At 41.8% G+C, this 114656-nt stretch carries 114 protein-coding genes, 5 tRNA genes, 1 other RNA gene and 1 riboswitch (1 of these 121 only partly in view); of the genes, 77 read left to right on the top strand and 43 right to left on the bottom strand.

What is annotated here, in order from left to right; all coding sequences use genetic code 11:
- The first annotated feature begins 443 nt into the window (after window positions 1-443).
- Together yihI and NFU46_RS09065 are read left to right on the top strand one after the other, a co-directional pair.
- Window positions 444-1043: a Der GTPase-activating protein YihI gene (gene yihI, locus NFU46_RS09070; protein WP_175083379.1), complete on the top strand. Its 600-nt coding sequence runs from the start codon at window positions 444-446 to the stop codon at window positions 1041-1043.
- Entirely contained in the window at window positions 1040-1555 is a 516-nt protein-coding gene (locus NFU46_RS09065) for a DUF2489 domain-containing protein (protein ID WP_054561152.1), read from the top strand. Before yihI ends, NFU46_RS09065 begins: the two co-directional genes overlap by 4 nt.
- A gap of 60 nt (window positions 1556-1615) precedes the next feature.
- Here the strand turns inward: NFU46_RS09065 and hemN are convergent, their stop codons facing one another.
- A complete protein-coding gene (gene hemN, locus NFU46_RS09060) occupies window positions 1616-2989 on the bottom strand; it encodes an oxygen-independent coproporphyrinogen III oxidase (protein ID WP_251601258.1) in 1374 nt (457 codons plus the stop codon).
- A gap of 274 nt (window positions 2990-3263) precedes the next feature.
- On the opposite strand from hemN, the gene NFU46_RS09055 reads away from it, so the two are divergent.
- The 4 genes from NFU46_RS09055 to NFU46_RS09040 all read left to right on the top strand — a co-directional run bounded on the left by NFU46_RS09055 (window position 3264) and on the right by NFU46_RS09040 (window position 5383).
- Window positions 3264-3340, top strand: a tRNA-Ile gene (locus tag NFU46_RS09055).
- A 235-nt stretch (window positions 3341-3575) separates the two neighbouring features.
- On the top strand, window positions 3576-4283 hold the full coding sequence (locus NFU46_RS09050; protein WP_251601256.1) for a hypothetical protein: 708 nt from the start codon (window positions 3576-3578) through the stop codon (window positions 4281-4283).
- 21 nt (window positions 4284-4304) lie between these two features.
- Window positions 4305-4808, top strand: coding sequence for an RNA polymerase sigma factor (locus NFU46_RS09045; RefSeq protein ID WP_058585954.1), 504 nt, complete (start codon window positions 4305-4307; stop codon window positions 4806-4808).
- A 5-nt stretch (window positions 4809-4813) separates the two neighbouring features.
- On the top strand, window positions 4814-5383 hold the full coding sequence (locus NFU46_RS09040; RefSeq protein ID WP_251601254.1) for a hypothetical protein: 570 nt from the start codon (window positions 4814-4816) through the stop codon (window positions 5381-5383).
- A gap of 241 nt (window positions 5384-5624) precedes the next feature.
- Here NFU46_RS09040 and galE read toward each other — a convergent pair whose 3' ends face one another.
- Window positions 5625-6638 carry a UDP-glucose 4-epimerase GalE gene (galE, locus tag NFU46_RS09035; RefSeq protein ID WP_251601252.1) on the bottom strand — a complete coding sequence of 338 codons (1014 nt, stop codon included), beginning with the start codon at window positions 6636-6638 and terminating at the stop codon, window positions 5625-5627.
- 229 nt (window positions 6639-6867) lie between these two features.
- Between galE and NFU46_RS09030 the strand changes: the two genes are divergently transcribed.
- On the top strand, window positions 6868-7371 hold the full coding sequence (locus NFU46_RS09030; RefSeq protein ID WP_251601250.1) for a DUF3016 domain-containing protein: 504 nt from the start codon (window positions 6868-6870) through the stop codon (window positions 7369-7371).
- A 291-nt stretch (window positions 7372-7662) separates the two neighbouring features.
- The gene (locus NFU46_RS09025) at window positions 7663-8178 is read left to right on the top strand and encodes a DUF3016 domain-containing protein (RefSeq protein WP_251601248.1); all 516 of its coding nucleotides are present in this window, start codon (window positions 7663-7665) and stop codon (window positions 8176-8178) included.
- Window positions 8179-8340: 162 nt separating this feature from the next.
- Here the strand turns inward: NFU46_RS09025 and NFU46_RS09020 are convergent, their stop codons facing one another.
- Window positions 8341-8631 carry a hypothetical protein gene (locus NFU46_RS09020; RefSeq protein ID WP_054554123.1) on the bottom strand — a complete coding sequence of 97 codons (291 nt, stop codon included), beginning with the start codon at window positions 8629-8631 and terminating at the stop codon, window positions 8341-8343.
- 72 nt (window positions 8632-8703) lie between these two features.
- Between NFU46_RS09020 and NFU46_RS09015 the strand changes: the two genes are divergently transcribed.
- On the top strand, window positions 8704-8916 hold the full coding sequence (locus NFU46_RS09015) for a hypothetical protein (RefSeq protein ID WP_054554124.1): 213 nt from the start codon (window positions 8704-8706) through the stop codon (window positions 8914-8916).
- Here NFU46_RS09015 and epmB read toward each other — a convergent pair.
- Window positions 8913-9926 (bottom strand): EF-P beta-lysylation protein EpmB, encoded by a 1014-nt coding sequence (gene epmB / locus NFU46_RS09010; RefSeq protein WP_251601246.1) that lies wholly within the window; start codon window positions 9924-9926, stop codon window positions 8913-8915. The genes NFU46_RS09015 and epmB overlap by 4 nt on opposite strands.
- A 41-nt stretch (window positions 9927-9967) precedes the next feature.
- Here epmB and efp point away from each other — a divergent pair, with 41 nt between their 5' ends.
- Together efp and epmA are read left to right on the top strand one after the other, a co-directional pair.
- Window positions 9968-10534 carry an elongation factor P gene (gene efp, locus NFU46_RS09005; RefSeq protein ID WP_054554126.1) on the top strand — a complete coding sequence of 189 codons (567 nt, stop codon included), beginning with the start codon at window positions 9968-9970 and terminating at the stop codon, window positions 10532-10534.
- Between the two features lie 67 nt (window positions 10535-10601).
- The gene (epmA, locus tag NFU46_RS09000) at window positions 10602-11576 is read left to right on the top strand and encodes an elongation factor P--(R)-beta-lysine ligase (RefSeq protein WP_251601244.1); all 975 of its coding nucleotides are present in this window, start codon (window positions 10602-10604) and stop codon (window positions 11574-11576) included.
- Between the two features lie 53 nt (window positions 11577-11629).
- Here the strand turns inward: epmA and NFU46_RS08995 are convergent, their stop codons facing one another.
- Entirely contained in the window at window positions 11630-13729 is a 2100-nt protein-coding gene (locus tag NFU46_RS08995) for a TonB-dependent receptor (RefSeq protein WP_251601242.1), read from the bottom strand.
- A gap of 123 nt (window positions 13730-13852) precedes the next feature.
- Between NFU46_RS08995 and NFU46_RS08990 the strand changes: the two genes are divergently transcribed.
- The 8 genes from NFU46_RS08990 to NFU46_RS08955 all read left to right on the top strand — a co-directional run bounded on the left by NFU46_RS08990 (window position 13853) and on the right by NFU46_RS08955 (window position 21397).
- Entirely contained in the window at window positions 13853-14242 is a 390-nt protein-coding gene (locus NFU46_RS08990) for a thioesterase family protein (protein ID WP_054561129.1), read from the top strand.
- 123 nt (window positions 14243-14365) lie between these two features.
- A complete protein-coding gene (locus tag NFU46_RS08985; RefSeq protein ID WP_251601239.1) occupies window positions 14366-14767 on the top strand; it encodes an META domain-containing protein in 402 nt (133 codons plus the stop codon).
- Between the two features lie 64 nt (window positions 14768-14831).
- A riboswitch (TPP riboswitch) is annotated at window positions 14832-14933 on the top strand.
- 145 nt (window positions 14934-15078) lie between these two features.
- The gene (gene thiC, locus NFU46_RS08980) at window positions 15079-17031 is read left to right on the top strand and encodes a phosphomethylpyrimidine synthase ThiC (RefSeq protein ID WP_054561127.1); all 1953 of its coding nucleotides are present in this window, start codon (window positions 15079-15081) and stop codon (window positions 17029-17031) included.
- A 72-nt stretch (window positions 17032-17103) separates the two neighbouring features.
- Window positions 17104-18108 (top strand): FAD-dependent oxidoreductase, encoded by a 1005-nt coding sequence (locus NFU46_RS08975; protein WP_251601237.1) that lies wholly within the window; start codon window positions 17104-17106, stop codon window positions 18106-18108.
- 8 nt (window positions 18109-18116) lie between these two features.
- Window positions 18117-18314, top strand: a complete 198-nt coding sequence (gene thiS / locus NFU46_RS08970; RefSeq protein ID WP_171041525.1) for a sulfur carrier protein ThiS — start codon at window positions 18117-18119, stop codon at window positions 18312-18314.
- A 1-nt stretch (window position 18315) separates the two neighbouring features.
- Window positions 18316-19101, top strand: coding sequence for a thiazole synthase (locus tag NFU46_RS08965; RefSeq protein WP_251601235.1), 786 nt, complete (start codon window positions 18316-18318; stop codon window positions 19099-19101).
- A gap of 15 nt (window positions 19102-19116) precedes the next feature.
- Window positions 19117-20640, top strand: coding sequence for a thiamine phosphate synthase (gene thiE, locus NFU46_RS08960; RefSeq protein ID WP_251601233.1), 1524 nt, complete (start codon window positions 19117-19119; stop codon window positions 20638-20640).
- A 1-nt stretch (window position 20641) separates the two neighbouring features.
- Complete coding sequence (locus tag NFU46_RS08955; protein WP_251601231.1) at window positions 20642-21397, top strand: HesA/MoeB/ThiF family protein; 756 nt, start codon at window positions 20642-20644, stop codon at window positions 21395-21397.
- Window positions 21398-21461: 64 nt separating this feature from the next.
- Here the strand turns inward: NFU46_RS08955 and asd are convergent, their stop codons facing one another.
- Both asd and rsgA read right to left on the bottom strand, forming a co-directional pair.
- Window positions 21462-22328 carry an archaetidylserine decarboxylase gene (gene asd / locus NFU46_RS08950; RefSeq protein WP_175083551.1) on the bottom strand — a complete coding sequence of 289 codons (867 nt, stop codon included), beginning with the start codon at window positions 22326-22328 and terminating at the stop codon, window positions 21462-21464.
- 18 nt (window positions 22329-22346) lie between these two features.
- The gene (gene rsgA / locus NFU46_RS08945) at window positions 22347-23405 is read right to left on the bottom strand and encodes a small ribosomal subunit biogenesis GTPase RsgA (RefSeq protein WP_251601229.1); all 1059 of its coding nucleotides are present in this window, start codon (window positions 23403-23405) and stop codon (window positions 22347-22349) included.
- A 122-nt stretch (window positions 23406-23527) separates the two neighbouring features.
- On the opposite strand from rsgA, the gene orn reads away from it, so the two are divergent.
- From orn to NFU46_RS08920, 5 genes are all read left to right on the top strand, one after another.
- Entirely contained in the window at window positions 23528-24073 is a 546-nt protein-coding gene (gene orn / locus NFU46_RS08940) for an oligoribonuclease (RefSeq protein ID WP_054554138.1), read from the top strand.
- Between the two features lie 340 nt (window positions 24074-24413).
- Window positions 24414-24489, top strand: a tRNA-Gly gene (locus NFU46_RS08935).
- Window positions 24490-24575: 86 nt separating this feature from the next.
- A tRNA-Gly gene (locus NFU46_RS08930) sits at window positions 24576-24651 on the top strand.
- Between the two features lie 101 nt (window positions 24652-24752).
- Window positions 24753-24828: transfer RNA gene (locus tag NFU46_RS08925), tRNA-Gly, on the top strand.
- 166 nt (window positions 24829-24994) lie between these two features.
- Window positions 24995-25070: transfer RNA gene (locus NFU46_RS08920), tRNA-Gly, on the top strand.
- An 83-nt stretch (window positions 25071-25153) separates the two neighbouring features.
- Here NFU46_RS08920 and NFU46_RS08915 read toward each other — a convergent pair.
- The 3 genes from NFU46_RS08915 to NFU46_RS08905 all read right to left on the bottom strand — a co-directional run bounded on the left by NFU46_RS08915 (window position 25154) and on the right by NFU46_RS08905 (window position 26551).
- Window positions 25154-25579 carry a secondary thiamine-phosphate synthase enzyme YjbQ gene (locus tag NFU46_RS08915; RefSeq protein ID WP_054561120.1) on the bottom strand — a complete coding sequence of 142 codons (426 nt, stop codon included), beginning with the start codon at window positions 25577-25579 and terminating at the stop codon, window positions 25154-25156.
- Window positions 25576-26043 carry a chemotaxis protein CheX gene (locus NFU46_RS08910; RefSeq protein ID WP_251601227.1) on the bottom strand — a complete coding sequence of 156 codons (468 nt, stop codon included), beginning with the start codon at window positions 26041-26043 and terminating at the stop codon, window positions 25576-25578. Before NFU46_RS08910 ends, NFU46_RS08915 begins: the two co-directional genes overlap by 4 nt.
- Window positions 26044-26116: 73 nt before the next feature.
- On the bottom strand, window positions 26117-26551 hold the full coding sequence (locus NFU46_RS08905) for a transcriptional repressor (protein WP_054554141.1): 435 nt from the start codon (window positions 26549-26551) through the stop codon (window positions 26117-26119).
- 94 nt (window positions 26552-26645) lie between these two features.
- Between NFU46_RS08905 and NFU46_RS08900 the strand changes: the two genes are divergently transcribed.
- The 9 genes from NFU46_RS08900 (at window position 26646) to NFU46_RS08860 (ending at window position 32876) form a co-directional block, all read left to right on the top strand.
- Window positions 26646-27266 (top strand): MarC family protein, encoded by a 621-nt coding sequence (locus tag NFU46_RS08900; RefSeq protein ID WP_062566539.1) that lies wholly within the window; start codon window positions 26646-26648, stop codon window positions 27264-27266.
- Between the two features lie 155 nt (window positions 27267-27421).
- A complete protein-coding gene (locus NFU46_RS08895; RefSeq protein ID WP_130166181.1) occupies window positions 27422-27844 on the top strand; it encodes a hypothetical protein in 423 nt (140 codons plus the stop codon).
- A 236-nt stretch (window positions 27845-28080) separates the two neighbouring features.
- Window positions 28081-29058 carry a tRNA dihydrouridine(20/20a) synthase DusA gene (gene dusA / locus NFU46_RS08890; protein WP_082422939.1) on the top strand — a complete coding sequence of 326 codons (978 nt, stop codon included), beginning with the start codon at window positions 28081-28083 and terminating at the stop codon, window positions 29056-29058.
- Window positions 29059-29294: 236 nt separating this feature from the next.
- Window positions 29295-29969: a PspA/IM30 family protein gene (locus tag NFU46_RS08885; RefSeq protein WP_251601225.1), complete on the top strand. Its 675-nt coding sequence runs from the start codon at window positions 29295-29297 to the stop codon at window positions 29967-29969.
- Window positions 29970-29979: 10 nt separating this feature from the next.
- Window positions 29980-30186 (top strand): PspC domain-containing protein, encoded by a 207-nt coding sequence (locus NFU46_RS08880; RefSeq protein WP_054554145.1) that lies wholly within the window; start codon window positions 29980-29982, stop codon window positions 30184-30186.
- 9 nt (window positions 30187-30195) lie between these two features.
- Complete coding sequence (locus NFU46_RS08875) at window positions 30196-30522, top strand: hypothetical protein (RefSeq protein ID WP_054554146.1); 327 nt, start codon at window positions 30196-30198, stop codon at window positions 30520-30522.
- A gap of 80 nt (window positions 30523-30602) precedes the next feature.
- Complete coding sequence (locus tag NFU46_RS08870; protein WP_130166184.1) at window positions 30603-31109, top strand: copper chaperone PCu(A)C; 507 nt, start codon at window positions 30603-30605, stop codon at window positions 31107-31109.
- An 8-nt stretch (window positions 31110-31117) separates the two neighbouring features.
- Window positions 31118-32104 (top strand): DUF2333 family protein, encoded by a 987-nt coding sequence (locus NFU46_RS08865; RefSeq protein WP_251601223.1) that lies wholly within the window; start codon window positions 31118-31120, stop codon window positions 32102-32104.
- Between the two features lie 4 nt (window positions 32105-32108).
- A complete protein-coding gene (locus tag NFU46_RS08860) occupies window positions 32109-32876 on the top strand; it encodes a TIGR04219 family outer membrane beta-barrel protein (protein WP_062566535.1) in 768 nt (255 codons plus the stop codon).
- Between the two features lie 33 nt (window positions 32877-32909).
- Here NFU46_RS08860 and NFU46_RS08855 read toward each other — a convergent pair whose 3' ends face one another.
- The gene (locus tag NFU46_RS08855; protein ID WP_058585939.1) at window positions 32910-33797 is read right to left on the bottom strand and encodes a TIGR03899 family protein; all 888 of its coding nucleotides are present in this window, start codon (window positions 33795-33797) and stop codon (window positions 32910-32912) included.
- Window positions 33766-34272, bottom strand: coding sequence for an SRPBCC family protein (locus NFU46_RS08850; protein WP_251601221.1), 507 nt, complete (start codon window positions 34270-34272; stop codon window positions 33766-33768). The genes NFU46_RS08855 and NFU46_RS08850 overlap by 32 nt, the downstream gene beginning before the upstream one ends.
- 259 nt (window positions 34273-34531) lie before the next feature.
- On the opposite strand from NFU46_RS08850, the gene NFU46_RS08845 reads away from it, so the two are divergent.
- Entirely contained in the window at window positions 34532-36727 is a 2196-nt protein-coding gene (locus NFU46_RS08845) for an EAL domain-containing protein (RefSeq protein WP_251601219.1), read from the top strand.
- A 121-nt stretch (window positions 36728-36848) separates the two neighbouring features.
- Complete coding sequence (locus tag NFU46_RS08840; protein WP_251601217.1) at window positions 36849-39026, top strand: YgiQ family radical SAM protein; 2178 nt, start codon at window positions 36849-36851, stop codon at window positions 39024-39026.
- 37 nt (window positions 39027-39063) lie between these two features.
- On the opposite strand, the gene mgtE is transcribed toward NFU46_RS08840, so the two are convergent.
- The 12 genes from mgtE to NFU46_RS08780 form a co-directional block, all read right to left on the bottom strand.
- On the bottom strand, window positions 39064-40422 hold the full coding sequence (gene mgtE / locus NFU46_RS08835) for a magnesium transporter (RefSeq protein WP_054561109.1): 1359 nt from the start codon (window positions 40420-40422) through the stop codon (window positions 39064-39066).
- A gap of 211 nt (window positions 40423-40633) precedes the next feature.
- Window positions 40634-40906 (bottom strand): HPr family phosphocarrier protein, encoded by a 273-nt coding sequence (locus tag NFU46_RS08830; protein WP_054561108.1) that lies wholly within the window; start codon window positions 40904-40906, stop codon window positions 40634-40636.
- 13 nt (window positions 40907-40919) lie between these two features.
- Window positions 40920-41765, bottom strand: coding sequence for an RNase adapter RapZ (gene rapZ / locus NFU46_RS08825; RefSeq protein WP_054561107.1), 846 nt, complete (start codon window positions 41763-41765; stop codon window positions 40920-40922).
- Entirely contained in the window at window positions 41766-42218 is a 453-nt protein-coding gene (gene ptsN, locus NFU46_RS08820) for a PTS IIA-like nitrogen regulatory protein PtsN (RefSeq protein ID WP_054561106.1), read from the bottom strand.
- A gap of 3 nt (window positions 42219-42221) precedes the next feature.
- Window positions 42222-42509 carry a ribosome hibernation promoting factor gene (gene hpf / locus NFU46_RS08815; RefSeq protein ID WP_036971325.1) on the bottom strand — a complete coding sequence of 96 codons (288 nt, stop codon included), beginning with the start codon at window positions 42507-42509 and terminating at the stop codon, window positions 42222-42224.
- A 27-nt stretch (window positions 42510-42536) separates the two neighbouring features.
- Complete coding sequence (locus NFU46_RS08810) at window positions 42537-44033, bottom strand: RNA polymerase factor sigma-54 (RefSeq protein ID WP_175080034.1); 1497 nt, start codon at window positions 44031-44033, stop codon at window positions 42537-42539.
- Between the two features lie 107 nt (window positions 44034-44140).
- Window positions 44141-44866: an LPS export ABC transporter ATP-binding protein gene (gene lptB, locus NFU46_RS08805; protein ID WP_062566533.1), complete on the bottom strand. Its 726-nt coding sequence runs from the start codon at window positions 44864-44866 to the stop codon at window positions 44141-44143.
- Window positions 44863-45384, bottom strand: coding sequence for a lipopolysaccharide transport periplasmic protein LptA (gene lptA / locus NFU46_RS08800; RefSeq protein ID WP_062566532.1), 522 nt, complete (start codon window positions 45382-45384; stop codon window positions 44863-44865). Before lptA ends, lptB begins: the two co-directional genes overlap by 4 nt.
- Window positions 45374-45928: an LPS export ABC transporter periplasmic protein LptC gene (gene lptC, locus NFU46_RS08795; RefSeq protein ID WP_062566531.1), complete on the bottom strand. Its 555-nt coding sequence runs from the start codon at window positions 45926-45928 to the stop codon at window positions 45374-45376. The genes lptA and lptC overlap by 11 nt, the downstream gene beginning before the upstream one ends.
- Complete coding sequence (gene kdsC, locus NFU46_RS08790; RefSeq protein WP_175083486.1) at window positions 45925-46476, bottom strand: 3-deoxy-manno-octulosonate-8-phosphatase KdsC; 552 nt, start codon at window positions 46474-46476, stop codon at window positions 45925-45927. The genes lptC and kdsC overlap by 4 nt, the downstream gene beginning before the upstream one ends.
- Window positions 46477-46479: 3 nt before the next feature.
- A complete protein-coding gene (locus tag NFU46_RS08785) occupies window positions 46480-47451 on the bottom strand; it encodes a KpsF/GutQ family sugar-phosphate isomerase (protein WP_062566529.1) in 972 nt (323 codons plus the stop codon).
- 3 nt (window positions 47452-47454) lie between these two features.
- Window positions 47455-48423, bottom strand: a complete 969-nt coding sequence (locus NFU46_RS08780) for a calcium/sodium antiporter (protein ID WP_251601215.1) — start codon at window positions 48421-48423, stop codon at window positions 47455-47457.
- 247 nt (window positions 48424-48670) lie between these two features.
- On the opposite strand from NFU46_RS08780, the gene NFU46_RS08775 reads away from it, so the two are divergent.
- Genes NFU46_RS08775 through murA form a run of 7 tightly spaced genes read left to right on the top strand, consistent with a single transcriptional unit; the run spans window position 48671 to window position 53327 of the window.
- Complete coding sequence (locus tag NFU46_RS08775) at window positions 48671-49489, top strand: ATP-binding cassette domain-containing protein (protein ID WP_251601307.1); 819 nt, start codon at window positions 48671-48673, stop codon at window positions 49487-49489.
- The gene (gene mlaE / locus NFU46_RS08770) at window positions 49482-50261 is read left to right on the top strand and encodes a lipid asymmetry maintenance ABC transporter permease subunit MlaE (protein ID WP_054554167.1); all 780 of its coding nucleotides are present in this window, start codon (window positions 49482-49484) and stop codon (window positions 50259-50261) included. The genes NFU46_RS08775 and mlaE overlap by 8 nt, the downstream gene beginning before the upstream one ends.
- A 13-nt stretch (window positions 50262-50274) precedes the next feature.
- Window positions 50275-50823: an outer membrane lipid asymmetry maintenance protein MlaD gene (gene mlaD, locus NFU46_RS08765; RefSeq protein ID WP_054561096.1), complete on the top strand. Its 549-nt coding sequence runs from the start codon at window positions 50275-50277 to the stop codon at window positions 50821-50823.
- A gap of 2 nt (window positions 50824-50825) precedes the next feature.
- The gene (locus NFU46_RS08760; protein ID WP_251601213.1) at window positions 50826-51503 is read left to right on the top strand and encodes a phospholipid-binding protein MlaC; all 678 of its coding nucleotides are present in this window, start codon (window positions 50826-50828) and stop codon (window positions 51501-51503) included.
- The gene (locus NFU46_RS08755; RefSeq protein WP_054561094.1) at window positions 51496-51789 is read left to right on the top strand and encodes a lipid asymmetry maintenance protein MlaB; all 294 of its coding nucleotides are present in this window, start codon (window positions 51496-51498) and stop codon (window positions 51787-51789) included. The genes NFU46_RS08760 and NFU46_RS08755 overlap by 8 nt, the downstream gene beginning before the upstream one ends.
- Before the next feature lie 5 nt (window positions 51790-51794).
- A complete protein-coding gene (locus NFU46_RS08750) occupies window positions 51795-52052 on the top strand; it encodes a BolA family protein (RefSeq protein WP_054554171.1) in 258 nt (85 codons plus the stop codon).
- Window positions 52053-52067: 15 nt separating this feature from the next.
- Complete coding sequence (gene murA / locus NFU46_RS08745; protein WP_055199193.1) at window positions 52068-53327, top strand: UDP-N-acetylglucosamine 1-carboxyvinyltransferase; 1260 nt, start codon at window positions 52068-52070, stop codon at window positions 53325-53327.
- Between the two features lie 68 nt (window positions 53328-53395).
- Here murA and NFU46_RS08740 read toward each other — a convergent pair whose 3' ends face one another.
- The 3 genes from NFU46_RS08740 to NFU46_RS08730 form a co-directional block, all read right to left on the bottom strand.
- Entirely contained in the window at window positions 53396-54478 is a 1083-nt protein-coding gene (locus NFU46_RS08740; RefSeq protein WP_058585926.1) for a trypsin-like peptidase domain-containing protein, read from the bottom strand.
- Between the two features lie 98 nt (window positions 54479-54576).
- Window positions 54577-55929: a Do family serine endopeptidase gene (locus tag NFU46_RS08735; RefSeq protein ID WP_054561091.1), complete on the bottom strand. Its 1353-nt coding sequence runs from the start codon at window positions 55927-55929 to the stop codon at window positions 54577-54579.
- A 123-nt stretch (window positions 55930-56052) separates the two neighbouring features.
- Window positions 56053-56496 (bottom strand): YhcB family protein, encoded by a 444-nt coding sequence (locus NFU46_RS08730; RefSeq protein WP_055020791.1) that lies wholly within the window; start codon window positions 56494-56496, stop codon window positions 56053-56055.
- Window positions 56497-56674: 178 nt separating this feature from the next.
- On the opposite strand from NFU46_RS08730, the gene zapE reads away from it, so the two are divergent.
- The 8 genes from zapE (at window position 56675) to NFU46_RS08690 (ending at window position 63332) form a co-directional block, all read left to right on the top strand.
- Entirely contained in the window at window positions 56675-57763 is a 1089-nt protein-coding gene (zapE, locus tag NFU46_RS08725) for a cell division protein ZapE (protein WP_251601211.1), read from the top strand.
- A gap of 345 nt (window positions 57764-58108) precedes the next feature.
- Window positions 58109-58537: a 50S ribosomal protein L13 gene (gene rplM / locus NFU46_RS08720; RefSeq protein ID WP_217875682.1), complete on the top strand. Its 429-nt coding sequence runs from the start codon at window positions 58109-58111 to the stop codon at window positions 58535-58537.
- Between the two features lie 8 nt (window positions 58538-58545).
- Window positions 58546-58938 carry a 30S ribosomal protein S9 gene (gene rpsI, locus NFU46_RS08715; RefSeq protein WP_095209788.1) on the top strand — a complete coding sequence of 131 codons (393 nt, stop codon included), beginning with the start codon at window positions 58546-58548 and terminating at the stop codon, window positions 58936-58938.
- A 658-nt stretch (window positions 58939-59596) separates the two neighbouring features.
- Window positions 59597-60187 carry a ubiquinol-cytochrome c reductase iron-sulfur subunit gene (gene petA, locus NFU46_RS08710; RefSeq protein WP_054554178.1) on the top strand — a complete coding sequence of 197 codons (591 nt, stop codon included), beginning with the start codon at window positions 59597-59599 and terminating at the stop codon, window positions 60185-60187.
- Entirely contained in the window at window positions 60187-61452 is a 1266-nt protein-coding gene (locus NFU46_RS08705) for a cytochrome b N-terminal domain-containing protein (protein WP_054554179.1), read from the top strand. The genes petA and NFU46_RS08705 overlap by 1 nt, the downstream gene beginning before the upstream one ends.
- Window positions 61449-62186, top strand: coding sequence for a cytochrome c1 (locus tag NFU46_RS08700; RefSeq protein ID WP_054554180.1), 738 nt, complete (start codon window positions 61449-61451; stop codon window positions 62184-62186). The genes NFU46_RS08705 and NFU46_RS08700 overlap by 4 nt, the downstream gene beginning before the upstream one ends.
- A 79-nt stretch (window positions 62187-62265) precedes the next feature.
- Complete coding sequence (gene sspA, locus NFU46_RS08695; protein WP_054554181.1) at window positions 62266-62892, top strand: stringent starvation protein SspA; 627 nt, start codon at window positions 62266-62268, stop codon at window positions 62890-62892.
- Window positions 62892-63332 (top strand): ClpXP protease specificity-enhancing factor, encoded by a 441-nt coding sequence (locus NFU46_RS08690; protein ID WP_054554182.1) that lies wholly within the window; start codon window positions 62892-62894, stop codon window positions 63330-63332. The genes sspA and NFU46_RS08690 overlap by 1 nt, the downstream gene beginning before the upstream one ends.
- Before the next feature lie 65 nt (window positions 63333-63397).
- Here NFU46_RS08690 and dolP read toward each other — a convergent pair whose 3' ends face one another.
- The 4 genes from dolP to NFU46_RS08670 are packed head-to-tail and all read right to left on the bottom strand — an operon-like array spanning window position 63398 to window position 66870.
- Entirely contained in the window at window positions 63398-63964 is a 567-nt protein-coding gene (dolP, locus tag NFU46_RS08685; RefSeq protein WP_175078727.1) for a division/outer membrane stress-associated lipid-binding lipoprotein, read from the bottom strand.
- Complete coding sequence (locus NFU46_RS08680; RefSeq protein ID WP_054561085.1) at window positions 63964-64551, bottom strand: SIS domain-containing protein; 588 nt, start codon at window positions 64549-64551, stop codon at window positions 63964-63966. The genes dolP and NFU46_RS08680 overlap by 1 nt, the downstream gene beginning before the upstream one ends.
- Window positions 64552-64583: 32 nt before the next feature.
- Entirely contained in the window at window positions 64584-64955 is a 372-nt protein-coding gene (locus NFU46_RS08675; RefSeq protein WP_251601209.1) for a YraN family protein, read from the bottom strand.
- A gap of 37 nt (window positions 64956-64992) precedes the next feature.
- Window positions 64993-66870, bottom strand: coding sequence for a penicillin-binding protein activator (locus NFU46_RS08670; protein ID WP_251601207.1), 1878 nt, complete (start codon window positions 66868-66870; stop codon window positions 64993-64995).
- Window positions 66871-66931: 61 nt separating this feature from the next.
- Here NFU46_RS08670 and rsmI point away from each other — a divergent pair, with 61 nt between their 5' ends.
- Together rsmI and rnpB are read left to right on the top strand one after the other, a co-directional pair.
- Complete coding sequence (gene rsmI / locus NFU46_RS08665; RefSeq protein WP_251601205.1) at window positions 66932-67789, top strand: 16S rRNA (cytidine(1402)-2'-O)-methyltransferase; 858 nt, start codon at window positions 66932-66934, stop codon at window positions 67787-67789.
- A gap of 42 nt (window positions 67790-67831) precedes the next feature.
- An RNA gene (gene rnpB, locus NFU46_RS08660) (RNase P RNA component class A) lies at window positions 67832-68183 on the top strand.
- Between the two features lie 448 nt (window positions 68184-68631).
- On the opposite strand, the gene NFU46_RS08655 is transcribed toward rnpB, so the two are convergent.
- A complete protein-coding gene (locus tag NFU46_RS08655; protein WP_251601203.1) occupies window positions 68632-69771 on the bottom strand; it encodes an AraC family transcriptional regulator in 1140 nt (379 codons plus the stop codon).
- A 267-nt stretch (window positions 69772-70038) separates the two neighbouring features.
- Here NFU46_RS08655 and NFU46_RS08650 point away from each other — a divergent pair, with 267 nt between their 5' ends.
- The gene (locus NFU46_RS08650; protein ID WP_251601201.1) at window positions 70039-72363 is read left to right on the top strand and encodes a M20/M25/M40 family metallo-hydrolase; all 2325 of its coding nucleotides are present in this window, start codon (window positions 70039-70041) and stop codon (window positions 72361-72363) included.
- 249 nt (window positions 72364-72612) lie between these two features.
- Here the strand turns inward: NFU46_RS08650 and NFU46_RS08645 are convergent, their stop codons facing one another.
- On the bottom strand, window positions 72613-74259 hold the full coding sequence (locus NFU46_RS08645; protein ID WP_251601199.1) for an MASE1 domain-containing protein: 1647 nt from the start codon (window positions 74257-74259) through the stop codon (window positions 72613-72615).
- Between the two features lie 17 nt (window positions 74260-74276).
- Window positions 74277-74822, bottom strand: coding sequence for a hypothetical protein (locus tag NFU46_RS08640; RefSeq protein WP_235378295.1), 546 nt, complete (start codon window positions 74820-74822; stop codon window positions 74277-74279).
- Window positions 74823-74966: 144 nt separating this feature from the next.
- Between NFU46_RS08640 and NFU46_RS08635 the strand changes: the two genes are divergently transcribed.
- From NFU46_RS08635 to NFU46_RS08620, 4 genes are all read left to right on the top strand, one after another.
- Window positions 74967-75605, top strand: coding sequence for a response regulator transcription factor (locus tag NFU46_RS08635; protein ID WP_251601197.1), 639 nt, complete (start codon window positions 74967-74969; stop codon window positions 75603-75605).
- Between the two features lie 184 nt (window positions 75606-75789).
- The gene (locus NFU46_RS08630; protein ID WP_054561078.1) at window positions 75790-76032 is read left to right on the top strand and encodes a YdcH family protein; all 243 of its coding nucleotides are present in this window, start codon (window positions 75790-75792) and stop codon (window positions 76030-76032) included.
- Between the two features lie 172 nt (window positions 76033-76204).
- Window positions 76205-78451 carry a S46 family peptidase gene (locus NFU46_RS08625; protein ID WP_251601195.1) on the top strand — a complete coding sequence of 749 codons (2247 nt, stop codon included), beginning with the start codon at window positions 76205-76207 and terminating at the stop codon, window positions 78449-78451.
- Between the two features lie 139 nt (window positions 78452-78590).
- Entirely contained in the window at window positions 78591-81269 is a 2679-nt protein-coding gene (locus NFU46_RS08620; protein ID WP_251601193.1) for a M14 family metallopeptidase, read from the top strand.
- A 45-nt stretch (window positions 81270-81314) separates the two neighbouring features.
- Here the strand turns inward: NFU46_RS08620 and NFU46_RS08615 are convergent, their stop codons facing one another.
- Complete coding sequence (locus tag NFU46_RS08615) at window positions 81315-83141, bottom strand: metallophosphoesterase (RefSeq protein ID WP_251601191.1); 1827 nt, start codon at window positions 83139-83141, stop codon at window positions 81315-81317.
- A gap of 50 nt (window positions 83142-83191) precedes the next feature.
- Window positions 83192-85948: a TonB-dependent receptor gene (locus NFU46_RS08610; protein WP_251601189.1), complete on the bottom strand. Its 2757-nt coding sequence runs from the start codon at window positions 85946-85948 to the stop codon at window positions 83192-83194.
- Window positions 85949-86164: 216 nt separating this feature from the next.
- On the opposite strand from NFU46_RS08610, the gene NFU46_RS08605 reads away from it, so the two are divergent.
- The 3 genes from NFU46_RS08605 (at window position 86165) to NFU46_RS08595 (ending at window position 90582) form a co-directional block, all read left to right on the top strand.
- The gene (locus tag NFU46_RS08605) at window positions 86165-86728 is read left to right on the top strand and encodes an RNA polymerase sigma factor (protein ID WP_251601188.1); all 564 of its coding nucleotides are present in this window, start codon (window positions 86165-86167) and stop codon (window positions 86726-86728) included.
- Window positions 86729-86764: 36 nt separating this feature from the next.
- Window positions 86765-87646, top strand: a complete 882-nt coding sequence (locus tag NFU46_RS08600) for a FecR family protein (protein WP_251601186.1) — start codon at window positions 86765-86767, stop codon at window positions 87644-87646.
- Between the two features lie 71 nt (window positions 87647-87717).
- Complete coding sequence (locus NFU46_RS08595) at window positions 87718-90582, top strand: TonB-dependent receptor (RefSeq protein WP_251601184.1); 2865 nt, start codon at window positions 87718-87720, stop codon at window positions 90580-90582.
- Between the two features lie 100 nt (window positions 90583-90682).
- Here the strand turns inward: NFU46_RS08595 and NFU46_RS08590 are convergent, their stop codons facing one another.
- Window positions 90683-92143 (bottom strand): Gfo/Idh/MocA family protein, encoded by a 1461-nt coding sequence (locus NFU46_RS08590; protein WP_251601182.1) that lies wholly within the window; start codon window positions 92141-92143, stop codon window positions 90683-90685.
- 274 nt (window positions 92144-92417) lie between these two features.
- Here NFU46_RS08590 and NFU46_RS08585 point away from each other — a divergent pair, with 274 nt between their 5' ends.
- The 6 genes from NFU46_RS08585 to NFU46_RS08560 are packed head-to-tail and all read left to right on the top strand — an operon-like array spanning window position 92418 to window position 99120.
- Window positions 92418-93683 carry a D-tagatose-bisphosphate aldolase, class II, non-catalytic subunit gene (locus NFU46_RS08585; RefSeq protein ID WP_251601180.1) on the top strand — a complete coding sequence of 422 codons (1266 nt, stop codon included), beginning with the start codon at window positions 92418-92420 and terminating at the stop codon, window positions 93681-93683.
- 23 nt (window positions 93684-93706) lie between these two features.
- Window positions 93707-94825 (top strand): SIS domain-containing protein, encoded by a 1119-nt coding sequence (locus NFU46_RS08580; RefSeq protein ID WP_251601178.1) that lies wholly within the window; start codon window positions 93707-93709, stop codon window positions 94823-94825.
- A 17-nt stretch (window positions 94826-94842) separates the two neighbouring features.
- Entirely contained in the window at window positions 94843-95766 is a 924-nt protein-coding gene (locus NFU46_RS08575; protein WP_251601176.1) for an ROK family protein, read from the top strand.
- Window positions 95744-96907: an N-acetylglucosamine-6-phosphate deacetylase gene (gene nagA, locus NFU46_RS08570; RefSeq protein ID WP_251601174.1), complete on the top strand. Its 1164-nt coding sequence runs from the start codon at window positions 95744-95746 to the stop codon at window positions 96905-96907. Before NFU46_RS08575 ends, nagA begins: the two co-directional genes overlap by 23 nt.
- Before the next feature lie 13 nt (window positions 96908-96920).
- On the top strand, window positions 96921-98615 hold the full coding sequence (locus NFU46_RS08565; RefSeq protein ID WP_251601172.1) for a GMC oxidoreductase: 1695 nt from the start codon (window positions 96921-96923) through the stop codon (window positions 98613-98615).
- On the top strand, window positions 98608-99120 hold the full coding sequence (locus NFU46_RS08560) for a hypothetical protein (protein ID WP_175082509.1): 513 nt from the start codon (window positions 98608-98610) through the stop codon (window positions 99118-99120). The genes NFU46_RS08565 and NFU46_RS08560 overlap by 8 nt, the downstream gene beginning before the upstream one ends.
- A gap of 30 nt (window positions 99121-99150) precedes the next feature.
- Here NFU46_RS08560 and NFU46_RS08555 read toward each other — a convergent pair whose 3' ends face one another.
- A complete protein-coding gene (locus tag NFU46_RS08555) occupies window positions 99151-100482 on the bottom strand; it encodes a sugar MFS transporter (RefSeq protein ID WP_251601170.1) in 1332 nt (443 codons plus the stop codon).
- Window positions 100483-100642: 160 nt separating this feature from the next.
- Between NFU46_RS08555 and agaR the strand changes: the two genes are divergently transcribed.
- The 3 genes from agaR (at window position 100643) to tatA (ending at window position 104750) form a co-directional block, all read left to right on the top strand.
- A complete protein-coding gene (gene agaR / locus NFU46_RS08550) occupies window positions 100643-101407 on the top strand; it encodes a transcriptional repressor AgaR (RefSeq protein WP_054561067.1) in 765 nt (254 codons plus the stop codon).
- A gap of 315 nt (window positions 101408-101722) precedes the next feature.
- Entirely contained in the window at window positions 101723-104539 is a 2817-nt protein-coding gene (locus NFU46_RS08545; protein ID WP_251601168.1) for a TonB-dependent receptor, read from the top strand.
- 55 nt (window positions 104540-104594) lie between these two features.
- Complete coding sequence (tatA, locus tag NFU46_RS08540; RefSeq protein ID WP_251601166.1) at window positions 104595-104750, top strand: twin-arginine translocase TatA/TatE family subunit; 156 nt, start codon at window positions 104595-104597, stop codon at window positions 104748-104750.
- Between the two features lie 12 nt (window positions 104751-104762).
- On the opposite strand, the gene NFU46_RS08535 is transcribed toward tatA, so the two are convergent.
- Window positions 104763-105842, bottom strand: coding sequence for a mechanosensitive ion channel family protein (locus NFU46_RS08535; protein WP_251601164.1), 1080 nt, complete (start codon window positions 105840-105842; stop codon window positions 104763-104765).
- Window positions 105843-105964: 122 nt separating this feature from the next.
- Between NFU46_RS08535 and NFU46_RS08530 the strand changes: the two genes are divergently transcribed.
- From NFU46_RS08530 to NFU46_RS08520, 3 genes are all read left to right on the top strand, one after another.
- The gene (locus tag NFU46_RS08530; RefSeq protein ID WP_251601162.1) at window positions 105965-106927 is read left to right on the top strand and encodes a YihY/virulence factor BrkB family protein; all 963 of its coding nucleotides are present in this window, start codon (window positions 105965-105967) and stop codon (window positions 106925-106927) included.
- Between the two features lie 88 nt (window positions 106928-107015).
- Window positions 107016-107858 (top strand): pirin family protein, encoded by an 843-nt coding sequence (locus NFU46_RS08525; RefSeq protein ID WP_251601160.1) that lies wholly within the window; start codon window positions 107016-107018, stop codon window positions 107856-107858.
- A gap of 9 nt (window positions 107859-107867) precedes the next feature.
- On the top strand, window positions 107868-108839 hold the full coding sequence (locus tag NFU46_RS08520) for a glutathione S-transferase family protein (protein ID WP_251601158.1): 972 nt from the start codon (window positions 107868-107870) through the stop codon (window positions 108837-108839).
- 40 nt (window positions 108840-108879) lie between these two features.
- On the opposite strand, the gene NFU46_RS08515 is transcribed toward NFU46_RS08520, so the two are convergent.
- From NFU46_RS08515 to NFU46_RS08500, 4 genes are all read right to left on the bottom strand, one after another.
- Complete coding sequence (locus NFU46_RS08515; RefSeq protein ID WP_251601156.1) at window positions 108880-109455, bottom strand: AAA family ATPase; 576 nt, start codon at window positions 109453-109455, stop codon at window positions 108880-108882.
- Between the two features lie 89 nt (window positions 109456-109544).
- Complete coding sequence (locus NFU46_RS08510) at window positions 109545-109802, bottom strand: hypothetical protein (protein ID WP_251601154.1); 258 nt, start codon at window positions 109800-109802, stop codon at window positions 109545-109547.
- Entirely contained in the window at window positions 109802-110248 is a 447-nt protein-coding gene (locus NFU46_RS08505; RefSeq protein WP_175082502.1) for a hypothetical protein, read from the bottom strand. Before NFU46_RS08505 ends, NFU46_RS08510 begins: the two co-directional genes overlap by 1 nt.
- Before the next feature lie 5 nt (window positions 110249-110253).
- The gene (locus NFU46_RS08500) at window positions 110254-110595 is read right to left on the bottom strand and encodes a DUF883 domain-containing protein (RefSeq protein WP_251601152.1); all 342 of its coding nucleotides are present in this window, start codon (window positions 110593-110595) and stop codon (window positions 110254-110256) included.
- Between the two features lie 471 nt (window positions 110596-111066).
- On the opposite strand from NFU46_RS08500, the gene mraZ reads away from it, so the two are divergent.
- The 5 genes in view from mraZ to murE are tightly spaced (at most 30 nt apart) and all read left to right on the top strand, a layout consistent with a single transcriptional unit that may run on beyond the window.
- Window positions 111067-111525 carry a division/cell wall cluster transcriptional repressor MraZ gene (gene mraZ / locus NFU46_RS08495; protein WP_054552739.1) on the top strand — a complete coding sequence of 153 codons (459 nt, stop codon included), beginning with the start codon at window positions 111067-111069 and terminating at the stop codon, window positions 111523-111525.
- Window positions 111526-111555: 30 nt separating this feature from the next.
- Window positions 111556-112491: a 16S rRNA (cytosine(1402)-N(4))-methyltransferase RsmH gene (rsmH, locus tag NFU46_RS08490; RefSeq protein WP_251601150.1), complete on the top strand. Its 936-nt coding sequence runs from the start codon at window positions 111556-111558 to the stop codon at window positions 112489-112491.
- Entirely contained in the window at window positions 112491-112817 is a 327-nt protein-coding gene (gene ftsL, locus NFU46_RS08485; RefSeq protein WP_251601148.1) for a cell division protein FtsL, read from the top strand. Before rsmH ends, ftsL begins: the two co-directional genes overlap by 1 nt.
- Window positions 112814-114631 carry a penicillin-binding transpeptidase domain-containing protein gene (locus tag NFU46_RS08480; RefSeq protein ID WP_251601146.1) on the top strand — a complete coding sequence of 606 codons (1818 nt, stop codon included), beginning with the start codon at window positions 112814-112816 and terminating at the stop codon, window positions 114629-114631. Before ftsL ends, NFU46_RS08480 begins: the two co-directional genes overlap by 4 nt.
- A protein-coding gene (murE, locus tag NFU46_RS08475; protein WP_251601144.1) for a UDP-N-acetylmuramoyl-L-alanyl-D-glutamate--2,6-diaminopimelate ligase crosses the window boundary here: on the top strand, window positions 114624-114656 show its start. Its footprint extends 1446 nt past the window's final position; only the first 33 of its 1479 coding nucleotides appear in the window; it begins with the start codon at window positions 114624-114626; its stop codon lies beyond the right edge, outside the window. The genes NFU46_RS08480 and murE overlap by 8 nt, the downstream gene beginning before the upstream one ends.

The following is a 114656-nucleotide window of genomic DNA, read 5'->3' as shown; positions in this document are numbered from 1 at the left end:
AATAAGGAAAGTGACTGCGGCAAGTCTTTAGGGGTTGACACTGGTTAGGTGTCCTAAAGGAAATAACAAAAAAGCGTCAGGATTGACCGAGAATAATAAAAGCTCATGGAAGTTTAATAATAAAAACAAAATGGAATGCTACACGGAAGGTTAAAACAATAACAAAATGGATAAACAATAATAATAAAAATAATAAAGACTAAAAAGTCGAAGGGAGAAGTGTCCAGATAATTGGCGCTCAGATTAGTAGGCGGTAGAGATGTTTTCTCTACCGCCTTTTTATTTGTCCTGTTACAATAGCCACCGTTTGTACTAAAAGTATGAAAAGTGCGCAGTTCGTCAAGTTGACCAACCACATCCGCACATCGAATTCTTCTGGTTATGCCAGCATTACAATGCCACAAAGGCGTTGTGCACAACCTCTTAAGTGAGATGATCAAGATATGAGTAGAAAGAAAAAGTCGCGTAAAATTCCATCGAATGGTCCTGTACGTCTAAGCAAAGAAAAGCTTAGAGAGATGCGCGCGTTAAAAGAGCAGCGAGTTAAAAAGACCAAAGGTGCTAAACCTGGGTCTCGAAATGCACCTGATGCACAAAATGCAAAAAACACTGCTGCAAACAATCAACCGAAAGATAAGCGTGTTGGTAGTAAAAAGCCGGTTTCTTTAGTTGCGCCTAAGGCTGAGCCGAAAGTTGAAATGAAACGCAACTTAAAACCTATGGTTGAGCTTAAGAAAGTGGCTGAGCCTGAACTAACACCAGAGCAAGAGTTAGAAGCGCTAGAGAATGACGAGCGTCTACTTAAGCTGGTTGAGCGTCATGAGCGCGGTGAGTTATTAACAGGTAAAGATGCTAAGTACTTCAATAGCCGTATTGCTCGCCACCAAGCACTGTGTGAGTTATTAGGCATTGAAGATGAAGACGAGTACGAAGATGACTTTGAAGATGATTCATTTGATGAAGGTGAATCTGACTTCGATAAGTACTTATCTGATGACTTAGCCAATGAATGGTTTGATGACGAAGATGAGGATGAGCGATGAGCACAACCTTGATTATTGCCATCGTAATTGGTGCGGCAATTATCGCAGGGCTTGCGTTTTATGCAGGGCAACTTCTGTATAAACTAAAAGAGCAAAATAAGCTTATCGCCAAGAAGCAAGCTGAGCATGAGCAAAAGCTTGCGGCATCAAAAGCAAAGCGTAATGCAAAGTTAGCCGATAGCATTCATTTAATTGCCCGTGCAATGAATGAAGAGCAATGTGAGTTCTCAGAAGGCTGCTTACGTATTTGGGTGCTGATCTCTCAATACAGCTTTGCAGAAGAGTTTGAGCTAAGTGAGCGCTACCCAGGCATATTTAAAATGTACGAAGTCGTAAAAGATATGCCAACGCACGATGCCCGTAAGAAATACTCTAAAAAAGAGATTTTTAAAATGGACACCGCTCGCTGGCGTGCTGAAGAACAGCATAGCGATGAAATTAAAGCAGATTGCGCACGTATAATTGAAGAGTTTAAAGCCGCTCCAGGCAGCGAAAACGTAGTATTCAATTAAACAAACATGCTGCGATTTAAGCAAAATAAAAGCAGAGCCTAGGCTCTGCTTTTTGTTGGGCTAGATAACTCGTGAGAAACGAGTTTGCTTGATTTGTTGTTGTAGGTGCGCATCAAAGCACATACAAATAATACGAATAAATAAATTACCGCGAGCTGTTACCGTGATCTTATCTTGGCTAACAGACACCAAGCCATCAGCTAGTAATGGGTCGAGTGCCTGTAGTGCCTCGCAGAAGTAGCTGGCAAAGTTAATATTAAACTGTTTTTCGATTGCTGGAATATCCAGCTCAAACTGGCAGATCAATTGTTTGATCACTGCGGCACGTAACGTATCGTCATCAGTTAAAGTAACACCTTTACAGATTGCACTGCCATAGCCTTCTTGCACAGCTTTGTAATAGTGCTTCAACTCTTTTTCGTTTTGTAAAATGGCATTGCCTATTTGCGAAATAGATGACACACCCAAACCTAATAAGTCACATTGGCCATGCGTTGTGTAACCTTGGAAATTACGGTGTAACTGACCTGCGTTTTGTGCAATTGCTAGTTCATTGTCTTTGCGGGCAAAGTGGTCCATACCAATAAACTGATAACCCGCCGCTAACATCTGCTCAAGGGTATTTTTGAACATAGTGAGCTTATCGCCCGCAGACGGTAAGTCAGCGTCTTTAATTTTACGCTGTGCAGCGAATCTATCTGGTAAGTGAGCATAGTTAAATACCGACACGCGATCAGGGTTTAACTCAATCAGCTGTGCAATTGTCTCTTTAAAGCTCTCTGGTGTTTGCAGTGGCAAACCGTAAATCATATCGGCATTAATAGATTTAAAGCCAAGTTCACGAGCCTCACTAATTAAACCTTTTACAGATTGCACGCTTTGCGGACGATTAACTGCCAGTTGCACATCATCATTGAAATCTTGAATACCAAACGAAACACGATTGAAGCCAAGCTGACGTAGGTGTACTAGCATGCCATCAGCTAAAGAACGAGGGTCAATCTCAATACCGCGCTCGGCATCATCAGCAAAATTAAAATGTTGCTCAACCAACGCCATTAAGCGGCTCATTTGCTCTGCCGATAAGAAAGTTGGCGTACCACCCCCTAAATGCAGTTGCTCAACGTTATAATCGGCAAAAAGCGTTGCTTGTTCAGCAATCTCAAGCGCTAAATTATCTAGGTATAAATCGGCTTTAGATTGATGACGAGTGATCACCTTATTACAACCACAGTAATAACAAAGCTGACTGCAAAAAGGGATATGGATATACAAAGATAAAGAACGGCTTTTCGATGCCGCAATCGCGTTAATCATATCTTGTTGGTTATAACCATCAGCTAAAGACAATGCTGTTGGGTAAGAGGTATATCGAGGCCCAGAAATATTGTACTTGTTGATCAGAGATTGATCCCAGCTAGGTAAATTTATCACAGTCAGCACTCCGCAATTGATTGAGCGGCTATTTTAACGAGTTTAGTAATTTAGCTATTTGATCTAGAACAATGTCGGAGGCTAGAAACTAATCGGCATGCTTTAAGGTCGTTGTAAAAACAAAGAGTTTACTATTTGAGCAGTTGATTTAGTGATTGTTAAAATAAAGGGTTTTGCTAGTGACAAGGTTACAAAAACTTTTTATACTGCATCCCGCTTTAGTCAGTTAAACCTGCTAAACGCATCAAAAAAATTTAGCTTTCGCTAATACAATGGCCCCTTAGCTCAGTTGGTTAGAGCACACGACTCATAATCGTTAGGTCCCCAGTTCAAGTCTGGGAGGGGCCACCATTTTCTTACTGCAAAAATCCAAAATTAAAGCTTACAGCTGTTTTTATAGCTGCGTTCCACCTCTTTTTAATCTTTAAAATTCAACGAAATAAAATTATTTTTAATTTTTTAAAAATATTTTGTCAGGTTTTCTGTGTTTGTCTCGTCTATAGCTGCAAATGACACGAAGTTGTTCTATTTGGTGGTAGCAATAGGCAGTGTCTTATGTATCTATTTTTACGAAAAGGACAAACTCATGACGACTACAACATCAACTGTGAATACGCTAAAACTTGATTCAACGAACGCACCATTTAGTGATGCTGCTCTTTGGTTAAAAGAAGGATGGGGGCTATTTAAAAAAGCACCGTTTAAACTTTTTTTACTTATGACGCTGTTCGCTATTGTGCCTGGTTTAGTGCAGCTATTACCTGCACCCACAGGTTTAACAGTATCAAAATGGTTAGCGCCTATGTTAATGGCAACGGTGTGGCCATTGTTGTTTAACCTGAATAATCAGCAAGGTTTTTCATTTAAGCATAATGCAACATGGGCGAAGTGGGGGCGAGTTGCTGTGTGGTCAGTTGTTGGTATTTTACTGGCGCTGGTGCAATTTGCAGTAGGGAGTGCTTTGATTGGTAGTGAGCAGTTATCGGCATTATTGTCAGGTCAGTTTGTTGATGTTGAACGCTGGCGCGTTGGGGTCATGTTTGTATCAATTGTTCCTGTAAATATGTTGCTTATGTTTGTGGTACCTCTGTTACTCTTAAACAATGCTTCGCTTAGTGCAGCTGTTAAAGAAGGCATTACAACGGCACTAAAGGTGATTAAACCATTAAGCATGCTTTGTTTGATTAATATGCTCGTTACCTTTGCTGCCCCTTATAGTCTTTTACCTATGTTGTTGGTAGGGCCGGTATTAGCATGTACCTACTTTTGTGCCTATAATCGTTTGTTCAAATAATAATAAAAACATGGAAGTACAGTGAAAGCTGATGTTCAAATAAACACATTGCTGAATGAATACGCGCCGCTGTTGGCGCGTGTTGCTGCAACCTATGAGATCAATCAAGCGCTACAAGATGAGCTAATTCAAGAGATGTCGTTGGCTGTTTGGCGCGCTTTTGAAAGTAATGACTCATCACCCGATGTTGCCTTTCGTGGCGATGCCAGCATAAAAACCTATATTGCCCGAATAGCTCACAATAAAGCGGTTGATCATGTGATAAAAGAGCAAAACCGCAAAGAGGTGGCAAGCTCTGAGAGTATTGACTACACCCAAGCCTTAAGTGCGCATAAATCACCAGACGACAGTTTAGATTTAATGGCTGCCCTTCGTAAATTAACGCTGAAATATCGGCAGGTGCTTGCTTTACAGCTTGAAGGGTTTAATCAAAGTGAGATAGCTCAAACACTGGGGCTGTCTGAAGATGCCGTGGCTAAACGTGTAAGTAGGGCAAGACAACAACTTGCGAGCCTAATGGAGTAAATAAAGTGGATAAATTCGAAGCAGATGATCAATTAGCTAAATGGCAGCAGGCATTCTTGCAGGCAACGCCGAAAGTGGATAGTGCAGCGTTAATTGCACAAACGCAAAAGTCGCGAACTAAGTTAAAGCTAAAAGGGTTAATCGACTCATTTTTAGGTGTTGTGGTAACCGTATTTTGTATTTACGCCATGTTGTTTGAGGCAAAAAATACCTATGAAACCATTCTGTTTGCGCTATTAGTACCTATTCCTTTAGGTTTTGGAATTTGGTCATACCGTTTAAGACGAAAGCTTTGGCGAGCAGAAACGTTAGACGTTAATGCAATGCTTAATTTTAAAGAAAGCCAGCTGAAGCATCAAATTCATTACTGGCATGTGAGTTTTATTGGCTGCGTTGTGCTTTGGTGCGCTTTGTTAATCGTTGCCTTGTTTAATATGGTTATGTTCAAAACATACAGCCTATGGCTTATCCAGCTTGGTATTAATGGCATTATCGTGCTGGCTGTTTATATACGCTATAAAAAATTAAAAACACAGCTAGCTGTAGCGCTTGAGAGCATTCAAGCGATGCGCTGATGTGCGACTTGACGAGCTGTTCCTAAAACTTATATAACTTACTATTCAAATAATAATAAAGGATATAGAGATGGAAGTTTTATACAGTATTTTGTTTTGGGGATCGCCTGTCGGCTTAGGGTTATTCTTTTTCTTATCGTGCACGGGGGCAGGAATACTTTTCTGGGGTATTGCGCAGCTTAAGAAAGCCTCATCAAATTAAAAAGCCGATGTGTGAACATCGGCCTTATAATGACTTTGACTATTTGTAACCGTTCGGGTTATTGCTTTGCCAGCGCCATGTATCCTGCATCATCTCATCGATACCACGCTCTGCTTGCCAGCCAAGCTCTTTTAACGCTTTTTCTGGAGCTGCGTAGCAAGCTGCAATATCGCCAGCTCGACGCGGCGAAATTTGGTAAGGTACGGCTTGACCGCTGGCTTTCTCAAAAGCGGTAACCATTTGCAGTACTGAATAACCATTACCTGTGCCTAGGTTAAATACGTGCGCACCTGTATCACTTGCAATTCGGTTCAGTGCTTTTAAGTGACCTAATGCTAAATCGACAACGTGGATATAGTCACGAACACCTGTACCATCTACAGTATCGTAATCATCCCCAAATACACCTAGCTTTTCTAGCTTACCCACAGCGACTTGCGAGATATAAGGTAATAAGTTGTTAGGAATACCATTTGGGTCTTCACCAATAAGGCCAGATTCATGTGCGCCGACAGGGTTAAAGTAACGTAAGATAACAAAGGCAAAACGTTCATCTGATTTCGCGATATCTTGCAGCATCATTTCAACCATAAGCTTTGATGTGCCATACGGGTTAGTTGTACCGCCAACTGGGAAGTCTTCGCGAATTGGCAGGCTTGCTGGGTCACCGTATACCGTTGCTGATGAGCTAAATACTAATTTAAACACGCCAGCATCACGCATTGCATCAACCAGCGTTAACGTGCCTTGTACGTTGTTTTGGTAATACTCAATAGGTTTAATAACCGATTCGCCCACGGCTTTTAAACCTGCAAAGTGGATAACGCTGTCGATTGAGTGCTCACTAAAGATTTTATCTAAACAGGCTCTATCTAAAATGTCACCTTGGTAAAACGTGACATCTTTACCCGTGATTTTTTTAACACGAGCCAATGACTCATTTGATGAATTGCTTAAATTATCAAGTACAACAACATCATTACCCTGTTGTAATAATTCTAAAACGGTATGTGAACCGATATATCCGGCTCCGCCGGTAACTAAAATGGTCATAAGATTTCCATAAACTATACCTGATTAAATTAGGCTTATTTCATCATATTTCGCGTTAAATTACATGAATAAAATGTGATTATTATTCTGTATGGCAAGGTGAGGTAGTTGTTTTTGATTACACTTTATACCATATTGGTTACACCTAGCTGATTACATATTAAGCTATAGTTAATCGTCAGCTGCTAAATTTTTAAGCACTAGCTAAACCTGTTAACTGGAGAATATAATGAATATAGTAAAAAAAGTTGCGTTAGCGCTTATGGTTACGCTCCCGGCTTTTGCTCATGCAGGCGAAGCAAAAGTTAAATGGCATGACTTTAATGATTATCGTGATGTACGCCCAGGGAATAACTCACCAAAAGGCGCATTTCATAAAAATGTGGCAAATAATTTTGAAAAACACTTTAATAAGCTTGCTGAAAAGTTACCTGAAGGCTACACCTTCAATGTTGAAGTGACTGAGCTCGACCTAGCGGGTGATGTGCGTTTTGGTACCATGAATGAACTACGTATCGTTAAGCCAATTTATTTTCCGCGTATCGACCTAAATTATTCGATTACCGACAAAGACGGTAAAGTGATAAGTGAAGCAAACGATGTAAAGCTTAAAGACATGGGCTTCATGGATCGCATGAAAATGGGGCGCGATGAAGCCTATTATTACGACAAGCGCTTAATCACTGATTGGTTTGAAGATGAGTTATTGCCGTCGTTAAATCTTGATGAATAAACTTAGTAACTATGTGGCTGTAGCAGTAAGTAAATAGTACAACTAAATACATATTTAACTGCTGCTACAACTTATAAATTTCATTTTATTGAGAATACCCGTATATAAGTTTTTCTTTTAGCTTATTCGTTTAACGTTCAATACCTAAAGTACTAAAAGTATTCATAGTCTTGATCTTGGTTACATTTTGAACCATATTATTATTCTATTACATGATTTTTACTTGGTGTTCACACTACACATTTTATAAATGTTGATTATGTAATAGTTTGAAGCCTATGGAGAAATGGAATGATTAAGATAAAAAAAGCTTTACTTGTAACTAGTTTACTTTTACCTGCTTTTGCCTACTCTGGTGAAGCCGAAGTAAAATGGCAAAATTTTGATGACTACAGTGATGTGCGCCCAGGGAGTAACTGGAAAAAAGAAAATTACTATAACAGCGTTAAGCGTAACCACGAAAAAACGTTTAGAAAATTAGCAAGTAAATTACCTGATGGTTATGTTTTTTCTGTTGAGGTAACAGATTTAGATCTTGCTGGTGAAGTACTGTTAGGTAATGGCAATGGCAATAGTACCGAACCTCGCGTAATGTCATCTACATACTCACCTAAAATTACCTTAAATTATACAGTTAAGAGTAATGATGGAAAAGTTGTTAGCCAAGATAGCAACTTGAAACTTAAAGATATGAGCTATCTAGATGGTATCGTAATGCGTTACAAAGATTCATACTATTACGATAATAAACTGATAGCCGAGTGGTTTGAGGATAAACTGCTTCCGTCAATTGACTCAGCTGAATAAATACGCTTTTATGGCAGCAACTTTATATCGAGTGTTTTTGCTTTTGTTTGCATAATTAACAAGATATAAAAGCGCTGCCAAAATTAACTATATGAGTTTTAACGATGAATATACTCATTGTTAAACTTATGGCTAAAGAGCCACTTTCACTTTTCCGTTAGTTTACTTAAACGTCGCTAACAGTTGTAGTAACTGCTGCAGTTTAATAACGGTTTTTTTCAGTTTTTCTTCGTCCATACCGTCGTTGCTTAAGCTTTCTACATCAGCAGCAACATCGAGAACGTAAGGTTTAAAGCGTTTTGCTTCAAAATCAAAGCCAGCATCTTTTGCAAATAAGGCTTTGAATTTGCCATGGCCTTGCTGCTGTAAATCATCTAATTTTTTATCAGCATCAAGTGCCTGACGATAAACGATTTTTAGGTTAGCATTGAGTTGTTCAATAATTGAATCCATTTTTTTCCTAAAGCTTTAGACTGCAATGCCGATATAGTACGTGGATTGTCATAAAAAGTCAGGTAATGAACTATGAATATATCAGGATCAAGCTTACCAGCGATGAGTGGCGGTGGTGAAAGCGCAGAAGTTTACAGCGCATCGCTTGCTAAAAAACAGCAAAAGGCTGATGGTGCTGCGGCACTTGCACTTATCGAAGGCGCAGCAATGAACACCAGTGCTGCACAAACACCTGCTAAGTCGGTAACTGCGACACTAGGTAACAACGTAAACGTATACGTTTAACTTAGATTGAGATCGATAGGCGTTTTACTTTTTTCGCCGCCGATCTCGCGCACCAACTTTGGAACCAAGAACCCCGGCAATGCTGCTAGCATAGCCGTCACTATTTCCCGTGCCTGACTCTCAGCTATATCAAAGTGGCTGGCACCTTCAACTTTATCAAGTAGATGTAAGTAGTAAGGTAAAATGTCTGCTTCGAATAGCGCTTCACTAAGTGCAACTTGTGACTCGACAGAATCGTTCACATCTTTTAGTAACACCGCTTGATTTAATAACGTCACTCCCGCAGCCTTTAATTTTTGCATAGCGGCTTTAAAGTCATCATCAATTTCGTTAGCGTGATTGATATGATTTATAAACACCACCTTTAAGGGCGATGCAGCAAAGCGTGCACATAGCTCATCGGTAATTCTTGCTGGGATCACAACAGGTAAGCGGCTGTGAATACGCATGCGTTTAATTTGCGGAAGCTGCTCTAACTCATCTATAAACCAACTAACAGCATCGTCTTTGGCCATCAATGGATCGCCACCACTTAAAATGACTTCGTTGATGTTGCTGTCTGCTTTTATGTAAGCCAGTGCATCAATCAAGCTGCGTTTGTTTAATTGGTTTTCTTGATAAGGAAAATGGCGTCTAAAACAATAACGGCAATTTACAGCACAGCCGGTTTTAAACATCACTAAAACCCGAGAGCGATACTTGTGTAACAAACCAGGTTGGTTGTTATCTTGCTCTTTTAGAGGATCTTTGTCGTAACCTGTTTTTGCTAAAAACTCTTGGTGTCTTGGCATCACTTGCAGCAAAAGAGGGTCGTTTATGTCGCCATAACGCATTTTTTTGATAAAAGGCAGTGGCACGCGGACAGGAAAAAGACTGCGTGCTTTAAGGTCTTTTTCGTCTACTTTGCTTGATAATCCTAGCATTTCTAGCAAGCGTTCAGGACAAGTGACAACATTTGCCAATTCTTTTTGCCAGTTTTTATGCAAATTTACTTCATTTCTTTGTATCATTGACACGTAGATTACTCGAAATTATTTAGACAGAGGAAACGATGGCGAATTATAGCACCAATGAGTTCAAGGGCGGCCTAAAAATTATGTTAGATGGCGAACCTTGCAGCATCTTAGAAAATGAAATGGTAAAACCAGGTAAAGGCCAGGCGTTTAACCGTGTTCGTATTCGTAAACTTATCACAGGTAAAGTACTAGAAAAAACATTCAAGTCAGGTGAATCAGTTGAAGGTGCAGACGTAATGGATACAGATTTAGCGTATCTATACACTGACGGTGAGTTTTGGCACTTCATGAACAACGAAACATTTGAGCAAATCGCTGCTGACGAAAAAGCGCTTGGCGACAATGCAAAATGGTTAGTTGAAAATGACGTTTGTACAATCACGCTTTGGAACGGTAGCCCAATCGCTGTGACTCCACCAAACTTCGTTGAATTAGAAATCACTGAAACAGATCCAGGTCTAAAAGGTGATACAGCGGGTACTGGCGGTAAACCAGCAACATTAAGCACAGGTGCTGTTGTTCGCGTTCCTCTATTCGTACAAATCGGCGAAGTGATCAAAGTTGATACACGTAGCGGTGAATACGTGAGCCGTGTTAAGTAACAGGCTTTGTTAAGCAATTTATTATAAAATCCCAGCTTCTGCTGGGATTTTTTTTGGGAAACACTTTATGTCTAATGTCCTTTGGCAACCAAGCGCCGATATTGAAACTTTACGCCACCGTGCCGCTATCATCCGCCGTATTCGCGAGTTCTTTTATGCACGTGATATTATGGAGGTTGAAACGCCAAGCTTAAGTGCGGCCAGTATAACTGATGTGCATTTAGCGACATTTAGTACCGAGTTTGTTGGTCCTGGTCATGCTGGTGGCTTACCACTTTATTTGCAAACGTCACCTGAGTTTGCCATGAAGCGTTTACTTGCTGCAGGCTCTGGGGCTATTTTCCAGCTATGCAAAGCCTTTCGTAATGAAGAGGCGGGTAGTCATCATAATCCTGAATTTACAATGCTTGAATGGTATCGTCCGGGTTTTGATGAATTTGCGCTTATGGATGAAATGGATGAGCTTATGCAATTGGTGCTTGGCGTAGAAAGCGCAGAGCGACTCACTTATCAGCAAGCCTTTATGAACGCCTTAGGTGTTGATCCTTTAACTGCTGATATCAGCACATTGCAGCAACTAGCAACAGAGCAGGGCTTTGCCGATATTGCTGCGAATGAAACGCACCGCGATACCTTGTTACAGCTATTATTTTGTATGAAGGTAGAGCCAACGATTGGCCAAGAAAAGCCTTGTTTTGTTTATCATTTTCCAGCATCGCAAGCAGCTCTTGCGCAAATTTGTCAGCACGATGAGCGAGTAGCAGGGCGCTTTGAGCTATATTTTAAAAATATGGAACTGGCAAACGGCTTTAATGAGCTGACCAATGGCAAAGAGCAAGCAGCTCGTTTTAGTGAAGATAATCAGTACCGAGAAGCAAATGGATTAAAGCAAGTGCCAATGGATGAACGCTTAATAGCTGCACTAGAACATGGCTTACCACAATGTGCGGGTGTCGCACTGGGTATAGATCGACTCATTATGCTGGCAACGAATAAACAAAAGATTAAAGACGTACTCGCCTTTGATGTTGAAAGGGCTTAACTGATTTGGCTCTAGGCTCTAGGTGCTAGGTAAAAAACCTAGCACCTAATTACTTATAGCTCGTAAATAAATGTCACACCGGCAATCATAGGTTCGCCAAGCTGTGTGTATGTATGAGTGGTGTAACCGTCTAATGGATCGTTACCAAACTCAAAACCACGAGTTGGTACGTCTTCGTCAAATAAGTTACGTGCCCATGCATTAATGCTCCAATTATCACTTTCATAACCAAATGAAGCATTCACTAAATTAGTGCTTGGTGCTTGTGAGTTATGGCTATCAGAGAAGTAGTAATCGTCTTTGCCTTCTACACCAATTGATGCATAAAGTGCTGGCGTAAAGTTATAACGCGCAGTGAATGCGTATTGGTATTTAGGTGCTTGTGCTTGATCTCGACCATCTTGATCTAGGCCTGATTGCGCAACAAAGTCGTTGATTTCTGTATGTAGATAACCTGCACTACCTGTTAGTAGCAAATTGTCAGTAGCTTGGAAGCTGCCTTCAATTTCTAAACCGTAGTTTTCTCCAGAGCTGGCATTATCGATATAGCCTGTGAATTTTTGACCTTCAACCTGCCACGATTTTAGCTGCATATCTTCACGGTACATGTAGAAAGCAGCAAGACGTAACACAAACTTATCGTCTAGAGAGCTGCCTTTCACACCAAACTCACCGCTCCATAGATATTCAGGGGCAAATGATGTGTGATTAGCAAAGAAATCAGCATCTAGGTTTAAGCCTTCGTCTTTTGCTTTTGCTAAAGCTTCAGAGTTAATACCGCCAGCTTTATAGCCACGAGTAATGCTGGTGTAGATCATGGTGCGATCAATAACTTGGTATTCAAGTGCAAGCTTACCGCCCACCATGACATCATCGGTTTCTTCAATAAAACCGTTGTTGTCGGTGTAGTCGCCTTGATACTGCTCAACACGTAAACCTGTGATTAAGGTTGTTTTTGGGCCGATAGGTGTTGCTAATTGACCGTATGCAGCAATATTGCTGGTTTCATAATTTGATGCAAATGGTTGCGCAAGCCAAGTGTATTGACGTTCTAAGTCGACTTCGCGGCCTTGATAATAAATGCCTGCGACCCACTCACCAGACTTACCACTAAATTGCAGCTCTGCCGCTTGATCTTGGCGATCGCGAAAGTAAGCATCTGTTGAGCTATAACCCCACTCATGCAAGCCAGCAGCACATAACTCAGGTTGGGCTTCATCATTACACACCCAGTCTTCGTCATAGCTGTATAACAGCTCGCTGTCGATACCAGATAGGTTTAAGCTAACATCAAAAAAGTCAAAACCGGTATAAATATTTGCTAGGCCAACCGCAATGCTTTCTTGGTTGTCTTGGCCAGGTTCATCAGCAACACTGTAACGGCTGTTATCTAGTGTGAAGGCGTCATAGCCGTTATTTATATCGATGTAATGTACATTCAGTTCAGTACGCAAATGCTCGGTCAATTGGCTGTGTAACTTAAAGCGAGAAACAAGCTCGTCTTGTTGCTGGGTATCTTTGCCTAAATAACGGTTTTCTACATACCCATCAGATTCACGTTGATAAATACTAGCGCGTACCGCAGTGTCGTCAGTAATACCGGTACCTGCGGCAACACCAGCTTCGTAGCTGTTGTAGTTGCCCGCACCTAATTGTATTTTCACACTTGGGTCAAGAGTGGGTGTTGCAGATTCCATTTGAATCATACCAGCTAAGGCATCAGCACCAAAGCGAGTCCCTTGTGGGCCGCGATAAATTTCAACTTGGTCGATATCAAATAACAGTGAACTGCCGCCTAAACCAGAGTAGTTAATACCGTCGATCACTAAGCCAACCGAAGGATTAATAGGGTCAACAAACTGTGAGCGTAAACCAACACCACGAATTTGCACGAAACGACCACGAGATGCACCAGAGGTAAAGTTTACATTCGCTGCACTAGCAAGCATCTCATCTAAAAACTTTGCACCGCGTTGATTGATTTCATGGTCTGAAAACAAGCTTGCGCTGGCACTAAGGGTTTGAATGCTTTCTCTTTTGAAATCACCGGTAACTTCAATCGTTTCTAGAACACCGTCTTCAGCGTAAGCAATTGAAGATGCTGCGAATAAAGGCAGGATGGCAGCAGATAATAATGATAAACGTCGTTTCATGCGGATTCTTAACTCCATTTTCGGGACTGCTATTCTAGCAACCTAGCTAGCCAAATGGCTATAAAATCAATTTTTATGGTATAAACGCAGGCAATTATACGTAAATTGATTAGGAATACGACTATGACCTTTAAAGTAGACTTTAAAGTGCGTGATTATGAGTGTGATTTACAAGGCATTGTTAATAACAGTGTTTATTTTAATTACTTAGAGCATGCTCGCCATGAGTTTTTACATGCTCAAGGTATCGACTTTGCAAAGCTAGCAAGAGAAAAAGTAAACCTTGTCGTGCTGCGTAGCGAAATGGATTACAAGGCATCACTAGTGCCGGGCGATGAGTTTTACGTTGCCGTTGAGCCTGAGCGTATCAGCCGTTTAAAGTTTGCTTTTAGGCAAACGGTGTATCGTAAACATGACGATAAAGTGATGCTGCAAGCTTTGGTGATTGGCACGTCGGTAAATGAAAAAGGTCGTCCTTTTTTACCAGAAGAAGTCGATAACTTATTCAAATAGTCTGCGTTGTTATTTAAAAAGCTAACTTAGAACAATTTTTTACAGATAAAACATGTTTTTTTAACGATCAAACGCGTTAAATATTGTTATGATGACAATATTGAAACTTGAGCCTTAAATAATATGAAGTTAGTAGCCATATCTTTTCTTTTAGTTCTTTTGTGTGTGGGTTGTTCATCGACAAGAACTGTCACTAGTGAGCAATTAAAATATACACAGTGGCAATTATCAAAAGTAAATGGCTTAGCCATTCCAGTATCCCAAACAGCCTCGCTGCGTTTTATCGAAGCGATGCAGGTTAACGGTTTTGCTGGCTGTAATAAGTTTTTTGGCGAAGGCGCGCTAAGCGAAGATACGCTTACAGTAAATAAATTAGGTATGACACGTAAATCATGTGGTGAGCAAGTTGATGCGCTTGAGCAGCAATTACTTTCAACTTTGAAAGAAGGCGCGGTAATTGACTTAGAAGGTGAACAGTTAACCTTGCAAGGTGAACACCATTTTACTTTCATAGCAAAAAACTAAAGTGGCTGAGCTTGCAGCAATTTTTTAACTGGCGTACACTCAGGGCGTTTTAAAAGAAACGAATTTATACTTGTCGGAGTGCCTTTAATAAGGCTGAGATCGCGAAAGCGGGATCCGTGAACCTGATCAGGCTAACACCTGCGTAGGGAACAAGCTGCCTCACTGGGCGCTTGTGCGCCAAATTTTTGGGGCATAAGCGGCACAGGCTGCACTAGTAAGCACTTAGCTTATTAACGATCCAATGGCGTTTGCCACTCTCTATTGCACTTGCAATATCTGACAAGACAACCCTTAAAGCAATGAGGTAAGTCATGTCAAACACAACAACTAAGCCATCTCGCCGCGAAGTCCGCGCGGCTGCATCAGATTATATTTATAACTTAACGGGGCAACCGTTTCCTAATTCTCATAAAGTTTATGTAGAAGGTACACAAGACAATGTACGAGTAGGGATGCGTGAAATCACTCTCAGCGATACCTTTATCGGTGGCACTGAAGAGAACCCAGTATTTGAGCCTAACGCGCCAATTCGTGTTTACGATACATCAGGTCCATATACAGACCCAGATTTTCAACTTGATGTGCGCAAGGGCCTTGAGAAATACCGTGAAAAGTGGATTGAAAGCCGTGGCGACACTGAAATTTTAGACTCAGTGACTTCGCAGTTTTCTCAACAGCGAATGGCAGATGAAGGGTTAGATCATATCCGCTTTGAACACCTACCAAAGATCCGCCGTGCAAAAGCCGGTAAAAACGTGACCCAAATGCATTATGCGCGACAAGGCATTGTGACGCCTGAAATGGAATATGTCGCAATTCGTGAAAACATGGGACGCGCTAAAATTCGAGAAGAGTTACTAGCAGCCCAGCACAAAGGCGAATCGTTTGGCGCTAGTATTCCTGATTTTATTACCCCTGAATTTGTGCGTGATGAAATTGCCCGTGGCCGCGCTGTGCTTCCTAACAACATCAACCATCCTGAAACTGAGCCGATGATCATTGGCCGAAACTTCTTAGTTAAGGTGAACGCGAATATTGGTAATTCGTCGGTCACATCATCAATCGAAGAAGAAGTAGAAAAAATGGTGTGGTCGACTCGTTGGGGCGCCGACACGGTGATGGACTTATCAACGGGTCGCTATATTCACGAAACCCGTGAATGGGTGGTACGTAATTCGCCAGTGCCAATTGGTACCGTACCAATTTACCAAGCGCTTGAAAAAGTAAATGGTGTGGCTGAAGACCTAACGTGGGAGATTTTCCGCGATACCTTGATTGAACAAGCAGAACAGGGTGTTGATTACTTTACCATTCACGCTGGAGTATTGTTGCGTTACGTGCCGATGACAGCAAAGCGTGTTACCGGTATTGTTTCCCGTGGTGGCTCAATCATGGCGAAATGGTGTTTAGCGCACCATAAAGAAAACTTCTTATATACGCACTTTGAAGAAATCTGTGAAATTTTAAAACAGTACGATGTGTGTTTTTCATTAGGTGATGGTCTGCGTCCGGGCTCTATCGCCGACGCTAATGACGAAGCCCAATTCAGCGAATTACGTACTTTAGGTGAGCTGACAAAACTTGCTTGGAAACACGATGTGCAAGTATTCATTGAAGGCCCAGGCCATGTGCCAATGCATATGATCAAAGAGAACATGGAAGAGCAGCTAAAACACTGTGAAGAAGCACCGTTTTATACTCTTGGTCCATTAACCACGGATATTGCACCGGGGTACGATCATTTCACATCAGGTATTGGTGCTGCGCAAATTGCTTGGTACGGCTGCGCTATGCTTTGTTATGTAACTCCTAAAGAGCATTTAGGCTTACCAAACAAAGAAGACGTTAAAGAAGGTTTAATCACCTACAAGATTGCTGCTCATGCAGCCGATTTGGCAAAAGGCCACCCGGGTGCGCAAGAGCGCGATAACGCATTATCAAAAGCACGCTTTGAGTTCCGTTGGCACGACCAATTTAATCTAGGTTTAGACCCAGAACGCGCCCGCGAATATCACGACGAAACACTGCCACAAGAATCAGGCAAAATTGCACACTTTTGCTCTATGTGTGGCCCTAAATTCTGCTCGATGAAGATCACTCAAGAAGTACGTGATTACGCCAAAGATCTTGAAGCAAGAGGGATTGATCCAAATAACGTAGGTGATGCTATCGAAATCAAAATGGTCGATGTTGAAGCCGAAATGAAAGCGAAATCAGACGAGTTCAAAAAAACAGGCTCTGAGATTTACCACAAAGCAGTTTAATTGATGGAGCTAGGCGTCAGCGATAGGCTCTGGGTATTTACCTAGGGCCTGAGCCTAGGGCCTAGAAAGTTTATGTCATTAAAGATAGCGATACTGGGCTTTGGTTTAACTGGCCGTTTAACTGCATTAGCACTTGCTAAAGAGCATCAGCTAAGTGTGTTTGAGCAAGATAATGAACATGCTAGCAACAGTGCCGGCAGCGTTGCTGCAGCGATGTTAGCCCCCCTTGCTGAATCGGTCTTGTGTGAACAGGATCTAGCCCTAGAAGGGCTTAATAGCATCACTCGTTGGCAGCAAATTTTAAGTGAGCTCGATGACGCTGTGTATTTTCAACAAACAGGCAGCTTAGTGGTTGCTCATCAGCAAGATAAGGGCGATTTACAAAGTTTTGTGAGCCGCTTAAAACCACTTGGAAGCTATCAGGCACAGGCATTGGTTGGCACTCAAATCGCTGATCTTGAGCCAGAGCTAGCTGGGCGTTTCCACCAAGGTGTGTATTTACCTTGTGAAGGGCAGCTCGATAATCAAGCATTTTATAGTGCTAGTTTTAAAAAGCTAACCTCGCAAGGAGTGCAATTTAACTTTGGCTGTAAAGTTGAATTGAACGCTCATCAGGTGAATGGCCAAAGCTTTGATTATGTATTTGATTGTCGCGGCTTAGGTGCTAAAAAGGCTGAACCCTTACTGCGTGGAGTAAGAGGTGAGGTGGCGCGTTTATATGCACCAGAGGTGAACCTGACCAGGCCGGTACGACTGATGCATCCGCGTTACCCAATTTATATTGCTCCTAAGCCAAACCATCAATTTGTGATTGGTGCGACCGAAATCGAATCGCAAGACCGCGGTAAAGTCACCGTGCGCTCGGCGCTGGAGTTATTGTCTGCTGCTTATACCGTGCATAGCGGCTTTGCTGAAGGGCGTATCGAGAGCTTGCAATCAGGGCTTCGTCCTGCGTTTGCAGACAACCGCCCGAAAGTCACAAAACAAGGTCGAGTGATCAGTATTAATGGCTTATACCGTCATGGCTATCTACTCGCGCCTAAAGTGGTTGATGATGCAGTGAGCTTAATTGCTTAAGGATAAAAATGAATATTTTAATTAATGGTCAGTCAGTTACAGTGAACGACAATACATCGCTCACTCAGGCGTTGAGCCAGTTTGGCGCAAGACCTCCATTTGCCGTTGCCGTTAATGGTGACTTTGTACCGCGCAGCCAATGCGATGCTAAAACCCTCAACGAAGGCGACAGCATTGAGTTATTGTCGCCAATTCAAGGAGGCTAAGATGATGGATTGTTTTTCGGTTTATGGTGAGCAATTTACGAGTCGGTTACTGATTGGTTCAGCGCTGTACCCTTCACCTAGTGTTATGCAGGATTCGATAGTGGCCTCACAGGCTGAAATTGTCACTGTTTCATTAAGACGCCAGCAAAGCGCTGCTGCGGGTGATGATTTTTGGCAATTGATAAAAAATACCGGGTTAAAGGTGCTGCCAAATACGGCGGGTTGCCATAGTGTAAAAGAAGCAGTGACCTTGGCACAAATGTGCCGCGAAGTGTTTGCCACTGATTGGATCAAGTTAGAGTTGATTGGTGATGAATATAATTTACAGCCCGATCCAATCGCATTGCTCGAAGCCACTAAAATTTTATTGGCCGATGGCTTTAAAGTTTTGCCTTATTGCACAGATGATTTAGTGCTGTGTCAGCGCCTCGCTGATTTAGGCTGCGAAGTATTAATGCCTTGGGGCGCACCGATTGGCACGGGTAAAGGCTTGCTGAATCCTTATAACTTAAAAATGATCCGTGAGCGTCTTCCAAACCATACTTTAATTGTTGATGCGGGCTTAGGTTTACCATCTCATGCCTGTCAAGCGCTTGAATTAGGGTATGATGCCGTATTATTAAACTCGGCAATTGCAGGGGCAGGTTGCCCAGTGACGATGAGTAAAGCGTTTAAAAGTGCTGTTGAGGCGGGGCGATATAGCTATTTGGCTAAAGCGATGCCAGAAAAAGACGTCGCAAGCCCATCAACGCCGACGCTCGGGATGCCATTTTGGCATCAAGAATAAAATGTGAGGAATAACATGAATCAGGTTGTATGGACCATAGCTGGCTCAGATTCGGGCGGCGGTGCAGGAATTCAAGCCGATATCAAGGCAATGCAAAGTTTTAATGTACATGGCTGTACGGTTATTACTGCTTTAACGGCACAAAATAGTTTAGGTGTAGAAGCACTTAACCCGATTTCAACAGAGGTGATTGAGTCGCAACTATTAGCCTTAGCCAGTGATATGCCTGCCAGTGTGATTAAAATTGGCATGCTTGCCAATGTGCAGCAAATACAGCTTATTAGTGAGCATTTAAAACATTACAAAGCAACTTGGGCAGAGCCGCCTTTGGTTGTTTATGATCCTGTTGCCATTGCCTCAAGTGGTGATTTATTAACAGAAGAAGATACTGTTAGTGCCATTAAAGAGTGTTTATTGCCATTAGTCGATGTTGTAACACCGAACACCCACGAAACACAGCTATTAACAGGTGTTTATTTGATTGGCCCAAGTGCAGTGAAAGAAGCCGCCGAGAAGTTGACAGGCTATGGTGCAAAAGCGGTGATCATCAAAGGAGGTCATTGGGATTACCCAAGTGGCTACTGCATTGATTACTGCGTGCAAGGTGAGCATGCATATTGGCTTGGTAACGAAAAAATTCAAACACCGCATAGTCATGGTACTGGATGCAGTATGGCTTCTGTGATTGCCGCGTGTTTAGCCAAACAGTATCCACTCAAAGATGCCTTTATTTTAGCAAAAGCCTATATAAACCAAGGATTAAAAGCAGCCGTTCGTTATGGTGAAGGGATTGGCCCCGTTGCGCACACTTGCTTTCCAACAAATCTAGCAGATTACCCACAAGTCATCGAGGCGGGAAGTTGGCTGGGTGATGAGCTCGACTTTGATTGCCCGGTTGATTTTACCATGGCAGCAGGTTTTGCCGAGTGCGACTCTAAACAGCTTGGTCTATATGCCGTTGTAGATACGGTTGATTGGTTAGAGAAGTGTTTAGCCGAAGGGGTTAAAACAGTTCAATTAAGAATGAAAAATGCAGACGATGCAACACTCGAAGATGCCATTGCAAGTGCGGTTTTGCTGGGGCAGAAGTACGATGCGCAGGTATATATCAATGATTATTGGCAGTTGGCGATTAAGCACGGTGCTTATGGTGTGCATTTAGGGCAAGAAGACTTACAAACCGCTAATTTAATTGCCATAAAAGAGGCAGGGTTACGCTTAGGTGTATCGACTCATGGCTTTTATGAGATGCTGCGTGCACATAATTACAGACCAAGTTATATGGCGTTTGGTGCTATTTATCCAACCACCACTAAAGACATGACTGGGCAAATTCAGGGCTTAGAAAAGCTAGAAAAATTTGTGCCGTTGATGGCCGATTATCCAACGGTCGCGATTGGTGGAATTGACTTATCTCGTGCTGAGCAAGTTGCGAACACGGGTGTTGGCAGTGTTGCCGTAGTACGTGCGATTACTGAAGCCGAAGACTACCAAGCAGCCATTGCCAAGTTAAAACAGCTGGTCGAAGGTCAGTCATAATATGAGCGCGTTAAGCGACAAAGAGCAAATTCGTTATAGCCGCCACTTGCTACTCAAAGAGGTGGGGCATGCGGGGCAGCAAAAGTTAAAGACTGCACATATTGTGGTTGTCGGAGCTGGTGGGCTTGGCTCACCAGCACTGTTTTATTTAGCGGCAGCAGGAATAGGAACGCTCACTTTGATTGACGACGATAAAGTTGAGCTTTCAAATCTACAGCGACAAATACTCTATAAAGTAAACCACATGGGGCAGGCAAAAACACAGGCGGCTGCCAAGGTGTTAAGCAGTTTAAATAATCAAATTACTGTTAAGCCTCTATGCCAAAAGCTTGATGAAAGTAACTGTGCTGAGCTACTTGAAGGTGCTGATATCATCCTCGATTGCAGTGATAACTTTGCTACCCGCTATTTGGTTAATCGCTATTGTTTAGCTAAGTCTATTCCGCTTGTATCAGCTGCGGCTATTGCAACGCAAGGGCAGGTGATGAGTTTTGATTTTCGTCATGAACAGAGCCCTTGCTATGGTTGTGTATTCCCGCAAACGGAGGAGCAAACAGCGCTTAATTGTGACAATGCAGGGGTATTGAGCCCGTTACTGGGTGTTATGGGAAGCATGCAAAGTTTATTGGCTATCAATATATTGCTTGGCCATAAAACGGGTAGCGAGTTTATTCAATTTGATGGGCTAACACTAATGCAGCAGCGCTTTAATATTCAAAAAGATAGTGAGTGCTCAGAGTGTAATCGTGGGGTGTAGGCGCGATTTATAGTGAATTTTAAGCAAACCACTTTTGCTCAAGTGGTTTGCTTAATTGAACATATTAGTCGTTAATTTTCGCAAATGGTGTGCCCATGCGCGTCACTGTTTCTGGGTGTTGATCTGATAAGAACTCAGCTTGATTTGCGCCCCAGGCTAAAATAACGGTCGAGCCTAATTTAAAGCGACCCATTTCTTCACCTTTCTTCAGAGTAATCGCGTTGTCACCTGTGGTTGGGTAATTCCAACTAAATACATCTTTACCTGCTGGTGGCGTTACTGTGCCTGCCCAAATAGTCTCGATGCTAGCAACAATTGTCGCACCTACAAGTACCATGGCTAGCGGGCCAATTTCAGTTTCAAAGATAGCCACAACACGCTCGTTACGAGCAAATAGGTTAGGTACATTTTGTGCTGTTAACGGGTTTACCGAAAATAAATCACCCGGTACGTAGATCATTTTGCTCAGCGTACCATCAACAGGCATATGGATACGGTGGTAATCTTTTGGTGCTAAATAAATAGTCGCAAATTTACCACCTAAAAACGGCGCTGTGTCTTCTTCTTTGCCACCAAGGAGTGCTTGTAAGCTGTAGTCATGGCCTTTTGCTTGGATGATTTGACCGTCTACTACATCGCCTAATTGGCTAATTGCACCATCAACTGGGTGAGCAATAATGTCGCTTTCTTCAGCAAGTGGACGAATACCTTCTTTTAATGGGCGAGTGAAAAACTCATTAAAAGTTTTGTAATGAGCTGGATCTGGGTATTTAGCCTCACTCATATCAATTTTGTATTGTTTGATAAACAATTTAATTAAGGCCGTTGTTAAGCCACCCGCTTTTGCTGCTGCTAACTTGCCAACCATGCGCGAAATGAAATGTTTTGGCATGGCATATTGCATAGCAATTTTGAATTTATCTAAACTCACTTGTTATTTCCTAAATAGTTATACGCGAGGAGCGCGTGCACCAGCACGGCCGTCGGCCATAGTTTCTAAAATTCGGTGGTAACTGTCAAAACGAAGTTCTGAAATTTCACCATCATCAACAGCTTGGCGAATTATACAGCCAGGATCGTTTAAATGTTTACAATCGCGAAAACGACAGCCACCAATAAAATCACGGAACTCTTTAAAGCACCACGTAACGCGCTCAACATCTAAATGCCATAAGCCAAACTCACGAATTCCCGGTGAGTCGATTAGGTTACCACCACTTGGTAAATGGTGTAATCGCGATACGGTTGTTGTGTGTTGACCAAGGCCGCTGTTCTCAGATACTTCTTGGGTTAAGATGTCAGCATCTGGCAGTACAGTGTTTACTAAGGTTGATTTACCTACACCACTTTGACCAACAAAAATGCTGTTTTTACCAACCAGTTTTTGTTTAAGCTCATCAATGCCTTCACCGGTTTTATTACTGACTAACAGTACTTGATAACCTAGCTCACGATAGATATCGAGAATTTCATCAATAAAAGCAAGGCCTTCATCGTCGATTAAATCTATTTTGTTAAGCACTAAAATAGGCTCAATCCCCATGTCTTCACAGGCAACTAAATAGCGGTCGATAATGTTTGGCGTAAACTCAGGCAGTACTGCAGAGACCATTAAAATTTGGTCGATATTGGCAGCGACGACTTTCACCCCGTCATAAAAATCAGGGCGCGTTAGTTGTGAGCGACGCTCATGGGTTGCTTCAATAACGCCTGCTAAGTCGCCTTCGCTAACTTTTGCACGGCGAAAAATAACTTCATCACCACATACAAGGTTCGATACTGTTCTGCGTATATTACAGCGCAATACTTCGCCTGATTCGGTTTCGATATCGGCATGTTGACCAAATCGACTGATCACAACCGCATTTTCGGCAGGACCTAAATTGTCACTTTGCCATTGCACAGTTGCCCCTTTCTGTTGCTTTTTGTCTGCATTAGAGAGGCGTTTTTGATGATTGGCCTTAATTCGACGCGATTGGCCTTTACTTAATTTCTTTTGTTTTGCCACTTTTGGCCTATAACTTGAGTAAATGTCGGGCTTTTTGAAAAAAAAGCTTTAGGTCGACTGATGATACTAATATGATATATCTAAATGCGTTGGATCTAAAGGAAAGCACCGCTAAGGTAACTATGTCTTTTCATAAATCAAATCTTATCTGGCTCGACCTGGAAATGACAGGCCTCGAACCAGCAACAGATAAAATACTCGAAATTGCCACTGTTGTCACCGACAGTGATTTAAACATCTTGGCTGAAGGCCCTGTTATTGCTATTCATCAAAGCGATGAACTGCTTGATGGCATGGACGAGTGGTGCACGACTCAGCACGGTCAATCTGGTTTAACAGCTCGTTGTAAAGCAAGCACATTCACTGAACAAGATGCTATTGATCAAACATTGGCATTTCTAAAGCAATGGGTACCTGCGGGTGCTTCACCTATGTGTGGTAATTCTATCGGCCAAGACCGCCGCTTTATGAATAAGTACATGCCTGAATTGGAAGATTACTTTCACTACCGTAACCTTGATGTGAGTACAGTTAAAGAACTTGCACGTCGTTGGAAACCTGACGTATTAGCGCAAGTGAACAAAAAAGGTTCACATCTAGCCCTCGACGATATCAAAGATTCGATCATGGAATTAAAGGTTTACCAAGAAAAATTCTTTAATTTGTAAAAAACATTTGCAAACACATCGGATTATTGTAGAATCCTGCCCCGCTTAAGACGTTAACCCCCGCGGGGTTGGTATGTCTCTAAGTAATTGAATGCGGCACTAGCTCAGTTGCCAGAACGTTTTACCGCAACCTTCAAGGTTGTGCACCAACGGACAAATTACTGACTACTTTTGAATGCGGCACTAGCTCAGTTGCCAGAACGTTTTACCGCAACCTTCAGGTTGTGCGACAACGGACAAATTACTGACTACTTTAAAGCGGCACTAGCTCAGTTGCCAGAACGTTTTACCGCAACCTTCAAGGTTGTGCACCAACGGACAAATTACTGACTACTTAAAAGCGGCACTAGCTCAGTTGGTAGAGCGCAACCTTGCCAAGGTTGAGGTCACGAGTTCGAGCCTCGTGTGCCGCTCCAATTTCTTCACCAAAAGAAATTGGCTTAAGTTTCAAGGAAAAAGTAACTAACTTGAAGCTTGTAACTTAAAACTAGTAACTTATTGTGCGGCACTAGCTCAGTTGGTAGAGCGCAACCTTGCCAAGGTTGAGGTCACGAGTTCGAGCCTCGTGTGCCGCTCCAATTTCTCACCAAAAGAAATTGGCTTAAGTTTCAAGGAAAAGTTGAAAGCTCCAAGCTATTCAAACTTGTAACTTGAATCTTGTAACTAGAAAATATTTGAAGCGGCACTAGCTCAGTTGGTAGAGCGCAACCTTGCCAAGGTTGAGGTCACGAGTTCGAGCCTCGTGTGCCGCTCCAATTTCTCACCAAAAGAAATTGGCTTAAGTTTCAAGTGGAAAGTAACTAACTTGAAGCTTGTAACTTAAAACTAGTAACTTATTGTGCGGCACTAGCTCAGTTGCCAGAACGTTTTACCGCAACCTTCAGGTTGTGCGCCAACGGACAAATTACTGACTACTTTAAAGCGGCACTAGCTCAGTTGGTAGAGCGCAACCTTGCCAAGGTTGAGGTCACGAGTTCGAGCCTCGTGTGCCGCTCCAATCTCTAAAAAATTCCAAAAACACTTTCTTAAATAATTTAGTTAATACCAAGATTTGCTTACAGCTTAAGCTTACAGCTAGTTTTAGATCTGGCCTTGAACGGTCGCGATAATACGTCTAGCGCCACCATGATCTCGGTGTTCACCTAAATAGATACCTTGCCAAGTACCTAGCATTAAACGGCCTTGGTTAATTGGAATAGTGAGCTCAGCACCTAATGTACTGCTTTTTATGTGGGCTGGCATGTCGTCATCACCTTCATAATCATGGCGGTAATAACTTTGTCGTTCTGGCACAAAATGATTGAAGTGACTTTCCATATCCATTCTTACTGTAGGATCTGCATTTTCGTTAATAGTTAAGCTTGCAGAAGTGTGTTGAATGAATAGGTGTAATAAGCCGACTTTGTATTGTGCTATCTCTGGAAGTTGACGAAGTAGCTCGTCATCAATGATGTGAAAGCCTCGTGAGCGAGGCTTCAATTGAATGGTTTTTTGCTGCCAGCTCATAGTTTATCAAAGCTAACTTCAATATTGGCGTTACCATCAGCAGACGTGAATGGAATTAACACCTTGGCGCCTTCACATTTATGTGCAATTGTATGTCCCTTACCAGACACTACAACTGGCGTTGCCATATCAAACTCATAGCCTTTTTCGCCAAGTAGGTTTTTAGCGCCACCTGTTACCATGTTAGTAATTTCACCTACCATGTCGGTTACTTCTTCGTTCACCGTATCAGGGCGTTCACCTAGCATTCTTTCCATAATCGTCAGAGCTAGATTTTCATCAAAGGAGATTGAAAGTGAACCTTTAGTTTGTGGGCCAACCATACCAATCAAACCTGATACATCGCCACGGGCTAGTTCATCTTTCTTTAAACTAGGTTTACCCGGCTTTAATTCTGTTTGAGCCATAGTGCTCAATACATTTAATAATGATGATAAAAAAGGGTTGATGAACTCCACATTCATTATTTATTTTCCCTTAGGTTTCGAAATGCCGTTAATCATACTTTAAGTGTAGTGGTTGTTTCAAACACCGCACTTATTCTTTGCATTTTTCGCATTTACCGTGCGCTTCAATTGTTTGTCCTGAGACAATAAATCCACTTTCTGCCGCTAAGTTATTAAGTTCATGAGAAATTACTGTTGAATGCAATTCTTTTACATAACCACAGCTGTCACAAATTAATAACTGTACAGGGTGAATGTGATCAAAATGATGGCACAGCATAAATGAGTTGGTGCTTTCAATTTTATGAATAAAGCCAAGTTCCGATAAGAAATCGAGCGCTCGATAAATAGTGGCAGGTTTTGCGCCTGACTCAGTTAATTTGAGTTGTTCTAATAGGTCATAAGCACCCACACCACCTTGCGCACTAGCTAACAGGCGGAATACTTTTTCACGGATAGGTGTGAAACGTGCACCACGATTATCGCATACTTGTTTTGCTTTACTGACGAGTGATTCTATATTCATCTTCTCTTATCCTTACGCTACCGTGATATACTAACATACTGTATTGTAGTTGCAGTGTTTTTATTCGCTAACACGTTTTCAGGGAGTTTTCTTAATGAGTGAATTGCTAGCTGCATTCATTTTCTTTTTTGCCGTCATTGATCCTATCGGGACCGTGCCTGTTTTTATTGCTGTTACACGCTGGGATGACGCCAAATTTAAGCGCAAAGTTGCATTAAAAGCGGTTGGTGTTTCGGCATTAGTGCTATTATTTTTTGTTGTTGCGGGCGAGTTACTTTTAAACGCGATCAATATTCCACTTTCGGCATTTCAGATTGCCGGAGGTATCGTATTATTACTGTTTGCTCTGTCGATGATCTTCGGTGAAAGTAAACCAGAAACAGAAATTAAAAGTGTTCGAGATAGCACCGAAACCGCTATTTTCCCTTTGGCGATTCCTTCTATTGCCAGCCCCGGTGCCATGCTTGGTGCAGTACTAATGACTCGAAATACCGAATACACTTGGTATGAGCAGCTAATTACCTCATCGATTATGCTTTCTGTGTTAATAATCGTACTGGTTTTATTACTACTTGCCACGCATGTTCATAAGTTAATTGGTGATAGTGGCGCGAGCATTATCAGCCGGGTGATGGGCTTAATTTTATCGTCAGTGGCGGTGACTAATATCTTAGGCGGTATCGCTCACTACTTCGGTTTGAGTGTTGTCGGCTAGTTTTAATTTAAAGTGCATTTTCAGTGATTTAAACTTTGAATAATTGCCTTCTTTTATCTAACTTTAAAGAAGGCAATATAAAATTTAAGGAACAAAGAATGCTAATCAAAAATGTCGTCTTATCTGTTTTTCTGATTTTTAGTTTAGGTGCTTGCATGGAGCCGACCTATGATAGTGGTAAGCTAAAAGTCATTGAAGTAACAGATCATGATTTTAAAATTAATGGTGAAAGCGCAGTAACCGTAATTGTTGGTCATGCCAATGTGGCGGAATACAGCTTTTCACTTCGTAAAAGTGATTTAAAGAAAGGCACGCTCCTGCAGTCTGTGTCTGACAGTAATCCAAATGTACGTGCAGATGGTACCTTCTTTAGTGAATATTATGTGCAATCAAAAGATCATGATACGCGTGCATCAATTGAAATTGTCGAAATGGACCCCGTTGAGAAAGTAGCGCGAATTGCAGTGGGTGCTAAGTTAGTTAACCTGAAAAACGAGGACTACAAAGAGCTTGAAATTACGATTTTGGAGCTTACGGGCCAAAACCTTGAACATCTCCTAAGTAAAGTAAAAATGTAGACTTAGCATTTTACCTTATTCATCAAAGAAGTGAGATTGCAGTACACTTCTTCGCCTCTTTTCATCATCTGATCTTTGATTAAGCCATGCCGCGAGCCAGCTTCGGTGGTATAATGGTCGCAATTTTTCATTTCGGTGCATACCTAAAGGGTATGTGTCATCGCTATATTAAGCGTTAATCGTATTAGGTAATTTAAGTTGCAAGTAAATGCATTGATCTTTAAAGGGGCCATGTTATGAGCACAACGACATTAAACCGCCGTTTTTCCGTGGCACCCATGTTAGATTGGACTGATCGTCACTGTCGAACCTTTCACCGCAAAATGACTAAGCATGCTGTGCTTTACACTGAGATGGTGACAACCGGCGCTATTTTATTTGGTAAAGGCGATTACTTACACTTTAATGAGCATGAAGGGCCAGTGGCATTGCAACTTGGTGGCTCAGATCCTGAAGCGTTGGCTAAGTGTGCAAAGTTAGCGGCGGAGCGCGGCTATCATGAAGTAAATTTAAATGTCGGCTGTCCGTCTGATCGTGTACAAAATGGTCGTTTTGGTGCTTGTTTAATGGCTGAGCCTAAACTGGTTGCTGACTGCGTTGCTGCAATGAAGGCCGAGGTGACTATTCCTGTTACTGTTAAAACTCGCATTGGTATTGATGAGCAAGACTCGTATGAGTTTTTATGTGCTTTAATTGAAGCAAGTCATGATGTTGGCTGTGATGACTTTATTATTCATGCGCGTAAAGCGTGGTTAAATGGCTTAAGCCCAAAAGAGAATCGTGAGATCCCACCTCTTGATTACCCGCGGGTTTACCAGTTGAAAAAAGATTATCCGCAACTTCACTTAAGCTTAAATGGTGGCGTGAAAACAATTGCTGATAGCGTAGCTCACCTTGAGTATGTTGATGGCATTATGATTGGTCGTGAGGCGTATAGTAATCCGTTTATTTTGTCTGAGGTTGACGAAAATATTTATGGTGATGAAGCCTTTACGCTAAGTCGTCATCAGGTTGTACGCTCGATGTACGACTATATTGAAGACGAAATGAGTAAAGGCGCTAACTTTTGGCATATAGCTCGCCATATGTTGGGAATTTTTCAAGGCCAACCTGGTGCGCGTGGTTTTAGACGCCACCTTTCAGAAAAAGGCCATGGTAAAGCGGCCGATTTATCTGTTATGGATAAAGCCTTAAGTTTTGTCCCAGAAGCCTAATCATTTACCCTATTAAAAAAGCCACATTTTGTGGCTTTTTTTGATCCTAAAATTTAGTGAAAAAGTTAATTTTTTAGTCAAATTAGTTATTTTTCATTCAGTCACTAGTCAGCCTAAATCTAAATTTAATTGACTCAACTTATTGTATATAAATAACAAATTTTATTTATTCGTTAGTTGGCACAAGAATTGGAATCTCCTAGCTGTATTAACCCAATAATCAACAGGAGAGTAACATGGGTGTATTAAATCGCGTAAATGACATTATTCAGGCAAACCTTTCTGCAGCATTAGACAAAGCTGAAGATCCTGAAAAGTTACTTAATCTACTCGTGCAAGAAATGCAGGATGCACTGACTGAATGCCGTGCAACTGCTGCGACATTCTTAACGCAAGAAAAGCAAATGAAGCGTGAAATTGCAGCGAAACAAGCAAAAGTAGCTGATTGGCAAGCGAAAGCAGAAAAAGCGTTGAGTAAAGATCGTGATGATCTTGCCAAAGCAGCATTAGTTGAAAAGCAGCGTTTAACGACAGAAATCGAAGCGCAACAAGCTGAAATGGATAAAGTGGCAGAGTCACTCGCTAAATTGACAGAAGATTGTCAGCGTTTACAAAACAAGCTTGCAGATGCAAAAGCCAAACAGCTGACTTACATGCAAAAAGAACGCGTTGTTACAGCACGCTTAAAAGTAAAAGAGCAGCTGCATAGCAGTAAAGTTGAAGATGCATTAGCGCGTTTTGACTACTTAGAGCAGCGCGTTGAAAACATTGAGTCGCAAGTTGAAGCGTATGAGCTGACACAAAGTGATGCTGCAAATTCAACAGCAGCACAATTCGCTGCCCTTGAGAAAGATGAAGCAATCGATAAAGAGCTTGCTAACTTGAAAGCAACGATGAAGCAGTCGGCTTAGGAGGTTAATGATGAATACTTATCACACATCGACACGTTGGTACCGTGATCTGAGTAATAAAAAGATCTCGGGTGTGTGTAGCGGACTCGCTGCGCGCTTGGGCTTTCCTGTATGGTCAACACGTTTGGTCATGATCATATTACTTATTCAAATGCCGCTGTTAATAGGCGTGGGTTATTTAGTGGCTCATTGCACTTTACCAGTGAAAGGTTACTAGGAGTAGGACATGAAAACGTTAGCTATCATCATTTTGGCAATGTTATTACTATGCACTGATGCGGTTTCATTTGTATCGTTTGACTCATGGCAATTACCTTTATCAATTGCTGATATGAGTTGGGCTGGGCTTGAGGTCATCGGTGCAATAGTGGCAGTCATTGCCGTCGTTGCAGGTGTGGCGTTATTTACTATTGGCCTACTTGGCGCAGGTGTTGTTGCTTTGATTGGTGTTGTGCTTGCGTTTTTATTTGGCTCAGTAATGATTGCATGGCCACTTTTACTAATCGCAGCATTATGCTGGTTGATTGCCGATAACAAAAAATCGCCAGCTTAAGGTACTAATAAACTGCCTTAATACATAAAATATGCTAAATTTAGCGGGTAAGTTAATGTCTTAACAAGGATTAAAACATAATGAAACTGTGGCCCGCACTCTCTTTTCTTACCGCAAGTTTATTCTTTAGTACTTTTTTATCTGCCCATAGTGGCCATGATCATAGCGATGTTGCCGAAGTAACCGTAAGCAACGCGCAGGTACGTGAATTTTTACCAGCCAGTAAAGCCAGCGTGGCTTATTTAACTATTACTAACCCAAGTGAGCATGCAACGGTATTAACTAAAGCTGAGCTTGATGGTTTAGGACGTGTTGAAATTCATCAGCATACTCATGTTGATGGCATGATGAAAATGGAACAGGTTTTATCATTAAAGATTGATGGTCACAGCAGTGTTGAGTTTAAACCGGGTGGTTATCACTTAATGGTGTTTGAACCTGAAGATCAACTAAAAGCAGGGCAAGAACGAAAACTCACGCTATATTTTAATGATGGCAATCGAGTTTTTACTCAAGCCAAGGTTGTGTCTTTACAAGAAATGTCTGAGCAGGCATCAAAAAAAAGTAAAGAGCACTCACATCACTAGGAGGTATTATGTCTGAGCATAAAGGAAAAATAGCCAGTGCATTACTTATTATACTAATTATTTTTTACGCGATTGCTGTTTACTGGAGTAGTGAACCAGCTCGTATGGATGTTGTTAGCAAGGCAAAACAGGAAGCGCAAATGCGCGGTGAAAAGTTTGTCACCGGCTACACAACAACAACTACGTTGATCAATGTGGCAAGTACATTATTAAATAAGCCTGGCGGCTACTTATCTAACGATATGATGCCACCAAGTGTAATGATGGATAACATGCCGGCGTGGGAATACGGCGCGCTTGAGATGACCCGAGATTTAGTGTTGTCGATGCGTAAAGACTTCAGTCGTTCACAGTCTCAATCAACTGAGCACGAAGCTCTTAAAAAAGCACAGCCGCAATTTAATATAAGCTCGGTAGCATGGGCATGGCCTAGCGCAGAAACTGAATATCAAAAGGGTATTGATTTACTTATTGAATACCGTACCCAAATTGCGGATCAGAACGATCGAGATAGCCAGTTTTATGCCCGTGCCGATAACTTACGTGGTTGGCTAAAAGAAGCTGAAAAGCGTTTAGGTAGTTTAAGCCAGCGTTTAAGTGCAAGTGTTGGTCAAGATCGTTTGAATACTGATTTAGCTGGCGATACTGCGGCTCATCAAGCAACATACACCCCTTTGCAAAGCCAAGTAAAAACATCTTGGTGGCAAATTGATGATGTATTTTATGAATCGCGTGGTGCAACGTGGGCATTACTGCACTTTTTACAAGCGGTTGAATATGATTTTGCTGATGTCTTAGAAAAGAAAAATGCTCGTGTTAGTCTGCAACAAATTATTCGTGAATTAGAGGCCACGCAAGAAACTGTGTGGAGCCCAATGATCTTAAATGGCAGTGGTTTTGGTTTTGTTGCTAACCACTCACTGGTCATGGCGAATTATATTTCTCGAGCCAATGCGGCTCTAATTGAACTTAGCGAACTTTTAGCGCAAGGATAAAATGATGAAAAAGTACTGTTTAGCAGCTGCCCTTTCAATGGCCTGTTTAGCTCCAACAGCGCAAGCTGATACATTATTAGGTTTATACCTAGGTGTTGATGGCTGGCAATCAGATAACAGCGGTAGTTTTGCTCAAGACGGAAATCTACAAAGCTTTAAATTTGATGATGAAACGTTTACGAGCTACTACGCAGCACTTGAGCACCCAGTGCCGTTGGTACCAAACATTAAACTAAAATACACTGAACTTGAGTTAAATGGTGATACTACACTCGATGAAACATTTAGTTTCGGTGGTTCTGATTACGTTGTAGGCACACAAGTAGGCACAGTGAGTGATTTATCACATGTTGACTACATTCTATATTACGAAATCTTTGATAATGATTTGGTTTCAATTGATTTAGGTGTAAACGCTAAACAATTTGACGGTGAAATTACGGTAACGGGTACTTCGCAAGAAGGCGGTCCAAGTACAACTGAGCGCGTTGATTTTTCTGGTTTTGTACCGTTAGTGTATGGTCGTGCTGAAGTTGGCTTGCCGTTAACAGGTTTAAGCGTATTCTTTGAAGGTAGCTTACTGGCTATTGACGATAGCAAAATTCAAGACTACCAAGCGGGTGTTGCATACGCTTTACTTGATAACTTAGCAATTGATATGGACATTAAAGCGGGTTACCGCTCAATGACTTTAGAGCTTGATGATATTGATGATATCTACACAGATTTAGATGCTTCAGGCCCGTTTGCGGGTATTCAAATCCACTTCTAATCGAGTTTTTCGGTTTATATTTAGCTGGCAGCTTTATTTTAAAGCTTGCCAGCTAACTTCAAATTCATCTTCTAATGATGTTGAAAGTATCTGCTTATAAGCCTTATTTATTGGCGATGCGATTAGCTTTCTTAACTCGTCGCCCGTTTGTGTAAATTTATAATAACTGAGTACTAAGTCATTACTTTTTGCTTTTAAAACCAAGCGTTGATTCATAAAGCTCAGCACCAGTTCTTGGCCAGCTTTTAAAACAGCTGATTCGATTTCTTTTCGATACAGCAAGTTAATATCCATCAGGGTAAGAATGTCAGGAAAGCTAACAGGGGTTTTCCCTAAATTAAATGACACCTTGTTACCTTTTCTAAGTAAATCAAACAGCGAAGGCTTCTTGTAAAAGCCAAGTAAAATTAAGTGGCTGTTATCTTTTTCATTGAAGCCACACAGTGATGTACAGCGCTGAAGGGCATCTGCTTCGCGCTGTGTCATGTGTTTAAGTGTTTGTAAGCTTTTAATCGAAAAGGTGCCCGGTGACACGGTCTCACCTGCGAGTATTTTTGCCCATAGCTTTTGCATTGAAGAATTAGCTGTGTCTTCACATAAACTAATAAAGCGCTCTATCCAATCAAAATCTGGTTGTTGTTGGCCAGTGACATCGGGGCAAAACGCCATAGCCATCGCCATAATGGTTTCGATATTTTCTTGGCGCTTAATGAATTGAATTTCTTGGCGAGTTTGGGCGCGCTCTAAAAGGCTTGCTTGCGCTTTAATTTGATAAGCTAACTGCTGTTGACCTTGTGCTGAGTAGCTGTCATCACCAGCATGGTTGATCCTAGCCGATGATGCCTTATGAATAGGGTAGCCAAGCTGGTTTTCTATGATATTAGCAAGATTAACTCTCGCCTGAGCTGCTTTCACTGTCATCGGTCACACTGTCCTTGCCTGTTGTTGCTAACTGCGCATGAGTTTTGATGTTATTGAGCGCCAGTTTTACTGTGTTTTTGAGAATATACTGGCTTAGTAAAGCAAGGTAGCCACCAATAATAGGGGTGTTGACCTCACCTTTTAATGAACACTCAATGTTAACGTTATCACCCTCAGGTAAATAGCGGATTGTGCCTTGGGCAATGTGTTCTTTATTAAATAAGATATTAAATGAAAGCTGGCTGTTGTCGAGTTGGGTGATGGTCATTTCACCTTCGCCAAAGCGACTCTGCCAAAATTGATGTGCACCTACACCTTGGCTAGGTTCTGCAATGGTAAATTTAATACTCGGGTCGACAGCCTGCCATGGTTGCCATTTGGGCCATTGATTAAAGTCGCCAACAAGGCTCGCAACCTCAGCACTGCTCGCATTCACTTTAATTGATTTGTGAACGGTATATTGCGGTGAAAGCATGAGCCCAATCACAAGTGAGATCAGAATGCTGATAAAAATCGCTTTTAGGGTAAAAATGAGTATTTTAATAATCTCACCTCAGGCAATTGTTTTATAACTTTCATAACATTATACGTAACATAGACTATAATCTGTTTGATACTATATAAGCTATCACTAATGTATCATAGTTAAATAAGTGATAGAATTTTGAGCATCGCTGTAAAATGGAGTGGCGCCATAGTTACAGTATTACGGGGATCACTCTAAGGAATTATTAATGGCATCAGAGAGTAACGACTTTTTGTTTAGTGACCAAGATGACGAACAGTTAGTGGATGAAACTGTCTCTGATTTTTGGGACGTATTAATTGTCGATGATGATCCAGAAATACATTCAGTTACTAAGCTTGCCCTCTCAGGCGTTGAGTTTTGGGATAAAGGGCTGCGATTCCACCATGCCTACTCAGGTGCAGAAGCGCTCGAATTACTTAAAAATGACCATTCGATTTCGGTAATACTCCTTGATGTGGTTATGGAGTCAGATGATGCTGGCTTGCAAGTTGTAAAGCAGGTTAGAGAGTGCCTCAATAATCACAATGTGCGCATTATTTTACGTACCGGACAACCAGGCTATGCACCTGAAGAAAAAGTGATCCGCGAATACGATATCAACGACTACAAAACAAAAACAGAACTAACACGTAGTAAGCTTATCACCGCTCTTGTAACGGCTATTCGCTCTTATGAGCAAGTATGTCAGCTCGAATTTCAAAGCCGCGCGTTAAATAATATTTTGTATGCATCTAAGGCTATTCTTGGTTTTACGGATATCAAAGCTTTTTCAATGGCAGTGATTAAGCAGCTCTCAATTATTTTAGATTGCGAACCGCAAGGTTTACTGTGTGGTTCTATCGAAGATGATAACCAGGTTTATGTTTTAGGTGGTTGTGCTGAATATAATGAGTTTATTGGCCAGGGTATTGAGCAGCTTGATGATGGCCGTATTATCATGCAAGTTAACAACTGCCTAGCCCAAGGTGAGCATCAGCACACCGATGTAGACAGTACGTATTTATTAAAAAGCAAAAACCGCCAAGCAGCTATTTACTTAGAAACCGAGCACACTCCAAGTCCTTCACAACTACAATTTGCAGAGATATTTTTAACCAATGTCAGTGTTGGTCTTGATAATGTTAGATTGTTTAACCGTTTACGTGATGCAGCTTATAAAGATGTTTTAACTGGCTTATCGAATCGTAATGATTTCATGAATAAAGTGGAGCGTTACTACCAGCCGGGTAAAAGTGACTATGTCTTTTTATTAATTGATGTTGCGCAATTCTCAGATATTAATAATGGCTTAGGCCAAGAGATTGGTAACTTATTACTAAATGCCATTGTTGATAGACTACATCAAGAATACCCAAATGCAAAGCTGCTCTCGCGTATTGGTGCAGATGTGTTTGGCTTACTGTTACCCGTTGGTGAATGTGATGTTGAGCTACTACGCGAGCATTTAAGTTTGCCGTTTAATGCCGGTGAACACATTTTACCAATCAACTTTAATATTGGCCTTTGTTATCAAGGTGACTTCCTGCAAGCAGGGATCGAGACCTTAAAGCTGGGCTACATTGCGCTTAATCAGGCTAAAAAACAATCTTCTGAAATGGTGGTGACGTATACCCCAGACATGGAAGAGAAAATGGCTTGGCGTTTAGGGATCATCAGACAGCTTCGTCAAGATTTTGAGCAGCGTAAATTAGAGGTTTGGTTTCAGCCACAACTTGACTTAAACACCCTTGAAATCATTGGCTGTGAAGCGCTACTGCGTTGGCCGTCAGGTAATGGTCAGTATATTTCGCCAGCGATTTTCGTTCCAATGGCCGAAGATGCTGGTTTAATTGTCGATATAGGGCAGTGGGTGCTAGAGCAAGCATGTATGCAGCAAAAGCGCCTCGAAGCAATGGGCTTTGCAATTAGCATTGCTGTGAATGTTTCAGTGCCGCAGTTTAAAGTTAAAGGCTATGCTCAGCAAGTAAAAGACACGCTTATTAAATACGATGTAGAACCGCAGTTTATTGAACTCGAAGTGACCGAAAGCGTGGTTATGGATGAGCTAGCTAATGTGATCACCACACTAAAAGAACTTAAAGAGTTTGGTATCGAGATTGCGATTGACGACTTTGGTACAGGGTTCTCATCGTTAAGTTACTTGCAAAAACTGCCACTAGACAGACTCAAAATTGATCGCGATTTTATTAAAGACTTACCAGGTCAAGATTGTCAGGCGATTGCTGCGTTAATTATTTCTCTTGGTGCAAGGTTAGGCTTAAAAACCATAGCAGAAGGGGTCGAGACACAAGCGCAAGCAGATTATTTAGCCCAGCTTGGCTGTGATGAAGTGCAAGGCTTCATGTATGCTAAGCCTATGCCAGAAAAAGAGTTAATTACCTACCTGCAAGCTAAACAATAGAAAGTTTCAACAAAAGCATATTAATTAAACAGCGCCCTCCCATGTGAAGGGCGTTTTGTTTTCTATAATAATCTATAAGACTGAGGTATAATTCGCCCCTTTTGTTAGCAGAGTACACTTTATGAGCGCATTAAAAGCCGAGCGAGGCCTGTTTTCTTACCCTAAGTATTGGGCTGAATGCTATGGCACGGCGCCATTTTTACCAACCACTCGTGCAGAAATGGACGCGTTAGGCTGGGATAGCTGTGACGTGATCATTGTCAGTGGTGATGCGTATGTAGATCACCCAAGTTTCGGTATGGCTGTGATAGGGCGTATGCTTGAGTCACAGGGTTTTCGTGTGGGTATAATTGCACAACCTGATTGGAACTCAAAAGATGCCTTTATGGCGTTAGGTAAGCCTAATTTATTCTTTGGTGTTACAGCGGGTAATATGGACTCGATGATCAACCGTTATACTGCTGAAAAGCGTATGCGTCATGATGATGCTTATACGCCGGGTAACATTGGCGGTAAACGTCCTGACCGTGCGGTAGTTGTTTACAGCCAACGCTGTCGCGAAGCTTATAAAGATGTGCCGCTGATTATTGGTGGTATTGAGGCGAGTTTACGCCGTATTGCTCATTATGATTATTGGCAAGAAAAAGTACGCCGTAGCGTATTGTTTGATGCCAAAGCTGACATTCTAATTTACGGTAATGCTGAGCGCCCACTTGTTGAAGTTGCCCACCGTATTGCTGCGGGTGAGTCGGTTGAGACAATTCAAGATATTCGTGGTACTGCGGTTATTCGTAAAGAACCATTACCGGGTTGGCGTGGTAGTGACTCAACTGCAATTGATAAAATCGGTAAGATTGATCCAATTCCAAACCCGTATGGCGCAGATGATGTGGGTTGTAGTAAATCTGAATTTAAAAAAGCAGGTATTGATTTAAGTGCCGAGGCGGCTAAGCCAATCACTATCCAGCCAGCTCGTCCTAAGCCTTGGGAAAAGACCTATGTTAAGCTACCAGCGTATGAGCAAGTAAGTGTAAATAAACCGCTTTATGCCCATGCCTCGCGTATTTTGCACCAAGAAACCAACCCAGGTTGTGCACGTGCGTTATTTCAACGCCATGGCGACCGTTCTATTTGGGTTAACCCGCCAGCATTTCCACTTGAAACCGAAGAAATGGATGGCGTATTTGGTTTGCCATATCAGCGTATTCCGCACCCAAGCTACGGCGATGAAAAAATCCCAGCTTATGAAATGATTAAAACCTCGGTGAACATCATGCGTGGTTGCTTTGGTGGCTGTTCTTTCTGTTCGATTACAGAGCACGAAGGGCGTATTATTCAAAGCCGTTCTGAGCAATCAATTATTGATGAAATTGAGCAAATTCGTGACAGAGTGCCAGGATTTACAGGTGTTATCTCTGACTTAGGCGGACCGACAGCGAATATGTATAAGTTACGCTGTAAGAGCAAAAAGGCAGAGAGCACGTGTCGTCGTTTATCATGTGTTTATCCTGATATCTGTAAGCATATGGACACGGATCACACCCCAACCATTGAGCTTTATAAAAAAGCCCGTGATGTAAAAGGTGTGAAGAAAATTTTGATCGCGTCTGGCGTACGTTATGACTTAGCCGTTGAAGATCCGCGCTACGTAAAAGAGTTAGTTACCCATCACGTAGGCGGGTACTTAAAAATTGCCCCTGAGCATACTGAAGATGGTCCATTGTCTAAGATGATGAAGCCGGGCATGGGTGCTTACGATAAGTTTAAAGAGTTATTTGATAAATACTCAAAAGAAGCGGGTAAAAAGCAGTATTTGATCCCGTATTTTATTTCTGCTCACCCAGGAACGAAAGACGAAGACATGGTGAACATGGCGTTGTGGTTAAAGTCTCATGACTTTAAGCTTGATCAAGTGCAAAACTTTTATCCATCGCCTATGGCCAATGCAACCACGATTTATCACACAGAGATGAACTCGCTGCGCAATATTAAGAACAATACTGAGCAAGTGCCTGTTCCAAAAGGCGCACGCCAGCGTCGCTTACACAAAGCAATTTTACGTTACCACGATCCGGCTGGTTGGCCGATGATCCGTGAAGCTCTAAGAAAAATGGGGAAAGCGAATCTAATCGGTAAAGGACCGAACTGTTTGGTACCTGAAGAAGGTCGCAACGAGAAAGCAGCTAGAGGAAAGGGAGGTAAAGGCCGTGCGGCACTGACTCGTCACACCGGTTTTAGCCAGTTTAAAAAGGCCAATACCAAACCTAGAGTAGGTAAAAATAAGCAGCGCGCAAAGTAAAAGGTATAAATACGGCCCTTTAAGGGCCGTTTTTATATTAGATCAATAACCAAGTCGCGGTGCCTAAAAAGGCAAAGATACCAACAATATCAGTGACGGTTGTCAGCACTACGCTCCCTGCAAGGGCTGGGTCAATTTTCATTTTCTTAAGAATTAATGGAATGCTCGCACCCGCAATACCAGCGGCAACAAGATTCATAAACATTGCAAAGGCCAGCACTGCGCCGAGTTTAAAGTCCCACTGCCATAGGGCAACCACACCAGCAATTAATATCGACCAAATAATGCCATTCAGTGCGCCAATCGCTAACTCCTTAAGTAATAAGAAGCGTTGGTTGGTTTGGTTGATATGACCAACCGCTATACCACGAATAACCAGAGTTAGGGTTTGGCTACCCGCAACACCCCCCATTGAAGGGACGATACCATTGAGTACCGCTAAAATAGGCAAGATTGCTAAGGTGTTTTCGAAAAAGCTTGCCACAATTGCTGCTAACAATGCGGTTAATAAGTTAACCCCAAGCCAAATAGAGCGACGCTGCGAACTTTTTAGCACTGGCGCAAAGGTATCTTCTTCGTCGTCAAGACCAGCGAGGCTTAGCATGCTGTGCTCTGCATCTTCACGGATTACGTCAACGATATCATCGATGGTAATACGACCAAGCAAGTGAGCGTTATCATCCACGACAGGGGCTGAAATCCAGTTGTGACGCTCGAACAGTTGCGCCACATCACTTTCATCCATAGAGATTAGGATTGACTCACAGTCTTCATCCATTAAATCACGAACAATTTTATCTGAAGGACTGGTCAGCAATGTAGTTAATGAAAGCGCGCCTAAAAAGCAGTTATGCTTATCAACTACATATAAGTCATCGGTACCCTCTGGTAGCTCACCTCGTAAGCGTAAATAGCGCAGTACAACATCTAGAGTAACGTCAGGACGAATGGTGACCGTATCGCTGTTCATCAAGGCACCGGCTGAGCGCTCTTGATAAGAAAGTGCTTGAGTTGCTCTTTCTCTATCTTGCGAATCCATGGCACTGACAACGTCTTGATATACGGTATCAGGAAGACTACGTAAAACCTCACCTAAGTCATCGTCGTCCATATCTTCAGTGGCAGCAGCAATGTGCTCAGGCTCCATCTGGGCAATAATGCCAAGACGTACATCTTCAGAGAGTTCTTCTAGAACATCACCACGGACATCTGGATCAACCAGCTGCCAAAGCATACGACGAATTTTATGGGGAGAAGATTCAAGTAAAAGGGCTGTATCACAAGGTGCCGTTTTGGCTAACATACCGCGCACTTGAACAAATTGACCACTATTGAGTGACTTGGTCACTTGTTTGAGTTGTTGTAGTGGGTAATCTTGTTCAAAGGCTTCTGGCATTGGCGTCCTTACAACTGAAAAAAGTTTAAATAGGCTAAGCAAATACAGCATAGTTGCTTTGTAGTGTATTTGCAGAGATATCGTCGCACTGCGATAAATTTATTAAGAGTTTTGTAATTTAGAAAAGCGAGCGATATAAAAGTAGGATATTTAAAGGGAATTTTAAATATCCGAATTAAGTTTACCGTAAACCCTGAAGTCTTAGCAAATGCTATTCTTGCTCGTGGAAGCGTTGTGCAATTAATTCGCCGATTGCCGTTAATGCAGCATCGGCGTCAGGGCCTTCGCACACAACGCGAACTTCTTTACCCTGACTACTTTCAAGTAGCATTAATGCTAACACGCTGTCGCCTTCAGCTTCTTTATCATCTTGATAAAGCGTAATTTTGGCATCAAATTGCAGCGCTAATTGCGCTAAAACAGTAGCAGCACGAGCATGTAAGCCAAGTTTGTTTTGAATTAAAAAGGTATCTTCAGCGTGCATTGTTGGTGCCTAATTAAATGTCTTGTTCGCGGTGGCGAATTTTTACATTAGCATGGCTTTTGGCAAAGCTCTCACCAATTGTTTGCGCTAAGTAAACAGAGCGATGCTGGCCGCCGGTACAACCAATAGCAATGGTCAGGTAACTGCGGTTATTACGCTCTAAATGTGGCAACCAAGTTTGCACAAAGGTTTGTATTTGCCACGTGAACTTTTGCACTATGCTGTGGCTAGCTAGGTAATCTTTTACTGGTTGATCAAGGCCTGTTAGTGGCTTTAAATCAGGTTCCCAGTGTGGGTTAGGTAAAAAGCGTGCATCAAAAACGTAGTCAGCTTCTTTTGGAATACCATGCTTAAAGCCAAACGACATAAAAGTAATAATCAGCTTTTTATCTTTTTTACCTAAAATCTTTTCGCGAATTGATTCTGCTAACTGATGAACACTCAGATCAGTGGTATCAATCATAAAGTCAGCGCGAGTGATCAACACATCAAGCAGGATTTTTTCTTGTTTAATGGCCAGATCAAGCGGCAAAGAATCAATAGATAGTGGATGCAAGCGGCGTGTTTCTGAAAAGCGCTTGATCAGAGTTTGGTCATCACTGTCTAAATAGAATAGTGTTGGGTTTGCGAAACCTGGCAGGTACTCAAGAATATCATTAAATTCTTGCTGCTCTTTCGGTAAGTTACGCACGTCGATGCTGACCGCTATTTTATCGTAGTTATCAGACACACTACGTACGAGCGAAGGCAGTAAATTAACCGGAATATTATCAACGCAATAATAGCCCAAGTCTTCAAGTACTCGTAAAGCGACCGATTTACCTGAGCCTGAGCGACCGCTGATAATTATTAATTCCATTTATGCCTCTGCTGATATGACCTGAAACAGTTGCTGATCGGTAGTAGCACTACGCAGCTGTTTACAAAATTCTTTATCTTTAAGTCTATCAGCAATTGTTGATAAGGTCTTTAGGTGAAGCTGACAGTCACCATCTGGTACGATGAGTGCCACAAAAATATCAACTGGACGATTATCAATTGCATCAAAATTAATAGGGGATTCACTCACTATCACAAATGCATGAGGCTCATCTGCGCCGCTCATTCGGCCATGTGGAATAGCAATACCTCGGCCAATGCCGGTGCTACCTAGTTTTTCTCGGTTGAGTAAAGCATCTAGGATATCTTGTTGCGATAAATGAGGAAGCTGCTGGTGGGCCAGTTCGCTGATATATTCAAGAATTCTTTTTTTGCTATTAAAAAGGACCGCAGCTTTGCTGCAGTCCTGGTTAGTAAGTGAACTTAGTTTCATAATTTAATGTCGAGCTAATTTCTCTTTGTGTTTAATGACTTGGCGATCAAGTTTATCGATCAGTGAGTCAATGGCTGCGTACATATCTTGATGTTCTGTAGAAGCGAACAATTCGCCTCCGTTTACATGTAAAGTTGCTTCTGCTTTTTGGCTTAATTTTTCTACATCTAGAATGACATGAACATTATTAATATGGTCAAAATGCCTTTCTAGTTTTGCAAACTTGGTGTTTACATAGTCTCTTAATGAATCTGTGATTTCTACATGACGACCAGTTAAATTTAGTTGCATAAGCATTTTTCCTTCTATGTAAAACGTCTAAATCAGACTCTTACGCTGATTAGACGGAGGTATTGCTAGAGACTCACGATATTTTGCAATTGTACGTCTAGCTACTTTAATTCCTTGCTCAGCCAATATATCTGCAATTTTGCTATCACTCAATGGTTTAGCTGAGTTTTCTGCAGCGACTAACTTCTTGATTAAAGCGCGTATTGCTGTAGAAGAACACTCACCACCATTTTCGGTGCTGACATGGCTTGAGAAGAAATATTTCAACTCAAAAATACCCCGTGGGGTATGCATATATTTTTGCGTTGTTACCCGTGAAATCGTCGATTCATGCATTTCGACCATTTCAGCAACATCATTTAGCACCATCGGCTTCATTGCTTCAGGGCCATGCTCAAAGAAAGCTTGTTGTTGTTGAACGATACAGTTGGTCACTTTTAATAGCGTATCGTTACGGCTTTCTAAGCTTTTAATAAACCACTTAGCTTCTTGTAAGTGAGAGCGAATAAATTGGCTGTCGCTACTTGATTTTACAGAGCGAGACATCGCCGCATATTGGCTGTTCACTCTAATCTTTGGCATACAGTCTGGGTTTAACTCGACTACCCAGCGACCTTTTACTTTTTTTACTGATACATCAGGTATGACGTACTCAGACTCTTCGCGCACTATGCTATCCGCAGGCTTAGGATTTAAGCTGTGGATGAGCGTCATCACTTCTTTAAGCTCGTTTTCTTTAAGCTTAGTCTTTTTCATCAAAGTTCGATAGTCGCGACTCGCTAATAATTCGATATGCTCAGATAAAACCATTTTAGTTTCAGCTAAATATGGCGTATTAGCATCGAATTGGCGTAACTGAATGCACAGACATTCTTGTAAACTGCGTGCGCCAATACCCACAGGATCAAATAACTGAATTCTTTTTAAGACCGCTTCGACTTCATCAAGTTCGATTTCTTCTTCATCGTTATTTTGATTAAAGCTTTCGACTATATCTTCACAGCTTACCGTTAAAATACCTGAGTCATCGATAGCTTCTACAATTGCCACAGCAATCGCTTCATCAGTAGGGCTAAATGGCGTGAGCTGTAATTGCCACATTAGGTATTCATGAAGGGTTTCGGTTGATGCTCCCTGATAGATAGATTCATCTTCAGGCATTGGCCCTGACGATGTTGAAGGGGCGGCACTCATGTACTCATCCCACGTGACGTCCATTGCTAAGTCATCGCTTACGGTGTCTTTATTGAGAGCATCACTACTTTCTTGCTCGTACTCGCTAGGTGCTTCTTCGGCAGACGCGCTGACTTGCACATCGTCAGGCTCCGCTTTTTGCTCATTCTTGCCGGTGCTTTCTTCATTGTAATCCGCTTCTTCCACTTCAAGCAGGGGATTACTATCAAGCGCTTCTTGAATTTCTTGCTGGAGATCCAATGTACTGAGCTGCAACAAACGAATCGCTTGTTGCAGTTGTGGAGTCATTGTAAGTTGCTGGCCCATGCGCAGCTGTAATGATTGCCTCATGTATCCCTAACAATCCTTTTTAAGTTATCGATAACTGTATAAACACAGTTATCGATTTATTGTCATTGTTATAAGTCTAGCAGATGCTCTAGTCGCTGGCGTAATGGTTACAGCCTGAATTGCTCGCCTAGATATACATCGCGTACAGTTTGGTCTGCTAATACGTGCTCAGGTGTGCCTGATGCAATTAGCTCCCCATGAGAAACAATGTAGGCTTTTTCACAAACATCAAGGGTTTCTCGAACATTATGGTCAGTAATTAGTACACCGATACCACGATTTTTTAGGTGCTCAATAATTTTCTTTATATCTAACACTGAAATTGGATCAACACCAGCAAAAGGCTCATCTAAAAGGATAAATTTAGGATTAGCGGCTAATGCGCGAGCAATTTCTACACGGCGTCGCTCACCACCTGACAGCGCCATACCTTGGCTGTCACGAATGTGTTGAATACTAAACTCATCGAGTAAGCTATTGAGTGTTTCTTCGCGGGTGGTTTTATTTAGATCTTTACGAGTTTCTAAAATGGCCATCAAGTTTTGGTAAACCGTCAACTTTCGAAAAATTGACGATTCTTGTGGCAGATAGCCAATACCTAAACGCGCACGGCTATGCATTGGTAAAAGGGTGATATCGTTATCATCAATACTGATTTTACCTTTGTCGCTAGGTACTAGGCCTACAATCATATAGAAGGTCGTTGTTTTACCTGCGCCATTTGGACCAAGCAAGCCAACAATACTGCCAGCTTCAACTTCAAGACCGACATTTTTAACCACTTGGCGGCCTTTGTAGCTTTTAGCTAAAAGCTCTGCTTTTAATGTGCTCATGGTTGGCCTTTATTATCTTTTTTATTTTCAACAGGCACTAAAATAGTGTGTACACGATCTGTTGAGTTTTCGTCTTTTTCAGCACTGATCAGCTGCTGTGCCATATCATAGGTAATGCTTTTTGCTGTTACTTTTTGACCTGCTTGAGTAACTTCAGCTTCACCATTTAAGGTTAAGAAGCGTTTTGCAACATCATAACGAACTTCTTCTGCGCTAGCGCTCATTACGGTGCCATCAGCTTGCTTTTCTTCGAAGTAAGCAGGCTTACCTGTGGCAATAATCAACTCTACTGTACCTTCGGTATCACCGCCGTGTGCTTCAAGGCGCTCTGCGGTAATACGACGATTACCATGCACGATCTCTACGTTACCTTCAAATATGCCAACGCCATCTTTTAGTTTACCTACTTGGCGATCTGAGCTAATGCTAATTTGAGCGCCAGTTTGCTCGGCAGCTGCGCCCGAAAAGGCAATCAATAAGCTTGGGATCAGGAGTAATTTCTTCAGTTTATTGGTCATAGTATATGGTTCGTGTATGGTTAGTTAACTCAACAATTTCGGTTTTTAAATCGGCTTTTAAGCCTTTCCCGGTAATCTTTAAATTCGGTCCTGTTAGTGTCACAGGTTGCTTAGAAAACATGGTCATTTTATCAATGTCGACATTAATGTTTTCTGCTTTTATATCTTCAATCATGCCGTTGTGGGTTAAGTTTTTAGCAACTACATCCCCTTCAAAAATCAGCTGATCGTTTTCGTACAATGTGGCTTCTTTGGCTTTTACTTGCCAAACCTGCTGGTCGCCATAAATAGTAAAAATAGGTTGCTCAAAAAAGGTAAACCCTAATTGTTGATACAACTCCATTTTAGCAGCAGCCACTTTATGACTAATTTTGCCTTGCTCGTCATACGCTGTTTGCTTTAACGCCACTGCGGTGTAATCAGGTGTTGCGATGATCTCGTCTTCACTAGTTATTGTGTCTGTTGATTGGTTAAAGTACGGGTACCATAACCACACCATGCAACAAACAAAAACAATACTCAGTAAAATACGGGCTATATTCATGCGCTGGTTCCATCGCTAGTTAACGGCTTACCGTTTTCTAACATCAGTAAATCAGTTAATTCACGCACAGCTCCAAAGCCACCTGGTAATAATGTGGTGTAATGAGCCAGCTTTTTAATCAGTGGGTGTGCGTCGTTTACAGCAATGGCAAACCCTACTTTTTCCATTACTGGTAAGTCTGGACCATCATCACCAATATAGGCAATTTGTTCATCAGTCAGCCCCAGTTTATCTTTTAACTCTTGATAAGCAATCAGCTTATCTTCTTGTCCCTGATAAATGTGCTGAACTGTTAGGCTAGTCATTCGCTGCTGAACTATTTGTGAATGGCGGCCAGTAATCACTGCCACTTCAAAGCCACTATTAATGAGCGCTTTAATACCAAAGCCATCTTTAGTATTAAATGCTTTAAGCTCTTCGCCATCATTACCTAAATAAATTCGGCCATCAGAAAAAACGCCATCTATATCACAGATTAGCAATTTTACTTTTTGTGCGCGCTGACTCACATCAGGGCTAAGAGGCTGGTATAGCTCGGCGAATGTCATTGCTTAAAGAACTCCTGCTTTTAATAGGTCTTGCATATTAAGGGCACCAATTGGCGTATTACTTTGATCTACCACAATTAAACCATTGATACGTTTACGTTCCATAATATTTAAAGCTTCAGCTGCAAGCATATCAGGGCGAGCAGTTGTACATGAACGGGTCATTACTTGGCTAATTGCCGTATTATGGATATCGATGCGCTGTTCTAAAATACGGCGTAAGTCACCATCAGTGAATAATCCGGCTAACTTTTCATCTGCACCAATCACCGCGGTCATACCAAGGCCCTTGGCTGACATTTCGATTAGTGCGTCTTTAATGCTTTGGGTTTCGCTAACGATTGGCGTGGCGTCGCCTGCGTGCATCACATCATCTAATGTAAGTAATAAACGTTTACCTAAGCTGCCACCCGGGTGCGAAAGCGCAAAATCATCGGCTGTGAAACCACGGGTTTCAAGTAACGCAACCGCCATTGCATCACCCATAACCAAGGTCGCTGTGGTACTTGCAGTTGGCGCAAGGCCTAATGGACATGCCTCTTGGCTTACTTTAATGCACACATGTACATCAGACAGTTTGGCCATGGTTGAGTCTGGGTTGCCTGTTAGTGAAATCATTTTTGCGCCAATGCGCTTGATAACAGGGATAATGCTAAGTACTTCGCTGGTTTCGCCTGAGTTCGAAATACACATCACCACATCATCACGGGTGATCATGCCTAAATCACCGTGGCTTGCTTCGCCAGGATGAACAAAAAATGCCGGTGTGCCAGTACTTGCAAGGGTCGCCGCAATTTTATTACCAACGTGGCCAGACTTGCCCATACCAATCACAATAATACGACCTGTACATTGGAACATTAATTGGCAAGCGTTATCGAAATCTTGATTTATATATTGCTCAATTTCTTGTAAAGCTTGTGCTTCAATTTCGAGTACGCGCTTACCCTGCGCGATAAAGCTAGGTTGTGTCATTAATTATCCTACTTGGCTGAAAATATAGCCCTGATATGCAATAAATGCGACTAACAAGAAGCCACCTTCTACTCTATTGATACGACGAGCACCTTTAAAGTTCAATGACATGGCAATCAATACAATCGTTGCTGCAATCATGATAAGTGCATCGCGGTTTGCCGCAGAAGGATCAATAATTGATGGGTTGATAATGCCCGCAAGTGGTAATACGGCGAGTAAATTGAAAATGTTTGAGCCAACGATATTACCAAGCGCTAAATCGTCTTCGTTTTTTAATACCCCTGCAATACAGGCTGCCAGCTCTGGTAAGCTGGTACCAATAGCAATAATGGTTAAGCCTATTACAAGGTCTGATAGACCAAAATATTTTGCGATATCAACGGCTGATTCAACTAAAAAGTGTGAACTGACTGGTAATAAAATCATGCCGATTATTAACCAAAACACGGCTGATTTGGTACTGACATCGTTCGGAACATCTTCACATGCTTCGCTGACGAATGGGTCATCTTGGTTTTTAGCGCGCAGAGAAACAATAACTAAACCACCAATAAACACAGCAAAAGCAATCATCAAGGCAATGCCTTCAGCGAACGAAAAATAGTTATCTGAGAACACATACCAAGCGGCTACTGAGATTAACAATACCAGCGGCATTTCGCGTTTAAGTGTCATTGAAGATACTGAAAGAGGGCGTAGTAAAGCTGTGACACCAAGTACAAGTAAGATATTAGTAATGTTAGAGCCGACCGCATTACCTACCGCAGTATCTGTTTTATCAGCAAGTGCTGCCGATGCTGATACCATCATTTCAGGGGCTGAAGAGCCCATAGCAACAACGGTTAAACCAATGATTAGGGTGGGGATCCCCATATTTTTCGCGAGTGCAGCCGCCCCATAAACAAACCGATCGGCACTCCAAACGAGTGCAGCAAAACCAATAATTAAAATGACAAAAGAAGTCACCATTGTGATACGCCAACATTACTTATACAGATGACTGCAAATAGTAACAAAAGCGAACCTGAAAGTATAAGTAAAAGAATGGGCTGGCGAGCATAAAGCGTCTTAGCAAGGAAACTAAATTTCAGGTGTCGTTAAGCTCTTTGCAGCTAGCTTTAGAATTTATTGATAGAAAATATTACAAAATTTTACGATTTGTTTTTTCCATCTTGACTAAAAAACCCTTAAAATGGCAAAACTAGTGAAAAACGTTATGGAGAGCGACTTGTCGCAATCAATAGTAGAAATCAAGGATGTAACCTTTTCACGGGGCGATAGAATCATATATAAAAATATGAGTTTTAAAATTCCGAAAGGCAAGATTACCGCTATCATGGGACCAAGCGGCATTGGTAAAACCACCATGTTGCGCTTAATTGGCGGTCAGCTTAAACCTGATTCTGGTGACATTTTATTTGAAGGCAACAGCATTCCTGGCATGACTCGCAAGGAACTTTATGCTGCCCGCACCAAAATGAGTATGCTGTTTCAAAGTGGCGCTTTATTTACCGATATGTCAGTGTTTGACAATATCGCCTTTCCTTTGCGTGAGCATACTCAACTCAGCGAAGATTTAATTCGTCTTGTCGTTTTAATGAAATTACAAGCTGTCGGCTTACGTGGCGCACAAGACTTAATGCCGTCTGAGCTTTCTGGTGGTATGGCTCGCCGTGCTGCTTTAGCGCGTTCAATTGCTCTTGATCCAGAGCTTATCATGTACGATGAGCCATTTGCTGGCCAAGATCCTATCTCTATGGGTGTGTTAGTTAAGCTAATAAAGTCACTGAATGAGGTGCTAGGTTTATCATCACTGATTGTGACCCATGATGTAACAGAGGTTATGAGCATTGCTGATCACGTGATCATTATTGCTGATCAAGGGGTGATAGGCGAAGGTTCACCAGAGCAAATGCAAAACCATGAATCTGAACTTGTACAACAGTTCTTAAATGGTTTATCGGATGGCCCAGTACCATTCCATTTCCCAGCTCCTGCGTATGATGATGAATTACTAGGAGTGCATAATGCTTGATCTATTCCAGAAGTTAGGTCACAAAACATTAGGGCGCTTTGCAGCGCTTGGCCGTTCTACTCAGATGTTGTTTGGTGCACTCGTTAATGTGCCGAACTTCAAAAAAGGCACGCCTTTACTTGTTCGCCAATTATATATGGTGGGCTCGCAATCTCTTTTAATCATTATGGTGTCAGGCTTATTCATCGGTATGGTGCTCGCCCTGCAGGGTTACACCGTATTAGTAGGCTATGGTGCTGAAGATAGCTTAGGGCCTTTAGTAGCATTGAGCTTATTACGTGAGTTAGGTCCTGTAGTTACAGCGTTACTGTTTGCAGGCCGCGCGGGCAGTGCACTTACTGCTGAAATTGGTTTAATGAAAGCAACTGAGCAATTATCAAGTTTAGAAATGATGGCGATTGATCCACTTAAACGCATTATTGCACCGCGTTTTTGGGCTGGTTTTATCAGTATGCCGTTACTTGCATTAATATTTTCTGCGGTTGCTATTATTGGCGCTCATTTAGTGGGTGTTGATTGGCTTGGTGTTGACTCAGGAAGCTTCTGGTCAATCATGCAAGCACAAGTGTCGTTCCAACAAGATATTGTGAACGGCATGATTAAGAGTTTTGTATTCGCCATGATTGTGACTTGGATTGCACTTTACAAAGGCTATGACTGTGTTCCTACTTCAGAGGGGATCAGTAAAGCGACAACAGAAACCGTTGTGCACTCGTCATTGGCAGTATTAGGTTTTGACTTTATTTTAACAGCGGTAATGTTTACCAGCTAATTAGGGTATAAAGATGAATTCACGGAAATTAGAAATATTAGTTGGCTTTTTTGTAGCCCTTGGTATCGCTGCATTTGCATTATTAGCATTTAAAGTTGCGAATGCCGGCATTAGTGGTAGTGGTGAGACTTACCAACTGAACGCAAAGTTTGAAAACATTGGTTCTTTAAAAGCACGTGCGCCGATTAAAGTAGGTGGTGTAGTTGTTGGCCGAGTTGAATCAATCTTTATTCACCCAAAAGAGTTTGTGCCTGTGGTAAATATGGCGATTGATGCAAATTACTTATGTAAGTTTTCAGACACAACATCAATCTCTATTTTGACATCAGGTATTTTAGGTGAACAGTACTTAGGCATTAACCCTGTTATTGCCCCTGAATCTGCTGAGCAACGCTGTATGGGTGAAGATGTAACAGCAAGTGAGCATGATACAGATCTAGATGATCTATTTGGTGTTGAAAGCAAAGCGCTTGCAGATGGTGACTACATTACTGATACAAAATCAGCGCTTGTTTTAGAAGAGTTAATCGGTCAGTTCTTATTCAACCAGGGTGGTGAATAATTATGTTTAAGAAGTTTTTATTTTGTATTGCTGTGCTGTTTAGCCTAAACGCACAAGCCGCTGAACCTAGGGTTGATTTAAAAGACCCGTACAAAATGGTTCGTACAGTGTCAGATAATACTTTTGCACGTATTACCAAAGACCAACCTCTTATTGCGAAAGACAAAGAGCATCTTCGCGTTATCGTAGAAGAAGAGCTAATGCCTTACATTGACTACAAGTATGCTGCACTGCGCGTATTAGGTAATCACGTGTCAAAGGTGCGTGCTATTGAAGATAAAGAGGAAAAAGCAAAGGCAATTAAAGAGTTACAACGCTTCATTGACGTTTTCCAAAAGTATTTAATTGCAACTTACGCAGGTGTGTTTACTCAATACACTAACCAAAGCGTTGAGTTTGCTCCGCCTCAGCCTTTCAAAGGCCAAGATGTGGTGGTTGTTAAAACTAAGATTGTTGAAGCCGGTAAACCTGATATCAGAATCGACTTTAAAGTACGTGAAGACCGCAGTGGTAACTGGGGCGCGTACGATATGATTGCAGAAGGTATTAGTTTGCTTGATGCTAAACAAAGTGAATTACAAGGTATTTTACGCCAACATGGTCTAGATTATGTAAGTGACTTACTAGAGCAGAAGAGCCAACTGCCAGTGCAATTTAGAGGTGATGGTGGTGATGAGTAAAGTCGAGATTACTCAACTTGAAGATAACCAGTTTCGAGTCAGTGGCGAACTGACTCGAAATTCAATTGGCCGTGAACGCCTTCTGAATGCCAAGCCAGATTCTAGCCATAAAACATGGTATTTTGACCTTTCTGGGCTATCTAGGGTTGACACGGCGGGCTTAGCTTGGTTAATTCACTCTTTCGCAGAATTAAAGCAGCAAGGTATTCACCTTGAACTGCAAAATAGCCCTGAACAATTGCAAAATTTAATGCAATTGGGTCAGGTCACAAACCTATTTGAGTGAGATTTATGGAAACAAGCCAAGTCGAAACGTTATTACGCGACGAACTAAAACTAGATGAAGTGATTGTTAAAGCAAATGGTAGCCACTACGAAGTGATTGCTGTTGGTGAGTGTTTTGATGGTTTATCTCGCGTGAAGAAGCAACAGTTGGTTTATGCTCCGTTAATGTCAACAATCTCAGACGGTACAATCCACGCTGTATCTATTAAAGCGTTCACACCGACTGAATGGAAACGCGAACAAAAATTTATTTTACCTCAATAGTCGCAGGGCCTCCTAATGGATCAATTTGTTATTCAAGGTGGCACCTCGCTGGCAGGTGAAGTCACTATTTCTGGCGCTAAAAATGCCGCTCTTCCAATTCTTTTTGCTGCGCTTTTAGGGCAGGGTAAAAGTACCTTTAGTAATGTTCCTCGTTTACGCGATATCGGCACTACAGAAGCCTTGTTAAAAACACTGGGTGCAAATGTCGAGTGGCAGCAAGACAAACTAATCATTGATGGTGCGACGGTTGATAAAACGCTTGCACCGTACGAGCTGGTAAAGCAAATGCGTGCCTCAGTGCTTGCATTAGGCCCTTTAGTTGCCCGCTTTGGTGAAGCGCAAGTATCACTGCCAGGTGGTTGTGCAATTGGCGCCCGCCCAGTTGATATCCATATTCAAGGCCTTGAGCGCATGGGCGCTATCATCAAGGTTGAAAATGGTTACATTAATGCCAAGGTTGATGGTCGCTTAAAAGGCGCTGAGATCTTTATGGAGATGGTCAGTGTTGGCGCAACAGAAAACTTACTAATGGCAGCAACGCTGGCTGACGGTAAAACAGTACTGGAAAATGCAGCTCGCGAACCTGAAATTACCGATCTTGCTAATTGCTTAATTGCGATGGGGGCGAAGATCAGTGGTGCAGGTACTAGCCGTATCGAAATTGAAGGGGTTGAGTCATTATCGGGTTGTGAATACAGCATTCTTCCTGATCGCATTGAGACTGGTACCTTCTTGGTTGCGGCGGCAATGGCTGGCGGTGAAGTACTTTGTAAAAATACAGACCACCATAGTCTTGATCCTGTAATTGAGAAGTTGCGTGCTACCAATGCCTTGGTTGAAGTCACTGATAACAGCATTTACCTCGATATGCGTGGCCGCGAACTAAAAGCGGTTAACATTAAGACTATGCCACACCCGGGTTTCCCTACAGATATGCAAGCGCAATTTACAGCTTTAAATGTGGTAGCTAAGGGCAGTGCAACCATCACAGAAACGATTTTCGAAAACCGTTTTATGCACGTGCCAGAGTTACAGCGTATGGGTGCAAACATTCGCTTAGAAGGTAATACGGCAATTTGTGGGGATACCGAAAGCTTATCAGGCGCACAGGTAATGGCAACTGATTTACGTGCCTCTGCAAGTCTAATTCTTACTGGCATCGTTGCTCAAGGTGAGACTATTGTTGACCGCATCTATCATGTAGATCGTGGTTATCAACGTATTGAAGATAAGTTGAGTGCGCTGGGTGCTAATATCAAGCGCCGTTCAAGCTAATAGCTAAATACTTACAAAAAAGGCCTAACATCAGTTAGGCCTTTTTTATATCTGTGTTGTTTCAGTAACTACTGATCGTCTTCGAGTTCTGCAACAGTTACCATCACTTTTAAGACCTTACCATCGCGGTAAATCTCAAATTCAAGTTCTTTACCTGGCTCTGTATTCGCTAGTTTCTCAAGCACTTGTTGTGGGTTTGCTACAGGAATACCGCCAATTTTGATTACAATGTCAGTTTCTCTGATGCCTGCTTTCCAAGCTGGGCCAAATGGATCAAGTTGAGAAATACGCATGCCTGCAACAGGTGTAAAGCTATCGCTTACATCTTTGCCCGTGCTATCAATACCTGTACCACTGAAGCCTAAATAGCCACGTACGACACGACCATGTTTGATTAGCTTATCCATCACATCTTTGGCAATCGAGTAAGGTACCGCAAAGAAGATACCTTGAATATCGAGATTTTCATGAGTCTTAAATTGTGCCGAGGTAATACCGACTAAGTCACCTCGTGAATTGACTAACGCGCCACCTGAGTTACCCACGTTAATCGCTGCATCCATCTGTAACAGGCTGCTGTATGGGCTATCGATTAAGTTTTGTTTACCCGTCGCACTGATAATACCTTGGGTAATGGTTTGACCTAAGTTAAGTGGGTTACCAATCGCTAAAACAACATCACCAACACGTGGCTTAAATTTATCATTCACTGGAATTTTTGGTAAATGCTCAGCGCTGATCTTTAATAGCGCTAAATCTGTTTGCGTATCAAAACCAATCACTTGTACATCATAAAAGCGACGGCCATCAGCGAGTGTAACAATAATGAGATCGGCATTTTTAATTACATGGTAGTTAGTCAGAATATAGCCGTCTTGGGTCATGATCACACCAGAGCCAAGAGCTTGAACGGTGTTTTGGCGTTTATAGCGCGGTTGATTCGAAATGCTTTCTGAAAAAATAGTAACAACCGACGGTGCTGCTTTTTGCACTGCATCAGCAAAGCTCATGTGCTCTGATGATATCGCCGCAGGTAAATTCATATCTGGTAACAGTGTGCTACGAAGGCTTGGGCTAAATAACACCACTAAAAAGGCAATGCCTAAACCGGTGAAAAGCGGAGGAAGGATAAATTTAAAAAGTTTTAGCACAGTATTCTTATTATCAGTGAGCAATCCCTTAATGATGGCACAAAAAAAATAACAGCGGCAAGCACCGCTGTTATTTTTTCATGATTTATCAACTAGGTTTACTGTATCAGTACGAAAATAAGCTCTCTACCTCGTTTAACACCTAGTACGATGTTACCTTTGGTATTTTCGATGATCTTATTCATGTCGCGGATTGTTTCAACGCGTTGACGATTAACTTGCATGATCACGTCACCTTCTTCAAGGCCAACACGAGCAGCAGGAGAACGTGCTTGCACGCCGGTTACTTCAACCCCTTTTCCATCACTCTTCTGAGTGTTTTCTAATGTTGCACCTTGGAAAGCTGGGTGTGTCTCTTCGCCAGCGGCAGTAGTTGCTGATGCACCATCGAGTGTGACATTTACAGTTTTAACTTTGCCATCTCGGTAAATGCCCAGTTTTACTTTTTTGCCTTCACCAAGTGTGGCAATTTTACTGCGTAGTTCATGGAAGCCACTAATTTCGGTGCCATCGACGCTAATAATTACATCACCGGCTTTGATACCCGCTTTACTTGCTGCGGTATCATCCATTACTTGCATAACGTAAGCGCCTTGCTTCACGTCAAGTTGTTGTGCTTTAGCAAGGCCTGCATCAAGTGGGCGTCCCGAAATACCTAACGAACCGCGACGTACTTCGCCGTGTTCGATAATTTGGTCAACAAGGTTTTTCATCATGGTAGATGGAATTGCAAAGCCAATGCCCACGTTACCGCCAGATGCGCCTAAGATAGCGGTGTTGATACCAATCAGTTCACCGTTAAGATTAACTAACGCACCGCCTGAGTTACCTTGGTTGATAGCTGCATCGGTTTGAATAAAGTCTTCATAGCCTTCTATATTTAAACCGCTACGGCCAAGGGCACTGACGATACCTGATGTTACTGTGTGACTTAAACCAAATGGATTACCAATGGCAACAGCAAAATCACCTACACGTAACTGATCTGAATCGGCAATTTTAAGCGCTGTTAAGTCCTCCGCATCAATTTGCAATAAGGCAATATCTGACTCTTTATCACTACCGATTTTAGTTGCTTCATATTCGCGACCATCTTCTAAGGTCACCACCATTTTTTCGGCATCTTCGATAACATGGTTATTGGTTACCACGTAACCTTCGTCTGCATCAATGATCACACCTGAGCCTAGGCCACTAAATTCACGCTTCTGGCTACCACCACGAGGAACACCAAAAAAGTCATCAAAAGGAGTCGCACGGCGGCGAACTTCTTTAGAGCCTGACACTTGAATACTCACCACACCCGGTGTGATCTGTTCAAGCATAGGTGCTAGGGTTGGCAATTGTTGACCATTTACAGCAACAGGAAGTTTTGCCATTGAAATTGCAGGACTTAATAATAAGCTAGAAGATAAAATAGCAGCACTGATAACAGATAATTTCATTTTCATAGTCTGGGTTTACTCCACTTCAGAGATAAAGCAAAAACTAAAAAGGGCTGCATAAGCAGCCCTTTTCTTGGTTTAGATATAAAGCTGTTATATCTAAAGACTATGGGGTCAAAAAAAAGTTCATCAAGAGGCTTTAGAATGTTCTGAAACTTTCTCTGAGCCAGTGAACAAGCCCGTTTCACCTACAACATAGTCAGCAGGCTGAGCTTCGGCACTTGAACGATCGCCTCTGCGGTCTTGTAATGAGTTTTGTAATTGCTCAGTCGTTTCTTTAGAAAAGAAAGGCTCATTTGGATGCTGTTTTTTATCAGCAAGTAGTAGTTTATTTGTTTCTTCTACATGGTTCAGTAGCTGGTCGTAGTTATCTTTCATTTTAGATACTAGCTTACCTGTGCTCGCTAGATGATCAGCTACATCTTGACGATATTGTTCAAGCGCATTGTTAGCTTGCTCGACTTGTTGTTCTAGTTCGTCTTGCTTAAATTGTTTTTTGGTTACAAAAGCACCAATGAAGAATGCTGAAATTGCAACGATGATTAGAATACCTATCCAGGTAATTGTGCCCATAAATCTACCCCTTTGGGAAAAAATAACAAAAACAAATGCTTTAAAAGCATTTATAGTCCAATCATTATTAAAATATGCTTAATTTGATTGTGAAATCATACTGCGGGCTAATATACCCTGAGATACGATGCGTGTTAATATACTGTGCAAATTTAACTGTGTTTTATTGTAACGACCTATGACTCCTTGGCAGAAATACCAACAAGATTTACAACGTGAAGACTTTGTACATGATGCAGCGCAAGAAAATGCAGTGCGCCATTTGCAAAGACTCTATGATGACCTAACGGCAGACAAACCGGCCGCGAAGGGGTGGTTTGCCAAACTATTCTCTAAAGATAGCACGCCGAGTGTAAAAGGGCTGTATTTTTGGGGCGGAGTAGGTAGAGGTAAGACCTATTTAGTTGATACTTTCTACGAAGCTTTACCTACTGATCGTAAGATGCGTGTGCACTTTCACCGTTTTATGCATCGCGTGCATGATGAGCTGAAAAAGTTAAAAAATACCAGCAATCCATTAAATGTGGTTGCAGATATCTTTAAATCAGAAACAGATATTATCTGTTTCGATGAATTTTTTGTGCAAGATATCACTGATGCAATGCTACTAGGTGGTTTGATGGAAGCATTATTTGAACGTGGCATTGTGCTGGTTGCGACGTCAAATATCGTGCCTGATGAGCTGTATCGAAACGGTTTACAACGTGCACGTTTCTTACCAGCAATAGAGCTGGTAAAAGCCAACACCGAAATCGTAAATGTAGACTCGGGGGTTGATTATCGTTTACGTACTCTTGAGCAAGCCGAAATTTTCCATAGTCCGCTTGATAAGCAAGCTGATGATAATTTATTTGAATACTTCGATAAGTTGTCACCTGAGCCGGGTGTGCTCGATAAAGAAATTGAAATTGAAGGGCGGATGATCAAAACCCGTAAAGTGTCTGACTGTATTGCTATGTTTGAGTTTAGTGAACTATGCGAAACAGCCCGCAGCCAAGTTGATTACATGGAAATAAGCCGGCTTTATAACACGGTGATTTTGTCTAACGTAAAATCATTAGGCCAAGCCAATGATGATGCGGCACGTCGTTTTATCGCGTTAGTGGATGAATTTTACGAGCGTCATGTAACGCTGATTATTTCTGCTGAAAAGCCAATAACCGAGCTATATAGCGAAGGTAACTTAAATTTTGAATTTAAGCGTTGTATTAGCCGACTACAAGAAATGCAATCGCTAGAGTATTTAGCAAAAGAGCATCTAGCTTAGTGAGCTTTCAGCCTTCAGCTGTCAGTTTTTAGCCGAACGGTGTTGAATGTAAGGCGCGCCAAGCAAGCGTGACGCCTACGAATTAATGTAGGCGTGAAATTTATTTCGCGCGCACTTAGCTGATAGCTGATTTTCTCGAATAAAAAACAACCATCATATAGCAATGTGGTTCAAGTGCTGGTATACTCCCGCGTCTGCCACGTTGCGTTCTATTGCCAGATATTAGTTTAGCCTCTAATTGATGGCTCAAAGTCTTAAACTCGAAGGGGTTAAAGCATTCAACTTAGAGCGGTAATTAATAATAATTACCTGTGGTTTTAATTAAAAAACATTGGATTTTAATAAATGAAAACGTTTGTTGCTAAGCCAGAAACAGTAAAACGTGACTGGTACGTAGTTGACGCTGAAGGTAAAACTTTAGGTCGCATCGCTACTGAAATCGCTCGTCGCCTACGCGGCAAGCATAAAGCTGAATACACTCCTCACGTAGATACTGGTGATTACATCATCGTTATCAACGCTGAGAAAGTTACTGTTACTGGTAATAAAGCAAAAGACAAAATGTACTACGCTCATACTGGTTTCCCAGGTGGTCTTAAGTCTACTACTTTCGACAAGCTTCAAGCTGCAAAGCCTGAAATGATCATCGAAAAAGCTGTTAAAGGCATGTTGCCACGTGGTCCTTTAGGCCGCGCTATGTACCGTAAACTTAAAGTTTACGCAGGTACTGAGCACAACCATGCTGCACAACAGCCTCAGGTTCTAGACATTTAAGGAGCACTATCATGGCAAATCAATACTACGGTACAGGTCGTCGTAAAAGTTCAAGTGCTCGCGTATTCTTACGCCCAGGCACTGGTAACATCGTAATCAACAAGCGCTCTCTAGAAGAGTACTTCGGTCGTGAAACTGCTCGCATGGTTGTTCGTCAAGCATTAGAGCACGTAGAAATGACTGAAAAGTTTGACCTACACATCACTGTTTCAGGTGGTGGTACTACTGGTCAAGCTGGTGCTATCCGTCACGGTATCACTCGTGCACTTATGGAGTTTGACGAGTCTCTACGTCCTACACTTCGTAAAGCAGGTTTCGTTACACGTGATGCACGTAAAGTTGAGCGTAAGAAAGTGGGTCTTAAGAAAGCACGTAAGCGTCCACAATTCTCAAAACGTTAATATTTACGTTTATCAGAATACCAAAAACCCAGCTTCGGCTGGGTTTTTTGTTTTTAGAGCTGTTAGCTTTAAGCTGTCAGTTTTTAGCTGATCGAGAGAGGGCTCACTGCTTGAATGAACAAGTTCTTGCCAAGGCTTAATATTCCCATATACTTCTCGCATCTCGCATCTCGCATCTCGCATCTCGCATCTCGCATCTCGCATCTCGCTGAAGCGCAAAACCCTACCTTTTTTCGTTCGATATTTAACCACTGTTAATAATTAGTACGTATAACAGTAAAAAAACTTCAAGATTTAGCAAAATTAGCTTAAATCCATCAGTTAATTGATGAAATTTTTTGCTACAATTGGGGGGCAAGTAATGTGAGTGAGTTCAACAACAGCTAATGCAGAATTCTGTTTCCTCTTAGTGAGGTTGATCTTGGTCAGTATATTGTTTTTTTATATGCGTTATCATAACCAGCGGCTTCATACTCGAGCTAACCTAAATTAATAATTCATTAAATAGGGTTTATTCGAGCATGAGACTGTGAATAACCTTGTTTTAATCAAGGGTTTTAATTATGATCGCGTCTATTTTGAAATTTCTAAAAATTAACCTGCTGTAACTGATGTTCTCAATATGGCAAGTGTTGGGAATCATAGTGGAGATAAGTGGATGAGCAATGCGCCTGTAGACAATGGCCGACGTCGCTTTTTAACCATAGCTACCTCTGTTGTTGGTGGTGTTGGTGCGGCTGGGGCTGCTGTTCCTTTTATTGCGTCTTGGAATCCAAGTGAGCGAGCTAAATCTGCGGGTGCGCCTGTAGAAGTAGATATCAGCAAGCTTGAGCCAGGACAATTAATACGTGTTGAGTGGCGAGGAAAACCTGTTTGGGTTATTAATCGTACACCAAGAATGCTTGAACAGATGAAAGAACATGAAGGTCAACTTCGTGATCCTGCGTCTGAAGAGCCTCAACAACCTGAATCATCAACCAATGAATATCGTTCGCAACGTCCTGAAATTTTCGTTGCTGTTGGTATTTGTACGCACTTAGGTTGTTCTCCTAGCTTCCTACAAGGTGGCTTTGGTGAGAAAGTAGAGGGCACAGACGACGGTTTCTTCTGTCCGTGTCACGGTTCTAAATTTGATATGGCTGGTCGTGTATTCCAATCTGTACCTGCACCATTAAATCTAGAAATTCCTCCGTATACCTTCCTTGATGACACGACTATTCTAGTCGGTGAAGAAAAAGGAGTGGCGTAATGTTTGGTAAAATTATTGGTTGGATCGACGATCGTATTCCAATGACACGTGTTTGGAACATGCATATTGCACAGTATCCAGCACCAAAAAACTTTAACTTCTGGTACTTCTTTGGCTCTTTAGCCATGTTAGTACTTGTTAACCAAATCGTAACTGGTATCTGGTTAACAATGAACTTCGTACCATCTGCTGAAGGTGCTTTCGCATCGGTAGAATACATCATGCGTGATGTTGAATACGGTTGGTTACTTCGTTACCTTCACTCAACAGGTGCATCAGCGTTCTTTATCGTTGTATACCTGCACATGTTCCGTGGCATGATCTACGGTTCTTACCAAAAACCACGTGAATTACTGTGGTTATTCGGTATGTTCATCTTCTTAGCGCTTATGGCTGAAGCTTTCATGGGTTACTTACTACCTTGGGGACAAATGTCTTTCTGGGGTGCACAGGTAATCATTTCACTATTCGGTGCGATTCCGGTTATTGGTGATGACTTAACGCTTTGGATCCGTGGTGACTACGTAATTTCTGGTGCTACGCTTAACCGCTTCTTTGCACTACACGTAATTGCATTACCTTTAGTAATTGTTATCTTAGTATTCTTACACATTGTTGCACTACACGAAGTGGGTTCAAACAACCCAGATGGTGTTGAAATTAAGCGTAAGAAAGGCACCGTAGCTGAAGAAGATAAGCCTAAATTCAAATTCCACGAGTATTACACCAACAAGAAAGACATTGTTGATGCAATCCCGTTCCACCCTTACTACACAGTAAAAGATATTGTGGGTGTGGTTGGTTTCTTAATCTTATTCTGTTGGGTTGTATTCTTTATGCCTGCGATGAATGGTTTCTTCCTAGAAGCGCCAAACTTCGAAGCAGCTAACCCGCTGAAAACACCAGAGCATATTTTCCCAGTTTGGTACTTTACGCCATTCTACGCAATCCTACGTGCAATCCCTAACAAGTTAATGGGTGTTGTGGCGATGGGTGCATCTATCGTAGTGCTTGCGTTACTACCTTGGATTGACCGTGGTTCGGTTCGCTCTATTCGTTATCGTTGTGGTCTACACAAGTTAAACATCGCACAATTCGTGGTAACTTTCGTTATCTTGGGTTGGGTTGGTGCTACACCACAAACTGATTTCAAAACGCTGTTATCACAAATCACGACTGTGACATACTTCATGTTCTTCGTATTGTTATTTGTTTACAGCAAGAATGAGAAAACTAAGCCATTACCAACGAGGTTGACGAAATGATGAAAAAGCTAATTATCGGTTTATTCGCATTGTTGCCATCGTTGACAATGGCAGCAGGTCCTTCGGTTCCTTTAATGGATGCGAACATTGACCTTAAAGATAACGCATCTTTACAACGCGGTGCTAAATTGTTCATGAACTACTGTCTTGGTTGTCACCAAATGCAGTATCAACGTTATGAGCGTACGTTCCGCGATATCGGTATTCCTACTGAGATTGGTCAAGAGCAACTAATTTTTGATGGCTCAAAAGTAGGTAGCCACATCAAAAATGCGATTGATAAAGATGACGCAGCTAAATGGTTTGGCGCAGCGCCACCAGATCTTACGCTTGTAGCGCGAGTTCGTGGTACTGACTGGATCTACACTTATCTGAAGTCATTCTATAAAGACGAGTCTCGTCCGTTTGGCGTAAACAACGTTGTTTTCCCATCGGTAGGTATGCCACACGTTCTTCAAGAACTACAAGGCTTACCAACACCAATCACTGAAGAAGTGGAAGAACATGGTCACACAGTGACTAAAGTTGTTGGTGTTGAAACAGATGGTTCTGGTGAAATGAGTGTTGACGAGTACGATCGTGCTGCTCGTGACTTAACTAACTTCTTAGCTTACGTTGGCGAGCCGTCACGTTTAGAGTCAGAAGCGTTAGGTCTAAAGGTAATTGGTTTCCTAGTGATTCTATTTATCTTGGCATTCATGCTGAAGAAAGAATACTGGAGAGATGTTCACTAATCCTGGGCATTTTGAAAGGTAGTTTTGTGATAGGGGCTTAAGCCCCTATTGCTGTTTTTGTAATATAATGGAGGTAGGCATGGCCGTAGCTGCCAATAAGCGCCCTGTAATGACCCTGTTTTCTGGTGCTAACTGTATGTATAGCCATCAAGTACGTATCGTACTTGCTGAAAAAGGTGTAAGTGTTGACATTCACCTGGCTGAAAAGGATAACCTGCCAGAAGCACTTCATGAGATTAACCCTTACGGTACAGTACCAACACTGATCGATCGTGAGCTTGGTTTATATCAGGCAAACATCATCATGGAATACCTTGATGAACGTTTCCCTCATCCTCCACTAATGCCAGTTTATCCGGTTATGCGTGGCCGTAGTCGTCTGATGATGCATCGTATCGACACGGATTGGTATAGCCTAGCTAACAAAATCACTAGCGGTAGCAGCGAAGCTGCGCAAGCACGTAAAGAGCTTACAGAAGCGTTACTTGCAATTGCACCAATCTTCTCTGAAGCACCTTACTTCATGAGTGAAGAGTTCAGCTTAGTTGATTGTTACTTAGCACCACTACTTTGGCGTTTACCTGAGCTTGGCATTGAGCTTAATGGTGCAGGCGCGAAAGAGCTTAAAGAATACATGTTGCGTTTATTTGAGCGTGAATCATTCCAAGCTTCACTAACTGAAGCAGAGCGTGAGATCCGTTTATAATGACGCCTAATCGTCCTTATTTACTACGCGCTTTCTTTGATTGGATTGTTGATAATCAGTGCACACCACACTTAGTGGTTAACGCTGATTTTCCTGCTGTACAAGTACCAACACAGTTTGTGCAAGACGGCCAGATCGTTTTGAACATTAGCCCATCAGCGGTAACACAATTTGCAATGGACAACCAACAGCTGAGCTTTAATGCGCGCTTTGGTGGTCAACCAATGCAAGTGTATGTACCTATGGGTGCTGTGCTCGCAATTTATGCACGTGAGAATGGTGAAGGGACTGTATTTACTGCAGAAGAATTCATCGAGGACGAAGACGATTTTGCTCCGGTATTAGAAAGTGTTGAAACACCTGACGATATTACGCCAGATGATGAACCACCTGCTAAACCAGAGAAGAAAAAAGGCGCTCACTTACGAGTGATTAAGTAACCTTAGTCAGACAAAAGAAAACCCGCTATTAAGCGGGTTTTTTATTATTAATTCACTGTTTAGCGTTACAAATATTCAAACACTTTAATAACACGTTCAACGCCTGATACGTTACGTGCTACATCAACCGCTAAATTCGCTTCAGAATCGCTCACTAAGCCCATTAAAAAGACTTCGCCATTCTCTGTTACTACTTTGATGTTATTGCTGCTGATACTCTCTGTGGTGAGTAATTGCGTTTTCACCTTAGAGGTTAACCAAGAGTCGTGCGTTTGCGTACTCATGCCAATATTTGAACCAATGCGAATTTGGTTGTGGATTTTACGAATGCCATCAACGCCTTCAATAGCGCGTTGTGCTTCGTCTTTCATTTCTGCGTTAGCAACTTGACCAATCATAAGCACAATACCATTAACGCTGATGACATTAACGTTAGCATATTTGTGAAGACGCTCATTTTCGCTGATAGCAATAGAACTTTTAATTTCAATGTTGTTATCGTCGATTTGTGAACCTATCGTGCGGCGATCATTCGCAGCAGTTACAGCGCCTGCAGTACCGGCGACAACGGCAGCTGCACAGCCTTGCAGCAATAAAACGGTACCAAATACTAGTAAAGACTGTTTAAACATTAATTTTCTTCCTGTGGGAATAAGGTTAAATCGATAAGCTCACTGAGGCAGTGTAAATTCACTAAGTGTGACTCAACAATACGGCTTGGGCGTTTGGATGGAACACGAATTTCAACATCATTTGGGCCAAGTAAGCCAACTAATTCACCGCCGTCATCACCAACAAGCACAATTACTTTCATATCACGGGTCAGTGCCGCTTCAACGGCTGAGATAATCTGCTTTTCATTACCATTGACAGCAATTGCTAATAAAAGGTCGCCTTGCTGTGCAAATGCACGAATTTGTCGTGCAAAGGTTTCGTGCTCATCATTATTTGCGGCTGAGCCTAAGTTAACTTGATCTTGTGCAAGCGCAACTGCGGGTAGGCATGGGCGCTCGGTTTCATAAAAGTTAATTAACAGCCCAGCCATATGCTGTGCCAACATGTGGCAGCTAGGAGTGCCACAACACAGCAGTTTATTGCCGTTAATAAGACTTTGTGCAATGGTGAACGCTGCCGATTCAAGTGCGCTTGGCAGTACTTCACCTGCCGCTATTTGAACTTGAATATTTTCGGTAAAGATTTTTTTTATCGTTTCTTGCATAACCTACCAAATTAAGCCGACGCCAAACGGCGTTAGTAAACATTTTTAAACCAGTTTAGGGTGCTGTTAAGCTCACCTGTTATAGCGACATAATCTATACGCATTGCCTGGTGTGAGATCTTTTTCTCGGCAAGATAATGGCTAATTGTGCGCCGTAATCGTTGCTGCTTTTCTTTGCTGAGCGCATAGTTTGCACCACCACGCAGGGCATTTTTTCTAAACTTTACCTCTACAAATACCAGTGTTTGCCCGTCACGCATTATTAAATCGAGCTCGCCGTACTTGCATAAGTAATTGCGCTCAATGGCTTTTAAGCCATGTTGTATTAAATACTGTTCTGCCTGATGTTCGTAATACAGGCCTTTCTCGCGGCTATTTTGCCACAATTGATTAAACCACGACATAGCTTCATCCTTGAGCTAATTCTACGTTTAAAAAAGGTTATTCAGCGGCATTGATCCCAATAGCAGATTGCATAAATAGCGGGATTGGTTGCTCAGTCGCTAAATCAACCGCAATGATTTTCTTATTCTTGTACTGTGCCCAATCTAGGGTGCGTGTAACATAGCCATTACTAGCAATGCTTAATTGACCACTGATACCACTAAAGCGTTTGCCTTGTACCATACTCAGTTGTTTTACATCACCGAGCATACTGGCTGCATCGAACGCCATGGCAAATAAGCGCTGGCTTATATCAGCGTTTTCTGGCCATAAGCTTTCGTACTGTTGGCGTAAATTGTGTTGCTGAATTTGACCGTCAAGCATCCAAGGTAGTTCCGTAAAATAAAGGCCATCTAAATCGCCTTTATCGGTTCTATCAATTTGTTTACTGTGGCTTTTTGAGCTGGCATATAGTGGAATTCTATCTGCGAAGGTACTCACATTAACGTCTAAATATGGCTTGATTAAGCGAGTTTCGGTGGCATCACCCAAAATATAAATCACGTCAATATCGCTGCGCGAGCGAGTTTCACTCTCTACTTCTTGCTTAAATAATGATTTGACGACTTTAATACGCTCTTTACTTTGGTCTACTTCAAGTAAGCCTGTGATCGTTTTTGGCATATCGTCTTTACCAGAGTAAAGCCCTATTTGCGGTTTAACTTCGCTGTAGCGTTGCCATTGTGTATTGAAGTATTCAACTAAGCGCTGGCCGTTACTGTTATTTGGTGCTAGAAGCATCGGCTTTTGATAGCCCGCTGTTAAAAATCGCTCTAATGCTTGCTGAACTTCATGCTCAGGGCTTAGTGCAAAGAAAAAGTGCTGCTGTGAAATTCGCTCACCATCAAAGGTGTTTAAATGCATTACTGGGTAATCAACCAGTGTTTGTGCGCTAGTAAGCTTTTCGATATTGCTTTTTAAAAGTGGTCCAATAACAAAATCAGCATTAAATTCGCTGAGCTTAAGTGAGATCTCTGCAGCTGATAATGACTCATCAATAAATAGGGTTTGCTCTAATGACTGTCCATCTAAGGCCGCAAGAACACCGGCTTTTAAGGCATCACCTAATCGCTCATTAGCACCTGATTGTGGAATAAGCACAGCTAAACGGTTCACATTTAAAGGTTCAATTTGTACCAGCTCAGTCACTTTTTTTGGTAGTACCTCAGCGGCTGGATGACCTGGGTAGCGACGTAGCCAGTTATTCATTGCTTGGTGAAGTTCTACAGGCGCACCTAAATATACTTGATGATAAAGCGCTAAGTTAACCCAACCTTGTTGCACCACAGAGCCACGATTAAAGCGCTCAAGTGCGTACGATGAAAGCTGGGTTAGGCTTTGCCATAAATCTTTGTTTAAATTGGCAACGGTAAAGTTATTTTCGCTGCTAAGTGTTGATGCCTTAAAGTAGTAAGTCATCGCTTGTTTTGGCATACCTTGCGATGCATAAACGCGACCTGTTAAATATTGATGCCATGCTAGATGTTCAGGCTGGCTCAATTGTGGCTCAAGCTGTTGTAATTGCACCAGAGCTAAATCACTCTTACCTTGCTGCTCTTGCGCAAGGGCAATGTAAAGTTTGTTTTGAATTTGGTCGACACTTGGGGTTGCTTCTAGCTCAAGACAGATTTTTTCTAGCAGTGCCCAGCGCTCTTCGCTGATAGCCGCATCACGCGCGGTGTATAAAAGCTGGATTTTATCGGCACCTTGACGGTTTAGTGCCACTTGGTACATAGATTGTGCGTCGGTTAGTTGTGATAGAGCCGTACTCGATTGGCCCGATTGATTTTCTGCACTATTTCGAGGTTTTTCGGTTGTGCTACAAGCCGATAACCCTGACAATACAATTAATAGACTAACAAGTTTAAGTCGCACAATGATTTCCCGATACGTTAACGCGATTTGCTTATATTACTGACTGACGCAGGAGACCTCAATGTTAAATGAGGACAATTCAGATAAAATCGGCACTCTTTACATTGTTGCCACGCCTATTGGTAACTTTGATGACATCAGCCAGCGTGCCATCCAAACCCTATCTGAGGTTGACTTAATAGCCGCTGAAGATACTCGTCACACAGGAAAGTTGTTAAGCCATTTTAATATCAAAGCAAAAACCTTTGCTTTACATGACCATAACGAGAAACAAAAAGCGCAACAAATTGTAGATTGGTTAGAGCAAGGAATGAACATTGCGTTGGTATCTGATGCCGGCACGCCACTTATTAGCGACCCAGGTTATGCGGTGGTCAATTTATGCCGTGAACAAGGCGCGCATGTTACGCCAGTACCCGGAGCATGTGCTGCAATTACCGCTGTGTGCTGTTCTGGTTTACCAACAGATCGTTTTCAGTTTATTGGTTTTACACCAGCAAAGAGTAAAGCAAGGCAGACCTTTTTCATTGACGCGGTAAACTCAGGTATTACTAGCATCATGTATGAAAGTACCCACCGTATTATGGCGAGCCTTGATGATTTAGAAGCTGCGCTCGGTACAGAGCAGCCAGTAGTGTTTGCAAAAGAGCTTACTAAAACCTTCGAAACCTTTTTCAATGGCACAGTTGCCGAGCTAAAACAGTTTTTAACGGAAGATCCCACAAAGCAGCGCGGCGAAATCGTACTGATGCTACCGGGTAAAGCAAAGCAAAGTGACGACATTCCAGAAGATGCACGCCGTATGCTCGGTTTACTTGAATCTGAAATGCCACTGAAAAAAGCCTGTGGTGTTGTGGCTGAGTATTTTGGTTTGAAGAAAAACGCACTTTATAAAGCAATTATTGACGAAAAAGACTAATTCTTTACTGCATAGACGTGCGTGCTCAGGTATACTGCGCGCCGAGTCAGCCGAGATAATCGCTGCCTGCAACGAAAATGCGCAGGGGGAGGAAAGTCCGGGCTCCACAGGGCAGGGTGCCAGCTAACGGCTGGGGGGCGCGAGCCTACGACAAGTGCAGCAGAGAGGAGACCGCCAACTTTGGTTGGTAAGGGTGAAAGGGTGCGGTAAGAGCGCACCGGGCCACTGGTAACAGTTGGTTGCAAGGTAAACTCCACCCGGAGCAAGACCAAATAGGGTTCCTTATGGCGTGGCCCACGTTGGAACCGGGTAGGTTGCTTGAGCCATAGAGCAATTTATGGCCTAGACGAATGATTATCCACGACAGAACCCGGCTTATTGGCTGACTCACCAAATTACATAAAAAGCCTCGCAGCAATGCGGGGCTTTTTGCTATCTACATGGACACAAAATTAAGAAAATCCACTCCGCGCATACAAACAGCGGCTTACTGGCTGACTCACCAAATCATATTAAAGCCCGTAGTGAATGCTACGGGCTTTTTTCTTTCTATATCTTTACGTAATTAAGAAAACCCACTCCGCGCATACAAAACAGCGGATTATTTGCTGACTCACCAAATTAAAGAAAGCCCGCAGTGAAAACTGTGGGCTTTTTGCTATCTACATGCTTTGCCATTTGAAACAGAGGCTGATTCACAGTAAAGGTCCAAGGTGAGGAGTTATGAGCAGTCGTTGTTAATAAACTTACGGCTGATATCTATGAAATCATCGAAATTACTTCAAACCATTTACTTCTAATAATAAAGAGGGCTGATTTAGTTTTTGAGCTAAACTGTTTGATTAGCCGCTTTTATTAAGGGAGTCTTCGTTTGCTTTTTGGGAGCGAACTAATTTTTTATATTGTCCAGGTGTTTGGTCAGAATGTTTCTTAAATTCAGTATAAAATGAAGATTTACTATTAAAACCTACTTCATATGCAATATCGATTATTGCCATGTCAGTTTCACTTAAAAGGCGCTTGGCTTCAGTTATTCGAAACATGTTTACTAACTCATAATAGTTCCCTTGAGTTTGCTGATTAATTATTTGTGATAAGTGGTGCGTACTTAGGTTAAGCTGTGACGCAAGTAGCTTTAATGAAATGCTTGCATCTTTGTAAATTCCGGTTTCTAGCAGGGCTGTTAAGTCACAAATAACCTCAGATGCCTTTTTATTTGTTACTGAAGAACGGTATGCCTTATTGAATTTCGAACTTTGTTCCGTTGATTGAAAGTCATTGACGTTGAGGGGTTCTTTATATGATTTGCTTGTAGAAGCTTGTGACCAAGGATGTCCCAGAACGGGCAGATATTCATAGATGATACTTGCCAGAATAAGCATGGCAATGGTGACTATAGATAAAGCCCAAGTGAATTCACCTGGCAGCCTGATAAGGAAAAAAACAAATACGAGGGAAATGCACACACACATACTAATAAGTGCAGTTTTTAACTTGGTAATTTCCCTAAGCACATCAGTTTTCTTTTGATTTAGTTTGGTGTGTAGCTCCCGCCAGATTAATTGGAAGTAGAAAACTCCAATAGTCGCGATAATCCCAAAACGAGTAAAGCGCATTGGCGTCATTGAAAGTAGCCAGGATCTGTTCGTATTATCTAAAAATTCTATTTTTTCCTGATAATTAAGTACGTTATAAGGCAGCATAAGTGCAAGGTAAATCAATGGTAACAATAAATGCTTTAAGTCATTCTTATTGAATTCACTGTTAAGCCTAACGGATGATTTAAAAAATAAATAAAAAAATATCGGAATAGAGGCAGACAAAGGCCCCGAGAAAGAGAGAACGTATACTTTCCACTCCCTTATATTTTCTTCGAATAAAGCAAGCTCCAGTAGCAGGCTAATAAAGCCTAGCATCATCATCGTAAACATGACTTTAGCTTTACTATTTTGGTGCGTACTCACTATTGCTCTTGCAATCATAAAGCTGCCAACGGCAATAGCTAGACATAAAATTATGGTTATTAGCTTCATAGTAGTTCAGCACACTTATGCATTCTAATACCTGTTTGATTAATGCTCATTTTGTGTCGTTTATAAATAGTTACTAAGGTCTGAATTTATCGGGGTGGTTCAACACTTTGTTTTTAAAGTGAATTTATTTGGTGCTTGCCGATTGAAACGGTCGAGTATTTTGCTTCGCCTTTATAAGATAACTGAGCTGTAGTTAAAATAAAAGTGTGATAATTAATGAATAGTAATCTGAGTTCGTCTAAAAATTTTACCTGGTTGTTTTCCGTGCTAATGATAGTGCTGGCTATTTTTGTGGCGTTCTCTGCACAATTGCCTTCGGCGGATAATTACCAAAGTGGCAATGAAAAAGAGTTCTCCCAGCAAAATGTATTGAAGCATCTTAAAGTTATCAGTGGCGAGGCACATTATGTAGGGGCACCTGCTCATACTAAAGTGCGTAAATACTTGGTGGATGAATTAGAAGCACTAGGCTTAGAGGTCGAAACTTTCAAGCACTTATCGACCCACGGTCGTAGAACTGTTGCTGCATATACTAATAATATTATTACTAAAATTAAGGGTACTAGTGAGGGGAAAGCTCTCGCACTTGTATCACATTATGACTCTGGTACTCACTCATCTTTAGGTGCCAGTGACGCAGGGAGTGGTGTGGTAACTATACTCGAAGCTGTTCGCACCTTTCTTGCCAATGGAAAACAACCAACTAACGATATAATCATCGTTTTGACAGATGCAGAAGAGCAGGGCTTATTAGGTGCTGGTGCCTTTGTTAATTTTCATCCTTGGGCGAAAGATATCGGCTTGGTGCTTAATTTTGAAGCCAGAGGGTCTGGTGGACCAAGCTATATGCTGATCGAAACCAATGGCGGTAATAAAAGGCTTATCCAAGCGTTTAGAGAAGCTGATATTAACATACCCGTCGCTAATTCTTTGATGTATGCCCTGTATAAGTTATTACCCAACTCGACTGATTTAACGGTATTTAGAAAACAAGCGGATATTGATGGTTTAAACTTTGCCTTTATCGATGATCACTTCGATTATCATACAGTCCAAGACTCTTGGGAAAGAATCGATAGGGAGAGCCTAAATCATCAAGCTGACTACTTGATGGCATCACTTAACTACTTTGCGTATGCAGATCTTAGTCAGTTGAAATCTGAACAAGACATGGTTTATTTCAACTTCCCTGGCGTAAATATGGTGATATACCCTAATTCATGGGTTACGCCTATGGTGTTATTTGCGATAGTGCTATTTGTATTGCTCAGCTATTACGGATTTAAACAAAATTCGCTAACGATTAAGCAAGTGACTCTTGGCTTTGTGCCTCTTTTCACATCATTGGCCCTCGCAGGTTCTATAGGATATTTTGGTTGGCAATTACTATTGTTGCTTTTTCCTCAGTATGCCGATATTCCTCACGGCTTTACTTATAACGGCCATTGGATTTTAGCCTGTTTTGTCACTTTCACCTGCGCTACAACACTTTTCATTTATCAACTGTTTAGTAAAAAACTGTCGAGTAGTAACCTGTTCGTTGCCCCTATAGTGCTTTGGCTGGGTGTGAATGTAATGATTGCTCTTATGCTACCTGGCGCAGGATTTTTTATTCTGCCACTCTATTTAGCTCTAGCCTGCTTTGGATTAAATATTTTTAGTCAGATTGAACGACCAAAGCAGCTCATGTTGGCAAGTTTATTAGTAATACCTTCGGTTATGCTTTTGGCTCCCTTGATTCCTCTACTTGTTATTGGGTTGGGACTAAAGATGAGTATGATTGGCACCCTACTAACCAGCATGACGCTTATTTTACTTGTACCGGTTTTTTGCAACTACCCAAAAGGGAATAGACTAGCCATTGGTTTTAGTGTGTTATCTCTACTCTTTTTTGTTATATCGATCGCTCAGTCTGATTATACTGAGGAACGCAAAAAGCCTAATAGCGTGAATTATGTCTATGATCAAGATACCGATAGTGCTTTTATGATCAGCTACAATCGTACCCTAGATACGTTTACAAACCAGTTTTTTGATAAAGAGCCATCAGCAACTACTTGGGATGAATCTATCTATCCACAAAGCAGGCGAACAAAGGTGCGCTTTTACCAAGCAACGGACAAACTCGACATTAAGGCAGTTAAAGTTGAAGTTATAAAGGATGAGCTTACCGATAAATCACGAATATTAGAGTTATTAATTAGCCCTCAGAGAGAGCTTAATATTATTCAACTTGCCAGTAATATTGAAATGCCTATAAGTAAGTTGTCGGTTAATAGCCAAGCTTTCAGTAGCGAACCAGGTGCAGTAAAAGAGATTAAAAAAGGCTTTTTCTTTAAGTATGTATTAACTCACTCTCATGAAAAAGTAAGTGTAGAGCTCGTTGTTCCTAAAAATACAGAGTTATCATTAAAGGTATTCGAAACATCATTTGATTTGCTTGATAGACTAGATGATGTTCAAGCAAGGGAATCAATATATATGCCAGAGCCTTTTGTGATCAATGATGCCGTCATTATTGGCCAGTCTGTGAAAATTTAAACTTGAGTGGTTGAAAAACTTACTTTAAATCAGCTTAATCGAAGCTGTTAATGAGTTGGCTGACTTACTAAATTACATAAAAAGCCTCGGTATTTACCGAGGCGTTTTGCTTTCTAAATCTTAACTTGATTAAGAAAATGCCACTCGCTTATAAAACAAAACAGCGGATTATTTTTTGCATTAAAGTATACAAGGAGAGTGGGGAGAGCGGAGTTCTTAGCTGATTGCTATTATGGCCTAACCATTATGCTAAACAGTGAAATTTATCATTATTGTTAAACCACCACATTCACCATTTTTAAACAGAGTTTTACCTTTGAGCACTGAGACACGTTCGACGATCCCTAATACACCAAACCCGCCTTTAGAGTTTGAGTTTTTATGTTCAGGCAGGCCGATGCCGTTGTCACAAATAATTATCTCAAGTTCATTTTCTTGGTAAGTAATATCTATTGAAAACTCAGTGGCTAGAGAGTGCTTAACTGCATTGGTTGATGCTTCTTGGCATATACGAAAGATAGCGATTTTAAAATCATCATTTAAGCTATCTATCGGTCCAATTATTTTGCATTGATAAGCGATTCCAGCTTCATTTAGGTGCTCAGAGAATAACTCGCTTTTTAATGCTGCTTCTAAACCTAATTCGTCTAATAGACGAGGTCTCAGCCAGTGCATTAACCTGTATACCGAGTCATACATATGGCTTGAAACGTTTTGAAGTCTTGTAATTGTCGATGCTAACTCGTTATGGTTGGCTGTTTTCTTTTCTAATATTGCAATATTTGTTTTTAAAGCTGTCAGGTTTTGACCTATATCATCATGTAATTCTTGTGAAAGCTGGCTTCGCTCAGATTCTTGAACATTAACAACTTTAGTAGCTAAGTTTTGAGTTAACGTACTAAGTTCAATTAATTCTTTATTTTGCTCTAATAATGCGGATTTAGACTCATTTAATTCAGTAACAAATGCACTGAGCAAAAGAGCCAGAACGCTGTAACTTATTATGTAAAGTTGCGTAGTCAGGAGTAATTCGGTTTCATTCACACCATAGACGTTAATGAGCAAAGATATAACAGTTACACTTGCATAGCTCAGAGCACCTAAGGCCCCGTATCGATAGCTAAACCATATCAAAGGAAATATAGCGAGCATTCGCAAGAGGTAGAGTGATTTAGGTTCAAACAGGTAAACCCCAATAAAAACAGTGAGGCAAAAACACAGCTGCACTAAAAGCGTGCCAACTTCCTTAGTTATAAGTTTATTTAATTGCTGGTAAATTGTTTTAGCATGAAACGCGAAAAGCAACATGATAAGTGTCGTTATGATACCGCCAAGCTGATGAGCTAACATCATTTCAAAGCGATCTTCATCAGCAATAAGTCGGTATTTATTTTGGCTATCACTCGGTAAGATAATGAGCATTGATCGTATAAAGCGATATGAAATTGCAATAAATAATACTGTAACAGCACTTTTAACAGTTTGAATATCTAGTCGAACTTTGAAAAGCTTTGCCAGCACAAGAGGAGTAAGAATCAAAAACTCTCGGCATGCATAGCTAACCAGTCTATAGAGGAGATCATCAAGAGGAACATCATAAAAATACCAAACATAACTGATTTGTCCTAATGTAAAACCTACTGCTAATGCGGGCCAATAACGTAAAGGAAAAAACAGATAACAAACTACTCTGAAGCCAACCGGAAAGTACCAACTAACAAAGTCCTCGTACACAACATAGTTAAAGGAAAATAAATAAAGACTATTTTCGATAACTGGCGCAATTAAAACTATTAAGCACGAAAACAATGCAAACTTTACTATGTCACTGCGCTGGGTGCTCTTCAACTTGAGAGCTAGCGGAACAAAGTAATTTTTGTTGAAGACTCTATCCATGAGTAAGCATAACCTTTTTATAATATATAAACTTGCGTCGTATCAAACTGTTGTTTGGCGCTAGGGTTACACAAAGTATAACGTTGTGTAACTTGAATTTCAGCTTTATTTCCAATGAGTTGTAATAAATGCCCTTTAGCAATATCTGACATATTACGCTTATGTTTTACAATCACTTCACGACCTAAAGCTCCTTGCAAGCGTGGTTTAGGGAAAGCTGTTTTGGTTACCGGCTTGATATGCTCGCACTGAGTAAAATAATCTAAACATTGCTGTTTTGCATTATTGATGGTCTCATCGTTACTTTTAATTATGTCTACATTTTTGATGAAATGAACAAACGCGGCATTTCGTGAAGTGAAGTTAGCCGTAACATTAGCTAAGGCTTTTGATTCTGGCCATTTACGCATGACTACATATTTATTTTTACCTGTTTTGACTAGGTTAGTAGACCCTTTTGTCATCTTACTTGTCCATTCAATACGATAATTTGACTCACCAATGTAATGTAGTAATACAGTGATGTTTTGAAAGTGGCTTGTTTCCCCTGCTATTTTTTTCATGGCTATTTCCTTGTCATTTTGGGTAAGCTTACAAGGAGATAAACAATAAAATTATTTCCACTTTTCTTAGTCTTATAAGAATTTTTCTTACCTTAGTGCGCTACTCCCGCGTTATAATCGGATTAATCAGTACATGGAGTTGTTATGAAATTTGCGCTTATTGACGATCATCAAATGGTAAGGGAAGGTTTTAAGGCTCTCATCGAAGAAGAAGAGCCTGATTGGCAAGTTAGCTTTGAAGCAAGTAGCTACAGTGAGTGTCTACAAAACTTAGGTGATATTGATATAGATTGCTTCGTCATCGATATTTCGCTGCCAGATAGAAATGGGTTAGAAGTTTCTCAACTAATTGGCGAAAAGCTACCAAGTGCTAGGCGTATAATTTTAAGTATGTACGAGGAAAAATCTTACATTCAAAGAGCGTTAGACATAGGTGTTGATGCTTATCTATCGAAACGAGATGCAGCTGAAGAGTTAATAACAGCAATACATTCTATCTTTAAAAACCAACTATTTTTAAGCCCATCAATCAACACGCATTTCTTAAAACCTCAAAAAACTGACAGTGTATTAAACAAACTGACGCCAAGAGAATTAGAGGTTTTTAAGCTACTTGCACAGGGTTTTAATGCGAAACAAGTTTCGCAAGTGATTGATATAATGCCTAAAACAGCTCATGTTCATCGTGCCAGCATTATGAGCAAACTGAACTTAACTTCGCAAATTCAAATTACTAAACTGGCTCTTGAAAAAGGGGTGATTCTTATTGATGACATAGGGTAAATCCATTCCGTTTTGTATGCTGTTTATCAATTGCTTAAGTTATCAAAAACGGAAATTTCTAGTTTAAACGCTATATTTTCTGAATCGTTGTGATTATTGATCTCGGACAAGGTTACTGCGTTGACTCTGTATGTTGCAGTGGTACAGTGAAATTGAACTTAAATTCTAGCTAAAGGAGTTGCCCATGCTAGGCGAAAAACACTCGTTATTGAATGAATTCCCAGAGTTTAATGAATTAATCCATAGCCTCGCGAAACACGATGCTCACTTCAAGAAAACCATGCAACGTTACGATGATATGGATAAAGAAATTCGCTCTCTTGAGTTGCAAGACTCTCCAATAGAAGATGCGGACATGCATGAAAAGAAGCATCAACGCGCCGTGCTAAAAGATGAACTTTATGACTTTTTAAAAGCCAATGCTTAATAAATGAATCGAATAATGCTCCTGCTAACGGTAGGAGCTTTTTCACTCCTCTATTTTTACTCTCCAATCGTATTTAATCGCAATATCCCTTTACTCAATCAAGGTTATGGTAGTCTTAGCGCGATTTTTTAAGGCAACAATGGAATAGTGCTTTGCACTGACTGGGATTAACATGATTAAAAAAAATATTATTACTACTTCATTAGCACTTATGGGTGTTGTCGCTGTAGGTAGCGCACACGCTGATGAAGGGCAGTGGCAACCGCATCAATTAAAACAATTACAAAGCGAGTTTGACCGCGTTGGTATCGAATTACCGGCTTCACAAGTGGCAGATCTTAACCAATATCCACTCAATGCAGTGGTTGGTTTAGGCTATTGTTCAGCGTCATTTGTGTCACCAAAAGGCTTAGCGGTAACTAATCATCACTGTGCTTATGGCGCGATCCAAAATAACAGCACACCAGAAAATAACTTAATTGAAAAAGGCTTTTTAGCAGCTGATTTATCAAAAGAGCTACCAGCAGGCCCGCAAGAGCGTTTGTATGTAACAGAACAAGTGGATGATGTCACTGAGCGCGTATTGGGTAACTTACCTGCAGATCTACACGGCAAAGCGCGTTATGAAGCGATTCAAGCAAACCGCAAAGCCTTGATCAGTGAGTGTGAGTCAGATCCTAACTACCGTTGTACGGTACGTGATTTCCACCATGGCTTAGAGTACTTTATGATCAAGCAACTCATGATCAAAGATGTGCGCTTAGTGTATGCTCCGGCAGAAGCGCTGGGTAACTTTGGTGGTGACATCGATAACTTTGAATACCCACGTCATACGGCCGATTTTACCTTTGTACGTGGTTATGTTGGTAAAGATGGAAAACCTGCTGATTACAGCGAAGATAACGTACCTTATGAGCCAAAGTCGTTCTTAAAAGTGAATGCGAGCGGCGTAAGCTTAGGCGATGGTGTGCTGGTGGCAGGTTACCCTGGTCGCACTAGCCGCTATAAACTAGCAGATGAAGTAAATTATTCAGCGAGTTGGTATTACCCGACATTGCTAAATACTTACAACATGACTCTTGATGTGATTGCCAAGCAGAGCAAAGGCGATGAGCAAGCACAAGTTAAATATGCCTCTCGTGTAAAAAGTACTAACAACCGTTTAAAGAAACTGGAAGGCTTACAAGATGGCTTTAAAGTAACGGATATTCCGGGTATTAAAGCTGCGCAAGAACAAGAATACTTAGCTTGGTTTGCACAAAGTGCTGAGCGTAAAGCTTACGCAGATTCATATCACGCATTAAAGTCATTATTAGTAGAAGCGCACGCACAGCAACAAAGCCATTTTTACTTTGATTACGCAAAACGCGCAGACTTATTAAGTACGGCAATTCGTTTATACCGCTTAGCTAAAGAAAGCGAAAAGCCAAATGCAGAGCGCGAAATGGGTTATCAAGAGCGCGATCTTCCTATGCTTAAAGCGCGTTTAGAGCGTTTACAAAAACAGTTTACGCCTGAAGTCGATAAAGCCTTATGGTTAAGCTACTTAGGTAACTATTTAGCGCAAGATAAAGCAGCGCAAGTTACGGCATTAAACGACGGCTTAGGTATTACAGATACCACAACACAAGCTGAGCTTGATGCGATTATTGCTTCTTTTTATGCTAATACAGAGCTTACAGATGTAGAAGCACGTGTTAACTGGATTGGTAAATCTGTCGCAGAGTTTGAAGCATCAAACGACCCATTCATAAAGTTAGCTGTTGCTCTATACGATACCAACATGGCACAAGAAGCTGATAAAAAAGAAATGGCGGGTCGCTTAGCAGAAATTCGCCCGCAGTATATGCAAGCCGTGATCGCTTTCAATAATGCTAAAGGTAAGCCAGTTTACCCAGATGCAAATGGCACACTACGCGTAAGCTATGCACAAGTTGATGGTTACCCAGCGGCAGATGCTGTGTATAAAACACCTTTTACATCACTACGTGGTTTAGTGGCTAAACACACAGGTGAAAAACCATTTGTTGTTACCGATAAAGTACTTGAAGCTTACAAAAAGCAAGCGTTTGGCGCGTACTACCGCGGTGACTTAGGTTTGCCTGGCGTAAGCTGTAGTTTATTTAGCTTTGGTTGTGAGCCACAAGCGGCTAAACCTCTTGAAGTTAACTCAGTACCAGTCAACTTTTTAAGTAGCGCTGATACCACAGGTGGTAATTCAGGTTCACCAGTCATGAATGGTAAAGGTGAATTGGTGGGTCTTAATTTTGACTCGACTTATGAATCAATCACCAAAGATTGGTACTTTAACGCCAAAATTACCCGTGCTATTCACGTTGATATTCGATACATGCTTTGGTTAATGGAAGAAGTTGATAACGCAGGTTACCTACTTGATGAAATGACCCTAGTTAAATAGCTCCGCTATGTTAATAATAACCGCAGCAATCGCTGCGGTTTTTTTATGTCTTTAATTTTTGCCAATCTAACGTTTTTAATTTGTTTATTTTCAATACTTTTGTAATGTACAAAGCAGATACTTTTAATTGGGAAAAATAATGAGCGCCAAACAAATAATAAAAGCCATTTCAGTGAGTGTTGTGGCAATAACGGCAAGCTTTAATGCCAGTGCAGCGAATACCGAAGCAATGTGGCCGGGCACGGCTTATAATCAGCAAATACCAACATTTAAACAAGTACTCGGATACGATGTAGGTGAGCGTATCACCAATTACAACGATATGCGTCGTTATTTAAGCGCTTTAGAACAAGCAGCGCCTGATCGTATTAAAGTGTTTAAGTACGCAAACAGCTGGGAAGGTCGTGAACTGGTTTATGCGGTGGTTGGCACTGCGGAGCATATTCGCTCATTAGAAACTCTCGCCAATAACACCCAAGCCTTGGCTGATCCGCGTATTACCTCTGAAAAAGAAGCTAAGTCGCTAATTAAAAATTTACCGACGTCTGTGTGGCTTCAGTATGCAGTGCACGGTAATGAAATTAGCTCAACCGATGCTGCATTATTTACTGCATATCACTTATTAGCAGCCCCGAATGATGCCGTTAACAGCAAAATTTTAGATAACACAGTGGTGTTTATCGACCCATTACAAAATCCTGATGGCCGTGAGCGTTTTGTTACTCGTTATTATGCGACCGTGGGTCTTGAGCACAGTGCAGATAGGTTAAGTGCAGAGCATAATGAGCCGTGGCCAAGAGGCCGAACAAACCATTATTTGTTTGATATGAACCGTGATTGGTTAGCGCTTACTCAGCCTGAAAGTAAGGGCAGAGTGGCTGCAATCAATAAATATAAACCACAAGTGGTGGTTGATATTCATGAAATGGGTGGCGACCAATCTTACTACTTTGCACCGGCTGCTCAGCCATTTAATCCGCATATGACGAAAACTCAAATCGCTAACATGGATGCGATTGGGCAAAATCACGCGAAGTATTTTGATGAGTTTGGCTTTGATTATTTTACCCGTGAAATTTTTGATGCCTTTTACCCAGGCTACGGTGATAGCTGGCCAGTATTTTATGGTGCATCAGCATCAACTTACGAAGTAGGCTCTGCACGTGGCCACGTGTTTGAGAAAAATACCGGTGAACTACTCACCTATTTTAATACTGTAAAGCGTCAATTTGTGGCCTCAATTTCGACCGCCGAAGGGGCTGCCAACCAACGTGAAAAACTACTAGGTGACTTTTATCAATATCAAGTTGATGCAATTGATTCGGGTAAAGATAGCAAAGAGCGTGTTTATATTTTACCTAAGCAAAGTAACCGTGAAGGCGCTCATAGACTCGCAACCTTAATGGCTGAGCATGGTGTTGAAGTTAAACAAGCAACTGAAGACTTCAAAGCCTGTGGCGTTAAATACAAAGCGGGTAGCTATTTTATTGATACCGCACAGCCACGCGGGGTATTTGTACGTACCACATTTACAGACCAAGTAGATATGGCTGAAGCATTTGTAAAAGAGCAAGAAAGACGTCGTGCTCGTAACCTAGGTGATGAAATTTACGATGTCACAGGTTGGTCGCTGCCGATGATGTTTAATGTTGATAGCGATAGTTGTGGTCGCGCTGTTAGCGCAGATAGCAAAGCGGTTCAGGCCGACGACACATTGCTTGGTAAAGTTAATAATCCAGAAGCCTCAGTGGCTTATATTGTTGCTTGGGGTGATACGGCCGCAGCACGCTTTTTAACAGCAGCACTGCAAGCTGGCATTAAACTGAAAAGTGCTGATCAAGCATTTGTATTAGGTGATAAAACTAACTACCCAGCGGGTAGCTTAGTAATCGAAAAGCGTCTAAATGATAAAGACTTACTGACTAAAATTAGCCAAATTGCTGAGCAAACTGGTGCAATAGTTGATGGGGTGGATTCAAGTTGGGTGATTGAAGGCCCAAGCTTTGGTAGTAACAAAACAGTGCCTATGGTGGCACCAAAAGTGGCGATTGCATGGGATGCAGCCACTCGTGAACTAAGCGCCGGTAACACTCGTTTTGTTATCGAAAGACAGCTTGGCTACCCGGTGACAGCTATTCGCACACCCATGCTTGCTTGGGCTGATTTAAGTGATTACCAAGTGCTTATTTTACCAGAAGGTAATTACGAGCAAGCACTCGGTAAATCGGGGGCGGCTAATTTAAAAAGCTGGGTTGAAGCGGGTGGCGTGTTGATTGCCTTAGGTAATGCTAACCGCTTTACCACTAATGCTGATTACGGTTTGTTAGATGTTAAACGCGAGCAAGCTTACCGAGAAGATAAAGCAAGCAGCAGTGATGATAAAAGCAGTAAAGTGGCAGGGCAGTTATTCACTTCTCGCGATGATTTAAAAGCAGCGAGCATTGAGCCACATACATCGCCAGACTATGTAGCTGGTGTACTTGCAAATGTTGAAGTAGACCAAGAGCATTGGTTAACCGCTGGGGTTGATAAAGACCTTGTTGCGGTAGCTTACGGTAATGATATTTACACGCCAATAAAACTGAACTCAGGTAAAAACTTAGCCTGGTTTACAGGTAAAGATGATGTGCTAGCAAGTGGTTATCTATGGCAGCAAAATAAAGCACAGCTTGCGTATAAGCCATTGCTTGTTCATCAACCGCAAGGCAAAGGCATGGTGATAGGCTTTACACAGTCACCAACCTACCGTGCTTACCTTGAGGGCATGAATGTACTGTTAACTAACACGATTTTCCGTGCTGCAGCACATGCTCAGTAATAACTAAGTACAATAAAGACGGCACCTACTTAGGTGCCTTTTTTATTAAGGGCGACATGCTTTTGCTGGTTTGTTTGCATTCAAGTTTAAATCAATCATCAAGCAGCGATCGTTTTCGCCATCTGCTAGCTTTTCAAAAATCATAAGCGCTTTGCTAAGACCTATCTGTAGCGTACAAACATCAACGGTTTGTGCTATTTCCCCAACATCTTTGGGTATACATTGCCCCATTGTATTTAATTGCTGGGCCATGACTTTGTAAGCTTTTAGGTGTGTTTTAGGAATGTCCTCAAATGCCAAAGCCCCAGCATTCCTGAGTAAATAAAAATCGCGTATGAACTCAAATAGAGTGACTCCTTTTAGTACGCGCTCAGAGTGTTGTGTTAAAGGCTTGTTTATTGGAGTGTCGTATAATCCTAATAGCTCGTGGAAACTGAATGAGAGTAACAAGCTTCTAAAACTTTTAGGCCATTCTCTTGGTATAAAACGCCAACGCGTAAGGCCTGCGAGATGCCGCAAAGTAAACTGGTGATAGTCTTCACTATCTAGGATATCTGCAAGCCATTTTTCATCTGGCTTATGCTCTGCTAAGTAACTGTATTCTTTTTCATAGACAGGGAATAGCGTGTCAAAGTCAGCAATAGAATCAAGAAGTACTGTATCAACTTTGGCTTCACTGCCTATGATGCTGACCAATTTATACGCCGGACGGTATGCACTTATTGAAGGAGCTTGAATATTATAGAGGGTATTTTGTGCAGTTTTAATCAAGCTGGTATCATTCATATGCATATGGCCGCCTATATGCAAACGTAGTCCAGTTTCCGCTAAGCTCGCTTGTGTATTGCTAGTTGGCTCTCTGATTAGCTGAAAAGCATCGCTGCCATACAGCTCTTTAATCGATGCACTTTGTTGATCGTAAAACTCACCCATCGGAAAATGGCTAAATGCAATAAGCGTTTTATTTTGCTTTTTTGCTGCACTCACAATTTGCTTTATCCAAGTTATTAAATATGGTTTTTCCGTAAGTACTTTATTGTATCCAGCGTTTCCAGAGCCTTTGAATGTTAGTTGGTTGTTTTTAAACTCAGGTAAATACACATTGGCATCTATAGCTAAAAGCCACAATCCAGCAACGGGTTCCACTAGATAACTGGTGTCGGGGATCATGACGCAGTGTTGTTTATCCTCGCCACACTGTTGATATTGGCGTTCTGACAAGGCTGCATGATCACTTGCAAAAGGTGTTTGCCAAAGCAAATCTTGGCTACTAGGCATTAAACCAAAATCAGCCATAGCAGAGACAATCTCTTGATAGCCACCATGAACAATGCCATCATCGCAAAACAATGTGTCGTTCTGTGACGCTTTACAGTTTCTATGATCTCGGCTAAAAATAGCAACTTCGCGTCCTTCATCGTTCAAAAAGTCAGACTTACCTGCCGCGGTTTTTATTGGTTTAACAGGATCATGGTTTCCTGGAATAGCAAAAAAACGCATGTCGTAGCGTTTTGTGTAATCATTTAATAATGCTTTTAGCCCCTTTAGGTGAGCGGGCTGTCCATCGTCAGTAAAGTCTCCGGGTAAAGCGACTAATTTCACACCGCGTTCGGCAATATCATCTAAAGCTGCTATCAGAGCAAAGTAGTTTTCATTAAAAAGTCGCGTTGAGTGAAGCTGTGCTTTCATACTGCGAATTGTAACGGGTTTGGTTTGGCTACCTAGTTTTACCCCTTTAAAGCCGCTTTGGCTAAAGTCAGCATAGATATCGTGAAAATGAACATCGGGAATAAATGCAATTTGTGTGTTTAGCTCTTTGCCATAGGTTTGAAGCGTCACAAAAAGCAGTGTAAATAGCGTAAATAATCGCATTTAAGTTGCCTTGCTGAAAAAATTGGGGCGCAAAGGCCCCAATAATGTATTTAGAAATTGCCGCGTAAGCCTAATGAGAAGCGACGACCTGAGAACTCATACATAGTTGGGAAAGCCGGAGCAATAGTGTAGCCCGTTGTTTCTTCATCTGTGATATTGATCCCCTCAAGAGTGACTTTAAACATGTCGTTTATTTGATAGCCTAACGAGATATCTGTTTGACCGTAGGCATCGCGGTAAACAGGGTACATATCGCGTTCAATATACTCTACATACTTGTCTTTATAGTTGTATGAGACACGCGCATCAAAGCTGTCATTTTCGTAGTAGAAAGTAATATTGTAGGTTTCGTCAGCTAAGCCTTCTGGTGGTGTTGGAATCGCTAAATCAGAGGCACCTGTAAGTGAGTTATCAAGCGTCGTATAGTTAGCGTTAATACCAAACCCCTGTAACATTGGGTGAAAACGTGCAAATGGAATTTGTGCAATGAACTCGATACCACTTACATCGTACGAACCATCTGCATTTACTTTTTGATAAACATCAAAGTCGTAAACGCCATCCACAGTACCATTGTCATTATATTTAGTTACATCATTAACAACACCTGTTAGAGATTCACGCACCACGCCTTCAATTTCTTTTTCGAAATATGAAACAGCAAGTAAACCACCTTCTTCTAAATACCACTCTAGGCCGGTTTCCCATTGATCTGCATAAGTTGGTTTTAAATCAGGGTTACCATCGCGGTATTTAAATTCACTTAAACTCACAGTACGTTTATAAGCAATATCAGTTAGTGCTGGGCGGATAAAGGTTTCTGATGCTGCCGCGCGGAATAATAAGTTTTCAGTAAGCTCTAAGCTAAAGTTAATGCTCGGTAGAGTTTCTTTATAGTTACCTTCTTTTGAGATAGGTGTTGGCGTATAGTTTGTGCTGCCATCATCAGCTTGCACTTGATGATACCCTGAAGAGTCAACATCAGTATCAATGTAACGAACACCGGTATTTAAAGTGGCTGGTAAAGTGCCAATTTCAAATGCAAAGTCAGCCATTGCATAAATAGCGGTGGTTTTTTCTGACACTTCGTAGAATTGATCTGGTGCGTAGTCAACGCCGAAACCATCGTAACGTAATTCATTACGCGCATAGCTATTTGAAATTTGACTCCAGTCTTGTTTAGACGATACGTCAGATAGATACTCACCACCTGACACTAAATCTGAAATAGTGTGTATTTCGCTATCAGCTAAGGTACGTGTGCCTACCCACGATGAATCACCCGCGCTAGGGCCTGTGATTCGGTTGCTACCATAATTACGTTGTTTTGATTTATCAGTATAACGCGCACCAAACTGAACTTTTGATAATGCAGGGAAGAAATCTAGTTGAAAATGGCGGCTAAAATCGAGTTGAGCTGCATATTTGTCATCAGAGATATCTTCAAGATTTACTTCATAGTAATCAAATGTATAAGCTTCAGGAGAATTATACATATCGAATGTGTCGGGATTATCGCTGGCAATAGTTTCACCGCCTGTTGATGTGTAACGAGTACGAGTTGGGCTATAAGCAGTGTGCTTTAAATTAGTTGTCTCAGCTAACTTATCTGCACCACTGTAGCCAACAACACCGTAAACTTCCCAGTCACCTATCATCCAATCAAGGGTTAAGCTAAATTGCTGGTAGTCTGTATCGCTACTATTTTCTTTACTTAAAAACTCATGCTGCGTTGCGGCATAGTTAACATCAGTTAAAACGGTAATACCATAATCTGTAAGGGTGGTGTTATCGTAACTGTTTATTTTTTCTAATGCACTGATACTTGAAGCAGAATAAGCCGCGGCATCATACTGGTCTTCATGATTATCAAAGTTACCCAGTAGCGCATCAAAAGTGAGGCTAAATTCACTGCTCGGTTTGTATTGTAGTGATAAAGTTGCGCCCCATTTTTCTTGTTCAGTTAAGTAAGCTCTGTCGCCGACTTTATTTATAAACACAACGCGGCTGGTTTCATCTTTGTTGAAGCGATCATTGATAGTGATCCCCGTATCGCGCTCTAAAACGTCAACAGTTTGGTCTGATTGCCATTGTGATGAACCTGATTTTTCTGTCCAACGTGACAGAGGACGAAAATCAATACCAGAGTTACTATCTGTTCTATTTGTACGCTCTGAATAAGCAAATGAAGCAAGCGCGCCCCAATCACCAAAGGTATTACTTGCTAAAAACGCAAACTTAGGATCGCTTTGTTCAGAGATATCGTTATATGCGCCTTCAACCGATGCCACTATTTGACGACCATCATAGTCAAATGGGCGAGCAGTCGTTATTGCAACAGAGCCTGCAATACCACCTTCTTCATCTGCGGCTGTTGGCGATTTTTTAACGGTGACACTTTGAATAATTTCTGACGCAAACATATCAAACTCAACATCACGGCCACCACTACCAGAGGCTGTCGCAAGGTTGTTAATAGAAACAAAGGTAAATTCAGACGGTAAGCTACGCACATTTACTTTTTGACCTAGGCCTTTATTACGCTCAATCGTAACACCCGGCATACGCTGTAAAGCTTCTGCTAAGTTTTGTTCTGGGAAATCTGCGATATCAGACGCGACAATTGAATCTGAGAAGCCAATATTAGTGCGTTTTAAATCAATCGCTTTTTCTAAGCTTTTTATGTAGCTGCCAGTGACAACAATTTCTTCCATTGGCTCTGGGTTTTCTTCTGCGTAGGTGGGAGCAATTAATAATGAGCCAACAGCAAGCGCTAAAGGTGATAATGAAAATGCACGGTAAGTCATGAGGGTTAATTCCTGTTAAATGCAATATTTGGTTTAAATTCGCCTCTAAAGACGCTGCATTAACAAAGAAGGGGACCTATTTTTTAATGAAGCTTTCATGACACTTTTAAGTCGATAGTTACTTAAAACTGTAACCAAATGATCATCAAAATGCTGTCCCCTTTAGGCTAGCATTTACGTCATACTCAGATAAATAAGCTAGCCTTTAACTTAAATATGTCTTTACCTTCAATGACTAATGGCTTTGATAATAAGATCACAGAGCAAAGCAGAACACTTTTACAATGCTTCATAGCAAATCAAGACGCTTTAAAAGGCTTTTTTTGCAAAGCAGTGGCAGAGCGTGCTGATGCGGATGATTTATTTCAGAAGCTACTTCTCAAGGCACTTAGATCAGAACACCTAGACGCGATAGATAATCCGCTCGCATATGGTTACCGGATGGCTCAGCACTTGATAATAGATCACCACCGTGAGCAGAAAAAAACACCAGAAAGTTTAGAGCATGAGCCTCATAGTGAGGCGTTATCGCTTGAGTCCGCACTTGAATATGAGCAACGTATTGAACTTTATCAGCGCGTTTTGTCGCAAATGCCGGTATTGCGCAGAGATGTGTTTATTCGCCGCCGTATTAAAGGCCAAACACGAGCTGAGATTGCAAGTAGTTTGGGGATCTCAGAAGAAGCAGTTAAAAAACATATTTCAAGGGCAATGGATATGCTGAAAAATGCCATGGCTGAGTATTTTTTAGTACATGAATGTCCCCGTCATGACAGTTAATCCGTCATATTAGTATTACCAGCAATTGAGACAAAGATGAATTCTTCACACCAACATGATTATGAATCTGATAATGCGCTAGAAAAGGCTATTTGGGACGACCCTGCATTATTAGCCGCGCTTGAGCTGGTGGATGCACAACAGAATGAACAACTCGAACAAGCTAAAAAACGCCGTCGTTTAGCGCAGTATTCTTGGGGAGGTGGTGCTGTAGCAGCATGCTTTGCTATTTTCATGTGGACTTTAATGCCAGTGAATGAACAGCCGCCCATTTCGTCCTCTGATCTTGTAACTGTTCAACAATTTACTAGTGGTAAAGCACAACAAGTGAATTTGTCTGATGGTACACAGGTCGCAATGAACGTGAATACGCAACTTGAGTTCAGTGAAAATAGTCATGCTCGAAAAGCAACCTTAGGAAATGGCGAAGCATATTTTTCTGTACATCGTGATGAATCGCGCCCTTTCATAATTGATACGGGCAATGCCACGATTGAAGTTCTTGGTACGGCTTTTAATGTGGACAAAACATTGCGAGAAACATTAGTTGATGTTTTTCATGGTAAAGTTTCAGTAACCAGTTTAGATGGAACGCAGCACGTTGAATTAGTAAAAGGGCAGCGTGCCCGAGTAAGTGATTCTACAATACAGGTCTTGCAATTTAATGCCTCACAACCTGATTGGCAGCAAGGATGGTTGGACTTAGATAAGGTGTCTATCAATGATGCATTATTTCAGTTAAATCGTTATAGCGAAAAACCTGTGGTATTAAGTAATGTACCAAGTGATATACATGTAAGTGGTCGCTTTGCTGTTGACGACATTCTTGGTGCTGCAAAGCTCATCGCTCAGCTAAATGAACTTGATGTAAACCAATACCCCGATAGCATTGAGCTAAGTAAAAAGGCTGAAAACTGACATGATGTTGTCATAAACCTTTCATTGAAAATAGGCACAATATTTTCCTCTAGCAATGAGGATGTAAGTTAATGTGGCGTATTTTCTGCTGTGTTTTGATGCTGTTTGGTTTGTATGCCAAGCAGCTGTTTGCTGCACAAAGCACTCTAAAAACAGCGCTTAATGATCTGGCTGAACAGTACCAAGTTGCAATTATTTATCCAGACAACCTAGTAAGCTCAGTTATCTTACACTCAGCTACGTTACCTAGAACAGTTAGTCTAGAGGCAAGCCTTGATGCCCTGTTGCTAAAACATGGCTTTATTTGGCAACAAACATCATCGGGCATTATTATTTCTAAACCAAGCCAGACACAACATCTCTCACTGTCACAGCCCTATATAGAGGAGGTGACAGTGAAAGGTGATAAAAACAATCAGGCTTCTTCTGTGGTTTATGCTCGCGATTACCAACAAAGTGCCGATTACGCGCAGCAGCAAAAACAAAACTACATTGGCGAAGCTGACTTTGCTAGCGGCACAATGCTTTCTCTTCTACCTGCTGAAAATTTGGCTGAAGCACTACAAGCAATTCCTGGGGTAAGTATTTCAAGAGACCGCGGAGAAGCACTTAACATTAATGCGATGGGGCTAGGGCCTGAGTATCAATTAACCTTGTTAAATGGGCACAGATTAGCAAATACTGAAAACGTTCGTAACTCGAATCAATATGGTCAGCAGTATCGTTTTGATACATTCAGCGCCGAGCTTTTTTCCAATATTGCCGTATATAAACTCGCTGATGCAAGGTTACCTAGCGGAGCAGCTGGAGCGACAGTCAACTTGATCAGTGATGATCCGCTTTCATTTGATGATGATCACCTAAAAGCAACCTTAACCAGTGCAGCCCTTGCAGGTGAGCGTAACTTTCAACCAAGCTTTGGTTTAATCGCCAATACTATTTCAGCTGACAATAAGTTAGCTGCTGTTGTTAAGTTTAATTACGAAAACCGCTTACAAAGGCAATTTCAATTTGAAACGTGGCATTGGGGAAATAATGGTGGAGCACCAGCAGCATATCAGTGGCAAGGGCTTGAAAATAATAGCTTAGTTCCCACCGATACGTTAGCACTTACTATCGAACATGAAGATAGAACTCGTGCAAGTTATTACACAAATATTGCTTGGCAGCCTAATCAGCGATTTGAATTGAATACACTTTGGCTTCGTTCAGACACCGATTTTACCTACGATGAGCACCGGCTCTCAATTAATCCATCAAGTGATGATGCAACAGCCATATTAGGTGAGCATCAAAATAGTATTCAAACTGTGCAATTTAATGCGGCAAAAAGTAAATCTTCACGCGAAGAATCAGGCCTTTACTACCATACGCAAACCTTACAAATATTACCTAAATGGTACGCAAAAGATGACAGCCATTGGCAAATAAGTCCATTTTACAGCCACAGTGAATCGTTGAGTGAAACGCAAACCCCAATCACCCGAGCTCATGTTGAATTAAACGCTGTACCTGCAGAGATTTCTATTTCAGGAAAACAGCTAGCCTACTATGAATTGGACAATAATTTAGCGCTTGTTGATAGTTACTCACAGTTATCACAATTAAGCCGCCGCCAGATTGAAGTAAATGATGAAGTAACAGAATGGGGGATAGATAGCACTTGGCAAATATCATCTATTTGGGGCTTGTCGAGTATACAGTTTGGCGCAGTAAAGTCTACGCACTCTCATCAGTATCTTCGTCAAGATGTAAGTTTATCGCAAACACAGTTAACTGATTTACCAGCGCTTGATGGCCGTTGGTTAGAGCCATTAAATACGGCATTTGAAGCCGATTTTCTGTCACAACCTACACAAGCTTGGCTGATCCCAAAACGTGACCTTTTACAGCTGTATGATATTGACTTACCATTTGCCGATCGGCAAGCCAATGATTACTTAAATAGTTATGAAACCGAATTTACTGCCTATGAAAGCTATATTCACAGTGTATGGCAAATACCAGAACTTAAAAGCTTAACGACGGCTTTTGGACTCAGACACAGCTATGTAAAAAGTAAAACATTAGGGCATCAGCTTAATGAGAATAGCCAATTAGAAAAGCTTTCTGAGCAGGTTAATATTTCTACTTGGTTACCTTCTTTGAATTTCAAATGGCAATTGTCTGAGCAATGGTTTGCTCGCTTAGGTTATAGTCGTGCAGTGAACCGGCCTAACTATTCTGATTTAAACCCTAAACTACATGTTAATTCTGGCGGTTTACCCTATGCCGAATTAGGAAATCCAGCTTTAGAGCCTGTAGTAGCCAGCACCACAAGCCTATCTTTCAGTTGGTCAGGGGAAGAGAGTAGTTTGCAATTGATGGCCTTTAATCATCAGCTAGATAACTTTATTGTTGAACAAATCAAAAACGTAACCTATCAACAGCAGCAATACCCTGCTTTACAGGCCAATAATGATGGGCAAGCAGCAATTAGTGGGCTGCAATTTAGTACTGACTTGAAACTACCCGTGTTATCAAATGCTCTACTGCAAAGTCGAATGATATCGAGTGTTAGTCAGTTATTGGACGCCAAATTAACGGCGGAGCAAATCGACAACACAGATATCGAAGGGGTATCTGAATTAACTGCAAATCTGCGTTTACTGTTTAATGCAAAGAAATGGCAAAGTGCAGTTAACCTTAATTACCGGAGTGATTTTTTAGAGCAACGAGACTTATCGAATAATGCAGATGTTTATGTCGATGATTTTACAAGTGTGGACCTAAGTTACAGTTGGTTTTTCTCTGATTTAGTTGCATTGCGGTTTGATATTTTTAATGCCACAGATAAAAGCCTAGTTAGAGAGGTGCAAACAAACGACGCCTCATCACTTATGAAAGTCGAGCAATTTGGTCGCCGCTTTGTACTGAGTCTTTCATTGACCCTATAAATTATCAGCAAAGTATCATATGGATGAATAACGTTGTCTATTAATAAAAAAGCCCGCAGGGCAAAGGGCGGGCTTTTTAGTGTTCCATGGAGAGGAAGTGTTAAGACACAATCCCTAGTGGCTTACCTGTTTGCCAAGCGCCACGGGTAAAGTCTGGAATTGTTTTGCTGTTACTTCTATCAGCAACTGATGCCATACTTTGCGGGAAGATTGATGACCATGCCGCGGCATCGTATACATCTTGATCGAGTGGCTCATTGTTGCGTAAGCAGTAGATCATGCGCCAAAGCATAATGAAGTCCATACCGCCGTGGCCGCCGTTACGTACTGCTTCTTCACCCATGCGTTTCCATAGTGGGTGATCAAATTCAGCACGCCACTTTTCCATATCTTGATCCCAGCTATGAAAGTTTTGCATATGTGGCTTACGCCCCTGCGAACCTGCTTTTTCCCAGGCAGCGAGCTCAGCTTCATATTGCTGTTGGTAAATTTTCGCGATGGCTGGTGGCACATCTTCAAGAGCAATACGATTAGGGAATCCAGCAAATGTGCCATTAGTACCTTGAATTAAGTTATGGCGGCTGTAAGGGCGTGGGCTTGTGGTGTCGTGCTGAACCATAATGCTACGACCTTTCACTGTTTTAATAATGCTGGTGTTCATGTCGCCAGCAGTAAATTTCAGTGAACGACGTTCGTGGCCTGCAGGAAATTCACGCTCTGCGTAAGCTGCTCGGCCAAGTGCAGGTGAGCTGACTGATGTAACAAAATCAAAGCGGTCACCACGGTTGATGTTCATATACTGAGAAACTGGGCCTAAACCATGGGTTGGGTATAAGTTACCGTTTACCTTGGTATGCCAGTAAGTACGCCAAGAACCTGTGCTGCGGTCAATTTCTTTCATTTGCCAACGCAGGTCATGAATATAAGCAGCTTCACCATGCAGTAACTCACCAAATATCCCCTTACGAACCATGTTTAATACCATTAACTCGTCACGGCCGTAGTTAACGTTTTCCATCATCATGCAGTTCTTTTGCGTGCGCTCAGCAGTGTTTACTAGTTGCCAACACTCTTCCATCGTGGTTGCTGCAGGTACTTCAACAAAGGCATGCTTACCACTTTCCATGGTCTCAACACTCATCGGTGTGTGCCATTTCCAAGGCGTTGAAATGATCACAATGTCGATGTCATCGCGAGCAAGCATGTCTAAATAGGCTTTATCAGAACCCGTATAAGCAGTTGGTTTAGGTAAGCCTTTTTCAACAACATAATTAACAGACTTATCTAGCATTAGCTGATCTGTGTCGCAAATAGCTTTAATTTCAACACCTTCAATATGGCAAAGGTGTTTTACATGGCCGCTACCACGTTGACCAACTCCAATAAAACCAACACGTACCACATCCATTGCTGGCACAGCTAAGCCCATTACGCTTTTACCTTGTGCTGCAAGAGGTGTGCTTTGATTATCACCTTGTTGGCTTTTCGCACAGCCAGTCACGACTGTCGCGGCGGTAATGGCTGCGGCAGATTTTAAAAAACTACGTCTATCTATTGTCATAACGATACCTAAATCACTGAGATTATTTTAATAGTGGGTTTCAGTTGTTTCTGTTATATCGCAACTCAAAGTCAATTACAATTAAATGCTTTCAAATTCTTTCGTAAATTTGGGTTTTATCATTTTAACCCTTATAAAATACCGTTATTAGTGTGTTTTTAACTTATTTTACGCCTTTCGTTATCTTTCGTTTTGTTGCGTAGCGTTTCGCGCTGTGCTAATGTAATTTCAAATCACGTATCTAACCATTAGCGTAAGCTGCTTGGAGAAAACCATGAATGCATTAAAAACGATTATAAATAACAATCGAGTAGGGCAAGCGCAGGGTATTTATTCTGTGTGTTGTGCACACCCGCTCGTTATCGAAGCAGCAATGTTGCAAGCTCTCAATGATGACACCGAAATTTTAATTGAAGCTACGGCGAATCAAGTTAATCAGTTTGGTGGTTACACAGGAATGAAGCCCCATGACTTCGTTGAGTTTGTTCATGCAATAGCCGAAAAGGTAGGGTTAGATACCCAGCGCATTATTTTGGGGGGTGATCACTTAGGGCCCGTGTGTTGGGTAAATGAGCCTGCAGAGGTTGCAATGGTAAAAGCTGTTGAACTAGTAAAAGCCTATGCAAGCGCTGGTTTTAAGAAAATTCATTTAGATGCCAGTATGCCATGTGCTGACGATGGAGAACGTTTAGCTGATGCAGAAATTGCCAAACGTGCAGCGTTGATGTGCCAAGCCGCTGAGTCGGTAGCAAAAGATAACGATATTCTTTATGTGGTGGGTACTGAGGTTCCTCCTCCGGGTGGCGCTACAGAAGAACATGAAATTATTGAGGTATCTCATGTTGAGGGAGTGCAGCAAACAATCGAATTACACCAGGCTGCATTTGCTAACTTAAACATAAGCGATGTGTGGTCTCGTGTTATTGCTGTTGTTGTGCAGCCAGGAGTTGAATTTGATAACCATCAAGTTTTTGATTACCAACGTAATGAAGCGCAAAAACTGAAAGAGTTTATCACCACTGTCGATAATCTTGTTTATGAAGCTCACTCTACCGACTATCAGCCAGATCATTGCTACCACGAGCTGGTGCAAGATCACTTTGCCATATTAAAAGTGGGTCCACAGCTTACTTATGCACTACGCGAAGGGTTGTTTGCATTATCTTATATTGAAGATCAATTAGTCGAAGCTGGTCAGCGTTCTAATTTACGTGATGTATGTGATCGCATCATGCTAGAAAAGCCACATTACTGGAATAAGTTTTACCCAACACAAGGTGCTGAAGCTAAGCTATTTAGAGCTTATAGTTATAGCGACCGTATTCGTTATTACTGGCCTGAAGATGAAATAAAGCAAACAGTAGAAATTTTATTTGCAAACTTAGAAGGGCTAATCATTCCACAAACTTTGCTTAGTCAATTTATGCCAGTGCAATACAAGGCATTGATCAATGGCCAAATTAACTCATCACCCCGTGAGTTAGTAGTTAATAAAATAATGGAAGTCACGAATACCTATTCGCGTGCTTGTAATCAATAAGTGGTGTTGAGAGAGAATTAATTATGACGCAGTATTTATCATTAAACGAAACAGAGCTTAAGCAGCAAAACGCATATTGGACAGCAAGAGAAATCTCTCAGCAGCCAGAGTCATGGTGCAATACCGCCGCTATTATTGAAACGCATCGAGCAGAAATAAGCGCATTTTTAGCGCCAATTTTGGCATTAAAAGAATTACAAATCGTATTAACAGGGGCTGGCACATCAGCTTATGTTGGTGAGGCACTAGCACCACACTTAACAGCCAGAACTGATTTAAATGTGCGCGCAGTTAGCACCACCGACATTGTGTCTAACCCCCATGGTTTTTTACAAAAGAGCACACCCACTTTACTTGTTTCTTATGCGCGTTCAGGTAATAGCCCTGAAAGTGTCGCGGCGGTTGATATCGCAGAGCAAGTTGTTGAAAAGTGCTTTCATTTAGTTATTACCTGTAATGAAAATGGTGAGTTAGCGAAAAGGGCGGCAGCTAAAAAAAATAGTTTTAGTGTACTTATGCCAAAAGAAACCCTGGATGAAAGCTTTGCTATGACCAGTAGTTTCACCTCAATGTTGCTTTCAACATTATGTATTTTTACCCCTGATGTTAATCAGCTTGCACAAGTTGCTACACAGACAGAGCAGCTGCTCGAAACGCAACTTGAAGAGATCAAGGGCTTTGCGCAAACTGATATTGAACGTTTGGTGTTTTTAGGAGCAGGTTCATTGCTCGGCTATGCAAAAGAAGCGGCCTTAAAGTGCTTAGAGCTGACCAATGGTGATTTAATAAGCTACTTTGAAACCCCACTTGGTTTTCGTCATGGTCCTAAAACCATTATTAATGATAAAACCGCAGTGATGTTAATGGCCTCGAGTGATTTTTATAGTAGTTTGTATGATACTGATTTATATAATGAACTACTAAATGACCAACAGTGTTTAGCGGTTAAAAAGCTGGCGTTAAATACTGAACTGGTCGAGCTAGATGATGTTTGGCAAGGTCTGTATTATATTGTCTATTGTCAGATTTTTGCATTTTATAAATCAATGTCACTCGGTTTAACACCTGATAACCCTTGTCCTACGGGCGAAGTTAACCGTGTTGTAAAAGGGGTAACTATTTACCCATTAACTTCTCGCTAAGTAGTGTTGGGTAAAGTATGGCTGTTTACGGACTCGATATTGGTGGTACAAAAATAGAGACCGCCATTTTTAATGATAATTTAGAGCAACAGCAAAGTTGGCGTATTACTACGCCAACTGATGACTATCAGCAATTTTTGCACGCAATTTATCAGCAGGTAATTAAAGCCGATGAACTGACAGGTTGCCAAGGTGCGGTGGGCATCGGTATGCCAGGTATCGTTAATGATGAAGGTAAAGTGCTGTCGGCTAATGTGCCGTGTGCCACAGGTAAAGTGATTGCCAACGATCTTCAAGCATTATTAAAACGCCCTGTTGCGATATTAAATGACACCCGGTGTTTTGCCTTATCAGAAGCTAATGGCGGAGCTGGTGAAGGTTATAGCCGAGTATTCGGTGCCATTGTTGGCACTGGTGCGGCGGGTGGTATGTGCATTGATGGAACCTTGTTTAACCAAGGTTTGGGCATGTCAGGGGAGTACGGCCATTTACCACTGTCTGCGTATTTACAACAAAAATACCAGCTGCCAGTTTTAAAGTGCGGCTGTGGTTTAAATGGCTGTGTCGAAAGTTATATTGCAGGGCCCGGTGTACAAATCTTGTACCAGCATATTACGCAATCTCCTAAATCTGCGATTGAATGGGCAAACGATATAAAACGTGGTGATGAACAAGCCTTAGAGGTGCTCGCCTGTTACTTAGATATTCTTGGCGAAACCTTTGCTGCTATTAGTAAAAGTTTGCACCCAGAAGTAATTGTGCTTGGGGGCGGGTTGTCGCTCATTGATGCAATAGTAGAAAAACTCCCTGACGCAATTCAAACTCATTTATTTTCAGGTTTTGCCGTGCCCGACGTGAAGCGTGCAAAATTTGGTGATTCTAGCGGCGTAAGAGGCGCTGCAATAATAGGAAGTGTTCATGCTAATTCCAACGCATCTTAATTGCTATTACTTAAAAGCCGCAAAAGTGGTGACTGCTGATGCGGTTTTACTCGATCATGTGGTCTTGGTCGAGCAAGGTAAAATTACTGCCATTACTACGCAAATGGCGCCCGAGATCGAGGTAATCGATTTAGGTGAGCACAGTTTATTTCCGGGCTTTATTGATTTACATATTCATGGCCGTGAAGGCTGCGATATTATGGACGGCACCCCAGAATCACTAGAGACTATTTCTCGTTCTTTAGCAAAGCATGGCGTAACGGGGTTTGTTGGCACAACGGTGACTGCAGACTGGGACGTCTCAATTCAAGCTTATAAAAATATGGCGAGTGCGTATCAAAAAGGCTTGGCTGGGGCGCAGTTGCTAGGGGCTTATAACGAAGGTTTATTCTTTGCCGAAGCGCATAAAGGCGCACATAACGAGTCATTTTTTTTAGAGCTTACTAAACAGCGATTTGATGAAATTTATGCCGCATGTGAAGGTTGCTTAAGCTCATTTGCGTTAGCGCCAGAACTACTTAAATCCCCCGATATGATCCGCTATATCACTGATAAAGGTGTGCGTGTGATGCTGGGTCATACAGATGCTAATTTTGAGCAAACAACACAAGCTCTTGCTCATGGTGCCTGCGGTGGTGTGCATATTTTTAATGGTATGCGCGGTATTCATCATCGTGATCCCGGCTGTACTGGCGCATTACTGATGGACAACGATGCCATGGTTGAGCTTATCCCTGATGGTATTCATTTGCATCCGAGCATCATGAACATGGTTTACCGTTTAAAAGGGGCAGATAAAATTGCTCTGATCACAGATTGCGTGAGCGCCGGAGGCTTACAAGATGGTCGCTACCGTTTAGGTGAGCTTCCTATTGTGGTTGAGCAAGGTGTTGCTCGAACTGAGAGCGGCTCTTTAGCGGGCAGTACATTAACCATGGAAGTTGGCGTTGAACGTTTTTATAACCTAACTGACGCAAGCCTAGTCGAAGCAACTAACATGGCTAGTTTAGTACCCGCTGAGTTTTTAAATAAAGCGGAGCAAATAGGCAGTATTGCGGTAGGTAAACAGGCCAATTTTGCCCTGCTCGATAAAGACTTTTCTGTTCAAGCAACGATCTGTGCGGGTAAGCAAATCTTTTAAAAGTTAAGTGAGAATGCAGGCAAAAGTATTCGATGCCATTGTTATTGGCAGTGGCATTACTGGCGGCTGGGCTGCTAAAGAACTAACCGAAAAAGGGCTCAATGTACTGTTACTGGAACGTGGCAGGCAGGTTGTGCACGGTACAGACTATATCACTGCCTTTAAAGATGATTGGCAACTGCCATTTCGCGACAGGCCCAGCCTACTAGAAAAACAGAATCAAGCTAAACAAGCACGCACTGGCTATGCCACTAAGCAATCAATAAAACACTGGTTTGTGAATGATTTGCAGCACCCTTATCAAGAATCTCAGCGTTTTGATTGGATCAGAGGGTATCATCTTGGTGGGCGCTCATTAACTTGGGGGCGGCAATGCTTGCGCCTCAGTGATATTGATTTTGCAGCCAACAAACAAGATGGTCACGGCGTTGATTGGCCAGTGCGCTACAAAGATATAGCGCCTTGGTACGATAAAGTTGAAGCCTACATTGGGGTTATTGGCGAAGCACTGAACTTACCTCAGCTACCAGATGGACCTTACTTACCTCCTTTTGCGCTTAATGCCGTAGAGCAGCAGCTTAAACAAAGTTTATTAACTCACTACACTAATCGGCACCTCACCATCGGGCGAGTTGCGCATTTAACTAAGGCCAAGCCTGAGCAAGGTCGTGCTCCATGCAGCAAGCGCAACCGCTGTATGCGAGGTTGTCCAACCGGTAGTTATTTTAGTAGTTTAGCCTCGACCTTACCTGCAGCGATGCGTACTGGACGACTCACTATTCAGACTCACTCCATTGCTAAAGAGATTATTTACAATCCAGAAAGCGGGCAGGCCACAGGTGTGAAAGTAATTGATGCTGAATCTAAAAAAGAGCGTATCGAGCGAGCGAACATCATTTTTTGCTGTGCATCAACGGTAGCCACAACAGCCTTGTTATTAAATTCAACCTCTGCACGCTTCCCTAATGGCTTAGGGAACGATAGTGGAGAGCTTGGCCATAACCTCATGGATCACCATTTTAGGGTTGGCGCAACTGGCGAGCCTAGGGGCTTTGCTGATGACTTTAATGATGGCGACAGACCCGTAGGCTTTCATATTCCGCGTTTTCGAAACCTTGATGATAGTGAGCAGCATAGCTTTATTCGCGGCTATGGCTATCAAGGATACGCAACACGCAAAGATTGGCGACGGGGCTTTAAAGAACTTAGCTTTGGTAAGGCTTTTAGAGAAGAGCTTGCCAAACCTGGGCCTTGGCAAGTTGCATTAATAGGCTTTGGTGAATGCCTGCCTTATCATCGTAATAAAATGAGCTTAGATCCGGTATTAAAAGATCAATGGGGATTACCTTTAGTTAATTTTGATTGTCAATTTGCTGAAAACGAGCAGCGCATGCGCGAGGATATGAAAGCGCAAGCCGTCGAGATGCTCAGCAAAGCTGGTTATCAAAATGTACAAGCGTACGATAAAGGCTCAGCGCCGGGGCAAGCCATCCACGAAATGGGAACTGCGCGCATGGGACATGATGCTACAACCTCAGTGCTTAATCGTTACAACCAAATTCACAGTGTGCGTAACGTCTATGTCACTGACGGCTCGTTTATGTGCTCGTCGGGTTATCAGAACCCTTCATTAACCTATATGGCATTTACTGCAAGAGCCGCCGATCATGCTGCACGACATTATCAAAATGGGGTGTTCAATGGCTGATCTACAAAGGCGAAATGCCATTAAATGTTTAGCAGCATTATTCGGTGCGGCTATTACGCCAGTGGCTGCGACTCAGCTATTTGATAAAGTGGATGACAATCATTTTGAGGTGCTTAAAACAGCGGCTCACCGGGATGTGGTCACGCAAATGCAGGCGGTTATTTTGGAACTGGAGCCAAATGAACAGCTGTATTTTAATTTAGTCGCTTTCACAGATTTAATGCTAGCAAATACACTAACTACGACTGAGCGTACGGCATGCTTAAAAGGCGCAGAGCTGATTGCAGAAGGTGCTCTTTCATCGTCGCAATTAGCAGATAAACTCACAGGTTTATTTACTATTTCTTCACTGCAGCAACAGCGCATAATAGCGCAGCAAGCCTTATCTCTTTCAGAAGTGAGCCCTGATAAGCATGACGAGTACTTAATTTATAAGTGTATTTTTACCGTGCGTGAATTTTTGCTACTGGGCTATTTCACATCAGAAAAATTGCAGGCTAGTTAAATAGTAAAACAACTAAGCCTGCCCATGTCGTTACTTACGCCAACTTGTTAGTTTGTGACCAATCACTGCGTAATAAAGAATAAACGCATAGCAAGGGATCAACAGATAATAAGCTTGTTGTGCATTGCCTGTATATTCTGCAAATACACCGTATACCAAAGGCAATAGCGCGCCACCAGAAATCCCCATAATCAGTAATGCCGCGCCGGTTTGGGTTTTATCGCCAAGATTTGCAAGGGCCATAGGCCAAATGGTCGGCCATACCAGCGCATTCGATAAGCCAAGTAATGCAACAAATAACACGGTATCTGGAAAACTGTTATCAGCAAGCCAAAAGAGCACTACGTTTGCAATCGCAGTTTGTTGCGGTTCTATCAAAATGATACCAAGTGAAAACACACAACCACTTAACGCAGAAAATATCAGCGCCTGTTGCTGACTAAAAAAGCGAGGAATTAACACGATACCTAAAACATAACCTAGCACCATAAAGCCCATGGTGTAAGAGGTGAGTTCTGCGAACTGCAATACCCCTTGTTCTTTGCCGTAAAGGCCAATAGTGTCGCCGGCAATGACTTCTGTACCTATGTAAAAGAATAGGGCTATCACGCCTAAAACTAAGTGTGGAAATTGCAGGATTGATTTACTCTCGCTGTTGTTGCTGGTTTTTGGTTGCTTAATATCAGGTAGCGGGGCCAGCATGATTAACGCCGCTAATATTGCTAATGCGATTGCCATTACAAAGTAAGGAGTAATTAAACGATTAGCCAGTTCTTGTAACTGCAATTGCTTTTGAATGCTGTTCAATTGGGCCAGAGCCTCTGGGCTAAAGCTGGCAATGTCGCTAAATACAATCGCTGAGAAGAGCAATGGAGCCACCACACCAGCACTCTTATTGAGAATACCCATAATGCTAATGCGCACGGCTGCCGTGTCTTTAGAGCCAATAAGCACGATGTAAGGATTCGCAGCGGTTTGTAATAAGGTGAGGCCGCTACCTAAAGTAAATAAGGCAACCAAAAACAACCAGTAAGCCTGAATTTGTGCCGCAGGAATAAACAACAGTGCACCAAATGCCATGGTACCTAAACCAAACGACATACCATGCTTATAGCTGAATATTTGCAAAATCTTAGCGCTTGGCAGTGCCATCACGGTATAGGCGATATAAAACACCAGTGTCACCATGTAAGCTTCAATATGGTTGAGATCGCAGACCATTTGTAAAAATGGGATCAAGGAGCCGTTAAGCCAGGTTATAAAACCAAATAAGAAAAACAAGCCACCTATAATCATCATAGGCAGTAATTGCGTGCGATTGGTGTGTTCTGTTTGCTCTAACAGTGAGCTTTGTGTTGTCATTTTTGTCACCAAAGAAGTTTGTTGTGAAATAATCATAAAACAAAATTCGTAAGTTTTGAAAGTTTTATTTTATTTCGAAACTAAATTTGGCTTTGAAACTGTAAATTGTGTAATATTGAACTACAAATTTGAAAGCAGCTATTAAAACAACAGGCCAGCTATGCTAACCACAATAGAAAGAAGACAAAAAATCGTCCTGATGACTGAGGAAAATGGCAAAGTAAATGTTAAAGATCTTGCAAAGACCTTTGATATTTCGGAGGTTAGCATTCGCCATGATCTTAACGAGCTCGGTAAACGTGGCTTAGTTGTCCGTTCACGTGGTGGGGCAATTGCCTGCGATAAATTGGCAAAAGAGCTTTCGGTAAAAGATAAGCATAACGAAAACTACGCAGTGAAAGTGTTATTAGCGAAAGCTGTGGCAAGTTTGGTTGATGATGGCGACTCTTTAATTATTGATTCTGGCACCACCACAGAAGAAGTTGCCAAAGCATTAACCAATAAACAGGGCCTTACTGTGATGACAAACGGCCTTAATATTGCCCATGTACTGGCTGATATTGAAGATGCAAATGTGTTTATGCTGGGTGGGCAATTACGAAAGAAATCAATGTCTTTTTACTCAAATGAAGTCGAGCAAGCACTTAGTAAATATAACTTTAAAAAGGTTATTTTAGGGGTTGATGGTATCGACTCAGAAGCAGGGATCACCACTCATTATGAGCCCGAGGCAATGCTGAATCGCACCATGTGCACCCGCGCAGATAAAGTCATTGCAGTCACTGATTCAAGTAAATTTGGTAAGCGTGCTTTGTATAATGTATTGCCGCTTAAATCAATCGATGTGCTGGTCACCGACAAAAATATGCCAGCAGAGTTCGTTGAATCATTAACGAGCTTAGGTATCGAAGTGATTACCGTTTAACTCTCTAGTTAAATAGAACTATTGAAAGGTGGCTTTTGCCGCCTTTTTTATTGTTCGTAAAAACCGAATCTCCCCACCGAAAAGAAAATCTTCAGAAAAAATTATTATCGTAACTTTCGAAATTAACTCCCCATCTTTAAAGGCATTCGAAGCCATTTATGCGGTTTTTGAAACTTAATTCGTAACTATCGAAAGTTTCGCTAGGTAATTAGTTGTTGCTAGTTTGTTTCATTTTGTTATAGATTAAATATAAGGCCTTACTCATTACCATTTTTATGGTGAAAAAATCTGAACATTTAAAAACAGGAAATCATCATGGCAACAACAACTAGAAAAACATATTTGAGCGTGCTGATAAGCTCGATTTTGGCCTCATCAGTCAGTTTCGCTGCGACGGCCCAACAACAAGAAAAAGATAGTAAGGCCGAAGAGGATGTTGAGGTTATTGAAGTTACAGGGATCCGTAGCAGTATTAAAGAATCAAACTTTCGAAAGAAAGAAGCAACGACGGTTGTTGATGTCGTTGTCGCTGATGACATTGGTAAGTTCCCCGATGAAAACTTAGCGGAAGCATTGCAGCGTATTCCGGGCATCACCATCACTCGTAATGGCGGTGAGGGGCAAAATATTTTAGTCCGTGGTTTAGGTGGCGGCTACAACATTACCACGTTGAATGGTCGTAAACTGGCTTCCGAAAACTCAGGCCGCGACTTTAACTTTGACACCATTGCTTCAGAGTTAGTGGGGGCACTACAAGTGTATAAGTCACCAGAAGCACGCTTAATTGAAGGGGGCATTGGTGCGGTTGTTGATATCGAAACGCGTAAACCACTAGACCAAGATGGCTTTACCTTGAGCGCTTCAGCAAAAGGGATTTATGAATCGCGAACAGGCGATGTGCACCCGCATGCTTCATTCATCATCGGTGACAACTTTAATGATGATACTTTTGGTGTGCTTTTCTCGGGTGCTTATTCAAAGAAAACCTTACGTGCAGACACGTACTCGGCAAGCGGTTTTTTTGACGAAGAAGAAGGTTGGGGAGCAGACAGCGCAGGTGTGCCAGTCGACATGAACGGTAACGGAGAAATTGATGGGCAAAGTGAAATATTTGCCTCAAAAATCCCGAGCTACATGTATTTTGCCAACGCGCAGGATGTGCGTGAACGCGTCGGTGCGACGTTAGCAATGCAATGGCGTCCAACAGATACCCTAGATATTAACTTTGATGCTCTTTATTCACGTTACAATACTGACGGTCATCGCTATCAAATTGGTTTTGTTAACTATGATGAAAGCTGGACGCCAGGCACGCCAGTGTTTACTGATGCAGAATTTGATGACACAGGCCGTGTAGTATCAATGACGCAAACCGGTAACACCATGGTGGAGCTACTCAACTTAACCAATCCACGTAAAACCGATACTTATCAGTTTGCCCTTAATGCCAAATGGTATCCAATGGATGGCCTAACACTGGCTGTAGATGTTGCCCATTCAAAAGCGAAAAATGAAAACGGCGGTGATAACCGCTTTATTGTTGCGCGTGGTTTTATTGACTCGATTGGGATTGATTACACCACAGGTAATATGCTGCCAGATGTGACCTTATCGCCGGGCTTAACTGCGGATCAATCTTACGGTGCACACTATAGCCGTAATACAGGTACTGGGGTTGAAGACACGGTTAATGACTTTAAGTTTACCGGTAAATTTGTGCCAGAAAGCGATTTAGTGACCCGTGTTGATTTTGGTTTAACTTACCTTGAACAAACGAAGAGCCAGCTTGAATATGCATCTAAAAATGCCAGTCAATTTAGTAATGGTGGTCAATATTTAGAGCGCGATGGTTATGAATTTGATGACAGCACCGTAGTGAATGTTGGTGATTTTAACCTTTTTGAAATCCCAAGTGATGTGTTTGTTGAGGCGAATTTCGATAACTTCTTAGAGGGCGAAAGTAGCATTACACCTGAGCCATGGCCAAGTTTCGATTACGATAAGTTACTTGCTTATTATCGCTCAATTAATGCTGAAGCAACCGATAAGAGCATTGTTGCATCGCTTAATTCCTCGGGCACTTATGAGGTAACCGAAGAAGTTCTAACTGCGTATGCGCAAGTGACGCTTGAGAGCACTCTTGCAAATATGCCGTATATGTTAAACGTCGGTATCCGTGGTTCACAAACAGAAGTGAGCTCTAAAGGGTCGGTTTATGATCTATCGTTAATTGACTTACAAGAAGATGGCAAACCACTTGAAAATGGTTGGCGCGAAACCGTTGAGCAATCATTTAAAGGGGATTACAGCAACATTTTACCAAGTATGAACTTTAAGCTTAGTATTACTGATGATTTAATTTACCGCTTCTCTGCGGCACAAGTGATTAGCCGCCCATCTTTAGGCTATTTGCGCCCATGGCTTGCGCCAAACTTTGATACATATCGTGAAGGCTTACCGCAACTTTCTATGGGTGATTCGTCGTTAACACCTGAAGAAGCTAATCAAGCCGATATGACCTTAGAGTGGTACTTTGAAGACAGCAGCTCGTTAAGTGGCGGGGTGTTTGTCAAAGACCTGAAATCATTTATCGATTACGTAGAAAGCCCAGTTGAAATTGAAGGTGTGCGTTACTTTGCATCTTACCCAGGTAAGAGTGAATATGGTGCAACTATTAAAGGGGCTGAGTTTGCTTATCAGCAGTCGCTTGAAAACTTATTACCAGAACCTTTCAATGGCCTAGGCTTTCAGCTTAACTACACTTATGTTGACAGTAGCTACGATGAGCCAGAGCTAAAAGAATCAGGTTTGCCATTTAGAGGCATGTCGAAGAACTCATACAACGCCGTGGTTTATTATGAGCAATATGGTTTCCAAGCACGCTTAGCGTATAACTGGCGCAGCAAGTTCTTGTCGGATCCTGATGCATGGGGTGGTCCATATTGGATCTCTGATTATGGTCAGTTAGATGCCAGCATGAGCTATAATATCAGTGACCAATTCACAGTATTTGCCGAAGCAACGAACTTAACGAATGAGCGTTATTGGGGTTACACCAAGCGTACAGACCAAGTGAGTTACCTTGAGCGTTTTGGTACTCAAGTAGCCTTGGGTGTTCGCGCTAGTTTCTAATTTTTGTGTTTTACAAGCGCCTGTAAGGGCGCTTTTATTTTTAAATGAGGTTGTTATGGCAGGAGTAAGTGTTTGGCAATTAGCCATTATTGCCGCAATTGTGGTGCTGTTATTTGGCTCAAAAAAATTATCCCGAATAGGTGGTGATTTAGGGACGTCAATCAAAGGGTTTAAACACGCTATGCAAGATAAACCTAATGATGAAGCCTAGTTCGCAAGTACTTTAAATTATATTGCTACCCTGCTCAGGGTCGCGAGATTGATCCGCTTGTTCGCGAATATCATCGGCATCACTACTAACGTCATCAAGGCTATGGTCGTCGAGTGATTTTGCTGTTTTTGGCTCTGCGCTTACATTATTGTCTGGCTGCTCGGTATCGTTTTCGCTATTTAAAATAATTCGCTCGCGAGCATCATCCGGCATACTTATTTGTTCAGCTAAATAGGTATTGACCAGCTCTCGCATTAATTGTGAGGCCACTTTAATAGTACTGTGCTCGTTACTATTGACCCAAAAATAAATGGTTAGATTAAGAGTAGCGGAGCCTAATGAATCAATTAACACTTGGCTTGGGGGATCACTAATAACAGCAGGGTTTTGATTAACCACTTTCATTGCTAATTGTTGGGCATAGCGAATGTCATTATCGTAGCCAATGCCAACGTTAAAGTGACCTCGCATTTTAGGATTCGCGGTGAGGTTTTTAATGACATTTTTATACACAGTCGCATTGGGAATTTGAATGTGATTACCATCAAAATCAACCAAGGTGGTGGCGCGAGCCGTAACTTTTTTAACTACCCCTAAACGACCATCAACTTCTATCACATCATCAATGCGAAAAGGGCGCTGCACACTAAGCAGCATACTTGAAATAAAGTTTTCGGCGATATCGCGAAAAGCAAAACCTAAAATAAGCCCGACTAAGCCAGTCCCACTCATAATCGCCACGGCAAAACTGGTAAGCCCTGCAAGACGCAAAAATAAGTACACCCCAAACAAGATGATAATGATGCTAAAAAAGCGCCTAGTCACCACATGCAAAAGTTTACTTTCACTGACAAAACCAAGCGGTTTGATTAATAAATACGATAAAGGGCGGGCTAATAAGTAGCAAACAATGATGGCTACAATACCGAGTGTCAGTGCAGGTAACATTTGCCATGTAGTATGTAAAAACTGCGTAATTTGAGAGTTTAAGTCTTGCCAAGATAAGCTCTCAGGGATTGCTTGCGATGTTACTGAAACTGTCGGTGTAAACAAACTAGCCAATTGATTTTTAATAAGTAAATAATAATTCATCGCACCGCTCCATGGACCCTTATACTGTTTTTATAAGCATAGCTTAATGCAATTCAGACGCCATTATTACTGGCAAGTTGTTTGCAGCTTGAGAGTGATTAAAGCAATTTTTTAGGTCGCTTATGAGTAAGGACAACCGAGGTTACCAAGCTCGCTCACCGATGGAGATCCCAATTCGCGGTTGGTGGGATATCAGTAAGCGGGTTTATCACAACCTATCACAAGACAATTTATCTTTCGTGGCGGCAGGTGTGGCGTTTTATGCCTTGTTGGCGATTTTCCCTGCGCTGGCGGCCATAGTCTCTGTGTATGCTTATTTTGCTTCGCCAACCGATATTTATGATCAGCTTGATAAAGTGATTGCCATTTTACCTGCAAGTAGCCGCGACATTATTTTGCTGCAAGTAAGTGGCATCACTCAGCAATCACAAAAGGTATTAAGTGTCAGCGCCATAGGAACCTTGTTATTAACAGTTTGGAGTAGTAGTAAAGGCTGCCAAGCTCTCATCACTGCCTGTAATATTACCTACCATCAGCGTAACAAGCGCCAGTTTTTTATGGCATTAGTGGTGCGTTTTTTATTTTCGTTAGGTGCTATTGTGGTTGCGCTGGTGGCGTTATTGATCATTGGTATTTTGCCAATAGTGCTTAATTTAGTTGGTCTAACTGAGCTTATCGATTTAATGATTCAGCTTATTACTTGGCCGCTATTAGCCATTATTTTTAATTGCGCGTTAGCATTTTTATATCGCTATGCACCGCATAGAAGGCCCGCTAAATGGCGTTGGATCACACCAGGTTCAATACTTGCCACGTTACTGTGGATCATCGCATCAATCGGTTTTTCATATTATGTATCGCAATTTGCGAGTTATAACGAAACTTACGGATCGTTAGGTGGCGTGGTGATCATGTTGATGTGGCTTTATATCAGCGCATACATCATTATTTTTGGTGCGGCCATTAATGCTAGTGCTGAACAACAAACCTTAGTCGATAGCACCATAGGACCAGAGAAAGAAGTTGGAGAGCGGGGAGCTACAGTGGCTGATAGATTAACCAGACAGCAAAATAATCATTCTTAAAAATAGAATGATTAGCGCTAATTTTACTCATGGTTGTTAGTTAAATTAGCGCCTACAATCATTTCATACAATTTACGGGAGTAAAGTTATGAAAGTGATTCAACAATTAAATAGTCATGCCACACAAGATGGTGACGGCGTAAACATCAGTCGTATTCCTGGCTTTGATGGCAAGTATTTAGACCCTTTTTTAATGATCGATGAGCTTAAGTCAGATGATCACAGTGATTTTATGGGTGGCTTTCCTGCGCATCCTCACCGTGGTATCGAAACCTTTACTTATATTATTAAAGGTGGCTTTGAGCACCAAGATCAAATGGGTAACAAAAAAGCGATCCGTGCTGGTGATGTGCAGTGGATGAGTACCGGTTTTGGTGTGATCCACAGTGAAATGCCATTAGCAGATGCTAAAGAAGGCATGCACGGCTTTCAGATTTGGCTCAATATGCCAAGTGCTGAAAAACTCAGAGCACCACGTTATCAAGATACCACAGAAGCGCCAGCACCAACGACTCAAAATGAGCAAGGTGTTGAGCTTAAAGCGTTGGCAGGAAGCTGGCAGTTTGCCGGTGAAGAGCAGGTGTCAAGCCTACAAGACCTCGCAGCTGATGGCATGCTTGCCGATGTAACTTTACCGGCTGGTACGCAGTTTTACCATGCACCATTAGCGCAAACTAAGGTGATGATTTATATCCATACTGGAGAAATTCATACTGAACAGGGCGGTCCAGTTAAAGCTGGCAGCTTATTGATTTTAGAGCCTGGCAGTAACATTGAGTTTAACTCGCAAATTGGTGCAGGGGCGTTAATTCTAGCCGGTGAGCCGCTTAAGCAACCAATCGCTCATATGGGCCCGTTTGTAATGACAACCCAAGCTGAGTTACAGCAAGCAGTGCGTGACTATCAGCTAGGTAAATTTGGCACACTATAGGAGGTTATTGTGGGATTACTAGTAAATGGCCAATGGCAAGATAAATGGTACGACACCGATAACAATCAAGGTGAGTTCAAACGTGAGGCAGCCCAGTTACGTAACTGGGTTACCGAAGATGGCAGTGCAGGGCAAAGTGGTGATGCGGGCTTTAAAGCTGAGAAAGATCGTTACCATCTTTATGTCTCTTTAGCTTGCCCTTGGGCTCATCGCACTTTGATTTTCCGCCATTTAAAAGGCCTTGAAGATTATATCAGTGTGTCGGTTGTAAGTCCTGACATGCTAGAGCATGGCTGGACCTTTGATAAAGACAATCACAGCACAGGTGATGCACTTTTCGATAGCGAATTTATGCATCAAATTTATACGCGTAACAAAGTAGATTATTCAGGTCGTGTTACGGTTCCCGTGCTTTGGGATAAAAAAACGCAGCGTATTGTTAGCAACGAATCTGCTGAGATTATCAGAATGTTTAATAGCGCGTTTAATGCCCTAACAGGTAATGAACGCGACTTTTATCCGCAATCGTTACGCTCTGAAATTGATGAAGTTAATGAGTTTGTTTATCACAACATTAATAATGGGGTGTATCGTGCTGGCTTTGCGACAACGCAAGAAGCTTACACGGAAGCCTTTGATGATCTCTTTGCCGCTCTAGATAAGATTGAGCAACGCTTAACTGCTAATCGTTATTTAGTCGGTGAGACACTGACTGAGGCCGACTGGCGTTTATTTACTACTTTAATTCGCTTCGACAGTGTTTATGTGGGCCACTTTAAATGTAATTTGCGTACTATTGAGAGCTATCCGGCGATCAGCAACTATTTGCGTGAGTTATATCAAATTGAAGGTGTAAGTAAGACCGTTGATTTTTATCATATAAAACGTCATTACTATTTTAGCCACACCATGATCAACCCAACTCAAGTTGTGCCAAAAGGGCCTGACATAGACTACGCTCGACCACATAATCGTGGTTAATAGACTCTGATAACTAACAGTTTAATGACTTATTAAGCTGTTAGTTATAACTATCCATGACCTTGCGGATAGTGTCGATGCCAAACATCACCTTTTGAATAAATGACTCTGAACTTTTCACTAAATTAAAATTAGGGTGCTGTGACCAAACAGCTTGTAGTTTGTCATCAAGCAAAATAGCTTGCTGATCAGATTCGTTTCTTACAGGGTTATTAGAATGAATACTTTGCCCAGACTTAGCTGCCGTTTCAAAAAAGATCACCGCATCATATTGGTTAAGTTCGATTTCTAGGCTGGTGTTTAAACACTGAAAAAACTCATCTTGCTCACCGGGCCAATAGGCAAGTCCATCTAAACTACCACGATCGCAAAGCATTAAACGATCTGGGTGCATGGTTCGCTGAATATGTTCAAGGTGTTTTTGTAAGCTGAAGATAGCTTGTTGGTGAGCTTTAATGAGGTGAGTTGCATCACCACGTTCTATACCACCGCTGAACAGCATGGTCGCAGACTCTGGCACCACGACAATTTGTTTTGAAAACTCACGTCTTAATAAATCGATGGCTGTTGTTTTGCCACCACCAGGGCCGCCTGTTAATACAATCCTTTTTTTCACCTTAAGTTTCCACAAATAGCTAGTGTGTGTTTAAAGTAATGAAAATGGCTGGAAAAGAGAAGTAAAAAGCAAACATTACATGATAAAGATCACAACAAACGCAGTAACCAGCTGAAGCGGCTGACTTGTTTCAATTTACCGTCTTTGTGGTCTGAGTTTTTAAGTGCTTCGTAGCCCATTCCCGCAGTGAAGGCACTGGCAATACCTACTTTACTTACTGCAAAGCGTTTTAAACGGTATTTGAATGCTTGATGGTGTTGACGTTTAAGCTCATCTTGTAGATCCATTTGTTGGCTTAGTTCAGTCACTCTGTGCTGTGGTTTATTAATAAAATAATCAATTAACATCATTCATCCTTATTAATATTAAATAATTGACGAACGCTTTTTAGCGTGTGATCAAAGCCTATCTTACTACTTACATAACCAATATTTTTCCAAAGCCATGCAAGGCATAGCAGTTGTAATGCAATCAGTGAAATAGCGGCTAACCACAATGATTGGCTAAAGCTAAATATCGCGATGCCAACAGTAGCAAGTAGACCAGCCCAAAGTAGCACCAAGCCGCCTGCAAAACAGACGAGTAGGATGATCGTTAAGGCGAGTGAGCGTGTTGATAAGCGCCACTCAGCAGCTGCAAGTTGTTTGCAAGTTCCAGTTTGTTTGCGGTAGTCAATGTATAGCTGTTTGCCGTAATCAGATAATTTAGCAAGATGATCTTGCCACTGATCAGCGTTTAACGGCTGTTCAGTGGCATCTTGCGTTTTCTCATCTGTAGATTGAGAAGACTGCATAACAATTACTTACGACGAATAAGAGCAGTTACTAACATGCCTGCAGCAAAGGCAATACCTGCTGTTGCAAGTGGGTTTTCTGATGCAAGCTTACGTGTTTTACCACTGTACTCATTAATTTTAGCGCGTGCTACAGCTTGCTTTTCAGAAAGCGTTTGAGCAGAGCTAGATGCGCCTTGACGAACACTATGTTCAGCACTTGCTGCACGAGTTGATAGTGCATCAACAGCGTGATGAGCTGCTTCAGTCGCTTTTTCTGTGAATGGCGCCTCTACTTGAGCCGCGTTCGAGTTTGCACTGCCGTTAGTTGCTGTGCTTGAGTTCGATTTTGAAGTTGCGGTAGTCATAATCATTCCTTAAAAATTGCCATTTAATTGGTAGCTAACCTATCGCAACCTTCATACCAAATGGTGAAATCATTAAATTTCAATGTGTTAGATATATTTAAATGGCGATAATTAGAGGTTTCCCGTAACTCTTGCAGGGTGATTGAGTAAAAATTACATTATAAGAAAGATGTACGACATATTTGTAATTATTCATTGGTTATTCATTAACCATTTTTCCCCAATAGTTTGCCAATAAAATTAAAAAAAATATTTTTTTCGATGTTTTCCACTTTTTCCCACGTAATTCATAGGGTTTGCTTGAGGCCTTATTTTTTCTGGCTTCACAAGGCTGTTATGATGATCTGCTTACTTGACAAAATGGCTTGTCAAGCCCTAAACTGGAGCACTGTGGTAAAAAGTGGTTTTTAGTGGATCAAACTGGATCAGAAATAATCATTAACATTTAATACCAATTTTTTAAGGCAAGCTATGTTTCGGGGTGCGAGCTCTCTGAGTTTGGATGATAAAGGACGCTTTGCGGTACCGACTAAGTACCGAGATGCGATCTTGTCTGAAGATCAGGGAACGGTTATCTGCACTGTGGCCTTAAACGAACCTTGTTTGTGGTTATATCCGTTAGCTGAATGGCTCGAAATCGAAGAACGATTATTAAAGATTTCGAACATGAATCCACGCGCTCGCCGCATGCAACGTATGTTGCTCGGTAACGCTACAGAATATCAACTAGATAAAAATGGCCGAATTTTGCTGGCACCGTCGTTACGCGCACATGCAGAACTTGGAAAAAAAATCATGTTGGTTGGCTTGATGAACAAGTTTGAAATTTGGGATGAAGATCGTTGGCATGAACAAATGCGCCAAGATACTGAAATTGAACGCCTAGGTGATTTTGAGGCGAATCCTGAGTTCGATAACTTCTCACTCTAACCACAATAATAAAAAGGCAAAAACTAGCTAATGACAGCGCAATTTGAACATGTCTCTGTACTGATGGACGAAACCATAGATGCTTTGGATATTAAACCCGAAGGCATTTACATGGATGGCACATTTGGTCGCGGTGGGCACTCTGGGCAAATTCTTGCGCGTTTAGGTGAGGAAGGTCGCTTACAAGCAATTGACCAAGATCCACAAGCTATTAAAGCTGCCGAGAAATTCGCAGATGATGCACGTTTTTCAATTGCCCACACCCGTTTTTCAAATCTTAAAACAGTTGCTGAAGATAATGATTTAATCGGTAAAGTTGACGGTATTTTGTTAGACATCGGTGTTTCTTCACCACAGCTTGATGATGCTGAGCGTGGTTTTAGTTTTATGAAAGATGGTCCGCTTGATATGCGCATGGACCCAACCAGTGGTCGCAGCGCTGCACAATGGCTTGCTGAAGCTGAACTTGAAGATATTACTCATGTGATTAAAACCTACGGCGAAGAAAAGTTTGGTCGTCGTATAGCTCATAAAATCATTGAAACACGTGAGCACACTGAAATCACAAGCACAAAGCAGCTTGCTGAGTTAGTCGATGAAGCGGTGCCAGTGAAGGATAAACACAAACACCCAGCTACACGCACATTTCAAGCGATCCGTATTTATATCAATAGTGAGCTTGAAGAAATTCAAACTGCACTGCAAGCCGCTGTTGAGGTTTTAAAACCAGGTGGACGTTTAGTCGTTATTTCGTTTCACTCGTTAGAAGATCGCATTGTTAAGCAGTTTATTAAAAAACAGAGTAAGGGAGAGGCGATACCCAGAGGTCTGCCTTTGACTGACGCACAAATAAATAAAAACCTGACGTTAAAGGCAGTGGGTAAAGCCATTAAGCCGAGTAAGGCGGAAGTAGAAGCAAATCCGCGTTCACGTAGTTCGGTGTTAAGGGTTGCTCAGAGGTTGTAATGAAAGCCAAAGCGACACATCGCCAACCTAATTTATTTGTAGAGATTTTTAAAGGCCTAGGAGCTAATAAGCTGACCTTGGCCTTGTTGGTTGTGATTCTGGCTTCAAGCTTGAGTGTGGTTCAAGTGACGCATCTAGCGCGTCAACAATTGATAAAACAAGATAAATTATTGCAAGAGCGTGATGAACTCGATCTTGAGTGGCGTTACTTGCTTGTAGAAGAAGAGTTTTATTCTCAGCATGCGCGCATTGAAGAAGTGGCAACCATGCAATTAGAAATGAAACGGCCAACTAGTAAAGATGAACAGGTGGTGGTACTGCAATGAGAAGCAGAGGGAAAAAGCCAACGAATACCTTAATCACATGGCGTTTTTCGCTGGTGTGCTCGGTGGTGTTCTTAGTATTCATGTCGCTGGTTGCGCGAGCCGCATTTTTACAAGTGATTGAGCCAGACAAAGCGCGCTCAGAAAGTGACAAACGTACTGTGCGAGTTGAAAAACAACATGTACAGCGTGGCATGATCTTCGATCGCAATGGTAAAGAGTTGGCAGTCAGTGTGCCTGTGGTGAGTGTGTATGCCGATCCTAAAGCGCTACATAAATCACTGATCAGCAAGGTACTACGTCAGGCCCGCAAAAACGGCGAGGATCAACAAGCGCTTGCTGAAAACACCGCTGAATTAAATAAACGTATTGCCACTTACTACAATAACGATATTCGTTGGCGTGAGCTTGCGGATGTACTGCGTATCGACCCTAGTAAAATTAACTCTCGCCTTCGTGACAACCCAAAGCGTCGGTTTGTTTATTTAAAACGTCAGGTTACTCCAGCTGTAGCTAACTACATTGGTGATCTTCGCTTACCAGGCATCCATTTGCTCGATGAATCAAAACGTTATTACCCTGCTGGTGAAGTGACGGCTCATGTTATTGGCTTCACTAACATTGATGGTCATGGTATTGAAGGCATTGAAAAGCTATATGAGAAATCGTTAACCGGTGTTGAAGGGCAACGTACTATCCGTAAAGATGCTCAAGGTCGTGAAGTAGAAGTACTTGATGAAAGAGAACGTGTAGAGCCTGAGAGTATTCATTTAAGTATCGACCAACGTATTCAAGCAATTGCTTATAAAGCAGTGAAATCAGCAGTGTTATCGTACAAAGCGACCTCAGGTTCAGCCATGGTTGTGGATGTTAAAACCGGTGAAGTGTTAGCGATGGTAAATAGCCCATCGTTTAACCCAAACAACCTTAATGATGCCGCACCACATAAGCGTCGTAACCGTGCAATTACTGATTTATTTGAGCCTGGCTCAACTGTTAAGCCGCTAGCCATTTTAGCTGGTTTAGACTACGGCACAATTCAACCGGATTCAATTGTTGATACATACCCAGGCTGGATGCGAGTAGGGGGAAGCCTTGTGCAAGATACTCGTAACCATGGTGAGATGACGTTAAGAGAGATCTTAAAGTATTCCAGTAATATGGGTGTTACAAAAGTGAGCCAAGAGCTACCAAAAGACTATTTTGTAAGTCTTTATGAAAAAGTTGGTTTTGGTAGTGATAGTGGCACGGGCATGGTTGGTGAAAGCAGTGGTTTATTTTACCCAAATCGCCGCTGGTCAGATCATGAAATTGCTGCACTATCATTTGGCTATAATCTCGCTGTTAGCACCGCACAAATGGCGCGATTTTATGCCATGTTAGGTTCTGGCGGTGTTATGCGCCCATTAACTGTGCTGAAGCAAGAGTCGGTACCTGAAGGCGAACGCGTTTTTCAACAAAAAGATGTTGAAGCTGTTGTCCATATGATGGAAAGCGTGTTTGAGAAAGGTGGAACTGCACAAAAAGTTCACGTTGATGGTTATCGTGCTGCAGGTAAAACAGGTACCTCTAAAAAAGCCGCGGTAGGTGGTTACGGTGACGAATACGTTGGTTATTTTGCTGGTATCGCACCTGCAAGCAACCCACGCTTGGCGGTAGTTGTATTGATTAATGAACCGGGTGGAGATGTTTATTACGGCGGTGCGACGGCAGGTCCTGCATTTGCAGAGATTGTCTCCAATGCCTTAAGAATTCTAAACGTCGCACCGGACAAAGATGCGGTTGCGTACGTAGAAGGCAAAGATAACGATGCGTGATTTAAAACCGATTCTTAATCATATT

This window comes from Pseudoalteromonas sp. NCCP-2140, assembly GCF_023708065.1.
Lineage (GTDB): Bacteria > Pseudomonadota > Gammaproteobacteria > Enterobacterales > Alteromonadaceae > Pseudoalteromonas.
Note: the sequence above shows the minus strand (reverse complement) of the source record. Positions and strands in the feature narration are given on the sequence as shown.

Coding starts and splice junctions, on each gene's coding strand:
- NFU46_RS08780 (WP_251601215.1), bottom strand. CDS start 48,423: ATGGTGACTTCTTTTGTCATTTTAATTATTGGTTTTGCTGCACTCGTT.
- NFU46_RS08735 (WP_054561091.1), bottom strand. CDS start 55,929: ATGAAAATGAAATTATCTGTTATCAGTGCTGCTATTTTATCTTCTAGC.
- thiS (WP_171041525.1), top strand. CDS start 18,117: ATGAATATTTTAATTAATGGTCAGTCAGTTACAGTGAACGACAATACA.
- NFU46_RS08610 (WP_251601189.1), bottom strand. CDS start 85,948: ATGACTTACCGTGCATTTTCATTATCACCTTTAGCGCTTGCTGTTGGC.
- NFU46_RS08845 (WP_251601219.1), top strand. CDS start 34,532: ATGGCATCAGAGAGTAACGACTTTTTGTTTAGTGACCAAGATGACGAA.
- NFU46_RS08915 (WP_054561120.1), bottom strand. CDS start 25,579: ATGAGCTGGCAGCAAAAAACCATTCAATTGAAGCCTCGCTCACGAGGC.
- NFU46_RS09050 (WP_251601256.1), top strand. CDS start 3,576: ATGACGACTACAACATCAACTGTGAATACGCTAAAACTTGATTCAACG.
- agaR (WP_054561067.1), top strand. CDS start 100,643: ATGCTAACCACAATAGAAAGAAGACAAAAAATCGTCCTGATGACTGAG.
- zapE (WP_251601211.1), top strand. CDS start 56,675: ATGACTCCTTGGCAGAAATACCAACAAGATTTACAACGTGAAGACTTT.
- NFU46_RS08985 (WP_251601239.1), top strand. CDS start 14,366: ATGAAGTTAGTAGCCATATCTTTTCTTTTAGTTCTTTTGTGTGTGGGT.
- NFU46_RS08615 (WP_251601191.1), bottom strand. CDS start 83,141: ATGCGATTATTTACGCTATTTACACTGCTTTTTGTGACGCTTCAAACC.
- NFU46_RS08700 (WP_054554180.1), top strand. CDS start 61,449: ATGATGAAAAAGCTAATTATCGGTTTATTCGCATTGTTGCCATCGTTG.
- NFU46_RS08555 (WP_251601170.1), bottom strand. CDS start 100,482: ATGACAACACAAAGCTCACTGTTAGAGCAAACAGAACACACCAATCGC.
- NFU46_RS09065 (WP_054561152.1), top strand. CDS start 1,040: ATGAGCACAACCTTGATTATTGCCATCGTAATTGGTGCGGCAATTATC.
- thiC (WP_054561127.1), top strand. CDS start 15,079: ATGTCAAACACAACAACTAAGCCATCTCGCCGCGAAGTCCGCGCGGCT.
- NFU46_RS08680 (WP_054561085.1), bottom strand. CDS start 64,551: ATGCAAGAAACGATAAAAAAAATCTTTACCGAAAATATTCAAGTTCAA.
- NFU46_RS08705 (WP_054554179.1), top strand. CDS start 60,187: ATGTTTGGTAAAATTATTGGTTGGATCGACGATCGTATTCCAATGACA.
- NFU46_RS08510 (WP_251601154.1), bottom strand. CDS start 109,802: ATGTTAATTGATTATTTTATTAATAAACCACAGCACAGAGTGACTGAA.
- NFU46_RS08625 (WP_251601195.1), top strand. CDS start 76,205: ATGATTAAAAAAAATATTATTACTACTTCATTAGCACTTATGGGTGTT.
- NFU46_RS08860 (WP_062566535.1), top strand. CDS start 32,109: ATGAAAAAGTACTGTTTAGCAGCTGCCCTTTCAATGGCCTGTTTAGCT.
- kdsC (WP_175083486.1), bottom strand. CDS start 46,476: ATGACATTCGCCGAGCTATACCAGCCTCTTAGCCCTGATGTGAGTCAG.
- rplM (WP_217875682.1), top strand. CDS start 58,109: ATGAAAACGTTTGTTGCTAAGCCAGAAACAGTAAAACGTGACTGGTAC.
- NFU46_RS08865 (WP_251601223.1), top strand. CDS start 31,118: ATGTCTGAGCATAAAGGAAAAATAGCCAGTGCATTACTTATTATACTA.
- NFU46_RS08900 (WP_062566539.1), top strand. CDS start 26,646: ATGAGTGAATTGCTAGCTGCATTCATTTTCTTTTTTGCCGTCATTGAT.
- galE (WP_251601252.1), bottom strand. CDS start 6,638: ATGACCATTTTAGTTACCGGCGGAGCCGGATATATCGGTTCACATACC.
- NFU46_RS08635 (WP_251601197.1), top strand. CDS start 74,967: ATGAAATTTGCGCTTATTGACGATCATCAAATGGTAAGGGAAGGTTTT.
- NFU46_RS08545 (WP_251601168.1), top strand. CDS start 101,723: ATGGCAACAACAACTAGAAAAACATATTTGAGCGTGCTGATAAGCTCG.
- rsmH (WP_251601150.1), top strand. CDS start 111,556: ATGACAGCGCAATTTGAACATGTCTCTGTACTGATGGACGAAACCATA.
- mgtE (WP_054561109.1), bottom strand. CDS start 40,422: ATGCCAGAAGCCTTTGAACAAGATTACCCACTACAACAACTCAAACAA.
- ptsN (WP_054561106.1), bottom strand. CDS start 42,218: ATGAAACTAAGTTCACTTACTAACCAGGACTGCAGCAAAGCTGCGGTC.
- NFU46_RS08580 (WP_251601178.1), top strand. CDS start 93,707: ATGACGCAGTATTTATCATTAAACGAAACAGAGCTTAAGCAGCAAAAC.
- NFU46_RS08620 (WP_251601193.1), top strand. CDS start 78,591: ATGAGCGCCAAACAAATAATAAAAGCCATTTCAGTGAGTGTTGTGGCA.
- nagA (WP_251601174.1), top strand. CDS start 95,744: ATGCTAATTCCAACGCATCTTAATTGCTATTACTTAAAAGCCGCAAAA.
- NFU46_RS08730 (WP_055020791.1), bottom strand. CDS start 56,496: ATGGGCACAATTACCTGGATAGGTATTCTAATCATCGTTGCAATTTCA.
- hpf (WP_036971325.1), bottom strand. CDS start 42,509: ATGCAACTAAATTTAACTGGTCGTCATGTAGAAATCACAGATTCATTA.
- NFU46_RS08895 (WP_130166181.1), top strand. CDS start 27,422: ATGGAGCCGACCTATGATAGTGGTAAGCTAAAAGTCATTGAAGTAACA.
- NFU46_RS09015 (WP_054554124.1), top strand. CDS start 8,704: ATGAATATATCAGGATCAAGCTTACCAGCGATGAGTGGCGGTGGTGAA.
- NFU46_RS08480 (WP_251601146.1), top strand. CDS start 112,814: ATGAGAAGCAGAGGGAAAAAGCCAACGAATACCTTAATCACATGGCGT.
- lptB (WP_062566533.1), bottom strand. CDS start 44,866: ATGAGCACATTAAAAGCAGAGCTTTTAGCTAAAAGCTACAAAGGCCGC.
- dolP (WP_175078727.1), bottom strand. CDS start 63,964: ATGTTTAAACAGTCTTTACTAGTATTTGGTACCGTTTTATTGCTGCAA.
- NFU46_RS08645 (WP_251601199.1), bottom strand. CDS start 74,259: ATGGATAGAGTCTTCAACAAAAATTACTTTGTTCCGCTAGCTCTCAAG.
- NFU46_RS08850 (WP_251601221.1), bottom strand. CDS start 34,272: ATGCTTTCACCGCAATATACCGTTCACAAATCAATTAAAGTGAATGCG.
- NFU46_RS08880 (WP_054554145.1), top strand. CDS start 29,980: ATGAATACTTATCACACATCGACACGTTGGTACCGTGATCTGAGTAAT.
- NFU46_RS08605 (WP_251601188.1), top strand. CDS start 86,165: ATGTCTTTACCTTCAATGACTAATGGCTTTGATAATAAGATCACAGAG.
- NFU46_RS08875 (WP_054554146.1), top strand. CDS start 30,196: ATGAAAACGTTAGCTATCATCATTTTGGCAATGTTATTACTATGCACT.
- NFU46_RS08995 (WP_251601242.1), bottom strand. CDS start 13,729: ATGAAACGACGTTTATCATTATTATCTGCTGCCATCCTGCCTTTATTC.
- mraZ (WP_054552739.1), top strand. CDS start 111,067: ATGTTTCGGGGTGCGAGCTCTCTGAGTTTGGATGATAAAGGACGCTTT.
- NFU46_RS08630 (WP_054561078.1), top strand. CDS start 75,790: ATGCTAGGCGAAAAACACTCGTTATTGAATGAATTCCCAGAGTTTAAT.
- NFU46_RS08585 (WP_251601180.1), top strand. CDS start 92,418: ATGAATGCATTAAAAACGATTATAAATAACAATCGAGTAGGGCAAGCG.
- NFU46_RS08595 (WP_251601184.1), top strand. CDS start 87,718: ATGTGGCGTATTTTCTGCTGTGTTTTGATGCTGTTTGGTTTGTATGCC.
- epmB (WP_251601246.1), bottom strand. CDS start 9,926: ATGATACAAAGAAATGAAGTAAATTTGCATAAAAACTGGCAAAAAGAA.
- NFU46_RS08650 (WP_251601201.1), top strand. CDS start 70,039: ATGAATAGTAATCTGAGTTCGTCTAAAAATTTTACCTGGTTGTTTTCC.
- murA (WP_055199193.1), top strand. CDS start 52,068: ATGGATCAATTTGTTATTCAAGGTGGCACCTCGCTGGCAGGTGAAGTC.
- NFU46_RS08750 (WP_054554171.1), top strand. CDS start 51,795: ATGGAAACAAGCCAAGTCGAAACGTTATTACGCGACGAACTAAAACTA.
- sspA (WP_054554181.1), top strand. CDS start 62,266: ATGGCCGTAGCTGCCAATAAGCGCCCTGTAATGACCCTGTTTTCTGGT.
- NFU46_RS08575 (WP_251601176.1), top strand. CDS start 94,843: ATGGCTGTTTACGGACTCGATATTGGTGGTACAAAAATAGAGACCGCC.
- NFU46_RS08560 (WP_175082509.1), top strand. CDS start 98,608: ATGGCTGATCTACAAAGGCGAAATGCCATTAAATGTTTAGCAGCATTA.
- NFU46_RS08975 (WP_251601237.1), top strand. CDS start 17,104: ATGTCATTAAAGATAGCGATACTGGGCTTTGGTTTAACTGGCCGTTTA.
- thiE (WP_251601233.1), top strand. CDS start 19,117: ATGAATCAGGTTGTATGGACCATAGCTGGCTCAGATTCGGGCGGCGGT.
- NFU46_RS08655 (WP_251601203.1), bottom strand. CDS start 69,771: ATGATTGCAAGAGCAATAGTGAGTACGCACCAAAATAGTAAAGCTAAA.
- NFU46_RS08590 (WP_251601182.1), bottom strand. CDS start 92,143: ATGACAATAGATAGACGTAGTTTTTTAAAATCTGCCGCAGCCATTACC.
- efp (WP_054554126.1), top strand. CDS start 9,968: ATGGCGAATTATAGCACCAATGAGTTCAAGGGCGGCCTAAAAATTATG.
- lptC (WP_062566531.1), bottom strand. CDS start 45,928: ATGAATATAGCCCGTATTTTACTGAGTATTGTTTTTGTTTGTTGCATG.
- NFU46_RS08530 (WP_251601162.1), top strand. CDS start 105,965: ATGAGTAAGGACAACCGAGGTTACCAAGCTCGCTCACCGATGGAGATC.
- NFU46_RS08830 (WP_054561108.1), bottom strand. CDS start 40,906: ATGCACGCTGAAGATACCTTTTTAATTCAAAACAAACTTGGCTTACAT.
- NFU46_RS08885 (WP_251601225.1), top strand. CDS start 29,295: ATGGGTGTATTAAATCGCGTAAATGACATTATTCAGGCAAACCTTTCT.
- NFU46_RS08905 (WP_054554141.1), bottom strand. CDS start 26,551: ATGAATATAGAATCACTCGTCAGTAAAGCAAAACAAGTATGCGATAAT.
- NFU46_RS09020 (WP_054554123.1), bottom strand. CDS start 8,631: ATGGATTCAATTATTGAACAACTCAATGCTAACCTAAAAATCGTTTAT.
- NFU46_RS08505 (WP_175082502.1), bottom strand. CDS start 110,248: ATGCAGTCTTCTCAATCTACAGATGAGAAAACGCAAGATGCCACTGAA.
- yihI (WP_175083379.1), top strand. CDS start 444: ATGAGTAGAAAGAAAAAGTCGCGTAAAATTCCATCGAATGGTCCTGTA.
- NFU46_RS08910 (WP_251601227.1), bottom strand. CDS start 26,043: ATGAATGTGGAGTTCATCAACCCTTTTTTATCATCATTATTAAATGTA.
- NFU46_RS08870 (WP_130166184.1), top strand. CDS start 30,603: ATGAAACTGTGGCCCGCACTCTCTTTTCTTACCGCAAGTTTATTCTTT.
- mlaE (WP_054554167.1), top strand. CDS start 49,482: ATGCTTGATCTATTCCAGAAGTTAGGTCACAAAACATTAGGGCGCTTT.
- petA (WP_054554178.1), top strand. CDS start 59,597: ATGAGCAATGCGCCTGTAGACAATGGCCGACGTCGCTTTTTAACCATA.
- NFU46_RS08955 (WP_251601231.1), top strand. CDS start 20,642: ATGAGCGCGTTAAGCGACAAAGAGCAAATTCGTTATAGCCGCCACTTG.
- NFU46_RS08990 (WP_054561129.1), top strand. CDS start 13,853: ATGACCTTTAAAGTAGACTTTAAAGTGCGTGATTATGAGTGTGATTTA.
- NFU46_RS08810 (WP_175080034.1), bottom strand. CDS start 44,033: ATGAGGCAATCATTACAGCTGCGCATGGGCCAGCAACTTACAATGACT.
- ftsL (WP_251601148.1), top strand. CDS start 112,491: ATGAAAGCCAAAGCGACACATCGCCAACCTAATTTATTTGTAGAGATT.
- NFU46_RS08535 (WP_251601164.1), bottom strand. CDS start 105,842: ATGAATTATTATTTACTTATTAAAAATCAATTGGCTAGTTTGTTTACA.
- NFU46_RS08565 (WP_251601172.1), top strand. CDS start 96,921: ATGCAGGCAAAAGTATTCGATGCCATTGTTATTGGCAGTGGCATTACT.
- NFU46_RS08840 (WP_251601217.1), top strand. CDS start 36,849: ATGAGCGCATTAAAAGCCGAGCGAGGCCTGTTTTCTTACCCTAAGTAT.
- NFU46_RS09025 (WP_251601248.1), top strand. CDS start 7,663: ATGATTAAGATAAAAAAAGCTTTACTTGTAACTAGTTTACTTTTACCT.
- dusA (WP_082422939.1), top strand. CDS start 28,081: ATGAGCACAACGACATTAAACCGCCGTTTTTCCGTGGCACCCATGTTA.
- mlaD (WP_054561096.1), top strand. CDS start 50,275: ATGAATTCACGGAAATTAGAAATATTAGTTGGCTTTTTTGTAGCCCTT.
- NFU46_RS08855 (WP_058585939.1), bottom strand. CDS start 33,797: ATGACAGTGAAAGCAGCTCAGGCGAGAGTTAATCTTGCTAATATCATA.
- NFU46_RS08690 (WP_054554182.1), top strand. CDS start 62,892: ATGACGCCTAATCGTCCTTATTTACTACGCGCTTTCTTTGATTGGATT.
- orn (WP_054554138.1), top strand. CDS start 23,528: ATGTCTTTTCATAAATCAAATCTTATCTGGCTCGACCTGGAAATGACA.
- rsmI (WP_251601205.1), top strand. CDS start 66,932: ATGTTAAATGAGGACAATTCAGATAAAATCGGCACTCTTTACATTGTT.
- rapZ (WP_054561107.1), bottom strand. CDS start 41,765: ATGGAATTAATAATTATCAGCGGTCGCTCAGGCTCAGGTAAATCGGTC.
- NFU46_RS09030 (WP_251601250.1), top strand. CDS start 6,868: ATGAATATAGTAAAAAAAGTTGCGTTAGCGCTTATGGTTACGCTCCCG.
- NFU46_RS08760 (WP_251601213.1), top strand. CDS start 50,826: ATGTTTAAGAAGTTTTTATTTTGTATTGCTGTGCTGTTTAGCCTAAAC.
- NFU46_RS08675 (WP_251601209.1), bottom strand. CDS start 64,955: ATGTCGTGGTTTAATCAATTGTGGCAAAATAGCCGCGAGAAAGGCCTG.
- NFU46_RS08775 (WP_251601307.1), top strand. CDS start 48,671: ATGGAGAGCGACTTGTCGCAATCAATAGTAGAAATCAAGGATGTAACC.
- NFU46_RS08500 (WP_251601152.1), bottom strand. CDS start 110,595: ATGACTACCGCAACTTCAAAATCGAACTCAAGCACAGCAACTAACGGC.
- NFU46_RS08965 (WP_251601235.1), top strand. CDS start 18,316: ATGATGGATTGTTTTTCGGTTTATGGTGAGCAATTTACGAGTCGGTTA.
- tatA (WP_251601166.1), top strand. CDS start 104,595: ATGGCAGGAGTAAGTGTTTGGCAATTAGCCATTATTGCCGCAATTGTG.
- NFU46_RS08785 (WP_062566529.1), bottom strand. CDS start 47,451: ATGACACAACCTAGCTTTATCGCGCAGGGTAAGCGCGTACTCGAAATT.
- NFU46_RS08525 (WP_251601160.1), top strand. CDS start 107,016: ATGAAAGTGATTCAACAATTAAATAGTCATGCCACACAAGATGGTGAC.
- lptA (WP_062566532.1), bottom strand. CDS start 45,384: ATGACCAATAAACTGAAGAAATTACTCCTGATCCCAAGCTTATTGATT.
- epmA (WP_251601244.1), top strand. CDS start 10,602: ATGTCTAATGTCCTTTGGCAACCAAGCGCCGATATTGAAACTTTACGC.
- NFU46_RS08600 (WP_251601186.1), top strand. CDS start 86,765: ATGAATTCTTCACACCAACATGATTATGAATCTGATAATGCGCTAGAA.
- NFU46_RS08755 (WP_054561094.1), top strand. CDS start 51,496: ATGAGTAAAGTCGAGATTACTCAACTTGAAGATAACCAGTTTCGAGTC.
- NFU46_RS08640 (WP_235378295.1), bottom strand. CDS start 74,822: ATGAAAAAAATAGCAGGGGAAACAAGCCACTTTCAAAACATCACTGTA.